Here is a 110,963-nt window from a genome sequence, read left to right as displayed (position 1 = left end):
CTGGAGTCGGCGCTTGTGTTGTTTCCGACGCGTGGTTAACGAGCTCATCGTCGGCTTCCTCGGCTCGCTTCCCCTGGTCACCCGACCGCAGTCGAGACCATTCACCCCCTGTGCAGTTGTGCACCCATCGTAACCGAGCTGGCCAGCCGGTTGTTCCCCGGACGTCCCCGCTCGGTGATCATCGGATGTTCGCCGCTCGACACGCCGCCCGACGGCGTGTCGTCGTGCACGCGTCCGGTGATCGACGAACCGCCGGCGTCTAGATCCAGTCGCGGCGCTTGAAGACGGCGTACAGGGTCAGGCTCACGCCCAGCATCAGCACCAGCGCGAACGGGTAGCCCAGGTGCCACGACAGCTCGGGCATGGCGTCGAAGTTCATCCCGTAGACCGTGCCCACCAGGGTCGGCGCGAACAGGATGGCCGCCCATGCGGAGATCTTCTTGACCTCCTCGCCCTGCGCGATCGAGGCCACGGTCAGCTCGCGGATCTCGTCGTTCTGCCGCTGCGCCACCAGGGTCGCGTTCACCGTGAGGATGTCGCGCAGCTGCAGCCGGAAGGCCTCGATGCGCTCGGTGACCTGCGTGACGTGGTCGGCGACGTCGCGCAGGTAGCTGCGCAGGTCCTCGTCGACGCCGTACTTGTCGAATCCGGCGGTGATCGCGGCGAGGATGCCGGTCAGCGGCTGGGCGGCCCGCTGGAACTCCAGGACCTCCTGCGACAGCTCGTAGATGCGCCGCGAGACGCCGGGGTCACCGCGGAAGACCTCGGTCTCGATCTCGTCGATGTCGTTGGCCAGGCCGGCGACCACCGGTGAGTACCCGTCGACGACGGCGTCGAGGATCGCGTACAGCACCGCCTCGCTGCCCTTGGCGAGCAGCGCCGGCTCGCTCTCCAGCCGCCGCCGCACGCGGGCGAGGTCGGGGGACTCCGAGTGCCGGACGGTGATGGCGAACTGCCGGCCGAGGAACAGGTGCAGCTCGCCGAACTCGACCTCCTCGGCCGCGTCCAGGTACCGCGCGGCCTTGAGGACGACGAACAGCGTGTCGCCGTAGCGCTCGAACTTGGGCCGCTGGTGGGCCTGGATGGCGTCCTCGACGGCCAGCTCGGGCAGGTCGTACTGCTCGGCCATCTCCCCCAGCTCGGCGGGCTCGGGCCGGTAGAGGCCCAGCCACACCAGCCGGTCGTCGAAGCCCTCGGTGAGCCAGTCGTGGCTCTCCTCCGCCGACGACGGGGTCGCGATGCGCCGGCCGCCCGCGTAGACGGCGTTGTCGACGAGGCGCGAGAGGCGCTCGGGCTGCGGCGCGGGCGGCGGCGGGGGTACCACCGGGCGCAGGACCGGCGGACGGGGACGGCGCCCGAGGGTGGACAGGGCGGTGAGGGGCGCGAGGCGACGGTCGGCCATGACGGGCTCCCGGGGGACGCTGGGTGACGGGACTCAGCGGAGGCCCTCCGCGCACCGGCACCCGGCACGCGCGGCGGCCGGGAGCTCAGGCGGGGAGGACCTCGGGACTGGGACTGGGCGGTTCGCTGCGCACGCGCTCGCCCTCCCTCCCGTCGACCGGTGCCCGGCGTCCTGCGGGCCGTCGTCCATCGTGACACGCCGGGCGACACCCGGCCCGGTGCGGCGGGATGACTTCCCTCTCCGTTCACCCGCCCGTCGTCGGCGCCCGCCGGTCACACGTTGAGCACGAGGTCCACCATGATCGGGAGCAGCACGATGATCAGCAGCGCGCCGAGCACGTCGAAGGAGATCCCCGAGCGGATCATCTTCGTGATCGGCACGACGCCGGAGCCGTAGGCGATCGCGTTCTGCGGCGTCGACACGGGCAGCATGAAGCCGAAGGACGCCGCGAAGGTCGCCGCCAGCGCGGGCACGAACGGGTTGATCCCCGCCGCCATCGCCACCGGGATGATGATCGGGACGACGACCGCGGCGGACGCGGTGTTGCTCGTGGTCTCGGAGATGACGATCGCGAGGACCACCGCGAAGACCGTGATCGCCAGGGTGCTCGTCAGCCCGAGGGTCTCGGCCGAGCTGGTCCCGATCGTCTCGGCCAGGCCGGTGTCGGCCAGCAACGACCCGAAGATGATGCCGGTGCCGAACAGCAGGATGGTGCCCCAGTCGATCGTCGCGGCGTCGGACCAGTTGAGGGTGAACTCCCGCCGCTTCCAGTCGGTGGGCAGCAGGAACAGCAGCGAGGCCCCGAGGACGGCGATGATGCCCTCGTCCATCCGGTCGCTGATCGTCGTGTAGAGGTCGGACTCGGTGCCGGCGGTCAGTGCGATGACGCCGGGGAAGATCCAGCACGCGACGGTGATCCCGAAGGCGATCAGCGTGTTCTTCTCCGCCCGGGTGACCGGGCCGAGCTGGGCGCGCTCCTGCTCCACGTACTCGTGCACGCCCTCGATCCGCTTGATCTCCGGCCGGTTGAGCAGCAGCAGGACGGCGGCCAGCGCCACGAACATCAGCGCGCAGATCGGCAGCGCCATGAGCATCCAGTCGAGGAACCCGATCCGCTCCCCCGTGGCCTCCTCGATCAGCCCGCGGCCGATCAGGTTGGGCGGCGTGCCGACCGGGGTGAGCAGCCCGCCGACGCTCGCGCCGTAGGCCAGCATGAGCATCAGCGCGGCCCCGACCCGCAGCCGCAGGGGGTCGAAGTCCGGCGCCACCAGTTCCTTGTCCTGCAGGAGCTTGGCGATGACCGACAGGATGCCCAGCGCCGTGGGCAGCAGCATCGCGACGGTCGCGGTGTTGGAGACGAACGCCGACAGCAGCGCGGTGATCAACCCGAAGGCGATGATCAGCCGGGCGGTGGAGCCGCCGACCCAGCGCATCGACAGGATGGTCATGGCGAACCGCCGGGCCACGCCGTGCTTGAGCATGGCGGCGGCCAGGATGAACGCGCCGATGAAGGTGAACACCGTCGTCGAGCCCAGCGGGCCCACCGCGTCGTCGGCCGGCACCACGCCCAGCACGACGATGGCCCCCACGCCGATGAGCCCGCCGATCGGGATGGGCACCGGCTCGGTGATCCACAGGACGATGACGCCGAGCAGGATCGCGGCGAGCAGGTGCTGGGCGCGGGGCAGGTCGAGCGGCAGCAGGGCGAAGACGATCGTGACGACCGGGGCGAGGAACAGCCCGACGGTCCGGCGTCCCTTCTCGAAGCGTTCCTCGGCCGGGCTGAGCTCCTGCTCCCCCAGGCTCCGGTATGTGGCCGAGCCGCGGAAGGCGGCGTCGACGTCGGTGCGCGGACCGGACTGTCCCGGACGGTCGAGAATGCTCATGGCCACTCCCCGGCAGGTGTGACGCACACCCTAGGGAGGCGGGGGTCAGCCGGGAACCTCTCCGTCCGGCGGGGGCACCTGCATCGCCACGAGGAAGCGGGCGACCATCGCGTAGCCGCCCACCAGCACCGTGAGCTCGACGACCTGGCGGTCGTCGAGGTGCCCGCGCACCGCGGCGAAGACCGGGTCGGGAACGGCGACGGCGCGGGCCGAGGCGTCGGTGAAGGCGAGGACGGCGGCCTGCGCCGGCGACCACACCGGCTCGGCGGTCGGTTCGCCGGACCTCAGCACGCGCAGGTGCAGGTCGGTGAGGCCGGCGCGGCGGCCGATCGGCTCGTGCGCGGCCCACTCGAACTCCGCCCCGGTGAGGACGGCGATCCGCAGGACCACCAGCTCGCGCAGGTCGGCCGGCAGCGTCGTGCTCCCGCGCAGCGCGCCGAGCAGGGCGTTCCAGCCCTCGGCCACCGGCGGGCTGTGCAGCAGCAGCCGGTCCAGGGCGGTGAGGGCGCCGCCCCGGCGGGCGCGCAGCAGGTCGGCGGTGGGCCCCTCGTCGGGGGCCGCGGGCAGACGGGCACTCATCGGCCCGCGAACACCCCGGCCGGGTACGCCCCGTTGGCGACGAGGGTGGCCGACAGCCGCTTGCCGAGCTCGACGACCCGCGCCGTCCGCTCCGGGCCCAGGTGCGCCCAGGGTGCCGTGGCCAGGGCGTCGGTCTCGGTCTCCAGGTCGGCGCGCAGCCGCTGCCCGGCCTCGGTGAGCCGGTCGCCGTCGAGCAGGCCGCGGTCGGCCAGGCGGGCGGCCGCGGCGTCCCAGTCCCCGTCGCTCCAGCCGCGGGTGGCCTTCGCCGAGGCGGGCAGGAAGCCGCGGCCGGTGGCGGTGTGGGTGACCAGCGCCTCCAGCCCGGACAGCCCGGCCCGCACCAGGACGGCGACGTGCCCGTCGCCGCGCCACTCGCGCAGCAGCGAGGCGGCGTGCCACAGGCGGGTGACCCGGTCCTCTGGCCAGGGCAGGTCGGCGTGCCCGGCGTACAGCGGCCGGCCCTCGGCGGTCAGCACGGTGCACGCCTCGACCAGCAGGTCGGTCAGCTCGGCGACCTCGGGTGCGGCCGCGGCCTCCTCCCCGCCGAGCAGGCGGGTCAGCGAGGCGTGGGCGGCGGCGAACCGGGCGGTGACCACCTGCTCCGGCGAGGCCAGCGTCCACGCGCGCGGGACGTGCCGGCCCACGATCGCCGGCGAGAAGTTGGAGAACGTCGCCGTCACCACGCCCGGGCCGACGGCACCCATCGGCGCCGCGCGGCCGGCGAAGTAGACCATCCGCCCGGGCCGCAGGCCGACCGCCGTGAGGATCTGCTCGGTCTCCGGCACGAAGTACACGTGGTTGTGCAGCGGTTCGACGGCGCGGTGCGCGCGGCCGACGAGGGCCGGGTCGAGGGCGGGCGCGGACTGATCGGCGCTGACCATGCGGCCGACCCTAGCGAGCGGGCACCGCCGGTACGGCGAACGCCCAGGCGGTCCGGGTCCGCACGGTGCGGAAGCCGACCCGCTCGTAGAGGGCCAGCGCCCCGGTGCTGTTCGCACTGTCGACGTCGAGGGCGGCCCGACCACAGCCGGCCTCCGCGGCGGCGCGCAGCGAGGCGGCGATGGTCGCCGTCGCCACCCCCCTCCCCCGCGCCGACGGCAGGACGCCGATCTGGCCGAGGTGCACGGTGCTCACGCCGGTGGCCCGGGTGTCGGCCTCGTACACGTACGAGAGGACGTACCCGGCGACGGCGCCGTCGACGAGCGCGAGCACCGACAGGTCGGCCCGGAACGCGCGCTGGCCGGTGAACCAGCTGCGCCAGGCCAGCTCGTCGCGCTCGGTGGAGCCGTGGTGCGCGGTGAAGGAGGCGTTGTGGGCGCGGCGGACCTCGTCGTCGCGGTCCCAGGTGAAGGGCACCAGCTCCACGCCGGGCGCCGGGCGCCCCTCCGGCACGTCGGTCAGGGGGCGCTCCATCGCGTGGTACCAGCGCTCGGCGGTGAACCCCGCGCGCTCGAACAGCCGCGCCGCCGGGTCCATCGCCGGGTACGCCGATGCGACGAGCCGGCCGGGTAGCCCGGGCGGGGCGAACGCGGCGTGCTGCTCGGTGCCGCGGCGCAGCTGCCAGGCCAGCAGCGCCCGGCCGATCCCGCGGCCGCGCTCGGCGGGGTGCACACGGCCCTCGGACCAGATGCGCAGGGCGTCCCGGCCGCCGCGCGGGGCGATCGAGGTCGCCCAGGCCACCAGCCGGCCGTCGCCGGTGACCACCGCGCGGCCGTCACGGGGCAGGTCGACCAGCTCGCGGCCCCACCACTCGGTGAGGTCCTCGGCGTCCTCGTGCTCGCCGGTGTCGTCCACGGCCTCGGCCGCCTCCAGCAGCTCGGCGGCGGCCTCGGCGTCGGCGAGGGTGAGCGGTCGGGCGGTCACGCCCTCGGGGAGGCCGGTCAGGTCGGCGGAGAGGACGTCGGACACGGGGAACGAGGCTAGGTGGGCTCGCCCGGGGACGGCGACCCGTTTGTCAGCGGCACGAACAGGCAGAACGGGTGTCCGTCGGGGTCGGCGTAGACGCGCACGACCTCCTCGGGGTCGTCGTAGCCGCCGATCGGGCGCGCCCCGGCCTCCTCGGCCAGCGCGCAGGCCGCCTCGAGGTCGTCGACCTCGAGGTCGAGGTGGGTCTGCATCTGCTGGGTGCCCGGCTCCGGCGGCCAGACCGGCGGCACGTGGTCGCGCTCGAGCTGGAAGGACAGGCCGGTGCCGCCGTCGGCCGGCCGCAGCGTCGCCCAGCCCTCCTCGTCGTCGCGGAGGCGCCAGCCGAGCAGCCGCTGGTAGGAGCGGGCGAGGGTGCGCGGGTCGGGGCTGCCGAGGACGGCGGCGGTGAGGTGGAACTGCGGCATCAGCCCTCCAGGGCGAACAGGCGGGCGCCGTTGTCGTGCAGCACCGCACGCAGCCAGTCCTCGCCGAGGCCGAGGCGGCACAGGGCGGCCAGCTGCTCGGCGTAGGGGTACGGGATGGACGGGAAGTCGCTGCCGAGGAGCACCTTGTCCCGCAGGTCCCGCAGCCGGTCCAGCTGGGAGTGGTCGAAGGGCATGAGCCGCTCGGTGAAGTCGGTGGCGAACATCGTGGTGTCCAGGTGCACCCCCTCGTGCCGCTCGGCGAGGTCGAGGAACTCCCGGTACTCGGGCATGCCGAGGTGCGCGATCACCAGGCACAGCCCCGGGTGCCGCTCGAGCAGGCCGGTCATGGGCGCGGGCCCGGTGTGCTCGCCGCGCAGCGGTCCCGACCCGCAGTGGATGACCACCGGCGTCCCGGTCTGCTCCAGCCGCGCCCAGACGGCGTCGAGCAGCGGGTCGCGCGGGTCGAAGCCGCCCACCTGCACGTGCACCTTGAACACCCGCACGCCGCGGTCGAGCGCCTCGGCCACGTAGTGCGGCGCCTCGGGTTCGGGGAAGAACGTGGCCGAGGACAGCACCTGCGGGTGGGCGTCGGCGAAGGCGTGCGACCAGTCGTTGAGCCAGGCGGCCATGCCCGCCTTGTGGGGATAGGGCAGCGTCGGGAACGCGCGCACGCCCAGCCGGCCGAGGACGGCGAGACGGTCGTCCTCGGGCAGCGGGTAGTGCACCGGCCAGGCCGCGCCGTAGTGCGTCTGCGCCGCCTCGAAGTAGGACCACACCTTCGCCTGCACCCGGGGCGGGAGGAAGTGCACGTGCACGTCGACCAGTCCCGGCAGGCCCAGCTCGCGCCAGAACCGCGGGACGTCGTCGTCGTCGACCGGCGGCGGGACGCTCATCGGAGGGAAGGTAGCGCCCCCCGGTCCCCCGATCAGCGGGAGCCGGGAGACACGGCGGCGCAGGTGGCCAGCTCGAAGACGTCGTGCAGCCGCTCGAACAGCTCCGGCGCGGCGCTCGGCGTGATCTGCGCGTTCACCGACACCGTGACCGTCCGCCGGCCCGTTGCCGTGGCGGCGGCGAACTGCGTGTACCCGGCGGTGTTGCCCGTGTGCCCGTAGACGGTGCCGCAGCGGGTGTCGTACCGGAACAGCCCCAGGCCGGCGAGGTTCTCGCCCGGGCCGGGTGGCTCCGACGACCCCGGCCGGAAGCGGAACTGCTCGGCCCGCGTCTGCCGGTCGGTGAACGTCCCCCGGACGTCCGCGCCGATGAACCGGGCGAGGTCGGCGGGGGTCGCCACGACTCCGCCGGAGGCCCACGCCCAGCCCGCCGCGACCACCGTGGTGACGTCCTCGGGCGGCTGCTCCGACACGTCGTAGCCGGCGATGTGGGGCTCGGGCAGCTCGGATCCGGTGGGCAGGCTCGTCGCGGTCAGGCCGGCGGGCCGGAGCACCGCGGCGTGCAGCACGTCGGCATAGGAGCGGCCGGTGGCCGACTCGATCAGCAGCGCGACCAGGACGTTGTCGGAGTTGGAGTACCGGTACTCCGTCCCCGGGGGGAAGAGCAGGGGCTCGTCCGCGACGTAGGACAGGAGGTCCCGGGGCTCCGGCGGGTCCTGGAGCGACGCGACCACGTCCGGCAGGAAGCCCTCGCTGCGGCTGAAGTCCGGGATGCCGCTGGTGTGCCCGAGCAGCTGGCGCAGGGTGACCGGCCACCAGTGACTCGGCAGGTCCGGCCGCCACGTCCCGACGGGGTCGTCGAGGGACAGCACGCCTCGGGACACCAGGCGCAGCGCGGTCGCGGCGCTGTACGCCTTCGCCACGCTCGCGACCCGCATGGCGTCCCCGGCCTCCGGAGGGCGTCCGGTCGCGACGTCGGCCACCCCGGCGGTCAGCACGTCGAGCCGGGAGTCGCGGCCCAGGGTCACGATGGCCCCCGGCGGGCCACCCGGCTGCCGCACCAGGTCGTCGAGGGCGCCCTGCAGCTCCGCGACGCCGGACGCCCGTGGCCCGTCCGCGACGGCCGGCGCCGGTGGACCGAACAGCGCGGCCGCGGTGACGAGGGGGACGACGAGGGACAGGGCACGCCGCGTCCTGGGCATGCGGGGCAGCGTGCTCCGCGGGGTGTGCGGCGGGAAGGACGCGTCGGGGCACGGTCCGCCGGCCGCGCGCCGCGCCGGGCGCACGTCACGGTGCTGGGGCGCTGCTCAGCGGAGCGTGACGACCACCTTGCCGCGCACGTGGCCGCCGGCGACCAGGTCGTGCGCCTCGGCGGTGCGCTCCAGCGGGAACGCCTTCGCGATCGCCACCCGCAGCTGGCCGGCGTCGGCCATCCGGCCGAGCTCCTCGAGGTCGTGCCGCTCGGGCCGGACGAACACGTAGCGCCCGCCCAGGTCGTTGACCGCTGGGTCGACGACGCTGACGACGCGCGCGACGTCCCGCACCTGCTCCGGCGCGTCGGCCAGGGCGTCGCCGCCGTTGAGGTCGAGGACGGCGTCGACCGGCTCGGACAGCCGGCCGCTGACCGGCCCGGCGGAGTAGTCGAGGACCTCGGCGGCGCCGGCGTCGCGCAGGAAGCCGTGGTTGCGCGGGCTCGCGGTGCCGATGACGTGCGCGCCGAGCGCGACGGCGATCTGGACGGCGAAGAAGCCGACCCCGCCCGCGGCACGGTGCACCAGCACGCGGTCGCCCTCGCCGACGTCGAGCGCCTCGGTCAGCGCCTGGTAGGCGGTCAGCCCGGCCAGTGGCAGCGCCCCGGCCTCGGCGAACGACAGCGACTCGGGCTTGTGCGCCAGGCAGCGCTGCGGCGCGGGCACGAGCTCGGCCGCGGTCCCCCACTGGACGTCGTCGCGGCGCAGGTAGCCGAACACCTCGTCGCCGGGTGCGAAGTCGACGACCGCCGGGCCGGCCGCCTCGACGGTGCCGGCGAGGTCCCAGCCCGGGACGATCGGGAAGTGGTGGGGGAAGGACCCGGCCAGGTTCCCCTCGCGGATCCCGACGTCGACCGGGTTGACCCCCGCGGCGTGCACGCGGACCAGCACCGTGTCCGGGCCGACCGGCGGCTCGGGGAGGTCGTCGCGCAGCGTCAGGACGTCCGGGCCGCCGAAGCGGTCGTAGGCGATCCCCCTCATGCCTGGTCCCTCACCTGCGTCCCTTCACGTATCGGCCGAACGCCTTCTGGATCTCGCGGCGGGAGTCCCGCTCGGCGAGGTCGTGGCGCTTGTCGTAGGACTTCTTGCCCTTGGCCAGCGCCAGCGTGGCCTTGACCTTGCCGTCCTTGAAGTACAGGTCCAGCGGCACGAGCGTCAGGCCGCCCTCGCGGGTCTTGCCGATGAGCTTGTCGATCTCCTCGCGGTGCATGAGCACCTTGCGCTTGCGGCGCGGGGCGTGGTTGGTCCAGGTCCCCTGCGTGTACTCGGGGATGTGCACGTGCTGGAGCCACACCTCGCCGTCGTCGACGGTGGCGAAGCCGTCGACCAGCGACGCCCGGCCGGCGCGCAGGCTCTTCACCTCGGTGCCGGTGAGCACCAGGCCGACCTCGAAGGTGTCGAGGATCGAGTAGTCGTGCCGCGCCTTCTTGTTCTGGGCGATGAACTTGCGCCCCTGTTCCCGCGGCATGTCCCCAGGCTACTGGGGCTCATCCCCGCCCATCCTGCGCAGCGGCGGTCTCGCGGCGGAGCTGCCCGTACGTGGGGGCCTGCACCGGGAGGAACGCCGCCTCGCGCACGCGCCGGGCGGTGTCGCTGCCGGCCAGGTACCCCGGGCCGCCGGCCACCGCGGTCTCCAGCCGCACCGCCTCCGCCGCGACGTCGAGCGCCGCGAGCCGCAAGCCGGCGAGGTCGCCGGGGTGCACGCCCACCCGGTCGCCGGCGAGGTCCTCCAGCCGCCGGGCGGCGTCGTCGCGGCGCTCGGTCAGCGCGGCGGCGTCGGGGCGCAGGACGGTGGGCAGGTGCTCCCCGGCGGCGGCGAGCGCGGCGTCGGCGACGCCCAGGGAGAGCGCGGTCTGCAGCAGCAGCATCGCCGGGCGGCACACGGCCATGAAGCCGGCCAGGTCGTCGCTGAGCACCTGCCCGGACCCGACGACGACGCCGTCGAGGTGCAGGCCGCCGGTGCCGGTGCCGCGCAGGCCGAGCAGGTCGTGCGGCCCCGTCGGGGTGACGCCGGCGTCGGTCCGGCGGAACAGCGCCACCACCCGGCCCTCGTCGGCGGTGCGCGCGGGGGCGACGACGACGGCGTCGTCGAAGAGGTTGGACGCCCAGCCGACGGTGCCCGACAGCCGCCAGCCCTCGCCGTCGCGGACCGCGTGGACCGGCAGCGTGCCGGTGCCGGCGAGGTCGGCGACCGCCGGGGCGAGCGCGGTGGCACCGGGGACGGTCCCGGCGCGCAGCTCGGCGACCAGGCCGGTCATCGGCTCCGGCGGCGGGCAGCAGCGCAGGTACTCGAGCACCATCCGCTGAGACCAGGCGCCGAAGGCGGTGGCCAGCGACACCGACGCGAGCTGGCGGAGCATCCGCACCGAGGCCAGCAGCGCGACGGTCGGGTCGTCGTCGTCCGCGCCGAACGCGCCGACCTCACCGAGCCGCCGCAGAGCGGGGCGGACGTCGGCCCGGCCGGCGTCGAGGTCGTCTGCCGTGGCACCGGTCACCGTCGTCGTCATGCCCCTGCCCTACCCCGGTGTCCGCCTTTCGCGCGCGAGATCCCGTGATCTCGTACGCCCGGGACGCCCTGGGCGTACGAGATCACGGGATCTCGACGGGAGGCGGCGGGACTACAGGCGCACGTAGAGGCGCAGCGTCACGTAGGCGGCCACCGCGGCCAGCCCGACGCCGGCGGCGGCGATGATCGGGCTGATCGTGGCGATCGCGCCCCAGTCGACCGGCGGGATGATGCCGGCCTTGATCGGCCCGGCCAGCGTCTTGTCGACGAAGAGCACCTTGGTGAGCACCAGGCCGCCGACGGCGAGCAGCGCGCCGATCAGGCCGGCGAGCGCCGCCTCGAGGATGAACGGCAGCTGGGTGTACCAGCGGGAGGCGCCGACCAGCCGCATGATGTTGGTCTCGTTGCGGCGGTTGAACGCGGCCAGCTGGATGGTGTTGGAGATCAGCAGCAGGGCCGCCAGCGCCTGCACCACCGCCACGGCGATGGTCGCGTTGCGCGCGCCGTTGAGCAGGCTGAACAGGCGGTCGAGGAAGTCGCCCTCGTCGCGCACCTGGTCCACGCCGTTCTGGCCGTTCGGGAACTCCGCGGCGATGACCTCGTAGCGCTCGGGGTTGACCAGCTCCACGCGGAAGCTCTCCGGCAGCGCGTCGGCAGGCGTGTTCTCGACCAGCTCGGGCTGCTGGGAGAACTGCTGCTGGAAGCGCGCGTAGGCCTCCTCCTTGGACTCGTAGAGGTAGCTCTGCACCTCCGGCGAGTCGGCCAGCTGCGTCTCGATGGCGCCGCGCTGCTCGTCGGTGACGTCGTCGGCCAGGAAGATGGAGACCTGCACCTTGTCGTAGTAGATCTCCTTCATGTCGGAGATCATCCCGGCGATGAGCAGGCCGGTCCCCATGAGACCGAGCGAGATGGCCGTGGTCAGGATCATCGCGACCGTCATGGTCAGGTTGCGACGCAGCCCGGTGGCCACCTCGGAGAGGACGAAGTTGACGCGCATGGAATCCCTGTCGTGAGGTGCAGGTCGTGGGGGCGGGCGGCTCAGCGGCCGTCGCGACGGCGTCGCATCAGCGGCCCACGCCGTAGACACCGCGCGTCTGGTCGCGGGTGATCTGGCCCCCGTTGAGCTCGATCACGCGGCGGCGCATCGAGTCGACGATGTGGTAGTCGTGCGTCGCCATGATCACGGTGGTGCCGGTGCGGTTGATCCGCTCCAGCAGCAGCATGATCCCCTCGCTGGTCTCCGGGTCGAGGTTGCCGGTGGGCTCGTCGGCGAGCAGGACCAGCGGCCGGTTGACGAACGCGCGGGCGATCGCGACCCGCTGCTGCTCACCACCGGAGAGCTCGTGCGGCAGGCGGGCGGCCTTGCCCTCGAGCCCGACCATCTCCAGCACCTCGGGCACGACCCGCTTGATCGTGCGGTGCGGCTTGTTGATGACCTCGAGCGCGAACGCGACGTTCTCCGCCACCGTCCGGTTGCGCAGCAGCCGGAAGTCCTGGAAGACGCAGCCCATCGTGCGGCGCAGCTTGGGCACCTGCCACTTGCTCATCGTGTTCAGCGTCTTGCCGTTGACGGTGACCGTCCCGCGGGTCGGGTCGTCCTCCTTGAGCAGCAGCCGGAGGAAGGTCGACTTGCCCGAACCCGAGGAGCCGATGAGGAAGACGAACTCGCCCTTGTCGATCTCCGTCGACACGTCATCGAGGGCCGGCCGACCGCTGGCCGGGTAGAGCTTGGTGACGTGTTGCAATTCGATCACGAGGGGCCACGGTACCTGCCCGGAGCCGCAGGATGGTCCGTTTCGCGAGGACGCACCGGCGCGTCTCCCCGACCCGCGCCCCTACCCAGCGGGAACGCCCCGCCAACCCCGGGAGATCGTGACGCGGGTGACGCTCAGCCGGCCGGGACGGTCTCCTGCTGGCGGCGCCAGCGGATGCCGGCCTCGATGAAGGCGTCGATGTCGCCGTCGAGGACCGCCGTCGTGTTGCCGGTCTCATGCTCGGTCCGCAGGTCCTTGACCATCTGGTACGGGTGCAGGACGTAGGAGCGCATCTGGTTGCCCCAGCTGCTGCCCTCCCCCTTGAGCGCGTCCATCTCGGCGCGCTGCTCCTGCTGGCGGACGACGAGCAGCCGGGCCTGCAGCACCCGCAGCGCGGCAGCCCGGTTCTGGATCTGGCTCTTCTCGTTCTGGCAGGAGACGACGATGCCGGTCGGGATGTGGGTCATCCGGACGGCGGAGTCGGTGGTGTTGACGCTCTGCCCACCGGGGCCCGAGGAGCGGAAGACGTCGACCCGGATCTCGTTCTCCGGGATGTCGACGTGGTCGGTCTGCTCGACGACGGGCAGCACCTCGACGCCGGCGAAGGACGTCTGCCGGCGGCCCTGGTTGTCGAACGGCGAGATGCGCACCAGCCGGTGGGTGCCCTGCTCGACCGAGAGCGTGCCGTAGGCGTAGGGGTGCTTGACGGCGAAGGTGGCCGACTTGATGCCCGCCTCCTCGGCGTAGGAGACGTCGTAGACCTCGGTGGGGTACTTGTGCCGCTCGGCCCAGCGCAGGTACATCCGCATGAGCATCTCGGCGAAGTCGGCCGCGTCGACGCCACCGGCCTCCGAGCGGATGGTCACCAGCGCCTCGCGGGGGTCGTAGTCGCCGTTGAGCAGCGTGCGGACCTCGAGCTCGTCGATCTCCTTGCGCAGCGCGTCCAGCTCGCGCTGGGCCTCGTCCGCGGTGGCGGCGTCGGACTCCTCCTCGGCCATCTCGTGCAGCACGCCGACGTCGTCGAGCCGGCGGCGCAGGTCCTCGACCCGGCGCAGGTCGCCCTGCAGGTAGGAGAGCTTGGAGGTCAGCGCCTGGGCGGCCTCGACGTCGCTCCAGAGGTCCGGCGCGGCGGCCTGTTCCTGCAGCTCGGCGACCTCGCGGCGGAGCCGCTCGACGTCGAGGACGGACTCGATGCTGGAGAGGGTCGTGTCCAGTTCGTCCAGGACGACGGAGAAGTCTGCGGCCACGTCGATCGAGGGTAGTGCGCCCCGGGAAGGTGGTGGCGGTCACGGCGGTTCCAGCGACGTCGAGACCACCGACCGGGAGGAGCGCGGGATGCGCGCCGTCGTCTACACGCAGTACGGGGAACCCGACGTCGTGGGCGTCGGGGAGGTCGAGGAGCCGCACGCCGGGCCGGGGCGGGTCCGCATCGCCGTCCGCGCGGCGGGCGTCAACGCCTACGACTGGAAGCAGGTCACCGGGCTCATGGCCCGCGGCGACCGGCCCGACGGGCCGACCGTGCCCGGCGTGGACGCCGCCGGGGTGGTGGACGAGGTCGGCGAGGGCGTGACGGGTGTGCAGGTCGGCGACCCGGTGTTCGGCCTCGGCCGGGCCACGGCCGCCGAGCACGCCGTCCTGCACGCGTGGGCGCCCAAGCCGCCGGAGGTGTCCTTCGAGGTCGCCGCGGGACTGGGCGTGACCGGCGAGACCGCCGTCCGCGTGCTCGACCTGCTGGCCCTGGACGTCGGCCGCACGGTCCTCGTCGACGGCGCGAGCGGCGGGGTCGGCACGGTCACCGTGCAGGTCGCCGTCAGCCGCGGGCTCGGCGTGATCGGCACGTCGTCCCCGGCCAACGCCGACTTCGTCCGCTCGCTCGGCGCACTGCCCGTCCCCTACGGCGAGGGCCTGGCCGACCGGGTGCGGGAGATCGCGCCCGACGGGGTCGACGGCGCGGTCGACACCGCCGGCCGCGGGTCGGTGCGCGACCTGGTGGCGCTCACCGGCGACCCCGGGAAGGTGGTCACCATCGCCGACTTCGGCGCCGGCGGGCTCGGCGTGCACGTGACCACGTCGAGCGAGGGCGCCGTCCCGCGGCTGGCCGAGGTGGCCGCGCTGGTGCGCCAGGGCCGGCTGCAGCTGCCGGTGGCGGGGAGCCATCCGCTCGAGCAGGCGGCCGAGGCCTACCGCCGCAGCCGCGAGGGCCACGTGCGCGGCAAGCTCGTGCTGGTGCCCTGAGCCGTCAGGGGTCGCGGGTCTCGGTCACGACCCAGCGCAGGTACTCGGGGCTGCCGTCGACCAGCGGCAGTGCGATGACGCACGGGACGTCGTAGGGGTGCAGCGCGGCGGTGCGGGCGACGATCGCCGGCACCAGCGCGCGGCGGGTGTGCAGGGCGACGCGGGCCTCCGGGTCGTCGTGCACCTCGCCCTCCCACCGGTACACCGACCGGATGGCGGACAGCTGGTGCCCGCAGGCGGCCAGCCGCTCCTCGACCAGGGTCCGCGTGTAGCCGGCCAGCCAGTCGGCGTCCGGGCCGGTGACGACGACCTCGCAGCACTCGGGGTCCACGTGCCCATCCTGGGGTGCGTGCGCGCGGGCGCGCGGGGTAGGGCCCGCCCATGAGCGACGACCTGACACTCGACATCGACGGCGAGCAGTACGTGGTCCGGCAGGGCGGCGACAGCGGACTGCAGGTGGGCCGCCGCAACGGCGGCGACGTGGCCTGGCTCGACGAGGTCGACCCGGCCCTGCTGACCGAGGACGCCCGCACGGCGCTCACCGAGGGCGACTCGTCGAACGAGGCGCTGCGCGTGGCGATCAGCGGCATCGTCCAGGCCGAGGTCGAGCGCGGCGGCTGACCCCCACGGACGACGTCCCGCCGGGGTCGTGGCCGCCGACGGCGGCGGGGGCGGCGGCCACGACCAGCCGGTGCGATCCGCCCCTAGGGTGCCGTCGTGGCGACCTCCCGCGAGGACGAGACCGTGCGCGGCGCCGACCGCTGGGGCGAGGACCTCTCCGGGGAGTCGTTCGTGCGCTGCACGTTCCTCGACGTGGACCTCTCGGAGACGACGTCGGTGGGCGCGACGTTCGAGGACTGCACGTTCACCGACTGCCGGTTCTCCGCCGGCCGGCACGAGGCCTCGGCGTTCCGCGGCTGCCGGTTCACCGCGTGCTCGTTCACCACGGCGGAGCTCACCGACTGCACGTTCCTCGGCAGCGCCTTCGCGTCGTGCTCCCTGCGGCCGCTGCGGGTGACCGGCGGCGACTGGTCGTTCGTCTCCCTGGTCGACGCCGACCTGCGCGGCGCCGTGTTGGCCGGCGTGCGGCTGCGCGAGGCCGACCTGCGCGGCGCCGACCTCACCGGGGCCACCGTCACCGACGCCGACCTCTCGGCCGCCGCGCTCGAGGACAGCCGCTGGGCGGACGCGGACCTGCGCGGCAGCGACCTGTCGGCGTTCGACCCGCGCGCGCTGCCGCTCGACGGCGCCCGCGTGCGCGCCGAGCAGGCCGTCGTCCTCGCGCAGTCGTTGGGGCTGCGCGTCGGCTGAGGAGAGCGGTCAGCCGCCCACGAGCTCGGCGGCCGCCTCGGGCCACCACTGGCCGGCGGGCGGGCCGCCGCCACAGGTGCCGTCGGAGTCACCGGGCTGCTTGATCCACAGCAGCGCGTCGAGGCGGGGGACGTCGGTGGACGTCGTCGGCGGCTGGCCGAGCGCCCGCCCCGGCGGGTTGCACCAGCGCCCCTCGCCGCCGGGTGCGTCCTCCGGCGGGCCCGCGCCGTTGCGGCTGGTGTCCACGACGAAGTGCGCGACGGGCGCGCCGGGGGGCGCCCCCTCCTCCAGCGTCTCGGACAGCCTCAGGCCGTACTCGGTGTTGGCCTCGGTCGTCTCGTAGTTGGAGACGTTGAGGGCGAACCCGTCGGCGGCGTCGATGCCGCTCTTGCGCAGGGCGTCGGCGAGCGCCGGCAGGTCGTCCACCCAGTCGGCGTTGCCGGCGTCGAGGTAGATCCGCGTCTCCGGCTGCCGGTCGAGGATCGCGACGGCCTGGGAGAGCAGGTCGTAGCGCGCCGCGGGGTCCACGCCCTCGCAGCCGACCACGGCCTGCGGCACGGCGTCCGGTTCCAGGACGACCACCGCCGGCCGGTCGGCGAGGGCCGCCGCGAAGCTGCCGATCCAGGCCAGGTAGGAGCCGGGGTCGGTGGCGCCGCCCGCGGAGTACAGCCCGCAGTCGCGCCCGGGCACGTTGTAGGCCACCAGGACCGGCAACCGGTCCTCCTCGGCCGCGGCCCGGGACGCCGCCTCCACCGCCGGGTACGGGTTGTCGGGGCTGGCGATCCAGACGGCGGTCGGCTGCTCGGCCAGCGGGGCCAGCGCCTCGGCCTCCCCGGTCCGCCCGCTCGCGAGGGCCTCGCGCACCGCGGCCGGGCCGTGCCCCGAGGGGTCGAGCCAGAGCTCCTCCCCCGCGAGCCGGCTGGACTCCTGCGGGGCGGCGGTGCTCGGAGCGGCGGTGCTCGGAGCGGCGGTCCCGCCGCCACCGTCCCCGCCGCCACCGTCCCCGCCGCCACCGTCCCCGCCGCCACCGTCCCCGGTGCCGCCGTTCCCGCCGCCACAGGCGACCACGGTGCCGGCCACGGCGGCCAGCACCGCGGCTCGGACCGACCGTCGCCGGTAGAGACGCGCCCTCACGCGACGTGCACCCAGCGCGCCGGGGAGGGGACGCCGTCGGAGTCGAGCACCACCAACATGTACCAGCCGGCGGGGGTGAGCCCCTCCTCGACGGGCAGGGTGAGCTCGACCGTCCCGCTGCCGCAGCAGCCGCCCGGGCAGTGCGCGCTCCCGTCGGCGGTCGTGTGGCCGGCCGCGCCCTCGGGACACGACGCCGGCCGCACGTCGAGCGCGACGGACCGCTGTTCGGTGTCGGTCTGGTGCGTCACGGCGCTGGGCCGCAGCAGTCGCGCCTCGGCGACCTCGGCCCCCTCGACGTCGACGGTGAAGCTGCTCCCCCGGCTGATCTCCTCCGGAGCCGCGGTGATGGCCGGGCGGTCGCCGGCGAACAGGTACGGCGGGGAGTAGATCTCGATCCGCGTGTCGAAGGTGCCGGTGCGGGTCTCCTCCTTGTCGGCGAACAGCGGGTCCGACCCCATGGTCATGACCCGGCCGTCGGGGAGCAGGAGCGCCGTGGCGTGGTAGTTCCGCCCGACGAAGTTGGGCGCCGCCTCGACCAGTTCGCCGGTCTCCGGGTCGTAGATCGTCGTCAGGTGGAGGTCGCTCTCCTCGTTGCCCCGGTAGTCCTCCGAGCCGCCGGTGAGCAGGGTCGTGTCGTCGGGCAGCGTGACGGCGTTGAGGTACCGCACCGGGCTCGGGTAGTCCGGCGCCGGCTCGTACCGCGGGGCCTCCTCGTCGAGGTCGACCACGTTGAACCGCGCGGTCGACTCCGGGCTGTCGCCGACCAGGCCGCCGCCGACGATGCCGACGCGCTGGTCCTGCACCGGGGCCAGGAAGAACGACGCGCTCGTCTCGTTGTACTCGGGGTCCTCGAGACCGGGGACGTCCTGCCAGGAGTTGTCCCTGACGTCCCAGATGCCCGGCTGGCGGCCCGCCTCGGCCGGGCCGTAGCCGGTGTTGGAGCCGCTGTAGAAGATGCGCTGGCCGTCGGCCAGCCGGAACAGCGCCGGATAGGTCGGGAAGTACCGGAAGAGGCCCGGCTGGTCGGCCCAGGTGCGGGTGGCCGGGTCGTAGATCTCGTTGTCCCCGGGGAGGATCCGGCCGTACTCGTCCAGGCCGGACACGGCCAGCACGCGGCCCCCGTCCAGGCCGATCAGGGTGGGGTACCAGCGGGCCTCGTCGAGCCGGCCGGTGCGCCGGTAGGTCTCGGTGGCGACGTCGAACTCGTAGGAGGCGTCGAGGCCCTGGAAGTTCTGCTTGTCCTTCGTCACGCCGGCGCCGCGGACGAGCACCTCCCCCCGGTGCCGCGCCGGGAGGTCCGGCACGCCGAACGTGCGCTCCTCCTCGACCTCGTACTCGTCGCCGGTGCCGTCGGCCTCGACCCACACGTCGGCGATGCCGTCCATCGCCGAGCCGTCGGGCATCTCGTGCGCGGCGGGCAGCCGGACCTCCTCGGTGGAGGTGTAGGTCAGGCCGCCGTTGGTGAACGTGGTGCCCACGGGCAGCGTGAGCGGCTCGTCGCGCTCGTTGGTGAGCGACAGGACGCCGGCGGCCCGGTCGACCTGCTCGTCGAGCCGCTCGTACCGGCGGGTGCCGCCGGCGATGAGCAGGTTGCCGTTGGGCAGGTAGGCGTGCCCGCCGCAGAAGAGGTCCTCGGGGGTCGGGACCTCCTTGCTCTCACCGGTGACCGGGTCCCAGACGATCGAGCGGAAGGTCCCGGCCTCGAACCGCTCGGCGTTGTTGCCCGAGCCGGCGATGAACAGGACCTTGCCGGTGGACAGCAGCGCGGCGTGGATCGCCGACAGCCGGTACTCCTCCGGCAGCTCGATGGTCTCCCAGAAGCCGTGCTGCGCCTTGTAGTCGTCCTGGTTGCGCTGGAAGTCGTAGACGAGCCGGTCGGCCACGTCGACGACGACCGGCCCGTTCGCCGCGACGACGCCCGTGACCGCGGCGCCGACCAGCGCGGCGTTGCGCAGCCGACGCAGCGGCCCGGCCACCCGGCGGGTCATCGGAGGCTCTCCTGCGGCACGCCGGCGAGCTGCACCGGGGCGACGACGACCGTGGCGGTCACCGCGGGAGCGATGACCGGCAGTTCCTGGAGGATGTTGTCCTCGATCCGGTAGGCGGCCGCCTGGCGACGACGGCCGATGGAGGTGGTGATCAGCCAGCAGGCGACCGGGAACAGGCACATGACCGCGCTGAGCACCGCCCACGCGGAGACCGCGACGTGCACGTTCCCCAGCGGCACGGAGGCGACCAGGACGCCGACGAGCACGGTCCCCCAGGCGAGGTGCCGCCGGAACACGCCGACGTGGTCACCGGAGACCGCGCCCTTGCGGGTGACGACGAAGGCCGGCTCCTGACGCCGCAGCGCCTGCGTCAGCGCCTGGACGTAGACCGGCGCCGACATCGCGGACATGGCCATGCCGGCCACGCCAGAGGAGCCCTCCTGCTCGTGGGGGCTCACGTTGTGCTTGCGGTTCCAGAAGTAGACGCCCAGGTGCAGCACCGCGGAGTTGACGTAGAGCATCAGCCACACCTGCGCGGTGACCACGAGGCCACCCACGCCGGTGAGCATGAAGGCGGTGAGGTTGAGCGCGCCGAGCACCCAGCTGATCGCCGCCGACGGGTAGTAGGCCAGCAGCATCGTGTAGTGCGCCTTGCCGGCCCAGGACAGCTTCCAGAAGGACTGCCGGAAGTGGCGCAGGATCGTCTGGTCCGCGCCGCAGGCCCACCGGTGCTGCTGGGTGAAGAAGTCCCGCCAGGTCGCCGGGCCCTCGCCGACGGCGAGCACGTCGGGGGTGTAGACGGACTTCCAGCGCGCGCCGGTCTCCGGGTTGCGCGCGGAGTGCCAGACGATGCTCGTGGCGGCGTCCTCGGTGATCGAGTCCGCCAGCCCGCCGATGGCGCGCAGCGCCGAGATCCGGACGGCGTTGTTGGTGCCGACGAACATCGCCGAGGCGAGCCGGTTGCCCGCCCGCTGCAGCACGCTGTGGAACATGTACTGCTGCGACTCCGCGCCGCGGGTGACGACGTTGTCGTAGTTGCCGTACACCTGCGGGCCGACGACGAAGGCGACGTCGGGGTCGCGGAAGTAGCCGACGAGCCGCTCGACCATGTTCGGGTGGGGCACGTGGTCGGTGTCGACCGACACCCAGAGGTCGTAGTCGTCGCCGTGCGCGTCGAGCCAGGAGTTGTAGTTGCCGTGCTTGGTGCGCGCCTTGAACCCGCCGCTCGGCTGGTTCCAGCGCTCGACGCCCTTGCGGCTGAAGTGCCGGACGCCGAGCTCGGTGCACATCGCGCGCACGGCCGCGTCGTCGCCCTCGTCGAGCAGCCAGACGTCGAGCCGCCCGTCGTAGCGCATGCGGCACGCGGCCTCGAGCGTCGCCCGGACCATCTCCAGCGGCTCCTTGCCGGGGACGATCGTGGTGAGGAAGGCGACCCGCTGGCCGGCCAGCGGCGTCATGGGGACCGGGTCGCGGGCGTTGAGCGTGGCCAGCGCCAGGGTGATGACGTTGACCATCTGCAGGACGCCGATGACGGCGACGCTGGCCAGCAGCACGACCGCGAGCACCGAGCGCCAGTCGCCGACGAACTCGGGGTGGTGCGAGGGGAGCAGCAGCCAGACGAGGAAGACCAGCTCGAAGACGAAGGCGCCGAGGACCAGCAGCCGGGCGCGGACGCGGGCCCAGCCGCGGGTGACCGGCCGGAAGCGGACGCGGCCGTCGGCCGACGGCTCCTGCAGCGGCCCGGCGAGCTCGCTGAACTCCTGGTAGGGGTAGGAGGCGACCTCAGCCACGCCGGGACGTGACCAGGAGGCTGCCTCCTTCCCGTGCGGACACCGGCGACGACCTCAGGGCCCCGGGGGGCACAGCAGCAGTCAGGAGCAAGGCGGACCCATTCGTGAGACGAGCGGTACGGGCACACGCGCAGGGCGCAGCACCGGCGGGCAGACCGGCGGACGGAGGGACCGAGCCGCGCTCCGGCGACCGACTCCGTCCCCCGCGCGCCTGTGCGCGGGGTCGGCGGAGGCCGACTGGTCCTTCCGTGCGACTTCCGGGAGGAGGTCGCGACGCAGAGTAAGCAGATGCCCCGGGGGGCAGCCATCTCCTGCGCAGTTGTTGACCCGATCGGGCTCATGACGCGGAGGTAGGCACCACCTCACCGTCTGGAGGGCGTGACGCTGCGTGGTCGGCGGCCGTCCGTCCTGCGCTCCGGGACTTCGGACCCTTGCCCGGGGGGTCTCCCGCCCTAGCGTCGGGAGCGGACGCCGGAGCGTCGGCGTCCGGACGCCGGTCTCCGCGGCCGGTCGCTCCGGGGAGTCCCCATGACCGCGCCCGTCGACCACCCCAGGCCCTCCACCGAGGACCCGCAGCCGGCCGTCGACCACGAGGCCGACCACACCGCCGAGGACGACTACGCGACCCGGCCCGGCATCGAGGACCGCACCTGGCTGCTGGCCGGGGCGGTCATCGCCTTCATCGTGCTCGCCTTCGTCGGGATGATCGTCCTCACCGCCCTGGGCGGCGGCACCGACTACGTGCCGTGGGGCGAGTGACCCCTCGGCGGAGGCGTCACTGCTGGGCGGCGAACCGCTCGTCGAGCAGGCGGTTGACGCAGCTCTCCGCCTCGTCGACGGCGGAGGCGTTCTGCGCGCTCGGACACCGGTCGAAGGAGCTGCGGGCCACGCCGAGCGCGATGTAGGCGACGGAGATGTCGTAGTCGAGCTGGTCGAAGCTGCTGACGGTCGGGCTCATGACGACCTCCTGGCGATCGGTGCCTGCGACCTGCACGTTAGGTCGCGGGTATGACGTTTCCGCTGCCCCGATGTCATCGGCGGATGCCGATCCGTCCCATCCGGCACTCCCTCCCCCTACCGTCGGCGCCGACCCACCGGAGGACGACGGGAAGGCGATCCCATGACCGCTACGACCACCCTCACCAGGGAGCGGACCGACCTCATCGAGTCGCTGCGGCGGCACCGGGCGTTCCTGCGGTTCACCGTCCGCGACCTGACCGACGAGCAGGCGCGGCGGCGGCCGACCGCCAGTGCGCTCGACCTGGCCGGCCTGGTCAAGCACGTGGCGGCCACGGAGGCCGGCTGGGTGCGGTTCGCCGAGGGCGGCGCCGAGGCGATGAACCGCAACTGGGGCCCCGACGCCGCGACCCGGCACTGGCACCTCGCGCCCGGGGAGACGCTGGCGGACGTGCTGGCCGAGTACGAGGCGGTGGCCGCGCACACCGACGAGCTCGTCGCCACGCTGCCCGACCTGGACGCCGACCACGCGCTGCCGGAGGCCCCCTGGTTCGAGCCGGGCGCCCGCTGGTCGGCCCGGCGGGTGTTCCTGCACGTCATCGCCGAGACCGCGCAGCACGCCGGCCACGCCGACATCCTGCGCGAGTCGATCGACGGCCAGAAGACGATGGGCTGAGCCGCCCGTCCTCAGCGGTCCACGTATCGGTCGGTCTCCACCGTGAACTGGCCGGTGGCCGTGTTGGCGTCGACGAACTCCGGCAGCAGCGGGATCCGCACGGTCACCGTGGCGCAGACGGAGAACTCCTCCCCCGGCGCCAGCGTCGGCGCGTACCCGCCCCGCGCCGTGTCGCACGCGACGCCGGCCGGGACGAAGGACAGCCGCAGGTCGGTGGCGGCCACCGCCTGGTCCTCGACCGCCAGCTGCGCAGCACGATCGGCCCGCGCCAGCCCGGAGGCGACGTCGGGCGCGGTGGCCAGCGCCCGCCCGGCCTCCCGCGCGGCCGCCGTCGCGGCGAACACCCCCCGCTGAACCGCGGAGAAGCCGGCGACGACGTAGACCAGCGGCACGAACACCACCAGCGCGACGAACACGAACTCCACGATCGCCGACCCGCGCTCCCCCGAGCCCAGCCGCGCCCGCAGCCACCTCACGCCGTCTCCTCTACCGCTCGGCCGGTGACGTCCAGCGGCAGCACGTCGCCCAGCCCGGCCAGCAGCGCCGGCACCGCCCCGGTGCAGCGCACGCTCACCAGCACCAGCCCGGAGCCGTCGACCTCCTCGGCCGCGGTGCACACCAGGCCCTCGGCGGTGCCGGCCGACGTCGCCCGCGCCACCGCGGCCAGCGTGCGGCCGGTCGCGGCGGTGGCGGGCACGTCGGCGTTGGCCGCGTACCGGGCGCCCTCCTGCGCGCTCGCCGTCACCACGTTGCGCACGTGCACGTAGACGGCCACCTGCAGCACCGCCAGCAGCAGCACGACGACCAGCACCGAGACCAGCACGAAGTCGACGACGGCGCTCCCCCGCTCGCGCAGCGGCCCCTCCGCAGGGTCGCGCCGCGCGCCTGCGAGTGGCGGGACCCTGCGGAGGGGTCTTTCAGCCACCGCTCGTGACGGAGGCCAGCGCGTTCTGCACCGCCGACACGATCGCCTCGCGGAACGGCACGAGGATGGCCAGCACGAGCGCCGCCGTCATCACGGTGATCATCACCCAGCCGGGCACGTCGCCCCGCTCGGGATCGTCGTCCTCCAGCCGCGCGGCCACCACCCTCGTCAGGGCCAGCGTCATCGTGAGCAGCCAGGTCCAGGCCCGCATGCGTCGTCCTCCTCCGTTGTGCACCGGCGCTCAGCGCGCCAGCGAGACGATGCTGATCAGCCCCGGGAACAGTGCGAACAGGACGGTGACCGGCAGCACCAGGAAGACGACCGGCACCGCAAGCGTCAGGTCCTACCTGTCCACCCTTAGACCCTGGCTAGATCGGGGGGTTGAGACCAACATCCGACACATGGGGGTTGCCATCCTCGAGCTCGCCAACTTGGCAGTAGCCACGGGTGCGATGCTGCTCCCCGAGCTTCATCGCCATCTTGACCGCATACGTCGCCAGCCGACTGCCCAGGGGGCACTTATTGAGTTGCACCGGGTGCTTCATCAGTGGGCTACGGCGGCCGAGGATGTCAACCGCCTCTACGAGGGATACCTGCGCGATGGCGGAGGACCCTTCGATGACTTCGACAATACTGACCGTCAGGCGACGTATATGCGGATGTACGAGGATCTAGTCGGCGAGTCCGAGGACGCAAGGTCCCACCGATCCCAAGGCCGACAATCGCCTGGCGTCGTCGACGTCCTAGCGACGTATGCCCCACAGCTCGCGGCTGATATGAAACACATAGCAGACGAACGCTACCGCCAACATCAAGGCGTAACGGAGCTACTGCGCGACTACTCACAGAATGTTGCCACTCTCTCGCCGGGAGAACTTGCGGCGACGGCGACTCGACTGCGAGCCCTCGCGAACGAATTGGGGGCGTTTATCCGAGCAAACTTTCCTGCCAGCGCCCTCTAGTTCTTGACGAACCAAAGGCGCAGGAGGATTGATCCGCTCGTACTGGCGACATCAAGGCGGCTCCGGTAGCCCGACAACGGGACATAGATGTGAGCACCGCTTCAAGGGGATTCCGTAGAGCCGAGCTGGCGCCACCGGATGTCACCCGTCCCGCCCCGGGGACTTCACGACCAGGGCGGGGCGGGTTAGCGGGCGTCCTACCGCGACGCCGTCTCGGTCAAACTCTCAAGGCACTCGCCGATCGCCTCGTGCAGCGCGCGCAACCTCTCCACGTCGGTGCGGTGGCGAGCCCAGTCGCGGAACAGCGAGTCGATGCGCCGGGTGCGCTCGTAAGCCTCGTTGGACCGTTCATGCGCTGCGGCGTTGACCAGTTCGGCCCGACCTCGGCCGCCGACCCGGCTGCCGTCCCGCCGGCAAAACTGCTCGACGTAGGCCGCGCCACGAGGGCTGCGGACACGTACTGAGATGAACGGCCCGTCGGCGCGGACGACGGTGCCGGCGGTTTGTCGTGGCCGGCTCATGTCGGCGCCGGTCTCGATGGTGACCGGATCGCCGGGTACCAGGGCGGCAAGCTGCTCAACGGTCAGCCGGTTCTCGACGCTCACGGTGCTCGTCCTTCGATGCTCGTCTGCACCGGGGACGTGTCGGCACTGCGCCGAGCGCGTCGGGAAGAAGCCGCGGCTGCCGTCCAGGATAGGCGCCGCCGAGCACTGGGCGGCCGTTACGTCACAGCGAAATGCACAGCCTGTGGATCATGCCGCTGGGTTGAAGTCAGCCGTGCGGCGCGGTTTCGTCGAGTGGGGCGTCGATGGCTGGGCGCCGCGGTTGGGGCACGAGTGCTTCGAGCACCGGGTCGGTGAGATCGTGGCCGCCAGCAACCTCGACGGTGGCTTTCCGCTCGAACCACACCTGACCGCGGTGGCGCCCCGCAGCGGCGGTAGGACCTGTCACGGTCAAGGTCGACCAGTCCGGTGTCGCACCCGCTGCGACAGCCATGAGACGAAGTTGTCCGCATAGGCTGGCAGCGGCTCGGTCGGGGTTGTCGTACGGCAGTGCGGCTGCCGCCGTGTACTCCACCAGCAAAGGATTACGGGAGCTGCCATCGCGGCGCAGTCCCCCAGCTCGGCTCCTTACCCGTTTGGGGTTACGTCAGCGCCAGCCGAATCCATCGTCCCCCTTCGATGGGAACGGACGGTGTAGTTTCTGCTTCCCAACTCGACGGGGAGCATGATGAGCGAGCCACACGACCCTGCCCAGCCGCCACAGCCGCCGCCCGACCGCAGGTCGCCCTATCAGCAGTGGGGGCCGCCGGAGGGCTCGCCGGCTCCGCCCCCGCCACCACACTGGCGGGCTGGCCCGCTTGGACCTCCCCCACCTTCAGGTCCGCCTCCTGCCCAGCAGTGGCCGCCCGCCTCGCCCAGCGGCCCAAGGGTGAACAAGCCGTTCTATATGTACCGGCGGTTGTGGGCAGCTGTCGCCCTGGCCCTCGTCTTCGTCATCGCCGGAATCGTTGGTGGGCAGGCATCCGACGACGATCCAATGACGGCCGCGAACTCGGAGCAACCGACCGTCTCGGCCTCATCCTCGCCCCGCACCCCTTCAACGTCGGCTTCGACTAGCTCGGCCCGGCCGACGCCTACAACTTCGACTCCCAGGACCTCGACTCCACCACCTCCGCCACCACCTCCGCCGCCGCCGCCGCCGCCGGAGCAGTACTCAGGCGTCGGCACCTCCGTCGTCACCCTGACCGCCACCGACCCGCGGGCCGCCACCATCACGCACAACGGCAACCGCAACTTCGCCGTCTGGGCGGTGGACGCCCAAGGGCAGGACCTAGACCTCCTCGTCAACGAGATCGGCTCCTTCTCGGGAGTCCTGCCGCTGAACTTCTTCGAAGGTCAGGAGGCGGCGGCCCTGCGAATCGAGGCGGACGGCCAGTGGACGGTTAGTTCCGCAGCATTGTCCACGGCGCCTCGATGGGACGGGATTGCGCCGTACGCGGGGCAGGGGCCGAGCGTCGTGCTCGTCGCGGGTGTGGCGGAGGGCCTTACGCCAGTTACCTTCACGCACCAGGGCGAATCAAACTTCGCTGTGCACGCGATCGGCGACTCGCGGTCCCTGCTGGTCAACGAGATCGGCGCCTACTCGGGCGAGACGCTTATCCCGGCCGGCACGGTGGTGATCACGGTCACGGCTGACGGGCCCTGGACCGTGGCCAAGTCCTGATGATGAACCCCCCGGGCTGAGCCACAGCCCGGGGGTTTTGCCGGCGCAGCCAAAGGCACTAACTGATCACTCGAGAAGTCGCACCCCGCTCCAGCTGCACCGACAGCAGGTGCTGACCCAGCCCGTAGTCGTGCCGCTGGGCGCCAGGTGACGGCGGCGCGCCAGCCCAACCCGTCGTCACACAGGCGCCAAGCAGTCTGTCCCCCGGGCCACCATTTGGCCGTCGCTAAGGACCAGGACGTCGGCAAAGGGTCGAAGCGGCGCTCCTCAAGCAGACGGATGGAGATGACCACGACGCCGGTGTAGCCGGTCACCCGTACAGCCACGCCGAGTGACGCATCCGAGTGACATGGCGTGACTAACTCGTTCACGATGGCCCATCGTCCTGTGACCCTGACCACATGTCATACACGGCCACTGCCGCACTGCCCTATCCCGATTTAGACCGGGCGGTCAATGCGCTGCGTGGTCAGTTGCGCGAGATCCTGGCGACGCAGGACAAGGTCGCGGATTGGTCGACGCTTGAGGTCATCGGGCCGACGGAAGTCGTTGGGGCGTCAGGCCGCGTCTGGTACCGCTGGGCGGCTACGGTCGGGGGGAAGTAGCTCGGCCGACCGGAATCAGTGAGTCGCGATCAAGGCTGGTCGTGGCTGACCGGTGCTCCAGGACCTCAGGATCTCAGCGGGGCGCGCTCACGGGACGTGACCGCTTGGAAGCCGATACGCGGCCCTCGTTGCACGCTCAAGCAGCAGCCGCTCTAGTGGATCGCCGAGCACATCGCCGTGCTCCGCAGACAAGGCGCGCCGGGCCTCCCGCCACGCATGGAGCCGGCCGAGGGAATCCCACCGCTCCACCTCCTACACCGACGCATGATCCTTGAGCGGCGGCACCGACCACTCCTCCGGCACGAATTGTTGCAGACGCAGCGGCGCGTTCACCGCCACTGGCTCCGCGCGCCGCCTCACCGCTCACCCACCCGGGTGCCCCGTCCCTCGGGCGCAGGCGGTTGACCCCGGGTGAGGGCACCGGTACCTCTCCGCGGCTGGAACGGTCGCCCTGTGTCCGCAGTGCCCACGCCGGGGGCTGCTTGGCGGCCCGGTCCTCGTCCTCGATCAGCGCGGCACGAAGGGTCAGGGTTTGCAGCGCCACCCGCTCGCGGGCCGGCAGCCCGGGCAGCAACGACGTGTGGCTGTCCCGCCACGCTGCCCGGGCCCGGAGGAAGGCGGCGAACTCGTCGGCGTCCCACTGCACCGCCCACGGCATCGGCCGCCCGTGAGGGCCGATCGGCGGTGCCTGCGAGGGGACGAACCGCAGCAGCTCCTGCGGCGGCTCAGCGTCGGTAGCCGAGGCCGGCACCGACCGTTCCCGGCGGCGCATCAGACCGCGCCCCGAATGCCGTAGGTGCCGCGGACGCCGGTACGGCGCTGAGGACGGGCGCCGGCCTGCTGGTCGCCGTCCTCGCCCGCCGGCAGCCGCAGTGCGGCCAGCAGCCGCGCCAGAGCGATCCGCTGCTGACGGGCCTCAGTAGTCCCTCACCAGCCGACCAGGCAGTCGCGTCCCTAAGCGGCCCACTAAGGGGCACCAGGTCGTCAAAGACTCGTTAGGCGTTGCTTCCGCCGGCGTCGCGCCAGAACCAGGAGCAGTTCAGCAACCATCGACCCTACGAAGACGATGGCCGCCCAGAGCCATGCGCCTTGAGCTAGCAAGGTGACTGCGCCGATAGTGCCCGCCACGCTAAGCAGGAGCGCTGGCCAATCGACGGTCCCCTGGAGCTGGCTCATATCGGCCATGATTCGTTCCCAAGATCACTGGGGCAAGTCGCCGTCGCCGCCTGACACCTGAGCGCGTGGGAGCCAGTCTCCAAGGTCAAGCAGGTGGGCGCCCCTGAGCGGCCCACTTCGGGACACCCGCCAGAAGCAGTGAGCGCACCGGGACTGCGTGTCAGCGGACTTTTACTGAGCGGGCTTGCCGCTGCGTCTCCCTCGTCTTTCACCCACTGTCGAGCCTGGTCCTGCAGCGTCTGTGTCACCCTCCGCGGCATCCTCAGTCATCCAGAGCGGTGCCCCGCGGTAGCGGGCGTCGTAGTCCGCATGGGCACGGTCAACGTTTGCCTTGCTGTCAAGGACGACCTGGTATTCACCGTGGGGCAGGGCTGCCCACAGGTCATTGACGAACCGCACGTAGCCGTCATCGTCGGTCTCGACGTAGACGCGAACCAGTCTGCGAGGCATGTGACGACGGTGAGGCGCGAGCGTTCGGGCGATCGTCCGCCGTGGTCCGTGGAGCGCTGCCGCAGCGGCTGGGGGTGGTTGCACAGGCCGACCGGGGCTGTAACCCTTAGCGGCCCACTTGGGGACACGTCGGCCAGGATGGTCGTGGTCCGCTGGCTGCAAGCTGACTCGTCGGTAGCCGCCTGAGCGGGTTTACTCTGCTCGGGATGACCGAGCTCATAGGCGTGCTGGTCACCGCCGCCGTAACGCTCGTCTCCACGCTTCGGTGGCCGACTCTGCGTCGGCGGGTCCGAGATCACGTCGCCTTGCTCAAAGACATGCCGACAGAAGATCTGGCTGCGCCGCTGAGATCACTGCTCCAACGCGAGGTCCAGAAGCTGGTGGAGCGCGACTCGAGGCATCTAGACCCAAGGCAGGACCGCCTGCTTCAGGGTCGGCGCGTCCTGCTTACGTTTGTCGTTGCGGCCACGGCGGTCGCGTTGGTGGCCTATGGGTCCGAAGCAGACATTCAGCTGCCGGGCTGGCTGTTCTTCAGCGGATGGATAGTGCTGATGTTGGGCTTGGTGGCCCTAGTCTTGCTCGCAATCTTGTTTGTCCGAGAGCGGCTCCGTGAGCGGCGGTGAGCTACGCGATTGCGGTCCAGGGACGTCAAGGAACAAATCCCTCAGGACATCGGCTAGAGCGCTGTCCTCTCGCTGGCATGGACGGGTCGTCGACTTTGCGGCCAGATCGTGCCGATCGCCCCGCCAGATTGCGCTGATCCGTCCCTGAAGCCGCCTTCAGGGACAGCGGAGGCACTCATCGAAGCCCACACGGGCGGGCCCAGTCAGCGCGTCGGGCCACAGGCCCGCCGCCAGTCCGCAGCTAGTCCGCAACACCTCCGTCTGGGTCACGTCAGCGCCACCCACCACCAACGTTGAAACCGCAGGTCAGAGCCGTACTGGCGTCCTTAGGCGCTGGTCCGGGCGGACCCCGAAATCATGTCCGGGATTACGACGTGCAGCCGCGAGCCGTCGGGCAGCATCGCGTCGACGAAGGGCTGGCTGATGTCGATGCGCCGTCCCGAGCTGCGCAGCATCCGCTCGACCAGGTCGGCCAGCTCGCCGGCGCCGAGGATCGTCGTGGTCAGCTCGCTGCGGCCGCGGCGGGCGACTAACACCCGGCCGGGCTCGTTGACCCAGATCTTGCCACGCATCCGCAAGTGCCACGGTCAGCCGATCGAACTTGCGGGCTGAGCTGCGAGAACGTGCTAGCTGTTGCTGACAGTTGACGGCCAGAGATGGCAGTTCTGCGGACTATCTGCGGACCGACAGCCTGTGGAAAGAGAACGGCCCCCGTCCGGTGGGTGAACACCGGGCGGGGCCTTGAGCCCCACCCTGACCAGGAGGCCGAGGACCCACGTACATCAGCACGGATCGCGGCTCAAGAATCGGCGTTGTCGCCGCGCAGATCGCGCAGCCCTGGTCCTTCATCGACGACGCCGGCGTCCTCGCCGTCTCGTCCGCACTTGACGAGGCCGGACACCGGCAGGCCATCGCCGACGCGCGGGAGCGTGGCATCCGCGTGTGAGCGGGTATCAGGTAAACGACTGCGCCCCCCGGTTCGAGAACTAGCCAGGGGGCGCTGTCACGTCGGGGAGGGGGGTCAGCTGAGCTCGTCCTTGGCCGTCAGCTTCCAACCCTCGGGGGTCTCGCGAAAGGCCTCAATCCAGTTCACGCTGCTGCCGCTGAAACCGTCGTCGTAATCGCCCGGGTCGTCGCGGGCGATGAGGACAGGAAAGCCTTCGAGCGAAATGAGGTGGTCGTCCACGGCGACGAAGCTGTCGGTGACTACCTGGAAGTGCCGGTTGTCCCGGACAGTCTCAGCGTCCCATTCCTCCGCCATCGCAGCCTCACACGACGAAGCGCCCCAGTAGTCCCAGACGTGGGCCCAGGTCTCGTCGAGGTAACTGCAGGCCGTCTCGAAGTCGCCCGCGAGGCCGGCGTCCATGTACCCCTGCATGGCAGCCTCGGGGGTCTCGGCACCACTGCTTCCACAGGCGGTCAGGGTCAAGGCCGCTGCCGTCGTCATCAGCGAGGCGGTGTAGCGGATCCGCATGTCGTGTTGCTCCTCGTCTTTTCGGCCCAATCGCCGACGGCTTTGTTGCCCCGCCAAGGATCACAACTAGTAAGCGGAGTCATACGGAGAGTCGGCAGTGGGATGCGGAAGATCCAGTTCCATGGCACGGGATCACTCCGTCGAGGGAGGCGCCTCAGCCTTCGCTGCCGTCATTGGTGTCTTGGTCGACTAGCCGTACCTGCTCCGGCCTCACTGACGTCAAGTGCCGCCCCCAGTCGTGGTCATGGAGCCGTCGCCAGGTGACCGCCGCCCGCCAGCCGAAGCCGTCGTCGCACAGCCGCCATGCCGTCTGATGACCGGCCCACCATTGCCCGTCGGCCTGGACCTCGACGTTGCGGGGCGGGTCGAAGACGCGTTCCTCGAGCAGGCGAACGGTGGAGCTCACCCTCAGGGTGTAGCCGTCGCCTGAGACGCCCCACGCTAGACACCCCGCAGGAGTGACGTCCTGTGAGCGACCCGTATCCGTTTCGGCGCTGCGGTCGCCGCAGTGACGTGGTGACCTACTGGGCGGCGGCAGCGTTGTCGTACAGCGATCGCGAGCGTGAGACTGCAGGGCTGCGAAGCCAGCTTCGTCTCAGGGCGGTCGCCGATGGAGCTGTCCCTGACTAGTCGAACATTGACGATCGAGGGCCCAGTTGAGGTAGTTGGGCGACACGACATCGTGTGGTTCGAGTGGTCAGGCAGCGTCGAGGCGGAGCGACCGCCGCTCGGCGGGCAGTAGGCGGCCCCACACGCATCGCGCTCGCCGGCGGCCACCGGCGTAGGCCAGGCAGGCCTTCAGGGAGGGATGAACTGTGCACGCGTCGAGCGCTATTCGCGCCGGCGCCGCCGACCTGGAGGCCGAGAGCAGGCGGATCGGCACAGCCACAGTTCTATGTCACTCGTGCGGTTGATCGTCAATCACATGCACGCCGTGTCACCGTCCTCCGGTGTCTCGCCGCCTACTTGTCGTCACCACCCTCGCTCTGCCGGTCCTGGCGGGCTGTGCACTCTTCGACAAGCAACTGTCGCCGGTCGCCCAAGAGGACTACCTGGTTGACGTTGGGATGGCCGGCGTTGGCTATCCCGTTTGGGGCGAGGAAGAGGTGCTTGAGGCTGGATACGCCGTCTGCGACGGCTACCGTGACGGGTATCGCATCTTTGAGTCAGCGGATGCTCTCAGCCTTTCTCAGGGCATCGATTTTGGAGACGCTCTCGTACTGGCTACGGCGGCTGCTCAGCATCTCTGCCCAGACGCTCACGCAGAGTTTGAGTGATTAGCCGCGGCGAAGGCGTGCCGCAACTAGTTCACCGAGTAGAGGGTGCAGCCAGGCTGATGGGCGCAGACTGTCATTGGCCCAGTGTGGAAAGCACCTTGGGCAACGAGGTGGCGAAGTCCGGGTGCAGGTCAATGCGGTGAAGGTCAGCCACAGTCACCCACGCGATGCCCGGGACTCGGCACACAACCACAATCGGGACAGGTCGAAGCCGGCACCTGCGTCGGCCGTGACGGTGGTGAACGCCCACCCGCCGTGCCGGTCCACGCAAGGCCGGCCCGAGACGACGTCGCCCGGCCGCAGCGCGGCTCGTGGGCTCAGCCAGGCGCAACTCGGCCAGCAGGTGGCGGAACTCGGCTACCCGATGGAACAACCCACCGTCTACAAGCTGGAGAAGGGCACCCGCCCGATCCGGGTCAACGAGATCGAAGCCGTCGCGACGATCTTCGGCGTCGACATCGCCGAACTTCTGACCCCGTGGGTCAACGAGGACCACCACGTCGCGCGCATGAACCTGGCGAAGGCCAAGGAGCAACTGACGGAGGCCAACCGGCGGCTCGAGGCGCCGACGCTCAGGCGGCGGACGCCCAGCGAGAGCTAGAGCAGGCGCGCGCAGCCCGCGAGGAGGCGTTCCAGCAGTGGGGCCAGGCCCTCGCGCAGGTCAACGAGTGGATCACCGTTCGTGGGTAACATCGCACGCCGGCCGAACGGCAAGTACCGGCCGCGGTACCGCGACGAGAACGGCAAGGAGCACGCCCGGCACTTCGACCGGAAGGTCGACGCCCAGCGGTGGCTCGACGAGATGACCGCAGCCCGGGTCACCGGCCAGTACGTCGACCCGGCCGCCGGGAAGATGACTTTCCGCGCCTACTTCGCCGACTGGTAGCAGCGCCAGGTGTGGGCGCCGGGGACGGTCACCCACATGAACCTCGTGGCCCGCTCGGTGCCGTTCGGCGACCTCCAGTTGAAGAACATCCGCGGGTCGCACCTTGAGGCTTGGGTCAAGCAGATGCATGTCGACGGCCTGGCTCCGCGGACGATCGCCAACCGGTTCACTGCGGTCCGCACGATCTTCCGTGCCGCCGTGCGCGACCGGCGCATCCCCACTGACCCGACCGTGGATGTCAGCCGGCCACCGAAGAAGCCGACCAGCCGCGAGCAGCAGGTCGAGGTGCCCACTCCGGAGGCGGTCGCCGAGCTGTTGTCGGCGACGGAGCCGAGGATGCGCGCGTACATCGGCGTCTGCGCCTTCGCCGGCCTACGCCTGGGTGAGGCGTCCGCACTGAACATCGACGCAATCGACTTCCTGAAGCGCACGCTGCGGGTCGAGCGGCAGGTGCAGTACAAACCGAAGTTCGGCGCCGAGGTGAAGGACCCAAAGCACGCGTCCAAGCGCGAGGTCTACATCGCCGACGAGCTCGCCGAGATGCTCGCCCGGCACATCAAGGAGCACGGCGCGGCACCGTCCGGATGGCTGTTCCACAACGGCGCGGACCGACCGCTCCCCCCGTCGACCGTGGACTCGTGGTGGCAGCGAACCGTGAAGGCGGCCGGGACCGCTGGACTGCACATCCATGGCCTGCGGCACTTCTACGCCAGCGGCCTGATCGCCGCCGGCTGTGACGTCGTCACCGTCCAACGCGCCCTCGGCCACGCGAAGCCGTCACTGACCCTGGACGTCTACAGCCACCTGTGGCCGACCGCTGAGGATCGGACCCGCAAGGCGTCGTCGGCGATGCTGCGCGACGTCCTCGGGCACGGTGCGGACTCCGTGCGGACTGAGGGGGTGAACTGATGTCCTGACCAGGCATAACGGCTGTAAGGGGTAGTTGACCCAGATCTCCTCGACCTCGGGGTCGTCGAGGTGGCGCTGCAGCGGCCCGAACCCGGCCACCCGGTCCAGCACGTCGCGCACCACCGACTCGGCGTCGCCGATCGGCGGCAGCGCCGAGGTCAGCGACCGCTCGGAGTAGTCGGCGATGACGTCGCGCACCAGCACGCGGACCGGCGCAGGGTCGCTGAACGGGTCGAGCCCGCGACGCCGGACGAGCTCGCGGACCTCGCCGTCGACGACGTCGAGAGCGCTCGTCACAGTCGGCATTGCACCCCCGTCTCGCCTGCCCGACCCCGTTCGGGACGACGGGACGATAAGGAGACGCACGGGTTCCGCAGGAGGCTCGTCAGCCGATCTGTGGACAGCGCGTGCGCGGCCGGTGCCCACCGCCACCTGGCCGGGTGACCCGCGGCCACCCGGCGGGCGGGTGCGCTGACGCAGCGTTCTGATGCCGGGATGCGGCGTCAGCGCACCCGCTCAGCGCAGCAGGTCGAGCACCCGGCCCGCGGACTGGTTCGCCTGGGCGAGCATCGCGGTCCCGGCCGAGGCCAGCACCTGGCTCCGGGTCAGCGCGGTGACCTCGCCGGCCACGTCGACGTCGCGGATCCGCGACTCCGCCGCCGTCGCGTTCTCGATCGACACGTTCAGCCGGTCGACCCGCGAGGAGAACCGGTTGTCCATCGCGCCGACGTAGGCCCGCAGGTCCGACACCCACCCGATCGCCCGGTCGATCGCCCGGAGCGTGCCGGCGGTCCCGGCGTCCCCGGCGTAGTACGGCGTCATCGCCCGGGCGTCGGCGGCGGTCGAGGTCGGCCCGGGCGTCGGCGCGGTGAGGACCAGCCCGGTCGCGGTCGCGACGAAGGGGCTGAAGGTCGTGCCGAGGGCGGCGATGGCCGCGGTGTCGAGCCGGTCGATGCGGTCCTGCACCGTGACGGCGCCGGTGTAGTCCACCGAGCTCAGGTCGAAGGTCCGCCCGCCGTAGGTGACCGTGCCGACGAGCGCGTCGTAGCTGCTGGCGTACGCGTCGGCGGAGACGTAGTCGCCGGCCAGCAGGAGCCGGCCGGCCGAGGGCGTGTTGCGGGCGGCGGGGACGGCGGCGTCCACCGTGGCGGCGGCCCCGCCGGTGTACCGCGGCGTCAGGGCGGCGGCGTCGGCGGGGAGCGACGCCGGGCCGGGCGTCGCGCCGGTGAACACCAGGCCCGAGCCGGACGCGGTGAAGGAGCCGGCACCCAGCGCGGCGTCGAGCCGGTCGAGGTGGTCCTGCGCCGTGACCGCGCCCGTCCAGTCGACCACGCCGAGGTCGAGGGTGCGCCCGTCGTACTCCACCGTCCCGGTCAGCGCGCGGAAGGCGGCGCCGGAGGTGTAGGTCCCCGCCAGCGTGAGCCGGGCGGGCGCCGGCGTGCCCGGCTCCACGGCGACGGCCGGGTCGAGCGTGTGCTGCAGGCCGAGCCCGCCGGTCAGGTCGACGTCGGAGAGCCCGAGCCCGGCGACGTCCACCGCCCGGCCGGAGACGGCGAGGACGACGCGCACGGTGTCCCCGGCCCCGGCGCCCGCCTGGAACAGCCGGTCGTAGGTGCCGTCGAGCAGGCGGATGCCGTGGGACGACGTCCGGGCCGCGACGTCGTCGATCTCGGCCTTGAGCTGCTCGAACTCCGCGCGGACGGCGGCCGTCGCCTGCGGGCCGAGGAGCCCGGAGTTGCCGCCCTGCACGGCGAGGTCGCGCATCCGCCGCAGCATCGCGTGCACGCCGTCGAGCGCGGCGTCGGCGGTGCGCAGCAGGCCGACGCCGACCTGGGTGTTGCGCACGGCCTGGGTCATCCCGCGCACCTGGGCGCGCAGGCCCTCGGAGACGCCGAGCCCCGTGGCGTCGTCGGCGGCGGTGGCGATGCGGAGCCCGGAGGCCAGCCGCCGCAGCGACGTCTCCACGGACCGGTCCGTCTGCGCCAGCGCGCGCGAGGCACCGAGCGCCGCCACGTCCGTGGCGATACCCAGACCCATCTGCGCGCCTCCGTGCCGTCCGGGCCCGCTGCGTCCGTGCGGCGGGCACCTCCTGTCACAACGGCACCATGCGGCCCGTCCTGGACTCGAATCCGTCGGATCGTCGACCCGATCGACGGTGTGCGCCGAGGGGGCGTTCCGGGACCCGGAAGGCCCCGTCAGCGCACACCGTCGGCGGCGGACGCCTCAGGCCGGGCGGGTCAGCGCCCGGGGGGCAGAGCGCAGCGCCACGATCGCCGGCATCCCGGCGCGGGCCGCGGCCTCCTCGAGCAGCAGCGCCTCGGCGTCGCAGGCCCGCAGCGGCCGGGCGAACAGGTAGCCCTGCGCGGTGTCGCACCGGCCCTCGGCCAGCAGCTGCGCCTGGTGCTCGTGCTCGACGCCCTCGGCGAGGACCTCCAGGCCCAGCGTGCGGCCCAGGTCGATGGTGCCGCGCACGATCGCCGGCAGCGGCTCCCCCTCGGCCATCGAGCTGACGAACGAGCGGTCGATCTTGAGCACGTCCACGGTGAACTGCCGCAGGTGCGCCAGCGAGGAGTAGCCGGTCCCGAAGTCGTCCAGCGCCAGCCGCACGCCCAGCGCCCGCAGCGCCGCCAGGCACGCGGCCGCCCGCTCGGGGTCGCCCACCAGCGCCGTCTCGGTCACCTCGAGCACCAGCGCACCGGCCGGCAGGCCGCTCTCGGCCAGCGCGCGGGCGATCGAGCCGACCAGGTCCGGCGAGGCCAACTGGGTGGCCGACACGTTCACCGCCATCGTGAACGCCCCCGCACCCGGGTGGCGGTGCCGCCAGACCGCGGCGGTGCTGCACGCCTCGCGCAGCACCCACGCGCCGATCTCGTCCATCAGCCCCGCGGCCTCGGCCACCGGCACGAACCGGTCGGGGGCCACCGGGCCCAGCCGCGGGCTGTCCCAGCGCAGCAGCGCCTCGAAGCCGGTGACCCGGCGGTCGGTCAGGCCGATCACCGGCTGGTACACCAGCCGGAACTCGCCCCGGGTCCCCGCGCCGCGCAGCTCCTGCTCGAGCTCGCGGGCGGCCCGCGCCGCCGCGCGCATGCCCGGCTCGAACCGCTGCACGCGGTTGCGGCCGTCCAGCTTGGCCGCGTACAGCGCCAGGTCGGCGTCGCCGATCAGCGAGGCACCGCCGGTGTCCCCGCGGCCGACGGCCACACCGACGCTCGCCGACACGGTCACCGCGCCGCCGGGCAGCGCCACCGGCCGCGCCACCACCTCGAGCGCGCGGGCAGCGGTCAGCAGGGCCTCGTCGTCGCCCTCGCCGGTCTGCTCGACCAGCACGGCGAACTCGTCGCCCCCCAGGCGGGCCACGGTGTCGTCGGCGCGGACCGCGGCGCGCAGCCGGCTCGCGACCTCGCGCAGGAGCGCGTCACCGGCCGCGTGGCCGAGGGAGTCGTTGACCGCCTTGAAGCCGTCGAGGTCGAGGGACAGCACCGCAACCGAGCCGCCGCCGCGCACCGTCCGGCGCAGCGCCTGGCCGACGCGGTCGGTGAACAGCGCGCGGTTGGCCAGGCCCGTCAGCCCGTCGTGCAGCACCGAGTGCGCGAGCGCCTCCTCGGCCCGGCGGCGGCCGGTCACGTCGGTGACGTGGACGACGACGCCGCCGACGTCGGGGTCGGCGCTGAGGTCGACCAGGCGCACGCCGATCCAGCGGTCCTCGCCGCGGTGCCGGGCGGGCAGCTCGGCGTCGACGACGCTGCCGCCGGCCCGGACGGCGCGGACGAACAGCGCGGTGACCAGCTCGGGGTCCACGCCGGAGAGCCGGACGACGTCCGCGGTGGTGGGGACGTCCGCCGGCGCGACGCCGAGCAGCGCGGCCAGCGGCGCGGGGTCGCTGAGCAGCCGCCCGCCGTGGGACACGACCACGACCGCGTCGGAGGAGTGCGCGGTGAGCTTGGCGGCGAACCGCTCCCGCGAGCGCAGCAGCGCCCGGGCGGCCGCCTCGCCGCGCACGAGCAGCGCCGCGCGGACGAACACGAGGACGGTCAGCGTGACCATGGCGGTGAACACCGCACCGGCGGCGTGCTCGCGGCCGGCCCAGTCGATGACCAGCTCCGTCGTCGGAGGGACCAGCAGCGCGCCCAGGCAGACGGCCAGGCGGGCAAGGCCCGACACCGCCGGCCGGGCGTCGTCCCCGGCCGAACGGGAGGCGGAGCCGGGCCAGGCGGCGGCGGCGAGCAGCACGCTGCCGAGCAGCCAGCCGGCGTCGAGCAGCGAGCCGAGGTCGTCGGCGTCGACGTCGAGCAGGTACACGACGTCGGAGAACAGCCAGCAGGCACAGGCGACGGCCACGGCCAGCGAGGCCCGCTCCCCCTGCCGGCGGGTGGCCAGCAGCCGCACGACCAGGCCGATGAGCGCCGCGTCGAGAGCCGGGTACAGCGAGAGGACGACGCGGTCGGCGCCGCCGAGCGTCGGGTCCTGGACGGTGGCGGCGATCGACAGCTCCCAGACCACCAGCAGCGCGGCGACGAACACGACGAGCGCGTCGATCCAGCCGGACGTCCGCTGGTCGCGGTCGGCGTGGCGGGTGCGGGCCATGAGCGCCAGCGCGGTGGCCAGGGCGACGTAGCTGCCCAGGTACGCGACGTCGGCGGGGCCGACGTCCGCGCCGGACCCGGTCAGCGACGTCTGGACCTGCCACACCACGTCACCGGTGCAGGTCAGCGTGACGCCGAGGGCCACGAGGACGGCGGGGAGCTGCCGTCCGCCGCGGGACGCGCCCGCCCAGGCGGCGACGACCGCCATCCCGAGCACCGTGAAGTACAGCGCCGTGCCGGTGGCCGTCCCGTAGGCCAGGCCCTCGGCGACGAGCAGGACGGCGACGAGGGCGACGACCAGCGCGGGCGCATGCCGCAGGGCCGGCCGACTGCTGCCGGCGGTCCCGCTGGGTCCATCGATGGTCCACGACACGGGACCGGCATCGGCGTGGCACGGATCGACCTGGAACGGATCCGGCCGGTGTTCCCCCGAGGGGGTGAGACGCGGTCAGCCGGCCGGTCGCAGCACCGCCTGCACCAGGTGCGGACCGGGCTCGCGCAGCGCGGTGCCCAGCTGCTCGGCCAGCTCCTCGGCGGTCTCGGCCCTGGTGGCCGGCACACCCATCCCGGTGGCCAGCGCGACGAAGTCCAGCCTCGGCCCGCCCAGGTCGAGCAGCTGCCCGGCCTTCTCTCCCCCGCCGGTGGCCCCGACGCGGGAGAGCTCGCCCTGCAGGATCGCATAGGAGGCGTTGTCGTAGAGGACGACGGTGACGTCGAGCTGCTCGCGCGCCATCGTCCACAGCGCCTGGAGCGTGTACATCGCGCTGCCGTCGGCCTGCAGGACGAGCACCGGCCGGTCGGGACAGGCGACCGCCGCGCCGACCGCCATCGGCAGGCCGTCGCCGATCGCCCCGCCGGTCAGCGCCAGCCAGTCGTGCCGCGGCGCCCCCGAGGTCAGCTCGGCGATCCCGACGCCGGAGGTGATCGCCTCGTCCACCACCACCGCCCGCTCGGGCAGCAGCGCGCCGACCACCGCCGACACCGCGCGCGGCGTCAGGCGCCCGGCCGGCAGCTCCGGGCGGGAGGCCTCCAGCAGCTGCGGGGCGGCGTCCGCGGCCACCTGCGCGGCGAGCGCCTCGAGCGCCGCGACGCCGTCCTCCCCCGGGGCCGACAGCACGTGCACCGTGCAGTCCTCCGGCACCGGCGTGCCCGGCACGCCGGGATAGGCGAAGAAGTGCACCGGCGCCGTCGCCCCGGCCAGCACCAGGTGCCGCGTGCCGGCCAGCGCCTTGATCGCCACCTCGGGCGGATAGGGCAGCTTGCCGACGTCGGGCAGGCCCGCGCCACGCACCATCCGCGCCGGGAACGTCTCGGCGAGCAGCCGGGCGCCGGTGCCGGCGGCCACCCGCGCCGCGGCCAGCAGCCCCGCCTCGGTCGCGACGACGTCCCCGCCGAGCAGCAGCACGGTGGGCTCTCCGCCCTGCACCACCGCGGCGACGTCGTCGAGCACCGACGGCGCCACCTGCGGCCGCGGCCGCGGCGGCACCGGGTCGGCCACGACGCCGCCGTCGGACCACGAGACGTCGGCCGGCAGCACCAGCGTGGCGATCTGGCCGCGCGCGGCCGCGGCGACGGCGTCCGCGGCGTCGGCGGCGACGTCCTCCGGCGCGAGCGAGCGACGCACCCAGCCCGACACGGTGCCGGCGACGGCGTCGATGTCGGACTCCAGCGGCGCGTCGAGCCGCTTGTGCGACCGGCCGTGGTCGCCGACGACGTTGACCATCGGCGTCTTGCCGCGCCGGGCGTTGTGCAGGTTGGCCAGGCCGTTGCCCATGCCGGGCCCGAGGTGCAGCAGCGTGGCGGCGGGCCGGCCGGTCATGCGGGCCCAGCCGTCGGCGGCGCCGGTGGCCACCCCCTCGAACAGGGTGAGGACGCCGCGCATCTCGGGGACGTCGTCCAGCGCGGCGACGAAGTGCATCTCCGACGTCCCGGGGTTGGCGAAGCAGACGTCGACGCCGGCGTCGACGAGCGTGCGGATGAGGGCCTGGGCGCCGTTCACCGGGAGACGTGCACCTCGTTCACCTCGTAGTGGGTCATGACCGCGCCGCCGCTGGCGAACCTCGGCACGTCCTTCGCCGTCACCTTGCCCTCCTCGGAGGCGAAGGCCGCGCCCATCGCCTGCTCGGAGTCGAAGTCGAGCTGGGCGACGAGGTAGGGGGCGGGGTGCGCGGGGTCCATGGACTGCGGCTTCCCGGTGGTGAGCCGGACCAGCCCGGGCATCTGCACGGCGAGCGGGGTGTGCGTGTCGCGGTAGTACGCGTCGAACGCCGCCGGGTCGTCGGGCTGTCCGTAGCTGACCACCAGCCTGTGCACCATCTACCGCACCTCCGCGCTCGCGCCCGGGCACCGCTGCCCGGGGTCTCCCCCACCCTGGCAGGGACCCGACGGTCCCCGCGACCTCAGAAGGTGAGGACCAGGCGGCCGCGCACCCCGCCGGCGGCCAGCACGCGGTGCGCCTCGGGCGCCTCCTCCGGCGCGAAGGTGCGGGCCACCCGCAGTGTCAGCGCCCCGGCCTCGACCTGCTCGCGCAGCCGGTCGAAGGCGGCGCCGTTCTCGGCGTAGCGACGCACCAGCGTCGGCAGCACCTCGACCCGGTCCGAGCCGTCGCCGCGGTAGCCGCGGACGGTGGCCACCTTCCCGCCGTCGCGGACCGCGGGCAGCACCAGCGCGTCCTGCACCGACCCGTCGGCCAGCCCGTCGACGCCGTCCGGGAACTCCGCGCGGATCCGCTCGGCCACGTCGTCGCCGCGCCGCACCACGACGTCGGCGCCGAGGTCGCGGACCAGCTGCTCGTCGGCCTCGGAGGCATCGGCGACGACGGTGTGCCCGTCGGCCTTCGCCAGCTGGACGACGTAGCCACCGAAGGCACCCGCCGCGCCGGTCACCGCCACGACCGACCCGGCGGGCAGGGCCATCTGGTCGAGGGCGAGGCGGGCGGTGAGCGCGTTCATCGGCAGCGTGCAGGCGGCGACGGCGTCGGCCCCGGCGGGCACGCGGGCCACCGAGCCGGCCGGCAGCACGAGGTCCTCGCGGTAGCCGCCGTGCGCGCCGGTGGGGACGACGATCGCCATCACCGCGTCGCCCACGGCCACGCGGTCGACGCCGTCGCCGACCTCCACGACCTCGCCGGCGGCGTCCATGCCGGGCACCCACGGCGGCGTCTTCACCGGGTCGCGGCCGGCGTAGGCGCCGCTGCGCAGGTGGGTGTCGGTCGGGCTCACCGCCGCGGCCCGCACCCGCAGCCGCACCTGGCCGGGCCCGAGGGGCTCGTCGGGCACGTCGACGACGGTCAGGGCCTCGGGCCCGCCGAACTCGGTCACTCCCACCGCGCGCATGTGGCCGACCCTAGGACGCACGACTCATGACACCACCGGGGCTTGCACATGACGTCATCGTGGTGTCAGCATGACGTCATGGACCTCGCGCCGTTCGTCGAGCAGCTCCGCCGGGACCTCCTCCTCGCCGCCGCGCCCGGCGGCGAGGGGGCCCGCGAGCTGGCCGAGCGCCTCACGGCGCCGCTGGAGGCCTCGGTCCGGCTGGCCCTGCTCAGCGCGCTGTCGGCCGCGGCCGAGGAGCTGACCAGCCAACTGGCCCCGGGTGCCGTCGACGTGCGGCTGCGCGGCAGCGACATCGGCTTCGTCGTCACCCCGCCCCCCGCGGCCGCCGAGGCGCACGGGTCCCCGGCCCCCGAGCCGGGGATCCCCGACGCCGACGACGGCACCACCATCCGCATCACCCTCCGGCTGCCCGAGCAGCTCAAGGTCCGCGTCGAGGAGGCCGCCGCCCGCCTGGGCTCGTCGGTCAACACGTGGCTGGTCCGGGCCGTCACCGACGCGGTCACCCGCGCCGACCGGCCGCCGGCCGCCGACGGACGCCGCTCCCGGTGGTCGGGCGGCTCCCAGTACACGGGCTGGGCGCGCTAGCGGCGTCCCGCCACCGGACCACGCACCGCGACCCCGGCCGACCGGTCCGGGGGCGATCCCCCCTGCCCCGAGGAGGGCGCAGCCATGCCCACGTTCGACACCCCCGGTCCCGTCTCCGCACGCATCGAGGTCGCCGCGGGCAGCGTCCGCGTCCGCGCCTCCGACCGGCGCGACACGGTGGTCACCGTCCGGCCGCACGACGAGCGCAGTTCCGCCGACGTCACCGCCGCGCAGCGCTGCGTGGTCGAGCACACCCCCGGCCGGCTCCTGGTCCGCTCGGCCGGCCACCCCCGGCTGCTGTTCCTCGGCTCCGGCGGGCAGGTCGACGTCGAGGTCGCCCTCCCCGAGGGGTCCGCGGTCGAGGTGCACACGTCGGCCGGGGACGTCTCCTGCTCCGGCCGGCTGGGCACCGCCGTGCTCGACAGCCGCTACGGCGACATCCGGCTGGACTCGGCCGAGCGGCTCCGGGCCAGCACCAGCAGCGGCGGCATCACCGCCGGCGCCGTCGACGGGGACACCGTCATGCGGACCTCCTACGGGGACGTGCGGCTGGGCCGCAGCGACGGTGACGCGCGCCTGGAGACCGCCTGCGGGGACGTCACCGTCGACCGCACCTCCGGCTCGCTGCGCGGCAGCACGAGCTACGGGAAGGTGCGGGTCGGCGAGGCGGTGCGCGGGTCGCTGGTGCTCGAGACCGCCTACGGCGAGGTCGAGGCCGGGATCGCGGCCGGCACCGCGGCGTGGCTGGACCTGCAGTCCGGTTCGGGCAGCGTCCGCAGCGAGCTCACCGCCACCGAGGGGCCCGAGGACGCCACCGACACCGTCGAGGTCCAGGCCCGCACCGCGTACGGCGACGTCCTCGTGCGGAGGGCCTGAGCATGGGCACCGCCGTCTCCGTCACCGGCCTGCGCAAGGCCTTCGGGTCGACCGTCGTCCTCGACGGCCTGGACCTCGCCGTCGCCGAGGGCTCGGTCTACGCCCTCCTCGGCCCCAACGGCGCCGGGAAGACCACCACCGTCGACGTCCTGTCCACGCTCACCCCGGCCGACGCCGGGCAGGTGACCGTGGCCGGGCACGACCTCGGCCGCGACCCCGGCGGGGTCCGCTCCGCCATCGCGGTGACCGGGCAGTTCTCCGCCGTCGACGGCCTGCTCACCGGGCGGGAGAACCTCCGGCTGATGGCCGACCTCAACCACCTCGGCCGGGGGGAGGGCCGCCGGCGCGCCACCGACCTGCTCGAGCGCTTCGACCTCGTCGACGCCGCCGACCGGCTGCCGGCCACCTACTCCGGCGGCATGCGCCGCCGGCTGGACCTGGCGATGGGGCTGCTGGGCGACCCGCGGGTGGTCTTCCTCGACGAGCCGACCACCGGCCTGGACCCGCGCAGCCGCCGGGCGATGTGGGACGTCGTCCGCGGACTGGTCGCCGAGGGCGTGACCATCCTGCTCACCACGCAGTACCTGGAGGAGGCCGACCGACTCGCCGACCGCATCGGCCTGCTCGACGGCGGCCGACTGGTCGCCGAGGGGACCTCCGACGAGCTCAAGCGGCTGGTCCCCGGCGGTGCGGTGCGGCTGTCCTTCGCCGACGCTCCCGCTCTCGAGGTGGCCGCGCGGGTGCTCGGCGTGGAGCCCGGCGACCCCGCCGCGCTCGTGCTCGAGGTGCCCTCCGACGGCAGCGTCCCGGCGCTGCGCTCCCTGCTCGCCCGCCTCGACGACGCCCGCGTCGACGTCGCCGGGCTCACCGTCACCACACCCGGCCTCGACGACGTCTTCCTGGCGCTGACCGGCCGCCCGACCGCCGAGGAGGTGCCCGCGTGAGCGTCGCCGCCACCCTGGCCGACAGCCGCACGATGCTGCGGCGGAACCTGCAGCACGCCGTCCGCTACCCGTCGCTGACCCTGATCGTGGCGGCGGTGCCGATCGTCTTCCTGCTGCTGTTCGTCTACGTCCTCGGCGGCACGCTCGGCGCGGGGCTGGGCGGACCGGCCGGCGGGCGCACCGAGTACGTCACCTACGTGGTGCCCGGTGTGCTGCTCCTCGCCGTGGCCGGCGCTCCGCAGGGCACCGCGATCTCGGTCGCCATGGACATGACCGAGGGCATCATCTCCCGCTTCCGGACCATGTCGATCGCCCGGGCGTCGGTGCTGACCGGGCACGTCGTCGGCTCCGTGATCCAGACGCTGGTGGGCCTGGCCGTCGTCCTCGCCGTCGCGCTGCTGGTGGGCTTCCGGCCGGACGCGAGCCCGCTGGAGTGGCTGGCCGCGACCGGGCTGCTGTCCCTGGCGTCCTTCGCGTTGGCCTGGCTGGCGGTCGCGATGGGCCTGGCCTCCCCCACCGTGGAGGCGGCCAGCAACCTGCCGATGCCGCTGTCGCTGCTGCCGTTCCTCGGCAGCGGGTTCGTGCCGGTCGACTCGATGCCGGCCGGGCTGCGCTGGTTCGCCGAGCACCAGCCGTTCACGCCGCTGATCGAGACGCTGCGCGGGCTGCTCACCGGCACGGCGATCGGGTCCAGCGGCTGGGTGGCGATGGCCTGGTGCGCCGCGATCGCGCTGGTCGGGTACCTGTGGGCGCGACGGGGCTACGAGCGGCGTCCGGCCCGCTGACCACGAGCGGCCCGGGACCTGGTGGTCCCGGGCCGCTCGCGGACGACGATCAGCGCTTGAGGCCGTACTCCTTGAGCAGGCCACGGCTGATGATCGTCTTCTGGATCTCGCTGGTGCCCTCGCCGATGAGCAGGAACGGCGCCTCGCGCATGAGCCGCTCGATCTCGTACTCCTTGGAGTAGCCGTAGCCGCCGTGGATGCGGAAGGACTGCGTGGTCACCTCGGCGCAGTACTCGCTGGCGATCAGCTTGGCCATGCCGGCCTCGACGTCGTTGCGCTGGCCGGCGTCCTTGAGGCGGGCGGCGTTGACCATCATCAGGTGGGCGGCCTCGACCTTGGTGGCCATCTCGGCGAGCTGGAAGGCGATCGCCTGGTGCTGGACGATCGGCTTGCCGAAGGTCTCCCGCTGCTGGGCGTACTCCACGGCCAGCTCGAAGGCGCGGATCGAGATGCCGCAAGCGCGCGCGGCGACGTTCACGCGGCCGACCTCGACGCCGTCCATCATCTGCGCGAAGCCGCGGCCGGGGGTCCCGCCGAGGACCGTGTCCGCGCCGATGCGGTAGCCGTCGAACACCATCTCGGTGGTGTCGACGCCCTTGTAGCCCATCTTGTCGATCTTCCCGGGGATGGTCAGGCCCGGGGCCACGGTGCCGAAGCCGGCCGGCTTCTCCACCAGGAACGTCGTCAGGTTCTGGTGGGCCTTGTCCGCGCCCAGGTCGGTGCGCACCAGCGTGGCCACCAGCGTCGAGGAGCCGCCGTTGGTCAGCCACATCTTCTGGCCGTCGATGACGTAGTCGTCCCCGTCCTTCACGGCCTTGGTGCGGATGCCGGCGACGTCGGAGCCCAGGCCCGGCTCGGACATCGAGAACGCGCCGCGGACCTCGCCGGTGGCCATGCGCGGGAGGAAGTGCTCCTTCTGCTCCGGCGTGCCGTGCTGGCGGAGCATGTAGGCGACGATGAAGTGGGTGTTGATGACCCCCGAGACGCTCATCCAGCCGCGGGCGATCTCCTCGACCACCAGCGCGTAGGTCAGCAGCGACTCACCGAGGCCGCCGTACTCCTCGGGGATCATCAGCCCGAAGATGCCGAGCTCCTTGAGCCCGTCGACGATCTCCTGCGGGTACTCGTCGGCGTGCTCGAGCTGCTGCGCGTGCGGGATGATCTCCTTGTCCACGAAGCTGCGGACCGTCGACAGGATCTCCTGCTGGATGTCGGTCAGGTCGGCGGTCTGCGCCAGTCGGGCCACGTCTGCTCCTCCGGGACTCCGGTGTCCGTTGCTACCGGCGAGTATGAGCGAGGCACCCCCAGCCGTCGCCGTGTCCCCGGTCACCCGCCCGCTCCATCCAGGCATAGGAAGCTCTCCCCACGTATCGGCGCCTGCGAGGTGGGGATCGCTTCCTGTGCCTCGTGGGGTTCAGCCCTCAGGCGGGGTGAAGCTCGACGTGCGGGAGAGGCCGGCGGCGCGGCCCTTGCCGGCGATGACCAGCGCCATCTTGCGGCTGGCCTCGTCGATCATCTCGTCGCCGAGCATCGCCGAGCCCTTCTTGCCACCGGCCTCCGACGTCGCCCAGTCGTAGGCGTCGAGGATGAGCTCGGCGTGGTCGTAGTCCTCCTGCGACGGCGCGTAGATCTCGTTGGCCGCGTCGATCTGGCCGGGGTGCAGCACCCACTTGCCGTCGAAGCCGAGCATCGCCGAGCGCTTGGCGACCTCCTCGAACGCGGGCACGTCGCGCACCTGCAGGAAGGGGCCGTCGATGGCCTGCACGCCGCGGGCGCGGGCGGCCATGAGGATCTGCATGAGGATGTAGTGGAACGGGTCGCCCGGGTAGTCGGGGTGCAGGGCGCCGACCACCAGCGACTTCATGTTGATGCTGGCCATGAAGTCGGCCGGGCCGAAGATGATCGTCTCGATCCGGTCGCTGGCGAACGCGATGTCGTTGACGTTGATCAGGCCCTGCGCGGTCTCGATCTGCGCCTCGATGCCGATCCGGCCGACCTCCAGGCCGTTGGCCTTCTCGATCTGGCTGAGCAGCAGGTCCAGCGCCGTGACCTGGGCGGCGTCCTGGACCTTCGGCAGCATGATGCAGTCCAGTTCGGCCCCGGCACCGCCGACGACCTCGAGCACGTCCTGGAACGTCCACTCCGTCGTCCAGTCGTTCACCCGGACCGTGCGGATCTTGTCGCCCCAGCCCCCCTCGTTGAGCGCCGCGACGATGTTCTTCCGGGCGCCCGGCTTGGCCAGCGGCGCGCAGGCGTCCTCGAGGTCGAGGAACACCTGGTCGGCCGGGAGGCCCTTGGCCTTCTCCAGGAAGCGCGGGTTGCTGCCCGGCACGGCGAGGTTGGAACGGCGGGATCGGAGCTCGGCCACGGTGCCTCCGCTGGTGGGTCGATGATCGGCCACCGGAGAGTAGCCAGGCGGCATTCATGGCCATTTCTGCCGGGTCAGGTGACCGGCTCGACCGGCGTCGGCGGCCGGCTCGCCCGCACCACCAGCGCCACCCCGGCGACGACGGCGACCATCCCCGGCAGCGCGAGCAGCGGCGGTGTCTGCCCGAGCAGCACGAGCGCCACGAGCAGCGCGCCGGGCACCTCCAGCAGCACCGCGAGCCCGACCACGGTCGGCCCCACCGTGGACAGCACCAGGTTGAGCAGCGTGTGCCCGAGGATCTGCGCGCACACGGTGATCGCCGCGATCAGCCACCAGTCGCGGGCGCTGAACCCGGCGAGCGGCGTGGTGGTCACCAGCGCCGCGACGGCGAGCACGACCGCGCAGGTGGCGTAGCAGACGACGGAGTACGCCGACGTCGCCAGCCGGGTGCGGGCGCGGGCGCCGGCGAGCATGTAGCCACCGGCGCAGATCGCCCCCAGCAGCGCCAGCCCGTCACCGGCCAGGGCGCGCAGGCTCACCGCGACGTCGACCCCGGCGATCAGCGCGGCGCCGACGACGGCCAGCCCGAGCCCCGCCCACACCTGCCCGGGCAGCCGCACCCCGGAGACGCGAGCGGCCAGCGCCGTCCAGATCGGGGTGGTGGTGACCAGCGCGGTCGAGGCGGCGACCGTGGTCATCGACAGGCTGGGCAGCCAGGCGGCGAAGTGCGCGGCGAGGAACAGCCCGGCGACCACGGAGCTGCCCAGGTCCCGCGGCCGCAGCCCGGTCAGCGTCGCGCGCTCCCGGCCGAGCAGCACCGGGACCAGCAGCGCCGCGCCGGCCGCGTTGCGCCAGAAGGCGATGGCGAGGAAGGAGGTGGTCACCAGCGCGGTCAGCGGACCGGAGAACGACACCCCGATCACGGCGACCGCCATGAGCCCGACCTCGCGGGCGCCGGGCCGGTGCACCGCCCACGGGGAGGGCGCCGTCGTCGCCTGGCTCACGGGACGCGGATGCGGCCGGCGGCCACCGGCACCACCGCGCCGGCCACCGTGGCCGCCGTCGCCCGGCCGCCCTCGGCGGTGACCGTGCAGGACAGCACCGACGGCCGCCCCATCGCCTCGCCCTGCCGCACGGTGTAGGCCGACGTCCCCTCCGGCGCCACGAGCCCGGAGGCGACCAGCCAGACGCCGGTGCCCAGTGCCGCGGAGCCGGTGGCCGGGTCCTCGCCCCAGCGCAGGTCGTTCGCGAACACGCGGGCGTGGGCGACCGAGCCGTCCCAGGACAGCACCGAGACGCCCTCCCCCACCCCGAACGCGGCCAGCGCGGCGGGGTCCGGGACGGCGCGGTCGACGGCGCCCGAGTGCACGGCGAGGACGGCGAACGGCAGGCCGCAGCCGGCGACGGACGCGGGCAGCCCTCCGACGTCGGCCGCCGAGAGCCCCAGCGCCTGCGCCAGCGCCGCCGGGTCGGGACCGTCCTCGAGCGTCGGCCGCCCGCCGGACAGGGTGGCGCCGGCGTCGTCGACGACGACGTCGAGCACCCCGGCACCGCACTCCTGGCGCAGCGTGCCCGCGGGCAGCCGGCCGGTGCGCACCAGCGTGTGCGCGGCGCCGACGCTCGGGTGCCCGGCGAAGGGCAGCTCGGCGTAGGGCGTGAAGATGCGGACCCGGTAGTCGGCGCCGGGCCCGGTGGGCGCGCAGAGGAACGACGTCTCCGACAGCGCGAACTCGTTCGCCAGCGCCTGGCACTGCGCGGTGGTCAGGCCGTCGGCGTCGAACACGACCGCCAGCGGGTTGCCCGCGAACGCCCGCGGTGCGAAGACGTCGACGACCTCGTACTCGACGAACCCGGGGGCTGCCACGCGCCGACGGTAACCTCACGAACCGTGAGCACGGTGACCAGGGCATACGTCTCCCGGCTCGCCGGACTCCCCGTCTTCGACCCCAACGGGGACCGGGTCGGGCGCCTGCGCGACGTCGTCGTGGCGCTGCGCGTGGGCAGCGCCTCCCCGCGGGCGCTGGGGCTGGTCGTGGAGGTCGTGGCGCGCCGGCGCATCTTCGTGCCGATGGGCCGGGTGACCAGCATCGACCCCGGCGCGGTGGTGCTCGCCTCGGGCACGTTGAACCTCAAGCGCTTCGAGCAGCGGGCCGGAGAGACGCTGGTGCTGGGCGAGTTGCTCGACCGCACGGTCACCATCCGCGAGTCCGGCCGGCCGGCGACCGTGGTCGACGCCGGGATGGAGCAGACCCGCACCGGCGACTGGCTGATCACCCGCCTGGCCGTCCAGGAGCCCGGCCGCATCGGCCGCCGCGGGCAGCTGCACCAGCTGGCCTGGGACGAGGTGGACGGGCTCGCGCTGCCGGAGACCGGCCAGGGCGCGGAGACGCTGATCGCCACGTACCGCGAGCTCAACGCCGCCGACCTCGCGCACGCGCTGCAGGACCTGCCGATCAAGCGGCGGCACGAGGTCGCCGAGGCCCTCGACGACGAGCGGTTGGCCGACGTGCTCGGGGAGCTGCCGGAGGCCGAGCAGGCCCTCATCCTCGGCACGCTGGAGGAGCGCCGGGCCGCCGACGTCCTCGAGGAGATGGACCCCGACGACGCCGCCGACCTGCTGGCCGAGCTGTCCCACGTCGACCGTGACCGGCTGCTGGAGCTCATGGAGCCCGACGAGGCCGAGCCGGTGCGCCAGCTGCTCAAGTACTCCGAGGACACCGCCGGCGGGATGATGACCAGCGAGCCGGTGATCCTCTCCCCCGACGCGACGATCGCCGAGGCGCTGGCCCGGGTCCGCGAGCCCGAGCTCACGCCGTCGCTGGCCAGCCAGGTCTACGTCTGCCGCCCGCCGTCGGCCACCCCGACCGGGCGCTACCTGGGCCTGGCACACATCCAGCGGCTGCTGCGCGAGCCCCCCTCCACGCTGGTCAGCGGCGCCCTCGACGACCTCGAGCCGCTGCGCCCCGAGGCGCCGCTGGCCGAGGTCACCCGCTACTTCGCCACCTACAACCTGGTCGCCGCGCCGGTCGTCGACGAGCAGGGCCGGCTGGTCGGCGCGGTGAGCGTCGACGACGTCCTCGACCACCTGCTGCCCGAGGACTGGCGCGAGCGGGCGCGTCGTGGCTGAGTCCGGGCGCCGCCTCGACGTCCCCCGCGGCTCGCCGCGCAGCCTCTCCGGCTTCCTGCGGCTGGACCCCGACGCCGTCGGCCGCTTCGCCGAGGGCATCGCTCGCTTCCTCGGCACCGGCCGGTTCCTCGCCGTCCAGACGCTGATCGTGATCGTCTGGATCACGCTGAACGTGGTCGCCGTGGGCCTGCGGTGGGACCCCTATCCCTTCATCCTGCTGAACCTGGCCTTCTCCACCCAGGCCGCCTACGCCGCGCCGCTGATCCTGCTGGCGCAGAACCGGCAGGCCGACCGTGACCGCGTGCAGGCCGAGGAGGACCGCGCCCGGGCCGCCTCCACCCGCGCCGACACCGAGTACCTCGCCCGCGAGCTGGCCGCGCTGCGCGTGGCCGTCGGGGAGCTGGCCACCCGCGACTTCATCCGCGGCGAGCTCAACCGCATGACCGGCGACGAGGGCGACGACGCGGAGAAGCGGGAGAAGAAGCGCCGCAAGCACGCCGAGCGGGCCGACCGCGAGAAGCGAGCCGAGCGGGAGCGCCGCGAGTCGGTCGGCTGAGGCTCGGCCCGGCAGCGCCTGCAGGACGTCGAGGCCGCGGGCGGCGAGCCGGGTGGCCGGCGCGAGCCGGCTCAGCCGGGGAGGTCCTTGGCGAGGTGGACGAGCTCGAGGCCGGCGCTGACCCGTTCACGGCGTTCCTCCCGGTAGCCCGCCCGCTCGTACAGGCGGAGGTTGCCGGCGCTGCGGCCGCCGGTGAACAGGACGGCCCGGCGGGCACCCGGCGTCCGTTCGGCGGCGGCGAGCAGGGCGCTGCCGACGCCCCGGCCCCGCAGGTCCGGCGCCACCACGAGGCGGCCGACCGACAGCACCCCGCCGGCGAGCTCGCCGCGCACCGCGCCCACCACCCGCGGGCCCACCGTGGCGGTCAGGACGGTGCCGGCGGCGACGGCCGCGGCGACCTCCTCGAGCGTCTCGGTGAGCGGCGGGATGCCCGGGTCGCCGTACAGCTGCGCCTCGGACACGTACGCGGCGCGCTGGAGGGTGAGCACCTCCCCCGCGCTGCCCGGCGCGGCCGGCCCGACGACGACGCCGTCGGGGACCGCCGCCGTCGCCAGCTCCAGGTCGACGAAGGCGGCGACCATGGCGCGGTAGACGCGCTCGACGACCTCCGGGCTCGCGCCGTGCGCCGTCGCGCGCTCCCGCACCCGGGCGACCACCTGCTCGACCCGGCCGGGCGCGCGCACGGCGGCGCCGTCGGCCTTCAGCCGGCCGGCCGCCCGCACCAGCTGCTCGCGGCGGGCGAGCAGCGCGACGACGTCGTCGTCGAGGCGGTCGATCGCGGCGCGCACGGCGGCGAGGTCCGCGGGATCGGCCACGTCAGCCCACCAGGACGTGCACGAGCGCCCCGGTGGCACCGGCCAGCACGAGGACGACGATGAACGGCGCCCGGAGCGCCAGCGCTGCCGCCGCGACGGCGAGCCCGGCCAGCCGGCCGTCGACGACGAGGTCCTGCCCGGAGCTGAGCGCCTGGACCGCCACCAGCGCGGCCAGCAGCGCGGCCGGCACGAAGGTGACCAGCCGGGTCACCCACGGCCGCTCGACCCACGCCGCGGGCACCGACAGCCCGGCCAGCTTGAGCAGGTAGCAGCCCGCCGACCCGACCAGCACCACCGTCCACAGCGCGCCGCTGCTCACGTCGCCTCCCGCGGCCGGCCGGCGAGCACCACCGCCACGACGGCGGCCACCACCTGCACGCCCGGCGGCACGAACGGCGTCAGCGCCAGCGCGACGACCGCGCCGCCGAGCGCGACCCGCCGCGCGACGGCCGGCTCGTCGGCGCCGGCGCGCAGCCGCGGCCACAGCAGGGCGAGGAACGCGGCCGGGACGACGGCGTCCAGCGCCGCCTGCGCCGTCTCGCCCAGCGCTCCCGCGCCGAGCGCACCGACCAGTGTGGTGGCGTTCCAGACGGCGAAGATCGTGGCGCCGCCCGCGAGGAAGCCCAGCCGGGCCAGGCCGCGGTCGGGAGCGGCCACGGCCAGCGCCGTCGTCTCGTCGATCACCCAGTGCGCCATGCCGAGCCGGCGCAGCAGCCCGCGCGGCGCGAGCAGCGGGGCCAGGCGGACGCCGTAGACGGTGTTGCGGGTGCCCAGCAGCAGCGCGCTGCCGATCGCCGCCGCCCCGCCGCCCCCGGCGCCGAGGACGCCGACCAGTGCGAACTGCGAGGCCCCGGTGAACATCAGCAGCGACATGGCCAGCGCCTGCCACGGGTCCAGGCCCGCGGCGTCGGCGGCCGCGCCGAAGGCGACGCCGTACAGGCCGACGGCGACGCCCAGCCCGATCGCGTCGCGCAGGACGGCGGTACGGGCGGGACCGGGCACGGGACCCGAGGTTAGTGACCCGCCGCGGCCGGGGAAGGGGCGCACCCGGCACGGCGTCGACCTGCACGTGGCCGCGTGCCGCCCCGGCGGCGGACTGCGCAGCACATCACCACCGCGCCGGGCGGCACCCGGTGCCGACCGCCGTACAGTGGACGGTGGCCCGGAGAGCAGTTCCCCGCCGTGCGCGGCGGGACGCGGACCGGGTCCCCCCGTCGAAGGAGACACATCCCCCCATGTCCGACACGCTGACCGGCTCCCCGGCGCTCGACGCCGTCAACGCCGCTCTGGCCACCGTCCAGGACCCGGAGATCAACCGTCCGCTGACCGACCTCGGGATGGTCAAGGACGTGCAGATCGGCGTCGGCGGCGACCCGGGCGCCGTGCGCGTCGAGGTCTACCTCACCGTGGCCGGCTGCCCGATGCGCGAGACGATCACCAACCGGGTGACCACGGCGGTCTCGGCCGTCCCCGGTGTGACGTCGGTGCAGGTCGGCCTGGACGTCATGAGCGACGAGCAGCGCTCGGAGCTGCGCAAGACCGTCCGCGGCAGCGACACCGCCGAGCCGGTCATCCCCTTCGCCCAGCCCGGCTCGCTGACCCGCGTCTACGCCGTCGCCTCCGGCAAGGGCGGCGTCGGCAAGTCCAGCGTCACGGTCAACCTGGCCGCCGCGCTGGCGAAGAAGGGCCTGTCGGTCGGCGTCGTGGACGCCGACATCTACGGCCACTCGGTGCCGCGCATGCTCGGCGTCGAGGACAAGCCGACCCAGGTCGACAACATGATCATGCCGCCGCAGTCGATGGGCGTGAAGGTCATCTCGATCGGCATGTTCACCCCGGGCAACACCCCGGTCGTCTGGCGCGGCCCGATGCTGCACCGCGCGCTGCAGCAGTTCCTCGCCGACGTGTGGTGGGGCGACCTCGACGTCCTGCTGCTGGACCTGCCGCCCGGCACCGGCGACGTCGCGATCTCCATCGCCCAGCTGCTGCCCAACGCCGAGATCCTCGTGGTGACCACGCCGCAGCAGGCCGCCGCCGAGGTGGCCGAGCGGGCCGGCGCGATCGCCACGCAGACCCACCAGCAGGTGGTCGGCGTCATCGAGAACATGTCGTGGCTCGAGCTGCCCGACGGCACCCGCATGGAGGTCTTCGGCTCCGGCGGTGGCCAGGCGGTGTCCGACGCGCTGACCCGCACCCTGGGTGCCCGGGTCCCGCTGCTCGGCCAGATCCCGCTCGACACCCGGCTGCGGGAGTCCGGCGACGCCGGCGCGCCGATCGTGCTGGCCGATCCGCAGACGCCCGCCGCCCAGGCGCTCGCGACGATCGCCGACTCGCTCGCCGTCCGCCAGCGCGGGCTGTCCGGGATGTCGCTGGGGCTCACCCCCGTCCGCCGCTGACGGAGGGCCGCCTGCGAGAGCCCACGGTCGGGTCACCAGAGGCCCGGTCCCCGCGAGGGGGCCGGGCCTCGGTCATGCGGCGGGGCGGTCAGCCCCGGGGTGCCTCCGGCGGGCGTCCCTTGAGCTCGTGGAAGCCGGCGGCCCCGGCGACGAGCGTGACGCCGTCCCACAGCCGGCCCGCCTCCTCCCCCGCGGGGACGCGGGAGAGGACCGGGCCGAACCAGGCGGTGCGCGTCCCGGTCCCGGAGACCACCGCCACGACCGGGGTGCCGACGTGCGTGCCCAGCAGCTCGATCCCCGCCTGGTGCGAGGCCCGCACCAGCTCGTCGTGGGCGGACGTGTGCGCGGCGTCGGCCAGCTGCTCGGGCAGGCCGACCGCGCGCAGCAGGTCACGCGTGTCGGGCCACTCGCCGCGGCCGTGCACCGCCTCGCCGTAGGCGCGGTACAGCGCGAGCAGGGCCGCCTGCCCGTGCTCCTCCTGCACCAGCGTGAAGACCCGCACGGGTTGCCACAGCCAGCCCTCGGGATCGCCCTCCGGGTCGTCCTCGCGCCCCTCGTTGAGCACCGCCAGGCTCATCACGTGCCAGCGGACCTGCACGTCCCGGACCCGCTCGACCTCCTGCAGCCAGCGGGCGGTCACCCAGGTGTAGGGGCAGCTCGGGTCGAACCAGCAGTCGACGGCGGCCATCCGCGGACTACGTCGCGTCGACGTCGAACGGCGGCGGGCTGCTCCGGTCGCGGTCGACGACGGCCGGTCGCGTCGCCGGCTTGACCAGGCTCGCCGCGGTCGCGCCCGACGCACCGGCCGCCGGTGCCGCCGTCCCGGCGTCGCCGCGGCGCACCGGCGGGGCGTCGTCGTCGAACAGCTGCGAGCGGATGAACGTCTTCGGGTGGTACTGGCGCAGGTCCAGGTCGCGCAGGCCGGCGAGGTCGTCACCGAGGGACTCGTCCACCTGGGCGCGCACCCCGGTGATCGCCTCGCGCACCTTCTTCAGCCCGGCCGCGGCGTCCCGGGCCAGGTGGGGCAGCCGCTCGGGCCCGAAGATGAACAGCGCGGCCAGCGCCAGGACGACGATCTCGCCCCAGCCGATCGAGTCGAACACGCGTCGCCTCCCTGCCTATGCCTGCGCGAGGGTCGCCTGGACCGTCGTGGACGAGCCGCCGCGCACCAGCTCGATGGTCACCACGTCGCCGGGGGCGTGCGCGTCGACGGCGACGGCGAGCTCCTCGGAGCTGCCCACGGGCTGGTCGTCGACGCCGATGACGACGTCCTGCTCCTGGATGCCGGCGTCGGCCGCGGGGCTGTTCGGCTCGACGTTGAGGACCAGCGCGCCGTCGCGGGTGCCGTCGGTGACCGACCGCGTGTTCACCCCGAGGGTGGCGTGCACCGCGCTGCCGGTGGCGATCAGCTGCTCGGCGACGGTGCGGGCGGTGTCGATCGGGATGGCGAAGCCCAGGCCCACGCTGCCGCCGCCGAGCGAGGCGATGGCGGTGTTGATGCCGATGACCGCGCCGGTGGCGTCGACCAGCGCGCCGCCGGAGTTGCCCGGGTTGATCGGGGCGTCGGTCTGCACCGCGCTGATGACCGCGTTGGTGTCGCTGCCCTCCCCCGCCAGCCGCACCGGCCGGTCGAGGGCGCTGACGATGCCGCTGGTCACCGTGCCGGCCAGGCCCAGCGGGGAGCCGATGGCCACCACCGGGTCCCCGACGACGACGTCGTCGGAGTCGCCGAGGGAGGCGGTGACCAGGCCGGGCCGCTCGACCTTGACGACGGCGATGTCGCTGGCCGGGTCTCGGCCGACGATGCGCGCCGACGAGCCGCTGCCGTCGCTGAACACCGCGCGGATCTCCGCGCCCTCGACGCCGTCGGCGCCGGAGATGACGTGGTTGTTGGTGACGATGTAGCCGTTGGCGCCGTCGACGACGACCCCCGAGCCGGTGGCGCCGGCGTCACCGATGCGCACCTCGATGGACACGACGGCCGGCGTCACGGTCTCGGCGATGTCGGACACCGAGCCCGGCTCGCGGGTGATCCCCTCGTCGGTCTCGGTGAGCGTGGTGCCCGGCGCGAGCAGCGGCGTCTCGCTGGCCTCGCGGGTCAGCAGGTAGCCCACCCCGCCGCCGAGCGCGCCGGCGAGCAGCACGGCCAGCGCGACGAGCACGGCCACCCGCACCGACAGGTCGCGCAGCCGCAGCTTCCTGCGGCCCTTGCGGTCGACGACGACCGGCCCCTCCTGCTCGGACTCCTCCTCGAAGACCGCGGGACCGGTGAGGCCGGCCGGGGCGTGCGGGTCGCGCCAGGGGTCGCTCCTGGCATCCGGCTTCCACCACGGGCCGGCCGACGTACGCCGGCGCCCGGGACGGCCGCCGGGCGGCTCCTGCAGCCCGGCCTGGCCGGCCGGCGCGCGGAAGGCGCGCAGTACGGCCTCCGGCGGCGGCGGGGGCACCGGCCGGGGCGGCAGCGGAGGGCGGTCGCCGGCGAAGCTGCCGGGGACCGCGACCGGCCGGCCGAAGGCGGCGGCCTGCGCCGGGCTGGGCAGGGGCTGCGACCGGGGCGCCGAGGACGGCCGCGCCTGCTCCGGCGGGTCGAAGGAGCCGGTGGCCCCGGCGGGCCGGGCGAAGACCGCGTCGCCGTCGCGGCCGTCGACCGGTGGGCGGACGACGGCCTCGACGGTGCGCTCGCCGACGCGGGTCGCGGGCTCGGAGGTGCCGGTCTCGCGGGCGTCGTCGGGTGGGGTCACGGGTACAGGGTCCTCCCCGGACCTGTCAGCGGACGGGAGCTGGCGGTGCAGCGCGACGGTACCCGCCGGCGGACCCGGGACCCCGGGACCGGGACCCGGGGTCGGGGTCCGTGCTCAGGGGGTGGCACCGCCGGGCGGCTGCCCGGCCAGGGTGCGCACCACCGGCGGCACGACCTCGGTGCGCTCGTCGGGCGCCGAGGGCCCGGCCACCGACGGCGGCGGCCCGCTCGGGGTCTCACCGGGATCGGGGAGGTTGACCGCCAGGACCGCGACGCCGAGGCCCAGCCCGGCCAGCGTGCCGGCGACGCTGCGGCGCAGCCAGCGGGCCTGGTGCGGCGAGGAGGAGCGCGCCGGCGGGTCGTCGAGGGCCACGGTCCAGCGCCCGGAGGAGCCGGAGACGGTGAGCTGGCCGGGACCGGCGGTCACCGTGCCGAGCCCGCCGCCGCCGGGCACGTCGGCGGTGAAGGGGATGGCGCACAGCCGGGACAGCAGGTCGCCGGGGACGGCGACGTCGGAGGCGGCGTGCAGCGCGTCCTTGGCCTCGCGCTGCGCCTGGACGAGCATCCGGCACTCGAGGCAGCCGGCCAGGTGGCGGGCGGCGCGGCCGGCCGGGCCGCTGGCCAGCTCGCCGTCGACCAGTGCGGCGATGGCCTCCTGGGCCAGGTGGCTCTCCGGCAGGCTCATGCACGGGCCCCCGGTGCCGCCACCCCGCGCGGGGCGAGGTGGGCGAGGGCCTGGCGCAGCTGCACGCGGCCGCGGTGGATGCGGCTGCGGACGGTGCCGAGCTTGATGCCGAGGGTCGCCGCGATCTCCTCGTAGGTCAGGCCCTCGATGTCGCACAGGACCACGGCCACGCGGAACTCCGGCGACAGGGCGTCCAGCGCCGCCTGGATCTGCGGGTCGAGGTGGGTGTCGGCGTAGACCTGCTCGGGGCTGGGCGAGGTGCCCGGCAGCCGCTCGGTGTCCTCGGGCAGCGCGTCGAACCGGATCCGCTGGCGGCGGCGGACCATGTCGAGGAACAGGTTCGTGGTGATGCGGTGCAGCCAGCCCTCGAACGTGCCGGGCGAGAAGTCGGCGAGGGAGCGGAACACCCGGACGAACGTCTCCTGCGTGAGGTCCTCGGCGTCCTGGGCGTTGCCCGAGAGGCGGTAGGCCAGCCGGTACACCCGCGCGGAGTGGTCGCGCACGACCTGCTCCCAGGTCGGGGCCACCCACACCTCGCCGGCGCCGGACACGGCCGGCTGCTCGGCGGGCTGGGGGACGGCGGCATCGGACACGTCGTCAGGATCGCAGACGCGCACGTCGCCGGCCTCCCCCGGATGATGGACGGGGACGGCGGCACGCTCGGGTGTCACGTCGGGACCAACGGGCGGCGGCGTGCGCGGTGTTCCCGTCGGCCGGTGTTGCCAGGTTCCTCACAGGTCCGCCTCCCGGACCACGCCCCGGGGCCGCACTACCCTCGCCCGGTGATGAGCGCCCAGGGACCGTCGCGCGCCGGCGGGACCGGAGGCGCCGCCTGGGCCGACCGCTACGCCGCGGAGGACCCCGTCCTCGCCGCGGCCCGCGCCCGGGCCCTGGCGCTCGGCGGCACACCCCCGCCCGGGCCGGCCGCGGGGGCCACCCTCGCCGTCCTCGCCGCGGGCGCCGGCGCCCGGGCGGTCGTGTCCGTGGGCAGCGGTGGCGGCGTCGTCGGCCTGTGCCTGCTGCGCGGCATGCGTCCCGACGGCGTCCTCACCGCCCTCGACGGCGACCCCGAGCAGCTGCGCGGGGCGCGGCGGGCGTTCACCGAGGCCGGCGTCCCCGCGGGCCGGACCCGGCTGATCTTCGGCACCCCCGCCGAGGTGCTCCCCCGGCTGTCCCCCGGCGCCTACGACCTGGTGGTCTGCGCCGGGCCGCCGACCGAGTACGCCGCGCACCTCGCGGCGCTGCTCGCGCTGCTGCGCACCGGCGGGACGCTCGCCTGCCACGGCCTGCTCGCCGGGGACCGCATCGGCGACCGCGCGGCCCGCGACCCGGAGACCGTCACCTGGCGCGACGTGGCCCGCGACGTCCGCGAGGACGAGCAGCTGACCTCCGCCGTCCTGCCGATCGGGGCCGGCCTGCTGGTGGCCACCCGCCGCGGCTGACTAGCCGGCGAACGGCACCTCGGCCAGCGGCTCCCACGGCCCGCCGAGGTAGCGCCACAGGCCCAGCCCGCGGGCGGGGACGTCGGAGGGGACGAACTCCGCGGCCAGCCGGTCGTGCAGCGCCCGCGCCACCGCCGGGTCCACCTTGTTCTGCACGGTGACGTGCGCCGACAGCCGCTGGCGGTCCTGCGGGGTCAGCCACGGGTCGAACTCCGCCGACAGCCGCGCGTGCAGGGCGGAGAGCTCGGGCGCGGCCAGCCGGTAGGCCACCCCGCGGCCGAGCCGCTGCACGCCGGTCACCGCGACGGCGAACGGCGGCCGGGCGGCGACCTGCGCCAGCGCGGCCTCGACGGCGTCGCGCTGCTCGCCCGGCAGCGCGTGGAACAGCGTGACGTGCGCGGCGAGGTGGTTGCGGTCGACCGGGAAGTGCTCGGCCCGCAGCCGGTCGAACCGCGCCTGCGCGTCGGCCTCGAGCAGCAGCGTGACGATGAGCGGACGCGCGTCCCCGCTCACACGATCGCGCGGGCGCCCTTGCCGAGCACGGTCACGCCTCCCGCGCTCACGTGGTAGTGCGCACGGTCGGCCTGGGCGTCGACACCGATGCGCGCCCACGGCGGGACGACCACGTTCTTGTCCAGGATCGCCCGCCGGACGTAGGCGCCCTCGCCGATCCGGACGCCGTCCATGAGGACGCTGTCCTCGACCCGGGCGCCGCGGTCGACGCGCACGCCCGGCGAGACCACCGAGTTGTGCACCGACCCGCCGCCGATGATCGCGCCGGCGCTGACCATCGACTCCTCGGCCCGCCCGCCGAGCACGAACTTCGCCGGCGGCTGCTGCGGCGGCAGGGTGAGGATCGGCCAGCGGTCGTTGTAGAGGTTGAACACCGGCGTGACCGACACCAGGTCCATGTGCGCGTCGAAGTAGGAGTCGATCGTCCCGACGTCGCGCCAGTAGCCGTGGTCGCGCTCGCTGGCGCCGGGGACGATGTTGGTCGAGAAGTCGTAGACGTAGGCCGTCCCGGCGTCGGCCAGCATCGGCATGATCGAGCCGCCCATGTCGTGCGCCGAGTCGGGGTCCTCGGCGTCGGTGCGCAGGGCGTCGAGGAGCGCGTCGGTGCTGAACACGTAGTTGCCCATCGAGGCGAAGGACTCCTCCGGGCTGTCGGGCAGGCCCGGCGGGTCGGCCGGCTTCTCGAGGAAGCCACGCACCTTCCCGTCGGCGGCGGCGTCGATGACGCCGAACTCGGTGGCCTCGGCCCGCGGCACCCGCAGCCCGGCGATGGTCACCCCCGCCCCGGTCTGCACGTGCTGGTCGACCATCTGGCCCGGGTCCATCCGGTAGACGTGGTCGGCGCCGAAGACGACGACGATGTCGGGTCGCGCGTCGTAGATGAGGTTGAGGCTCTGCAGGATGGCGTCGGCGCTGCCGGTGTACCAGCGCGGGCCGAGCCGCTGCTGGGCCGGTACCGGGGTGATGAAGTTGCCCAGCAGGTTCGACATCCGCCACGTGGTGGTGATGTGCCGGTCGAGGCTGTGGCTCTTGTACTGGGTGAGGACGGCGATCTGCCGGATCTCCGCGTTGACCAGGTTGGACAGCACGAAGTCGATGAGCCGGTAGTTGCCGCCGAAGGGGACCGCGGGCTTGGCGCGGTCCTGGGTGAGGGGCGCCAGGCGCTTGCCCTCACCACCGGCGAGGACGATGCCGAGCACCTGAGGGCCGCCACGCATGCAGGGAACGTAGCCGCTGGCCGGGGTCGGCGTCGCCCCACCTCCGGCCGCCGCGCCCCCTAGGGTGACCGCCGTGCGCATCGGCATCGTCACCCGCGAGTGGCCACCGGACGTCTACGGCGGTGCCGGCGTGCACGTCGAGCACCTCGTGGCGGCCCTCCGCTCGCTTCCCGCGGGGCCGGACCTGGAGGTGCACGCCTTCGGCGGCCCCCGCACCGACGCCCGGGGCTGGGCGGTCCCGCCGGGTCTCGCCGGCGCCAACGGCGCGCTGCAGGCGCTGGGCACCGACGTCGAGATCGCCGCGGCGCTCGGCGGGGTCGACCTCGTGCACAGCCACACCTGGTACGCCAACGGCGCCGGCCTGCTCGCCGCCCTCGTGCACGGGGTGCCGCACGTGGTCACCGCGCACTCGCTCGAGCCCCGCAGGCCGTGGAAGGCCGACCAGCTCGGCGGGGGCTACCGGCTCTCGTCCTGGGTGGAGCGCACCGCCTACCTCGCCGCCGACGCGGTGGTCGCGGTCAGCCACGGCATGCGCACCGACGTGCTCGACGCCTATCCCGACCTCGACCCGGCCCGCGTGCACGTCGTCGGCAACGGGGTGGACGCCGAGGCCTACCGGCCCACGCCGGCGCCCGACGTCGTCCGCTCGCTCGGGGTGGACCCCGACCGGCCGTACGCCCTGTTCGTCGGCCGGATCACCCGGCAGAAGGGCGTCGTCCACCTGCTCCGGGCGGCCGAGCAGCTGCCACCCGACGCCGGGCTGGTCCTGTGCGCCGGCGCCGCGGACACCCCGGCCGAGCGCCAGCAGGTGGCCGACGCGGTGGCCGAGCTGCAGGCCCGCCGGCCGGGCGTCGTCTGGATCGAGGCGATGCTGCCCCGCGAGCAGCTGGTGCCGCTGATCACCGGCGCGACGGTGTTCGTCGTCCCCTCGGTCTACGAGCCGCTGGGCATCGTCAACCTCGAGGCCGCCGCCTGTGGCACCGCCGTGGTCGCCAGCGCCGTCGGCGGGATCCCCGAGGTGGTCGCCGACGGCCAGACGGGCCTGCTGGTCCCCTACGACCCCGACGACGCCGCCGCCTTCGAGGCCGGCCTCGCCGCACGGGTCACCGAGCTCCTCCACGACCCCGCGCGGGCCGCGCGCATGGGCGCCGCCGGCCGCGAGCGGGTGCTGTCGGAGTTCGGCTGGCCGGCGATCGCCCAGCAGACCGTGCAGGTGTACTCGGCGGTGGTCGCGGCACGGGGCTGACGCCCGCGGGGTCCCGCACGCACGCCGGATGGGAGGCTGTCCCGTCGTGACCACCGACCGGCAGCCCTCGGCGGAGGACCCGATCCGGGCGCTCACCCGCGCGTCGCACCAGCTCCCCGCCGACCGCGTCGGCGCGGCCGTCACGCGCGAGGCGCGCCGGCTCGGGGCACGCGAGGCGGTCGTCTACCTGTCCGACTACGCCCAGCACGAGCTGGTCCCCGTGCCGGGCGACGGGGTGCCGGCCCGCCAGGTGCTGACCATCGACGGCTCGCTGGCCGGCCGGGCGTTCCGCCGGGTGCTCCCGGTGCAGGGCCACGGCGCCGACGGTCAGGTGACCCTGTGGGTGCCCCTGCTCGACGGCGCCGAGCGGATCGGGGTGCTCGAGCTCGCGCTCCCCGCGGGACCGACGCCGGAGCTCGAGGACGAGTGCCGGTCCTTCGCCTCGCTGGTGGCCGAGCTGGTGGTCACCCGCGACGCCTACAGCGACGTGTTCTCCCGTCTGCGCCGCCGCCGGAGCCTGTCGCTGGCCGCGGAGATCCAGTGGGAGCTGCTGCCCCCGCTCACGTACGCCAGCGACCGCGTCGTCATCACCGGCGCCCTGGAGCCGGCCTACGACATCGGCGGGGACACCTTCGACTACGCGGTCAACGGCGCGCTCGTGGACCTCGTGGTGCTCGACGCCGTGGGCCACGGGCTGCCGGCGGTGCTGCTGGCCTCCGCGGCCGTCGGCGCGTACCGGCACGCGCGGCGGGACGGGCTGGACCTCCCCGACGTCGCGGCCGCCGTCGACGCCGTGATCGCCGGCCAGTTCCCCGACAGCCGGTTCGCCACCGCGGTCCTCGCCCGCCTCGACCTCGACAGCGGGGTGCTGCACTGGGTGAACTGCGGGCACCCGGAGCCGCTGCTGGTCCGCGAGGGCGTCCTGATCCGCCCACCGGCCTGCCGGCCGGCGCGGCCCCTGGGCCTGCAGGCGGCCGGGCCCGACCTCTGCCGGGTGCAGCTGCGGCCGGGCGACCGGGTGCTGCTGTACACCGACGGCATCGCCGAGGCCCGCTCGCCCGAGGGCGAGTTCTTCGGCGAGGAGCGGCTGGCCGACCTCGTCGTCCGCGCCGAGCTGGCCGGGGACCCGCCGCCGGAGACGATGCGCCGGCTCATGGGCAGCGTCATGGAGCACCAGGCCGGCCAGCTCCAGGACGACGCCAGCATCGTCATGGTCGAGTGGCGGACCGGCGCCGAGGAGCGGCTGCGGCTGTGAGCACGGCAGCGACGCAGGACCCCCGCCCCGAGGGGGACGCGACCCCCGCCGACGTCGTCGTCGGGCTCGTCGCCGCGCCCGGTGCCCCGGCCGAACTGGCCGGCGAGCTGGCCGCCGACCTGACCGGCGCGCTGCGCGAGCGCCATCCCGACGTGACCTGGGACCTGCGGGTGGTGGAGGACGGCCTGGTCCGGCCGCCGGCCGACGACGCCGAGATCGTGGCCGCCGCCCGCGACCGGCTGCTGGCCGAGGAGTGGGACCTCGCCGTCGTCGTCACCGACCTGCCGCTGTCGGTGGACCGGCGGACGGTGGTGGCCCACGCCAGCCCGGTGCACGGCGTCGCGGTGCTCTCGCTGCCGGCCCTGGGTGCGGTGGGCCGGCGCCGGCGCGCGCTGCAGACGACGATCGGGCTGGTCTGCACCCTGCTCGGGGACGACGCCGACGGGGAGGACGACCCGGCCGCACTGCGCCGCCGGGTGCGTGAGCTGGCCACCGACCCGGCCGACACCACCGAGGGCGTGCGCTTCACCGCCCGGGTGCTCACCGGCAACCTGCGGCTGCTGGTCGGGATGGTGCGCGCGAACCGGCCGTGGCGGCTGACCATCCAGCTGTCCCGCGCCCTGACGGCGGCGGTCGCCGCCGGTGTCTTCGCGCTGGTGACCGCCGACGTCTGGCGGCTGGCCGACCGCTTCGGGCTGCTGCGGCTGGCGGTGGTCGGGCTCGGCTCGGTGGTGGCCATCTGCGCGACGCTCGTCGTCGGGGCGCAGCTGTGGGAGCGGGCCCGCTCGCGCCGGGTGCGCAAGCAGGTGGCGCTGTTCAACCTGGCCACCACCGCCACCGTGGTGATCGGCGTGCTGACCCTCTACGCCGCGCTGTTCGCCCTGGCCCTGGCCGGGTCGCTGCTGCTGGTGCCCCCGGGGCTGTTCGCCGAGGGCCTCGGGCACGCCGCCCGGCTCGGCGACTACCTGGAGCTGGCCTGGCTGACCAGCTCGCTGGCGACCGTGGGCGGCGCGCTGGGGGCGGGACTGGAGTCCGACGAGGCGGTCCGCGAGGCGGCCTACACCCACCGGCCCGACGTGCACCGGCTCGACGTGCACCGGCCCGACGCGACGGGATGACCGGCGTGGCCCGGGCGGCCGGCGGGGGCGAGGATGACGTGTGACCATCGCCACACGGTTCGCCGCCGCGCTCGGCGCGGAGACGTCCGGGAGCCCCGGGCCCGCCGAGCTGCTGCCCGTCCGTCTCGCCCGGGCCTGCGCCGCCACGCTGGGCGTCGACGGCGCGGGGCTGTCGGTGGTCGACGCCGCCGGCACCCGCATCCCGCTCGGGTCGAGCTCCGCCTCCGCCGCGTGCGCCGAACGGCTGCAGTTCACCGTCGGCGCGGGGCCGTGCTGGGAGGCGCAGGAGACGCGGCAGCCGGTCTTCGCCCTGCTCGAGGACCTGCGGCGCCGCTGGCCGCCCTTCGCCGAGCTGCTCACCGCGCAGACGCCGTTCCGCGCCGTGGTCGCCCTGCCGCTGCGCGAGGACCTCGCCGGGGCCGGGGCGCTGGACCTCTTCGCCACCGACGACGCGCGGGTTCCCGACCTCGACGTCTTCGCGGCCATGGCGGTCGGCGAGCTGGTCACCGCCGCGCTCAGCGAGGCCGCCGTCTGGTCGGACTGGCCGGCCGACCGCGGCCCCGACTGGCTGCACGGCCCCGCCGCCCGCCGCCGGGCCGCCGTGCTGCGCGCGGCGGGGCGGGCGGCGATGGCGCTGGAGACCGATCCGGCGACCGCGCTGGACCTCCTGCGCGCCGCCGCCTACGCCGACGGACGCAGCCTGGAGGACGTCGCGGAGGACCTCGAGCACGGCCGGCTCGACGTGGGCCGGCTCGCGCCCGGCCACGGTCCCTGAGCACCGCCGTGTGACCGTTCCCGCAGGTCAGCGGCGGAATCCGGGTCCGCCCCCGGGTGCTGTACCTCCCGTGACCGCCGCGCCCCCGCCGTCCGCCGTCTCCGCTCCCCCGGCGCCCGCCCCGGCCCCCGTCCCCTCCCCCACCCGCCTGCTCGACGTCCGCACGGTCTACGCCGAGCCCGCCGCCCTCGAGTCCGCCCGCGGCCGCGAGGTGCTCGCCCGCTTCCCCGGCGCCGAGGTCGTCGAGGTGCCCTCGCACTGGCAGATCCCCGAGCTCAACGGCAACGAGGGCAACGTCGAGCGCTGGGTGCGGGTCAAGACCGAGACGCTGGTGCTCGGCGTCAAGAAGTCGCTGTCGGCCCGGCCCAACAGCCGCTCGTCGAACTGGATCGCGCCCTCGACGGCCAACGGCTGCGCGATGGCCTGCGCGTACTGCTACGTCCCGCGGCGCAAGGGCTTCGCCAACCCGATCACCGTCTTCACCAACATCGAGCAGATCACCGGCTACCTGCGCCGGCACGTCGCCCGGCAGGGCCCCAAGACCGAGCCCGACCAGTGCGACCCGGTCAGCTGGGTCTACGACATCGGCGAGAACAGCGACTGCTCGGTCGACGCGCTGGTCAGCGACAACGTCGCCGACCTGGTGGCCACCTTCCGCGGGCTGCCCACCGCCAAGGCGTCCTTCGCCACCAAGTACGTCAACCGCGACCTGCTCGACCTCGACCCGCAGGGCCGCACCCGCATCCGGTTCTCGCTCATGCCCGACACCGACTCGAGGGTGATCGACGTCCGGACCAGCCGCATCGCCGAGCGCGTCGCCGCCGTCGACGACTTCGTCGAGGCCGGCTACGAGGTGCACCTCAACCTCTCGCCGGTGGTGCTGCGCGACGGGTGGGAGGCCGACTGGGCGCAGCTGCTGCGGCAGCTCGACGACACCCTCTCCCCCGCGGCCAAGGCCCAGGCGGCGGCCGAGGTGATCATGCTGACCCACAACCGCGACCTGCACGAGGTGAACCTCGGCTGGCACCCCAAGGCCGAGGACCTGCTCTGGCGGCCGGACCTGCAGCAGCCCAAGCGCAGCCAGAACGGCCAGTGGAACGTCCGCTACCGCAACGACGTCAAGCGGGCCGGTGTCGAGCGGCTGCAGGAGCTCGTCGCCCACCACGCCCCGTGGCTGCGCATCCGCTACGCCTTCTGAGCACCGTGCGACCCGAGCCCCGCCCGACCGGCGTCCCGGGCCGGACGCGGCCGCCGTCTGTGGGACCCTTGCCGAGGACGACCGCCGGCACGCCCGGTGGCCACCGCAGCACCACAGGTCGGGGGGAGACCATGGCGCCCACGTCGAGGGCGGATCTGCCGACCCTCGCCGCACCGGCGCTCCTCGAGGCCCTGCCCGACACCGTGGTGGTCGCCGACGGGGCCGGGCGGATCGCCTACGTCAACCCCTCGGTCCACTCGCTGCTCGGGCACGACCCCGTGGACCTCGTGGGCCGGTCGCTCACTGTCCTCATGCCCGAACGCCTCCGCAGCAGCCACGGGGCGGGGTTCGACCGCTTCCGGCGGACGGGCGTCGGCGAGCTGGTCGGCTCCACGACACAGGTGCCGGCGCTGCACGCACGCGGGCACGAGGTCCCCATCGACCTGACCCTCTCCCGGCTGGACCCGGTGCCCGGGGCGGACCCGGAGGGCGCCGTGGTGGTGGCCGTGCTGCGCGACGCCAGCACGACGGTCCTGCTCGAGCGTCAGCTGCAGGTCAGCCGTTACCTGGCGGCCACGCTGCGGGTCACCGCGGCGCTCACCGAGGCGCCCGACGCCGACGCCGCCTTCGCCCGGCTGCTGGCGACGCTGTGCGCCGAGCTGGACTGGGACGCCGCCAGCCTGTGGGAGGCCGACGAGAGCACCGGCCTGCTGCGGTACACCAGCACCTGGACCGCACCGGGACGGGACGTCGGTGCCCTGCACGCCGGGACGGTCGGGCGGTCCCTCGCACGGGGTGAGGGGCTGCCGGGGCTGGCCTGGTCCTCCCGGGCGCCGGTCGTCATGGAGGACCTGTGGACCGACCTCCGGTTCCTCCGGGTCGCCGAGGCGCGGGCCGACGGCATCCGCACGGGCGTGGCCTTCCCCGTGCTGCGCGGGGGCGCCGTGGTGGCGGTCTGCGAGCTGTTCTCGCGGCCGTCGCGACCGGTGCCCGTCGAACTGCTCGACGTCCTCGCCCACGCCGGCCGGCAGATCGGCCAGTTCCTGGGCCGGCTGCGCGCCGAGTCCGACGTCCGGCACCTGGCCGACACCCTGCAGCGCAGCCTGCTGCCCTCGCACCTGCCGACGATCCCCGGGCTCGACGTCGCCGCCCGCTACCGGCCCGGGGGCGGGTCGGCCCTGGTCGGCGGCGACACCTACGACGTCACGCCCCTGCCCGACGGGCGGTGGATGGTGCTCATCGCCGACGTGTGCGGCACCGGCGCCGAAGCGGCCGCGGTGACCGCCCTCGCCCGCCACACGGCTCGTGCGGCCGCAGCGGCCGGGGACCCCGACGAGGTGCTCCGGGCGGTCAACGCGGCGCTGCTGCGGGAGCAGGCCTCCGGTCCGCTCCGGTTCGTGACCGCCTGCTGCCTGGTGCTCGAACCGCGGGACGACGGCGGCGCCCGTGCCGAGCTGAGCGTCGCGGGCCATCCGCTGCCGCTGCTGCGCGCCCCCGCGGGCTGGTCGGAGGTCGGCGAGCGGGACCTCCCGCTCGGTGTCGACGCCGACGCCCGGTTCCGGGTGCAGACCGTCCCCCTCGCGCCCGGCGCGGCCCTGGTCCTCTACACCGACGGCGTCACCGAGGCCCGCGACGACTCCGGCGTCCAGCTGGGCGAGGACGGGCTGATCGCCCTGCTCGACCGCCCCGGGGCGGTCGGCGCCGAGCACCTCGTCGAGCTGATCTCGAGCGGCGTGGCGGAACGGCTGCGGCAGTCCCGCTTCGAGGCCGACGACCTCGCCGTCCTGGCCCTGACGATCCCGTCCTGACCTCCGGCGCGACCTGCGGCGTTACGGTGGCGGGGTGGCACGGGTGCTGGTCGTCGGCGCGGGGCTCGGCGGCCTCGCCGCCGCGGCGCGGCTGGGTGCCCTCGGGCACCGGGTGACCGTGCTGGAGCAGTCCGGCGGCGTCGGCGGCAAGCTCGGCTGGTACGCCCGCGACGGTCACGCCTTCGACACCGGCCCGAGCCTGGTGACGCTGCCCCAGGTGCTGCGCGACCTGTTCGACGCCACCGGCGGGCCCTTGGAGGAGGCCGTCGACCTCGTCCGGCTCGACCCGGCCGTCGACTACCGGTTCGCCGACGGCACCCGGCTGGCGATGCCCGGGCACCGGGAGGCGGTCCCCGGCGCGCTCGACGCCGCCCTCGGCGAGGGCAGCGGCGCCCAGTGGCAGGCGCTGCTCGAGCGGGCCGAGGCGATGTGGGCGATCACCGAGCAGCCGTTCCTGCGGTCCCCGCTGCGGGGGGCGGCCACGCTCGCCCGGCTGGCCCGCGACCCGGCCGACGTCGCCGCCGTGGCGCCCTGGCAGACGTTGCGCGGTCTCGGGGCCCGCTACCTGCGCGACCCGCGGCTGCGGGTGCTGCTCGACCGCTACGCCACCTACTCCGGCTCCGACCCGCGGCGCGCGCCCGCGGTGCTGGCCACCGTCCCCCACGTCGAGCAGGCGTTCGGCTCCTGGTACGTCCGCGGCGGGCTGCACCGGCTGGCCGAGGCGGTCGCCGACCGGGCCCGCGAGCACGGCGCCGACGTCCGCACCGGCACCCCGGTCCGGCGGGTCCTGCGCGACGGCGGGCGGGTGTCCGGGGTGGAGCTGGCCGAGGGCGGCGAGATGACCGCCGACGTCGTCGTCTCCGGTGCCGACGCCACCGCCCTCTACGCCGGGCTGCTGCCGCCGGACCGGCGCACCCGCGCGGTGCGCCGCGGGCTGACCCGGGCCACGCCGTCGCTGTCGGGGTTCGTGCTGCTGCTCGCGCTGCGCGGCCGCACGCCCGGCCTGGCCCACCACACCGTGGCCTTCCCCGGCGACTACGACGCCGAGTTCGACGCCGTCTTCGGTACCGGCCGGCACCGCGGCCTGCCCTGCCCGGTGCCCGACCCGACCGTCTACGTCAGCGCCCCCGACGACCCCGCCACCCGTCCCGACGACGACAGCGAGTCGTGGTTCGTGCTGGTCAACGCGCCGCGGCACGACCCCGACGGCGGCGTCGACTGGGACACCCCCGGCCTGGCCGACCGCTACGCCATCCGGGTGCTCGACGTGATGGCCGCGCGCGGGCTCGACGTGCGCTCCCGCGTGCGCTGGTGCGTGGCGCGCACGCCGGCCGACCTCGCGCGGGAGACCGGCAGCGTGGGCGGCTCGATCTACGGCACGTCGAGCAACGGCGCCCGCGCGGCCTTCCTCCGGCCGGGCAACGCCGCCCCGGTGCGCGGGCTCTACCTGGTCGGCGGCTCGTCGCACCCCGGCGGTGGGCTGCCGCTGGTGACGCTGTCGGCGGAGATCGTCGCCGGGCTGGTCGGCCCGGCCTGAGGTCAGACGCCCGTGCCGTGCCGGCCCTCGCCGGCGGCGAAGCGGGCGGCGCCCGGCAGCGCGTCGACGGCGAGCGAGGTCAGCCCGTGGCGGAACTCGTCGCCAGGGCCGCGGGCTCGTCGAGTCCCTCCTGCTCGAGCAGCGAGGCGCGGTCCTCCCGCCGGCACGTCCGGGGCGAGGCGGCCGACCGGCGGCCAGCCCCGGTGCTGACGAGCGTGCTGCGCGCCGGTCCGGAGCTCGAGCGCCGGGTCGTGCGGCGGTGGGTCGAGCGGGTGGTGCTCCAGCGCGAGACGGTGCTGCTGGAGACCGACGGGCTGACCCGCCAGCAGCCGGCGCGGCGGTGACCGGTTCAGCCTGCCCTGGATGCTGCTGCACCTGGTCGAGGAGACCGCGCGGCACGCCGGGCACGCCGACCTGCTGCGCGAGCCGTGGACGGCGCCACCGGCGAGTGAGCGCCCGGCGTCAGCCCCGCGCCGCGCCGAGCCCCAGCACCGCGGCCAGCCCGAGGGCGCTGCGCGGCGCGTAGGCCGTCCGCCACAGCCCGCCGTGGACGGCGGCGTACGCCTCGTCCTGCCACGGCTGCCCGTGCCGCGGGCCGCCGCCGGTGTGCAGGTCGTGCACCAGCAGCGCGGCCATGAGCACGTTCGACGTCGCCGGCTCGAACACCTCGACGCCGAAGCGGTGCGCCCCGGCGTAGGCCGCGGCGAGCGCGCGGTTCTTCACCACCGAGCGGGTGCGCGTGGGCGGCGCGACGTTCATCGACACCGTCGCCCCGGCGGCCCGCGCGACGGTGGCCCGCCACCGCTGCAGCCGCTTGGCCAGCGCGTAGTTCGGGCCCTGCTGGGCGACCAGGCTGTCGCTGATCCCCGGGTCGGTGCCCGGCACGTAGGCGCGCTGCAGCAGCCGGCCGGCCGAGAGCGTCCGCAGCGGGCGGCCGAGCAGCTTCCCGGCCCGGGAGCGGCCGGCGTAGGCACGCACCGAGTGCTCGACGGCGTCGCCGGGGACGGCGAAGACGTCGGTGGGCGTGGCGAGGAAGGCCAGCGCGAGGTCGGGGCGGTCCCGCTGCAGCCGCAGGGTCAGCGCGTCGACGGCCGCCGAGACCCGCACGTTCGTGGCGCCGTCGGCGTAGACGTAGTCGCCGAGCACGGGGTCGCCGGGGAGCCCTGCCACCCAGTCACCCACGGCCGGGACCTCCCGCACCAGGTCGGCGCCCGCGGTGGCGGCGAGGTCGCCGTCGCCGGGACCGGCGGGGACCAGGAGGCGGCCGGCGCCGCGGCGGGCGGTGTCGAGCACCCGCCGCCACAGGTCCGGTCGCGGCAGGTCGACGCCGGCGACGGTGGCGCCCCAGCGCAGCAGCGCGGTCAGCGGTCCCATCTCCGCGCCGGCGCCGAGCACGACGACGGTGCGCCCGGGCAGCGCCAGCCACTCGGGGTGCGCGGCCACGGTGCGCACCGCGTCGGCCAGCGTCGGCTCGGCGATCCCGCGCTCGACCCAGGAGTCCACCTGGCGCAGCAGGTCGTCCCCGCGCAGCCGCCGGCCGTGGAAGGGCAGGGTGAACTCGCGCTCGGGCTCGGCGGTGCCGGCCACCTCGCGGGTCGCCGGCGTCCGCCCCGCGGCTGCGGCCGGCAGCGCGCGGAGGGGCTGCTCGCCGCCGTCGGCCACCTGCAGCCGGGCGTGGACGGCCTCCAGGCCCGCGCCGGCGACGGCCAGCGCCGCCTCCGGGGAGGCCAGCCCGGCCTCGACGAGGCGGCGGAAGTGCACAAGGTAGCCGGCCCGCCAGTTGGTCTCCGACTCGGCGGCGCGGGCGCCGGTGGGGTCGACCGGGCGCAGCGCGTCGGCCACCACCGCCCGGCCGACCGCCGCGGTGCTGCGCCGCCCGTCGGGTCCTGCCGGGAAGACGACGCCGGTGTCGTCGGTGCTCACGCGGGGCTCCTCGGTCCGTGGTGGTGGTCAGTCCGTGGTGGTGGGCGGCGGGTCGACCGGCGCCCCGGCCTCCAGCCAGCGCAGCAGGGTGCGTGCGCCGTACCCGGTGCCGCCCTTGACCACCTCGGCGTCGTCGGAGCCGGCCCGCGCGGGACCGGCGACGTCGAGGTGGGCCCAGGGCAGGTCGCCGGCGAACGGGCGCAGGAACAGCGCGGCGGTGGTCCCGCCCGGGTTGCCGGGCGCGTTGCCGGCGTCGGCGACGTCGCTGTGCAGCAGGTCGGCGTACGCCCCGTCCAGCGGCATGCGCCAGATCCGCTCGCCGGCGTGCAGCGCGGCGGTGGACAGCGCGGTGGCCAGCCCGTCGGTGGTGGCGTACAGCCCCGCCGTCCGGGCACCGAGGGCGACCCTCATCGCCCCGGTCAGCGTGGCGACGTCGACGAGCACCGTGGCGCCGAGCCGCAGGCGGGCGTGGGCCAGGCCGTCGGCGAGGACGATCCGGCCCTCCGCGTCGGTGTTCTGCACCTCGGTGGTGCGCCCGCCGACGTGCCGGACGACGTCGGCCGGCCGGTAGGACGACCCGGACACCGCGTTCTCCGCGGCCGGGACGACGGCGGTCACCGCGACCGGGAGCTCCAGGCGGGCGGCGGCGTCGAGCGCGGCGAGCACCGCCGCGCCCCCGGCCATGTCGGTCTTCATCTCGCGCATGCCGGCGGTGGGCTTGATCGACAGGCCGCCGGTGTCGAACGTGATGCCCTTGCCCACCAGCACGGGCCGGGCGGGTCCGGCGCCGGGCGGCTCGTAGGCGGCGACGACGACCCGCGGCGGGGACGCCGAGCCGCCGCCGACGGCGAGCACGCCGCCGAACCCGCCCGCGGTGAGTTCCTCGGGGCCCAGCACGGTGACGGTGACGTGCGGCAGGCCGGAGAGCCGCTCGAGCGCCTGCCGGGCCAGCCAGGCGGGGTCCTTGGTGTCGCTCGGGGTGTTGACCAGGTCGCGTGCCCAGGCGACCGCGGAGGCGGTGACCTCCCCGGCCCGGGTCGCGGTGACGACGGCGGGGTCGTCGGCGTCGGCGGCGACCAGCGTGACGGTGGCCAGCCGCAGCGGGTGCGGCCTGGAGGTCTCGCGGAAGCGGTAGCCGGCCAGCAGCGCGGCCTCGACCGCGGCGCGGACCTCGTCGGCCCCGGCGGGTGCGGCGGCGCCGTCGAGGGGCAGGACGAGCCGGGTGGCGCCGTGCTCGGCGAGGGTCTGCGCGCGGCGCACCGCGGTGGCGACGTAGCCGCGCAGGTGCGGCAGCGTGCCGTCGCCCTGGCCGACGGCGACGACGCTGCGCGGGCGGCGCCCGGGCACCGGCAGGTTGGTGATCGCGCCGGCCTTGCCGGTGTTGCCGGTGTCGCGCAGGGCGCCGGTCAGCAGCCGGGCGGGCACGGGCGCGAGGGTGCCGAAGGGCGGCGAGGTCAGCCAGGCCGGCAGCGTGCCGCCGGACCCGACCGGGACCGCGAGCACGTCGTCCTCGCCGAGCCGCGGCAGGCCGGGGAGCAGCTCGACCCGCGGCAAGGGGGCGGCCCCGGTCGCCGGCGTGCTGCCGGCGGCCGGGGCCGCGTCGTCCTGCGCGGGGCTGCCCGGGGGCAGGCTCGCGGCGACGTTCAGCTGGTCGCGCCCTTCAGTGCCTCGGAGAGCGCCGCGGCCTCGTCGGGCGACAGCTCGACGACGAGGCGACCGCCGCCCTCGAGCGGCACCCGCATGACCAGGCCGCGCCCCTCCTTGGTGACCTCCAGGGGACCTTCACCCGTGCGCGGCTTCATGGCCGCCATGCGTGCCTCCTTCGCCGACCACCCGCAACCCTGTGCGGCTGCGGTGTGGCTGTGTCTCGGTGCAGTGAGCTCCGCTATGCATGATCCCGTATCCCCGCTGCGGAACCAACCTGAGCCCCCGGGTGGGTGGCCCGGAAGCACGTGGCGACGTGGTCGTCGACCATGCCCGTGGCCTGCATGAGCGCGTAGGCGGTGGTGGGTCCGACGAACACGAACCCCCGCCGCTTGAGCTCCTTGGCCATCGCCGCCGACTCCGGGGTCGTGGCCGGGACGTCGGCCAGCGTGGCCGGGCGGGGCCGCGGCGCGGTGGGCGCGAAGGACCACAGCAGGGCCGACAGCCCCTCCGGGACCTGCTGCGCGGCCCGGGCGTTGCGGACGGCGGCGGCGATCTTCGCGCGGTTGCGGACGATGCCCGCGTCGGCCATCAGGCGGCCCTCGTCGTCGGCGGTGAACGCGGCGACGGCGTCGATGGCGAAGCCCGCGAAGGCGGCGCGGAAGGCGGGCCGCTTGCGCAGGATGGTGATCCAGGACAGGCCCGACTGGAACGCCTCGAGGCAGAGCCGCTCGAACAGCGCGTCGTCGCCGTGCAGCGGGGTGCCCCACTCCTCGTCGTGGTAGGTGACGTACTCGGGAGCGCTGTCCCCCCAGGCGCAGCGCACGCGGTCGTCGGTCGGCACGGACTCCACGGCGCGCACGCTAGCCCTCGGCGCCGACGGACCAGCCCTCACCCGTGGCCGTCGAGTGAGTCGCGACCCTGGTGGACGGGCCGCTGACCTGGGGATTCAGGTCGAGGCAGCGTGCTCCGAGCGGTAGGATTCGTACATGCGTTCGGGTGACCCGGTCGGCGGTGACGTCCTGGACGCCGTCGCCGCGCTGGTCGCCGAGCGCAACCGGATCGACGCCCGGCTGGCGCGTTCCGTGCGCGCTGCGGAGTTGTCCCAGGCGCCCGAGCGCGACGGACAGAGGTCGATGGCCGCCTGGCTGCGCGGGCACTGCCGGCTCTCGCCGGCCGAGGCCTCCCGGCTGGTGGGCAACGGCCGGGCGCCGGAGCACCTGCCCGCGTTGGGCGATGCCCATGACGCCGGGCTGGTGTCGGCCGAGCAGGTCGCGGTCGAGCAGCCGCACGGCGACCTGGTGCAGGTGGTGCAGCGCCATCTGGACGACCTCGACCCCGACGGCCCGGAACCCGACCCCACCGAGGGCCGCTCGCTGACCCTGGCGCGGCACACCGACGGCAGCCTGTCGATCCGCGGCGAGCTCGACACGGTCGGTGGGGAGACGTTCGCCGTCGCCCTGGAGTCCCTCACCCAGGCCGACCGCCCCGCCGGCGACGAGCGCAGCCGCGCCCAGCGCCTCGGTGACGCCCTGGTGCAGTCGTGCGACGACGCGCTGGCCGCGGGCGGCCTGCCGACGCTGCGGACGGTCGAGCCGCACGTCGGCCCGCATCGACCTCGACGACCTCGACGACCTCACCGACCCCGCGGTCGGCAAGAACGCCGCGACCCTCGGCTCCGGCGCGGTCCTCTCCGCCGCCCGCGCCCGCTGGCCGGCCTGCGACGGCACCGTCTCCCGCGTCGTGGTCGGCCCCGACGGCGTGCCGCTGGACCTCGGCCGCGAACACCGCCTCGCCGACCGCCACCTGCGCCGCGCGGTCGAACTGCGCGACGGCGGCTGCGTGTTCACCGGCTGCGCCGCCCCGACCTGGTGGGCCGACGTCCACCACCTCGTGCACCGGATCGACGGCGGCGAGACCAGCCTCGAGAACTCAGCGTTGCTCTGCGAACGCCACCACACCCAGGTCCACCACGGCTTCCGCGTCGAACGACGACCCGACGGTCGATGGCACACCTGGCGACCCGGCGGGTCACAGATCACCACTCCCGCGGCACTGTCGCCCGCCGCCTGACCGCGCCCTGCGGCGCGGACATCAGGGCACGGCAGCGCCCTCCGCCGCCTGGGCCGGGGTGTTGCGGCGGGTGGCGAGGACGCAGCCGGCGAGCACCAGCGGCAGGCCGACGGCGAGGCCGAGGGTGAACGGCTCGTCGAGCAGCAGGACGCCGGCGAGCACCGCGACCGCGGGGTTCACGAAGGTGATCACCAGCGCGCGCTGCGGCCCGACCTCGCGGATGAGCGCGAAGAACAGCACCAGGGCCAGCGCCGTGCACACGACCCCCAGGGCGGCGAGCGAGGCCAGCACGGTGGCCGGCGCGGCGGTCACCTGCCCGATCCGCGGGATGGCGAACGGTGCGTAGACGACGGCGGTGACCACCAGCGCGATGGAGCTGACCGCCACCCCGGGCACGTCGGCCAGCGCCCGGCTGGCCACCAGCGGCGCGGTCCCGTAGCCGATGACGACGAGGACGACGGCCAGCACCGGCAGCAGCGCGACGCCCTCGACGTCGAGACCGAGCAGCGCCGCGATGCCCACGACGCCCAGCCCCATCCCCGCGATCCGCACGGCGGTCAGCCGCTCCTCGTCGCCCAGCAGCCGCGCCGCCAGCGCCGCCACGAACGGCACCGAGGCCACCAGCAGCCCGGTGAGCGAGCTCGACAGCGACACCTCGGCGTAGGACAGCAGCAGCCACGGCGCGGTCATCTCCAGCACGGTGAACAGCAGCAGCGCCCGCCAGTGCCGCAGCGCCGGCCGCAGCTGGCCGCGGGCCACCGTCCACGGCACCAGCAGGGCCGCCCCGATCACGCACCGGGCGAAGACGACGACCACCGGCGACGCCTCCTCGACCGCCACCTTGATGAGCAGGTAGGGCACGCCCCAGATGACCGACATGGCCAGGAACAGCACCCACCCGCGACGACTCACCCCGCCATCCTCACCGACCCCGGACCCAGCCCCCGACGCGCCCTGCCGTTGCGCATCCCGGGCCACCGGGGTTGGACTGCCTGCCGTGGATCCCGCGCAGCGCTTCGCCCTCCTGGCGGAGGCCCTGTCCACCCGGCCCGGCGTCGGCCCGCCCGGCGCCGGCGAACGACGGGGCTTCGGCTCGACCGCCCTCACCGTGGACGGGTCGATCTTCGCGATGCTCGTCGGCGGGGCGCTGGTGCTCAAGCTGCCGCAGCACCGCGTCGAGGGGCTGGTCGCCGCCGGCACCGGACTCCCCTTCGCCGCGGCCAACGGCACCCCGATGCGCGAGTGGGTGGCCCTCGACCACGGCACGCCGGAGTCCGACCTCGCGCTGGCCGAGGAGGCCATGGCGTTCGTGGCCTCGCGCCGGCGCACGTAGCAGGTCCGTGGCCGCGCCTCGCTACCGTCGCGGCATGGGGTGGTCGGGATACGGGACCTTCGTCGTCCTCGCGGTCGTGCTGGTGCTCGTGCCGGGGCCCGACGTCGCGGTCGTCCTGCGCAACACGCTGGCCGGGGGCCGGGGACGCGGGTCGTGGAGCGCGGTCGGGATCACCGTCTCCAACGTCCTGCAGGGGACGGCGGCCGCGACCGGCCTGGCCGCGCTCGTCGTCCGGGTGGAGCCGCTGTTCCAGGCGATCCGCTGGGCCGGTGTCGCCTACCTCGCCTACCTGGCGCTGCAGGCGTTCACCTCGGCCGTGCGCGGCCGCTATCCCGACCTCGACGCCGGCGCGCCGGCGACCGGGCGGGCCGCGGTGACCGGCCTGCGGCAGGGGTTCCTCAGCAACGTCACCAACCCGAAGGTGCTCGCCTTCTACCTCGCGGTGCTGCCACAGTTCCTCGCGCCGGGCACGCCCGTCCCGGTCCTGCTGGCCTACGCGCTCACCCACGCCGCGCTGGGCCTGGTGTGGCTGCTCCTGCTGGCCGCCGGCCTGTCCCGGGCGCGGCGCGTGCTGGCCCGCCGCCCGGTCCGCCGGGCGCTCGACGCGTTCACCGGCTGCGCGCTGCTGGCCTTCGGCGCGCGGCTGGCGGTCTCGCGCAGCTGAGTCAGGCCACCGGCCAGGCCACCTCGACGTGCGGGGTGTCCGGGTCGACGTCGCGGTCGCTGAGGTAGACCTCCGCCGGACTGCCGGCCCGCTCCAGCCCCCGGGCGTCCACCCACGCGCCGACGGCGTCGTAGGCGCCGAGGATGCCGGGGAACTCCGCCTGCCCGCGGGACAGGCAGGTCACCGCCTCCCGGCCGGCCCGCTGCAGCCGGATGCGCAGCTCGCCGGCGGGGTCGACGCGGCCGGTGAACGGCTGCACCACCTCCACCGGTCCGTCGCCGTCCTCGGTGACCATGCCGTGGTAGACGACCCGCAGCCGGCCGGCCGGGGCCGCGCCTGACCGGGCCAGGTGGGCGGCGATCTCCTCCGACGCCCCGGTGACGAAGTCGTCCAGCTCGTCCACGGTCAGCCGCCGTTCGGCGGTCAGGACGGTCGCCTCGGGCACCTCGCGCAGTGACACCTCGTACACGTGCTCCTCCTCGGTGGGTTCGGCGGTCAGGGCGTCGACCAGGACGCGGCGGCGGCGGACGTCGTCCTCGACGGCGGCCCACCAGCGCGCCACGGCGGCGCGCCGCTGCGGCGGGTCCAGGTCGACGACGTCGCGCACCCGGGCCAGCGGCATGCCCGCGCGGCGCAGCGCGGCGATGAGCCGGGCCCGCCCGACCTGCCCGGCCGCGTAGCCGCGGTAGCCGCTGGACGGGTCGACCGCGTCGGGCAGCAGCAGCCCCTGCTCGGCGTAGAGCCGCAGCGCCTTGGCCGACAGCCGGGTCCGCCGCAGGAACTCGCCGGGCCGCAGCAGGGGATCGCTCATGCCACGAGCGTGCGGCACGCCCCTGGGGCGGGGTCCAGCGGAAGCACCGTTCCCCGCGAGGCGGTCCGGTTTCCGTGGCGGGCCGTCCGGGCAGCGCCCGGGGACCTGCGACGACGGGAGGCCCGTGTGGCCGACGCACTCCCCCGCCCCGCGCCCCGGCGCCGGCTGCTGGTCTCCGGCCTGCTGCTCGGCGCGGGCACCGCCGGGGCGGTCGACGAGATCGTGTTCCACCAGCTGCTGCACTGGCACCACTTCTACGACCGGGCCAGCGGCGCCGCCGGGCTGGTCTCCGACGGCCTGCTGCACGCCGCCACGTTCTCCGCGGCGGTCGCGGGCCTCGCGCTGCTGGCCGACGCCCGCCGGCGGGGACCGTTCCCCGCCGTGCTGTGGTGGGGCGCGGTGCTCACCGGGGCCGGCGCGTTCCAGCTCTGGGACGGCCTGGGCAACCACAAGCTCCTGCGGCTGCACCAGGTCCGCTACGGCGTTGACCTGACCGGCTACGACGTCGCGTGGGTGCTGCCCGGGGCCGCGCTCCTGGTGGCGGGCCTCGTGCTGCTCGCGCGGTCGCGGAGCCGGCCGGTGCCGCGCGCGTGACCGTCCTCCTCGCGCTCCTGCTCGCCGCCGCAGCCGGCTACGTCGCCGCCACCTGGCGCTGCCGCAGCCCCTGGCCGCTGGCGCGCACCGCCGCGTGGCTGGCCGGGCTGGCCGCCGCCGCGGTCGCCGTGGCCGGGCCGGGCGCGGCGCACGCCGACCTCCACGCGCACATGGCCGCGCACCTGCTGCTGGGCATGGTCGCCCCGGTGCTGCTCGTGCTGGCCGCCCCGGTGACCCTCGCCCTGCGGGCGCTGCCGCCACCGGCCGCGCGCCGCCTGTCCCGGCTGCTGCGCACCGCCCCGGCGCGCTGGGCCACCGACCCGCTGGTCGCCGTCCCGGTCAACGCCGCCGGCCTGTGGCTGCTGTACGGCACCGGGCTGCACACCGCCGTCGCGCACCGGCCGGCGCTGGCCGCCTTCGTCTGGCTGCACCTGCTGGTCGGCGGGTACCTCGCCACGGCCGCGGTGCTCGCCGTCGACCCGGCGCCGCACCGGCGGCCGGTGGCCGTCCGGGCGCTCGCCCTGGCCGGCGGGGCGGCCGCGCACGACGTCCTCGCCAAGGTCCTGTACGCGTACCCGCCCGCGGGCACGGTGGCTGCCGAGGAGGGCGCGCGGCTCATGTACGACGGCGGCACCGTGGTCACCCTGGCGACGGCGGCGCTGCTGTGGCGGCGCTGGTACGTCAGCCGCGAGGCGGTACGCGCGGCCGCTCAGCCGGCGTGACCGCGGGCGTACCGGGCGAACCGGCGCAGCGAGATCCGGAAGCCCAGCACCACGAACGGCTTCACCAGCGGCCACCCGAGCGAGCCGACGATCCCGAAGGGCAGCCACAGCCGCTCGGTCCAGACCAGGTCGGTGCCGTGAGGGGCCGGCGTCAGCTCGAAGATGCCCGGACCGCGGACGATCCGGCCGGTGTGCTGCACCACCACGCGGCGCGGCGGGTCCCACTCGGTGACGACCATCGTGTCCAGCACGCCGAGGTGCCGGCCGCGCCGCCACGGCAGCGGGACGCCGGTGCGGGCGGCCAGCCGGACACCCACGCCCTCGTCGTGCGCGGTGACCACCTCGACGTCGGTGGCCGGCATCCAGCGGCCCTGTGACCGCCAGTCGGTGAGGGCCGCCCACACCCGCTCCGGCGGCGCCTCGACCGCCACCGGCAGCACCAGCTCAGGCACCGTTCCGCGCTCCCTCGTCCACGTCCCGTCCTTCGCCCGTGGCCGCCGCGCCGGATGCAGGGGCCCCGGACGCGATGGCTCCCGCTGCTCCTCCGGCCGGCACGGTCAGCCCGGGGTCGGTGTCGGCGTCGGCGGCCCCGGCCGTCCGCTCGGAGCGCAGCGCCGCGATGACCTCGTCGCGCTCGTCGAGGGCCAGCGCCAGCTGCTCGAGCAGCCAGTCCACCTCGGTCATCCGGTAGCCGCGGACGGCCACCGACACCTGCAGCCCGCGCACGTCCTCCCCGGTCACCGGCCGCTCGTCGGGCAACTCGACCGGGGAGCGCTGCGGATCGGCCGGCGGCTGCGTCTCGCCGCGGCCGAGCAGGAACGAGCCGCCGAGGAACAGCAGCGCCCCGACGACGGCCACCGCGGCGATCCCGACGAGGAGGGACAGCACCGGCCCGCCTCAGCCCTCGACCGGCTCGACCGGCACGTTGAGCGGTGCCCGCATCCCCCCGCCGTTGTCGCCGGGGGCGCCGGCCGCCTCCGCCGCGCGGATGTGCGCGAGCACCTCGTCGACGTCGTCGGTGACGGTGAACAGGTCCAGGTCGCCGGCGCTGATCGTCCCCGACTCGAGCAGGCTGCCGCGGATCCAGTCGACCAGCCCCGACCAGTACTCGGTGCCGACGAGGACGACCGGGAAGCGGGTGACCTTGCGGGTCTGCACCAGCGTCAGCGCCTCGAACAGCTCGTCGAGCGTGCCGAACCCGCCGGGGAGGATGACGAAGGCCTGCGCGTACTTCACGAACATCGTCTTGCGCACGAAGAAGTAGCGGAAGCTGATGCCGACGTCGACCCACTCGTTGAGCTCCTGCTCGAACGGCAGCTCGATGCCCAGGCCCACCGACAGCCCGCCGGCCTCAGAGGCGCCGCGGTTGGCCGCCTCCATCGCGCCCGGCCCGCCGCCGGTGATGACGGCGTACCCGGCCCGCGCCAGCGCCGCACCGATGCGGACGCCGGCCTCGTAGTGGGGGTGGCCGGGCTTGGTGCGCGCGCTGCCGAACACGCTGACGGCGCGCGGCAGCTCGGCGAGCAGGCCGAAGCCCTCGACGAACTCCGACTGGATCCGCAGCACACGCCACGGGTCGGTGTGCACCCAGTCGGTCGGCCCGCGGCGGTCGAGGAGCCGCTGGTCGGTCGTCGTCCCGACCGTCAGCGCGTCCGGCTCCCCGCCACGCAGCATCACCGGGCCCCGGTGTCGCGTCGGGCGCGGGTTCCGGGCGCCGTCAGGCGGGGGGATGGTCGTCATGCGTTCGCTCCTCGGGCGGTCGGCTGCGACAGGTAGGCGGTCAGGGCGTCCTCGGCCGGCTGCAGGCGCTCGGCCAGCACGTGCTCCTCGCGGGTGTGCGCGAGCTTCGGGTCACCCGGGCCGTAGTTGACCGCCGGGATGCCGAGGGCGGCGAAGCGGGCGACGTCGGTCCAGCCCAGCTTGGCCCGGGCCGGCCGGCCGACGGCGGCGACGAAGGCCGTGGCGGCGGGCTCGCCCAGCCCCGGCAGCGCGCCGCCGGCGTTGTCGACGACGGTCAGCGTGGCCCCGGCGTCCACCGCGCCGGCGAACACCTCGCGCACGTGCGCCTCGGCGGCGTCCTCGTCCCGGTCGGGCGCGTAGCGGAAGTTGACCGTCACCCGGCACAGGTCCGGGACGACGTTGCCGGCCACCCCGCCCTCGATGCGGACGGCGTTGAGCCCCTCGCGGTAGGTGCAGCCGTCGATGTCGACCTCGCGGGCGCGGTAGCCGGCGAGCGTGGCGAGGATGCCCGCCGCGCCGTGGATCGCGTTGACGCCGAGCCAGCTGCGCGCCGAGTGCGCCCGGTGGCCGGGGACCTCGAGCACCGCCCGCAGCGTGCCCTGGCAGCCGGCCTCGATCTCGCCGTCGGTCGGTTCGAGCAGGACGGCGAGGTCGCCGTAGAGCCAGCCGCGGCGCTCGCGGACCACCCGGCCGAGGCCGCTCTTCACGGCCTCGACCTCCTCGTTGTCGTAGAAGACGAAGGTGAGGTCGTGCGCGGGCGCGGCGCCCGGGACGCCGAAGCGGCCGGCCAGCCGCAGCATCACCGCGTCCCCGGACTTCATGTCGCTGCTGCCGCAGCCGTACAGCCGCCCGTCCTCGAGCCGGCCGGGCACGTTGTCCGCGATCGGCACGGTGTCCAGGTGCCCGGCCAGGACGACGCGGGTGTCGCGGCCCAGGTTCGTGCGGGCCAGCACCGTGTCGCCGACCCGCTCGACCTCCAGCCCGCCGAGTGCCCGCAGCGCGGTCTCGACGGCGTCGGCCAGGGCGCGCTCGTCGCCGGAGACCGACGGGGTGTCCACCAGGACGCGGGTGAGGGTGAGGACGTCGGCGGAGAGGTCCAGGTCGGGCGCGCCGGTCACGGTGCCCGAGCCTACGGGCGGGCCGACCGCCGTCGCTGGGTAGCGTCGGGAGCGTGACCGCCTCTGCCGCCCGCTCCGCCGTCGCCGCCGGCCTCGCGACCATCACCTCCACCGGCACCGTCCTGGACACCTGGTACCCCTCCCCCGCCCTCGGCGGCGGCGACCGCGGCCCGGCCGGGACCCACCAGCTCGGCACGCTGGAGCTGGGCAGCGAGCTCGGCCACGAGTTCTCCGGCCTAGTGCACACCGACGACGCCCGCGGCGTGGAGGTGGTCTGCGTCCGGACGGTGATCGCCGACCTCGACGCCCCGCCGGTCGACACCCACGACGTCTACCTGCGGCTGCACCTGCTCTCCCACCGGCTCGTCCGCCCCCGCGAGCTCGACCTGGCCGGCGTCTTCGGCCTGCTCCCCAACGTCGCCTGGACCAGCGCCGGCCCCGTGCTGGCCACCGACCTGACGCCCGCGCGGCGGGCGACGCTGCGCGCCGCGCACGGGCACCTCACGGTGCTGTCGGTGGACAAGTTCCCGCGGATGGTCGACTACGTGCTGCCGCCCGGCGTGCGCGTGGCCGACGCCGACCGGGTGCGGCTGGGCGCGCACCTGGCCGAGGGGACGACGGTCATGCACGAGGGCTTCGTCAACTACAACGCCGGCACGCTGGGCCCCTCGATGGTCGAGGGGCGGATCAGCGCGGGCGTCGTCGTCGGCGCCGACAGCGACATCGGCGGCAGCGCGTCGATCATGGGCACGCTCTCCGGCGGCGGCCGGGAGGTCGTGTCGATCGGCAGCGGCTGCCTGCTCGGGGCCAACGCCGGCATCGGCATCTCCCTCGGCGACGGCTGCGTCGTCGAGGCGGGCTGCTACGTCACCGCCGGCTCGCGGATCACCCTGCCCGACGGCTCGGTGGTCAAGGCCCGCGAGCTCTCCGGCCGCGACGGCCTGCTGTTCCGCCGCAACAGCGTCTCCGGGGCGCTCGAGGCGCTGCCCCGCTCGGGCGAGTGGGGCGCCCTCAACGCCGCCCTGCACGCCAACTGAGACGTCGAGGAGCCCGTGTAGCGCTGTTGGCTCCTCAGGTGAGGTTCGCCGGCTCCGTGGCAGGGACGTCGAGGTGCTCGAGCAGCGCGACGACGAACTCCTGCGGCCGCTCCACGTGCGGGGAGTGCCCGACGCCGGGCAGCACCACCTCGCGGTAGGCGCCGCCGGAGGCCGCGTAGCGGTCCAGCACCGCGCGGGTCTGCGTGACCATCGGCTGCGGCGGGCAGACCTCCGCCCCCGGCCAGCCGGGCACCGCGCCGAGCTGCCCGAGGAAGGCCAGGTCGAACACCGAGGTGTCGGAGACGATCGCGTCGGCGTCGCCGCGGATCCACAGCACCGGCGGCTTGGCGGGCAGGTCGACGATCCCGGAGACGTCGAACACCGTCGGCGCCATCGTGTTGAGCACCCCGCGCGACCCCGGCGCCGTGCCCGGCCAGGTGTCGCTCGGGACGGCGTCGCCCGGGTAGTTGTCCTCGCCGGTGCGGGTGGAGAGCATCGAGGCGACGAAGACGTCCTCCAGCGCCGGGTCGAGCGGCAGCGAGCCGGGCGCCACGTAGTAGGCCCGCAGGATCGAGCGCGGGCTAGTCGCGGCGGCGTCGGTGGTGTCGCCGGCCGCGAGGGCGGCCACGAACTCCGGGTTGGCCGCACCCCCACCCGAGCCCGCGCCGTCGTCGGCCAGGCGCCGGCCCTCGGTGCCGACGGTGCCGCCGAAGCCGTAGGGCGACACGGGCGCCACCAGGGTCACCGAGGCCACCCGGTCCGGCGCGTCGAGCAGGTGCCGCAGGACGACGCCGGCGCCCATGCTCCAGCCGACCAGGTGCACCCGGTCCGGGCCGAGGGCGTCGAGCAGCGCGCCGAGGTCGTCGGCCCAGTCGCCGACCCCGCGGCGGGCGTCGACCGGCTGCGGGTCGGTGTCGCCGTAGCCGCGCAGGTCGACGGCGAGCACCCGGTGCCGGCCGGTCCCGTGCACCGCCAGCACCGTCTGCTGCCAGAACAGCGCGGAGCTGACGTTGCCGTGGACGAACACGATCGCCTCGCCGGGGCCCGCGGGGTCGGTGCCCTCCGGGTGCAGGACGTTCTGGGCGAGCCGCGCGGTGGGCACGCGGGTCGCTGCGATCCCGGGCAGCAGGACGTCGGGCATGCGGGTCTCCTGGGAGGTCGGCGGGGAGGCGGCCGTCACGCTAGCGACCGCACCCGTCCCACGACACCCGTGCGGCCCCGCCGTCCCCCCGGGATCCGGGGTCCTCGCGAGGGCCGCACCTAGAGTCGGGGCGATGACCAGCGCACGGACGGCCCCGCCCCGCCGCCCGGCCCCGGCTCCCGGGCGCCCGGCCGCCAAGCGGCCGGCGGCGCGGCGACCCCCGGCGAAGCGGCCGGCGGCCCGGGGTCCCGCAGGGAAGCGGCCCTCCGGCCGCCCCCGGAGTGGCGCCGCTGCGCTGCGGACCTGGTGGCCGGCGTACCTGCTGGCCGTCGTCGTGGTGTTCGCGCTGGCCTGGCGGGCCGACGGGTCCGGGGCCGCCGAGCCCGCGGCGACGACGGGGATCTGCACCGTCCCGGCCACGTCGGTGACCCTCGGAGCCGACCAGTGGGCCAACGCCCGGACCATCGCCGACGTCGCCCGGCAGCGGGGACTGTCCGAGCGGGCCGTCGTCATCGCGCTGGCGACGGCGATGCAGGAGTCGACGCTGCGCAACCTCGACCACGGCGACCGGGACTCCCTCGGCCTGTTCCAGCAGCGGCCGTCGCAGGGCTGGGGGACGCCGGCACAGGTGCAGGACCCGGTCTACGCGGCCGCCCAGTTCTACGACCGCCTGGTGCGGGTCCCCGGCTGGGACACGATGCGCCTCACCGAGGCCGCCCAGGTCGTGCAGCGCTCCGGCTTCCCGGAGGCTTACCAGCGCTGGGACGGCTTCGCGCAGTCGCTGACGGTGGCGCTGCGCTCCGACGACCGCGAGCGCAACTGCGGCTGAGTCAGTGCACCCGGGTGCGGCCCCTGCCGTACAGCTCGGGGCGGTCGAGGGTCGCCGACGTCCACGCGTCGCCGGCGAGGCCGCGGCCGCGGTGCAGGTGCGCCTCCACCGCGAGCAGCGCGGCGAGGACGGCGACGGGGAACAGCAGGACGAGCACGAGGAACACGGCAGGGCCTCCGCGACGGACCGGGCGGACTGCCCGGCGGGATGCGACGACCGTGTCGCGCGGCCCTTGCGGGACCCTGGTGCAGGACTGACGGCCGCTTGCGGCCCACTGGCGGCTCGGGCGGTGCGCCTCAGGCAGTACGACTCAGGCGCCGCGGTTCAGGCGGTGAGGCGCTGCACCGCGGCGTCGATGCGCTCGTCGGTGGCGGTGAGCGCCATCCGCACGTGTCGCGCGCCGGCCGGGCCGTAGAAGGACCCCGGCGCGGGGACGACCCCCAGGCCGGCCAGCCAGTCGACGGTGACCCAGCAGTCCTCGTCCCGGGTGGCCCACAGGTACAGGCCCGCCTCGGAGTGGTCGATCCGCAACCCCGCGGCGCGCACCGCGGCGGCCAGCCGCTCCCTGCGGGCGCGGTAGCGCTCCCGCTGGGCCTCGACGTGCGCGTCGTCGGCGAGCGCGGCGGTCATCGCCGCCTGGACCGGGCCGGGCACCAGCAGCCCGAGGTGCCGGCGCACCTCCCACACCTGCCGGACCAGCGCCGGGTCACCCGACAGCAGCCCGGCGCGGTAGCCGGCCGCCGTGGACTGCTTGGACAGCGAGTGGACCGCGAGCAGCCCGGTGTGGTCCTCCCCCGCGACGGCGGGGTGCAGCAGCGAGCGCGGCTGCACGTCCCAGCCCAGGGTGGCGTAGCACTCGTCGGCCACGATCGGCACGCCGTGCGCCCGGCCCCACGCCGCCCAGGTGCGCAGCTCGTCGTCGGACAGCACCCGGCCGTGCGGGTTGCCCGGGGAGTTCAGCCACACCAGGACGATGCCGGCGGCGTCGTCGGGCGGGGTGTCGGTGCGGCGCACGGCCAGCCCGGACAGCACCGCGCCGACCTCGTAGGTCGGATAGGCGACCTCCGGGATGACCACCGTCCCCTCGCGCAGGCCGAGCAGCGTGGGCATGAGCGCCACGAGCTCCTTGGAACCGATCGTCGGGATCACCGACGGGTCGGCGGCCAGCGGGTCGGCCACGGTCACGCCGAGACGGCGCCGCAGCCACTCCGCGGCCGCCTGGCGCAGCTCCCGGGTCCCCAGGGCCGGCGGGTAGCCCGGGGAGTCCCCGGCGGCGGCCAGCGCCGTCCGCAGCACCTCGGGGGTCTCGTCGACCGGCGTCCCGATGGACAGGTCGACGATCCCGCCCGGGTGCTGCGCGGCACGGGCCCGGGCGGCCTCCAGGCTGTCCCAGGGGAAGTCGGGCAGCCGGTGACCGGCCGCCGTCCCCGGGGTGGCCGTCAGTGCCCCTCGCCCTGCGGCGGGAGGGCCGCCACCAGCGGGTGGTCCTTCGCGATCTTGCCGGTCTTGGCCGCGCCGCCGGGGCTGCCGAGGTCGGAGAAGAACTCCACGTTGGCGTCGTAGAAGTCCTTCCACTTGTCCGGGACGTCGTCCTCGTAGTAGATGGCCTCCACCGGGCACACCGGCTCGCACGCACCGCAGTCGACGCACTCGTCGGGGTGGATGTAGAGCATCCGCTCGCCCTCGTAGATGCAGTCCACCGGACACTCGTCGATGCAGGCCTTGTCGAGGACGTCGACGCAGGCCTGGGTGATCACGTAGGTCACGGTGGGTCCTCCCGGGGGACGTGCGGGCAGCGGTCCGGCGGCCGGCCGGACTCGCGCGGGTCTGACGTCAGTATGGCCCCGCGGGGCCCGGTGAAACGCGACGGGTGGACGGCGCCCGCCCCGGTCGGGGGAGCGCGGAGCGGACACCGCAGGATCGGGGCATGGGACAGAGCCGCTCACCCCTCGGCGTCGCCGACCTGGAGCGGCTGGCCGCCCGCGGGTGGCGCGGCACCGACGAGGAACCGCTCGGCGGCTGGCTGCTGCGTGCCGGCGGCGGGTTCACCGGCCGCGCCAACACCGCGCTGGTCACCGGCGACCCGGGCCGGCCCCTGCCCGAGGCGGTCGAGGCGGTGACCGCCTGGTACCGCGCCCGCGGACTGCGGCCCGGCGCCGCGCTGCCCGGCGTCCAGGCCCGGCCCGCCGACGCCGCGCTCGCCGCCGCCGGGTGGACCCGCGACGACGACGTCCTGGTGCTCACCGCCCCGCTGGTCCCCGGTCCCGGCCCCGCCGTGCCCGTGCAGCTCTCCCCCACCCCGGACGACGGCTGGCTGACCGCCTACCGGCACCTGGGCGACGCGCTGCCCGACACCGCGCGCGCCGTGCTCGTCAACGCCCCCGACGTCGTCTTCGCGGCCGTGCGGCCCGGTCCGGACGCGGCGCCGGTCGCCGTCGCGCGGGGCGTGGTCACCGACGACTGGCTGGGCGTCAGCGCGGTCACCGTCGCCGAGGAGGCCCGCCGCCGCGGCCTGGCGACCGCGGTGACGGCGGCGGTGACCCGGTGGGGCGCGCAGCACGGTGCGCGCTGGGGCTACCTCCAGGTGACCGCGTCGAACGCACCGGCGCGGGCGCTGTACCGGCGGGCCGGATACGTCGAGCACCACCGCTACCACTACCGGTGGGCGCCGGACTGATCTCGGCCCACCCGCCGCGGGTCAGGCGCGCGGGACGACCGGCCCGCGGGGGGATGCGAGCACCCGTCCGACGGCGAACGCGGCGGCCAGCACGCCCAGGCCGAGGAAGGCGAGGGTGACCGCGCCGAGGCCACCGCTGCCGACGGCGACCAGGTCCCCCTCGGGCCGGCGCGTCGTCGCTCCCACGGCCACCACCAGCCAGGTGAGGGCCGGCAGCACCGCCACGAGGCGGGAGCCGGTGAGCCGCAGCGCGCCCACCACGAGCAGGTAGTTGCCGACGACGGCGACGAGCACCGACAGGGGCACGAGGACGCCGGCCACCCGCAGCGGCAGCCAGAACACCTCGACCAGCGTCAGCCAGCCGGCGACCAGCACCGCCGCGAGCGCCGCCAGGACCAGCGCGACCGCCCGGCTCACGCGTCGCTGCTCACGCGTCCAGGCCGGCGAACAGGTCGTCCTCCCAGCCGTTCGGGGCGTCGCCGGCAGGCCCGCGCTGGCCGCGGACCAGACGGTAGTGCTCCACGCCGAGCACCTCCTGGCCGAAGTTGTTCGACAGCGCGAAGAACGGCCCGTCGACGGTGATCTGCGTGGCGTGCGCGCGCATCGCGGCGTCCTTGCGGCCGGCGTACGGACGGCCGTCGACGGCGGCGGTCACCGCCTCGTCGGGGACGGCGAAGGGGATGTCGTCGATCTCGCCGAGCTGCTCGAACGGCGAGGCCTGCCCCAGCGACGCCATCGCCTCGGCGCCCTCCCGCAGCACCGAGACCGGCGTGCAGCACCAGTAGACCTTGGCGACGTCCCAGGCCTCCCCGAGGTCCGGACGCCAGGCGGGGTCGGCGGCCCGCTCGACGGCGGCCATCGCGACCCGGTGGGCCTGGATGTGGTCGGGGTGGCCGTAGCCGCCGTTCTCGTCGTAGGTGACCACGACCTGCGGGCGGACCTCGCGCACGACGGCGACCGCGTGCCCGACCGCCTCGTCGAGGTCGGCGTTCCAGAAGGCGCGCGGCTTGCCGTTGGCCGGCGTGCCCATCATCCCGGAGTCCCGGTAGCGACCCGGGCCACCGAGGAACCGCCAGTCCGCGACGCCCAGCGCCTCCATGGCCGCCCGCAGCTCGGCGATGCGGTAGCCGCCGAGCTGGTCGGCCTGGTCGGGCGCCAGCTGCGCCAGGTCGGGGACGAGGACCTCGCCCTCCTCGCCCAGCGTGCAGGTGAGCAGCGTGACCCGCGCCCCCTCGGCGGCGTAGCGGGCCATCGTGGCGCCGTTGTTGATCGTCTCGTCGTCGGGGTGGGCGTGCACGAGCAGCAGGCGGCGGTCAGCGGTCACGGGAGAGGAGTCTCCCACCGACCTCTGGACGCGATCATGGCCCGGTGACCACGTCCCGGGGTCCCCGGGCGGTCACCGCGCCGTGATCGCGGGGTGCTACTCGGCGTCGACGGGGACGACCGTCCGGGCCTCGGCGAAGTGGCAGGCCGAGGGGTGGCCCTGCCCGCGGTCGACCAGCTGCGGCGGATCGGTGGCGCAGACGTCCTGCGCCTTCCAGCAGCGGGTGCGGAACCGGCAGCCCGAGGGCGGGTCGGCCGGGCTCGGCACGTCGCCCTGCAGCAGGATGCGGTCCTTCTGCCCGCGCAGGTGCGGCTCGTGCAGGGGGACCGACGACAGCAGCGCCTGCGTGTAGGGGTGCGACGGCGAGGAGTAGACCTCGTCCGCGGTGCCCTCCTCCACGATGCTGCCGAGGTACATGACCGCGACCCGGTCGGAGATGTGCCGCACCACCGACAGGTCGTGGGCGATGAACAGGTAGGACAGGCCGAGCTCGTCCTGCAGGTCCTCGAGCAGGTTGACCACCTGGGCCTGCACCGAGACGTCGAGGGCCGACACCGGCTCGTCGCAGACGATCACCTCGGGCTGCAGCGCCAGCGCGCGGGCGATGCCGATGCGCTGGCGCTGGCCGCCGGAGAACTGGTGCGGGTAGCGGTTGACGTAGTCGGGGTTGAGGCCGACGCGGTCGAGCAGCTCCTGGGTGCGCTTGAGCCGGCCCTTCTTCGGGGCGACGTCGGCGTGCACCGACCAGCCCTCGGCGACGATGTCGCCGACGGTCATGCGCGGGTTCAGCGACGCGTAGGGGTCCTGGAAGATGATCTGGACCTCGCGCCGGTAGTCCTTGAGCGCGCGGCCGCCCATGTGGGCGACGTCGCGGCCCTTGAAGAGGATCGACCCCGCGGTCGGCTTCTCCAGCGCCACGATCAGCTTGGACACCGTCGACTTGCCGCAACCGGACTCCCCGACCAGGCCGACGGTCTCGCCGCGGCGCAGGGTGAGGTCGACGCCGTCGACCGCGCGGACGTGGCCCACGGTGCGCTTGAAGACGATGCCCTGGGTCAGCGGGAAGTGCTTCTGCAGCCCGCGGACCTCCAGCAGCGCCTCGCCCATCTCGCCCCGGGCGCCGGTCGCCGCGATCCCGGAGGTCAGCTTGGTCAGGGACGAGTGCACGTGCTGGCCCGGGACGGCCGCCGGCACGGACGACGCCGCGGTGGCGCCGTGCTCACTGGGCTGGGACACCCAGCACCTCCTCGCTGTAGTGGCACGCGGCCTCCCGGCCCGGGACGACCAGCCGCAGCGGCGGGACGTCGGTCGAGCACTCCCGCCCGGGCGCGGCGTCGGCGCCCAGCCGGCGCCGCGAGCAGCGCGGGTGGAACGGGCAGCCGCTCGGGATGCGCGCCAGGTTCGGCGGCTGGCCGACGATCGGCTGCAGCCGCCCGCCCTTGGCCTCGACCTGCGGCACCGAGCTCATGAGGCCGTCGGTGTAGGGGTGCGCCGGGCGGGTGAAGACGTCGTCGACGGTGCCCCGCTCGACGATCTCACCGGCGTACATGACCGCGACGTTGTCGGCGACCTCGTTGACCACGCCGAGGTCGTGGGTGATGAGGATCAGCCCCATCCCCGTCTCCTCCTGCAGGTCCTTGAGCAGGTCCATGACCTGCGCCTGCACGGTGACGTCGAGGGCGGTGGTCGGCTCGTCGGCGATGAGGATCCGCGGGTCCAGCGCGATGGCCATGGCGATCATGACGCGCTGGCGCATGCCGCCGGAGAACTGGTGCGGATAGTCGTCGACGCGGCGCGCGGCGGCGGGGATGCGCACCCGGTCCATGAGCTCGACGGCCCGCTTGCGGGCGTCCTTCTTGCTCATCCCCCGGTGCGCCCGGAACATCTCGCCGATCTGGTAGCCCACGCTGTAGACGGGGTTCAGCGACGACAGCGCGTCCTGGAAGATCATCGAGATCCCCGGGCCGCGGATCTTCCGCTGGTCCTCGGCCGGCATCTCGAGCATGTTCCGGCCCTGGAACCAGATGCCGCCGCCGGTGATGACGGCCGGCGGGGTCTCGAGGATCCCCATGATCGCCTGGGCCGACACCGACTTGCCGGAGCCGGACTCGCCGAGGATGGCGAGGGTCTCCCGCGCCGCCAGGCTGTAGCTCACCCCGTTGACGGCGTGCACCGTGCCCGAGCGGGTGCGGAACTCCACGTGCAGGTCGTCGACCTCGAGCAGGGGCGTGCCCTGCTCGGCGAGTTCCGCGGTCGGCTTGGTCAGGTCGAGGTTGGTCATGCGCGCTGCCTCGGGTCGAGGGCGTCGCGCAGGGCGTCACCCATCATCACGAACGCCATCACGGTCAGGGTCAGGATCAGGCTGGGGAAGAAGACGAGGTGTGGCGCCGTCCGGAGGAGCGACTGACCGTTCTCGATCTGCAGGCCCCAGGAGATGGCCGGCCGCTGCAGGCCCACGCCGAGGAAGGTCAGCGTCGCCTCGGCTGCGATGAGCACGCCGATGGTGATGGTGGTGTACACGAGCACCGGAGCCACGGCGTTGGGCAGGATGTGGCGGACCAGGATGCGGCTGTTCGAGGCGCCCATCGCCCGCGCCGCGGCCACGTAGTCGGAGCTCTTCACCGCGATGACCTGCGACCGGACCAGCCGCATGGCCGTCATCCAGCCGAAGGCCGCCAGGGCGATGGCCACTGCCACGACCCCTCGGCCCAGGATGCCGCTGCGCAGCACCACGAGCGCCCCGAGGATCAGCGGCAACGCGTAGAAGATGTCGGTCAGGCGGCTGAGGAGGCTGTCGACCCACCGGCCGTAGAACCCCGAGACCGCGCCGACGACGACGCCCATGACGAGGACGACGGCGACGGCGAGCAACCCGATGATCAGCGAGTTGCGGGCGCCGTACACGACGTTGGCGAGGTAGTCGCAGCCCTGCTGGTCGAATCCGAACCAGTGCTGCGCCGAGGGCTTCTGGTTGCTGCTGCCCAGGCTGCAGGCACGGGGGTCGGCCCCACGGGCGAAGATCTGGGGGAACAGCGCCATCAGGAGGAAGACCAGCCCGAGGACCGCGCCGATCCAGAACAGCGGGTTGCGCCGCAACTCGCTCCAGGCGTCGCTCCAGAGGCTGTTCTGACGCTCGTTCGTGACGTCGACCGAGGGACTGGCCAGACCGGTGGTCGTGCCGGCCTCGACCTCGTCCTTGCGCAGGTTCATCTGCTGCTGCTCAGTCATAGCGGATCCTCGGGTCGAGGACGGCGTACAGCACGTCGACGACCAGGTTGAAGAAGACGAAGAAGAACACCATCAGCGTGACGATGCCGACGACGACGGCACCTTCCTGTGCCTGCACGCTGTCGAAGACCGCGCGCCCGATACCGGGCAGGTTGAAGACGGTCTCCGTCACGATGGCGCCACCCATGAGGGTGCCGATGTCCGCACCGATGAACGTGACGACCGGGATCAGGCTGTTGCGCAGCGTGTGTCGCACGATGACCGTGCGGTTGGGCAGTCCCTTGGCCCTGGCCGTGCGCACGTAGTCGGCGCGCAGGTTCTCCGCCATGCTCGTACGGGTCAGCCGGGCGACGTAGGCCAGCGAGCCCGAGGCGAGCACCAGACCGGGCAGCAGGTAGCTGTACCAGCCCTCGGTGATCCCCGCGATGGGGAACCAGCCGGCCTTGACCCCGAGGACGTACTGCGCGACGAAGGCGAGCACCAGGAGCGGGATCGCCACCACGAGCGTGCTCGAGACGAGCACCAGGTTGTCCAGGAAGCCGTTGCGCCGGATTCCGGCGAGGACGCCGGCGACGATGCCGATGACCGCTTCGATGAGGATGGCGACGATCGTCAGCCGCACGGTGACCGGGAGGCGCTGTTCGATGGTGTCGAGCACCTCACGGCCGCGGAAGTCCGTGCCGAAGTCCCCCTGGGCCAGATCACCGAGGTACTTGACGTACTGGACCGGCAGCGGGTCGTCGAGGTTGAACTCGTCCCGGAGCTCGGCCACCACGGCGGGGGCGAGCGGGCGGTCGCCGCCGAGCGCGCGGATGGGGTCACCCGGCAGGGCGTAGACCATCGCGAAGATCAGGAACGAGGCGCCGAGCAGGACGGGGATCGTCAGCAGGAGTCGGCGCGCGATGTAGCGGCCCATGTCCCCCCTTGGTCGTGCGCGACGGCGGACGTGGCCGGCGCGGGTTCATCGTGCTCCTGTGCGGGCACGCGCGCCGCCGGGGGTGGCTGCCCCTTTCTGGGACGGCCACCCCCGGCGGGTCGTACGGACGGGCTCAGTTGTTGACGGTCACCGAGGCGACGTCGATGTCACCGAACACGTCGATGACGACGTCGCTGACGTTCTCCGAGTGGAGCGCCTGCTCCTTGTCGAAGAACATCGGCATGATCGGCATGTCCTCCAGGAGGACGTCGTCGGCCTGCTGGTACAGCTGGATCGCCTGCTCGTTGTCCGACGCCTGGTTGCCCTGCTGGACGAGGGCGTCGAACTCGGGGTTCGAGTAGAACGAGGCATTCGAGCCCGCCGGCGGGAGTGCCGCCGTCGAGTAGAGCGGCTCGAGGTAGTTCTGCGGGCTCGGGTAGTCCATGCTCCAGCCGAGGCGGAACGGGCCGGTCATGCCCTGCTCGTCCTGCAGCGGCAGGTACTCGGAGAAGTCGAGGTCGCCACGCAGGGCGAACTCGATGCCGAGGTTCTCCCGCAGCTGGTTGCCCACGGCCTCCACCCAGGCGTCGTGACCGGCGCCGGAGTTGAACCACAGCTCGATCGGCTGACTGCGGTCGAAGCCGGCCTCGTCGAGCAGCTGGTTGGCCCGGTCGACGTCGAGGGCGCAGTACTCACAGGCACCCTCGCGGTAACCGTCGACGACCGGAGCGATCGCGTCGTCGGCCGCGGTGCGGCTGCCGCTGAAGATGGCGTCGGAGATGGCCTGCCGGTCGACGGCCATGGAGATGGCCTGGCGGACGCGGGGGTCGGCGTACCGCGGGTCGTACGTGGGGAAGGCCATGTACGTGAAGCCCGACGACGGCGCCTCGATGAAACGGTCGCCGAAGGTGTCCTGGGCACCGGCGAGGGCGTCCGGCGGCATGTCCGGGAGCACGTCCAGGTTGCCCGCCTCGACGTCGTTGAGGCCCGTGTTCAGGTCGGCGTAGACGCGGAACTCGACGGTCTCGGCCTTGGCGGTCTGCTCGCCGGCGTAGTCGTCGTAGCGGCTGGCGGAGAAGCCCTGCCCCGGGACGAAGTCCTCGGTGGCCTGGAAGGGGCCGTTGCCGACCGGGCGGGTGCCGGACGCCTCGGGGTCCTCGAAGAACGACTCCGGCTGCGGGTAGAAGGCGCTGTAGCCGACGGTGACCGGGAACTGGGCGAAGGGCCCGGTGAGCGTGACGGTGAAGGTCTGGTCGTCGACGACCTGGAGCCCGCTCATCTCGGTCGCGGCCGGGTCACCCGTGGGGTTGCCGTCCGCGTCGGTCGGGGCCTGCAGCTGGTCGTAGCCCTGGATGTTGGAGAAGAAGTACGACGCGCCCTGGGCGTTGGGGCTGTAGGCGCCCCAGTTCCACGCGTCCACGAAGGACGAGGCGGTGACCGGGCTGCCGTCGTGGAACGTCCAGCCGTCCTTGAGGGTGACGGTCCAGGTGGTGTTGTCCTCGGACTCGATGGACTCGGCGACGCCGGTGTACTCGACCTCGCCGTCCGTCGCGTACTCGACCAGGCCCGTCCACAGGGACGAGATGACCTGGTGCCCCTCGGACTCGGTGGTGTTGCTGGGGACCAGCGGGTTCTCGGGCTCGCCGATGTAGATGCTGAAGGTGCCACCCTCGCCGCCGCCACCACCGCCACCGGAGCCGCTGTCGTCGCTGCCGCCACAGGCGGACAGCAGCAGCGCACCGGACAGGCCGGCCGCCAGGAGCGCCGACCGGCGCTTGCTCAACTTCACGTGCGATGCCTCCCTCGTCCCGCGTCTGCGGGGGGAACGGACTGGTCTCTGCGTGCCGGGACACTGCGCACCCGGGCGCACTGGCCGAGCGCCGGCGTCCTCCGGGTGAACACCACGGAACGGATCCGGAACGCCGTGGCGACCCTAGGCACGCGTGACGGAGACCGTCCACGACCGCAACCGATTTGTGACCGTGGCTCACGACCGCCGTCCTCACACCTCCAACAGCGGCGGTCGACCGAGCCGCGGACCGCACGAGTTGCGGTCCGCAGTCGTTCACCCCGGAGGACTTCCGCTACGCGGGCGAGCCGGGTGTAGTGACCGTACGCCCGGGTAACCGGGGGTGAGCCACAGGGAGAGGAGCTCACCATGAGCGGCATCGACAAGGCGAAGAACAAGGCCCAGGAACTGGCCGGCGAGGGCAAGGAGCGCGTCGGCGAGGCCACGGGTGACCGCGACCTGCAGGCCGAGGGCGCCAACGACAAGGCCGCCGGCAACCTCAAGCAGGCCGGCGAGAAGGTCAAGGACGTCTTCAAGTAGGCCGTTCCGACACGTCGCCAGGGCGCCGTCCCCCCGTCGGGGACGGCGCCCTCGCGCGTTCAGGAGCGGGCGAGCAGCCCCCTGACGGCGGGCAGCAGGGGGCGGTCGGCGGCGATCCAGTCCAGGCCGTCGAGGTCCGCGGCGCGCACCCACCGCAGCTCGCGGTGCTCCGAGGCCGCCGGCTCGCCGTCGACCAACCGTGCGGCCCAGACGCGCAGCGTCGAGGCCCCCGGGGTGCCGCCCCCCACGGAGCCGTCCAGCGGCACCTCGCCGAGGAACTCCCCCGGCGCGACGACGACCCCGAGCTCCTCGGCGCACTCGCGCACCAGCGCGGCGAGGTGGTCCTCCCCCGGCTCGACCTTGCCGCCGGGGAACTCCCACAGTCCGGCCAGCGGCCCGGAGCCGCGCTGCGCGACCAGCACCCGGTCGTCCCGGACGACGGCGGCCCCGACCACCTGGACGACGTCGAGGGCGCGCACCGCCGCCGCGGCCGCGTAGCCGTCCAGGTGCCGGCGCATGGCACGCCGGACCCGCCGGCGCAGGACCGTCCGCTCGAGCAGGCCGCCCAGCACGCCCGGCAGGCCGGTGTCCCAGTCGACCTGCTCGTCGACGACGGTGCCGGTGGCGGTCGCGGTGAACCGCCGCTCGTGGGTGAGCCGGCGCCGGCCGCGGCCGGGTCCGGCGGCGTACAGGTCGCGCACCGGGCGGACCGACTCGACCTCCTCCAGCGGGAACGGCCACGGGCGGCCGAGGGCCCGGGCGACGTCGAACGCCACGGTCAGCGGCGCCGCCACGACGGTCGTGAAGCACAGCCGGTGCACGCCGTCACCCTCGCAGACCGGGCAGGATGGCTCCCGTGCGCATCACCGCCCGGGTCGACTACGCCGTCCGCGCGGCCGTGGAGCTGGCCGCCGCGGCACCGGGCGCCCTGACCTGCGACCGCATCGCCACCAACCAGGGACTCCCCTCGCGCTTCCTGCAGGGGATCCTCGGTGACCTCCAGCACGCCCGGCTGGTCACCAGCCAGCGCGGCCGGGAGGGCGGCTACCGGCTCGCGCTGCCGCCGTCGGAGATCTCGATCGCCCGGGTCATGCGGGTGGAGCAGGGCTTCCTCGCCGAGGTGCACGGCCAGCGCCCCGAGGACGTGAGCTACCCCGGCGCGGCGGAGGAGCTGGCCGGCGTGTGGGTCGCCGCCCGCGCCGCGTACCGGCGCGTGCTCGAGGAGGTCACCCTCGCCGACGTCGTCGCGGGGAAGCTGCCGGCGTACGTCGCCGAGCTCGCCGCCGTCGAGGGCGCCTGGCGGTCCTTCGGCGATGGCCCCTCCTGAGCGCACACCGGCCGGCGCCCCACGTGTGAGACCATCGGGGACGTGACGGATCGCGGCAGCCTGCTCGTCGCGCGTCTGCACATCGACCTCGGCCTCGTCAGCAGCGCCGCCTGTCGCGCCGCGCGCTGACTCCCAGTCCTCCTCCGCGGCGCGAGCCGCGACCCGACCTGGCAGCGCCCCCGCGCCCGGGTGAACCGGCGTGGACGGCGCAGGAAGTAGTGCACCGTGTCCGCTCCTCCCCGTTCCAGCCGGCCCGTCCGCGGCCAGGGCCAGTGGGCGCTCGGCTACCGGGAGCCGCTCAACCCGAACGAGCGGATGAAGAAGGACTCCGACGGGCTCGACGTCCGTCAGCGCATCCTCGACATCTACTCGAAGACCGGCTTCGAGGGCATCGACGCCGGTGACCTGCGCGGCCGCATGCGCTGGATGGGCCTCTACACCCAGCGCGCCCAGGGCATCCCCGGCGGCAAGACCGCCGTGCTGGAGCCCGAGGAGCTCGAGGACTCCTACTTCATGATGCGGGCCCGCATCGACGGCGGGCAGCTCACCAGCGAGGCGCTCCGGGTCCTCGGCGGCATCAGCACCGAGTTCGGCCGCGACGTCGCCGACGTCACCGACCGGCAGAACGTCCAGTACCACTGGATCCGCATCGAGGACGTGCCCGAGATCTGGCGGCGGCTGGAGTCGGTCGGCCTGAGCACGATGGAGGCCTGCGGTGACGTGCCGCGGGTGATGCTCGGCTGCCCGCTCGCCGGGGTCCTCGAGGACGAGGTCCTCGACGCCACCGACGTCATCGCCGAGACGGTCGCGAAGTACGTCGGCAACCCCGAGTTCAGCAACCTGCCGCGCAAGTGGAAGACGTCGATGTCCGGGTGCGTCGACCACTGCACCGAGCCCGAGATCGACGACGTCTCCTTCGTCGGCGTGGTGAACGGGGACGGCGAGGCCGGGTACGACCTGTGGGTCGGCGGCGGCCTGTCCACCAACCCGATGTTCGCCCAGCGGATCGGCGTGTTCGTCCGGCCCGAGCAGGTCACCGACGTCTGGGCCGCCTGCACCTCGATCTTCCGTGACTACGGCTACCGCCGGCAGCGCAACCGTGCCCGGATCAAGTTCCTGATGGCCGACTGGGGCCCGGAGAAGTTCCGCCAGGTGCTCCAGGACGAGTACCTGCAGCACGCGCTGCCCGACGGCCCGGCGCCGGCCCCGGCGAAGCACGACCAGCGCGACCACGTCGGCGTCGCCCGGCAGAAGGACGGCCGCAACGCCGTCGGCTTCGCGCTCCGCACCGGCCGGATCAGCGGCTCGCTGCTCACCACGATCGCGGACCTCGCCGACGAGTACGGGCAGGGGCGCATCCGGACGACGACGCAGCAGAAGCTGGTCATCCTCGACGTGCCCGACGAGGAGGTGGAGGCGCTGGTCGAGGCCCTCGCCGAGCACGACCTCCAGGTCCGCCCGAGCGCGTTCCGCCGCGGGACGATGGCCTGCACGGGTCTGGAGTTCTGCAAGCTGGCGATCGTGGAGACCAAGCAGCACGCCCAGGACCTCTACGCGGAGCTGGAGAAGCGGCTGCCGGACTTCGACACCCCCATCGGGATCAACGTCAACGGCTGCCCGAACAGCTGCGCCCGGTTCCAGACCGCCGACATCGGCTTCAAGGGCTCGATGGTCCGCGACGACAGCGGCGAGATGGTCGAGGGCTTCCAGGTGCACCTCGGCGGGCACCTCGGCGTGGAGGCCACCTTCGGCCGCAAGTTCCGCGGCCACAAGGTGACCAAGGCCGAGACCGCCGACTACTGCGAGCGGCTGCTGCGCGGCTTCCTCGAGCGGCGCACCCCGGGTGAGTCCTTCGCCCACTACGTCTCCCGCGCCGAGGAGGACTGGCTGCTGTGAGCGAGGAGGAACCGTCGCCGTCGGGAAGGCAGCGCCAGCTGCCGGTGTTCCACTGCCCGTACTGCGGGGACGAGGACCTCACTCCGCACGAGGAGGGCTGGCGCTGCGGCGCCTGCCTGCGGGCCTTCTCGGTCCGCCTGATCGCGACGGGGGTGCAGGAGTGACCACGGCCATCTCGCCGACGCCGGAGCTCGCGGCCGACGCCGACGCCCGGTTCGAGGGCATCGCCGACCCCGTCGAGCAGGCCCTCGCCGTGCTGCGCTGGGCCGGGGAGACCTTCGGCGACGACTTCGCCGTCACCTCCTCGATGGCCGACGGGCTGCTCGCCCACCTGGCCTCCCGCGCGGTCCCCGGCGTCCACGTGGTCTTCCTCGACACCGGCTACCACTTCGCCGAGACGATCGGCACGCGGGACTGGATCAGCAGCGTCCTGCCCATCACCCTGGTGAACGTGACGCCGCCGCGGACGGTCGCCGAGCAGGACGCCGAGCACGGCCCGGCGCTGCACGACCGCGACCCGGACCTGTGCTGCTCGCTGCGCAAGGTGCAGCCGCTGGCCGCGGCGCTGGCCGGCTACGTCGCGTGGGGCTCCGGCGTGCGCCGCGACGAGGCGGCCACGCGCGCGGGCACGCGGGTCGTCGACTGGGACGCCAAGCGCGGGATGGTCAAGGTCAACCCGCTGGCGGCCTGGACGCAGGACGACGTCGACGCCTACATCGCCGAGCACCAGGTGCCGGTCAACCCGCTGCAGGAGATCGGCTACGCCTCGATCGGCTGCGCCCCGTGCACCCGCCCCGTCGCACCGGGCGAGGACCCGCGCGCGGGCCGCTGGGCCGGCCGGGGCAAGACCGAGTGCGGCCTGCACGTCTAGGAGCGGCTGACGTGCCCCGGCCTCCGCGCCTGTCCCCCGACGAGGTCGCGGCGGGCCTGCGCGCCCTGCCGCTGTGGTCCGGGGACGTCGCCGGCCTGCACCGGACGGTCCAGCTCGCCTCGTTCCGGGCGGCGGTGGCGCGCATCGTGGCGATCGCCGACGTCGCCGAGGAGCTGGACCACCACCCCGACGTCGACCTGCGCTGGCGGACTCTGCACCTGACGCTGGTCAGCCACTCCGAGGGCGGCGTGAGCGCCCTCGACCTCGAGCTCGCCCGCCGGATCGACGAGCTCCTGCCCTCCTAGTCCGTGACGGGCAGGACCAGGAGCCGGAGCAGGCGGTCGGCCTCGGCGTCGGGGTCCTCGGTGAGGCCGGTGTGCACCGGCCCGGGCTGCACCACCGTGCTGCGCGGCGCGGTCAGCCACCGGAACCGCGACCCCAGCGCCTCCCGCCCGGCCGCGCCGGCCGCGGGGGCGGCGGCGCACACGTCGGCGGCGGCCTGCAGCGCCCGGACGATCGCGTCGGGGTCGGCGGTCGGGTCCAGCGCGCGCAGCCGGTCGACGTCGAGGTGCACCCGGCTGCCCAGGTAGTCGCGCTGCCGGCAGTAGACGAGGACGCCGGCGTTGAACGCCTCGCCCCGCTCGACCCGCGGCACCACCCGCAGGACGGCGTACTCGAAGGTGTCCCGGCGACTCACCGCTGACGCACCCCGGGAGGCGGCGGCGGGCCGAGCCAGGAGGGACGGTTCTCCCCGCGCGGCGCCCGGCGGCGGCTGCCCCCGGCGGCGGCCGCGGCGACCACGCCGGGCAGCCAGGCGTCGCGGGCGGCGAGGCGCGCGGACAGCTGGGCGACGTAACGCTCGCGCCACTCGCCGGCGGTGGGTGACCGACGGTCGGCCCCGGCCAGGGCACCGCCCCGAGCGTGCGAGGGGTGGGGAGGGCGGGGTCCTTCGTCCTCCAGCCACGCGTCGGGCACCTGGGCCAGCACCCGCTCCAGCAACGGGCGGGTGACCCGCGGCGCGAGGTCGGCGTCGGCGGCCCCGAGGTCGGGCTCGCACTCGAGGAGGGCGTGCTGCGAGGCGTCGTAGGGACGGCGGACGGCGGCCTGCGCGCCCGGCCAGGAGTGGTGGAAGGTCAGCGCGGCGCCATGGTCGATCAGCTGCAGCCGGCCGTGCCAGAAGAGCATGTTCGGGTTGCGCCAGGACCGGTCGACGTTGCCCACCAGCGCGTCGAACCACAGCACCCGGCCGGCCAGCTCCGGCTCGACCTCACCGACGCCGGCCTCGAAGTCGAGCGCGCCGGGCAGGTAGTCCAGCCCGAGGTTGCGCCCGGCCGAGCGCTGCAGCAGCTCCTGCACCTCCTGGTCGGGTTCGCCCACGGCCAGCTCCGGGACGACGTCGACGGTGACCAGCGCGGGCACCGGCAGGGCCAGCGCCCGGGCCAGCTCGCCGCAGACGACCTCGGCCACCAGCACCCGCACGCCCTGCCCGGCCGCCCGCCACTTGACCACGTAGGTCCCGAGGTCGTCGGCCTCCATGAGTCCGGGCAGCGAGCCACCCTCGCGCAGCGGGGTGACGTAGCGGGTGGCGGTGACGGCGGGCAGCACAGTGCCGTCAACCTAACGCGGGACCTCACGCCGGGACGTCGCGGCGGGCCGCGTCGCCCGCCGACCTGCGGAACGCGCCGCTCACCTATGCCGAGGTCGGCGCCACGCGCGCGCCGCAGCTGCCGGCCGGCTATCTGCACGGCGAGTGGACCGAGGGGGGGCGGCACCGGGCGGGAGACATTCGAACGGGTCGCCGGACGAGGTCGGCACTTGCGTCGAGCCAACGACGGGCTGCCGCGGCTGGGCTACGGACCTTCCCTGGAACGCACGGAGGCCGGCCGTCGGGACTCCCTCCGGCCGACCCGCCTCCGTGCGTGGCCTCAGATGGTGCACGACGCCGCACCTCCGGAGTCGGTGAAGCCACCGGCGGAGATCCGGTGGTTGGCGAACTCCCCGTACGTGGCCCACCCGGCAGCCGTGAGGACGGCGTACTCCACGTAGATCGAGAAGTGGCCGGGGCCGTTGAGGACGTGGTGCGGCCCGTCGTAGTAGGCGTTGCGATCGGAGGCCGTGATCCAGCCCGTGGGACCGACCCAGGAAGCGTTGTCGGCCGACACCCAGGACCGGTGAGCGGTGTCGGCCGGCGCGCCGTCCGCGCTGAGTCCCGCGCGCCCTGACGGAGACGGTGAGCAAGGTCCGGTCGCAGAAGACGTCGGTGGCGAAGGTCCACCCGTCGGCCGAGACGGCGGCCTGCGCCCTGGTGGCCGTCGACGGCAGCGATGTCGCCAGACAGGCCGTGGTGGCCAGGATCGTGCGGAAGCCCCAGCGCCGCACGTGGCGCGCCCGGGTGCTGGACCGGTGAGAGGTAACGGCGGACATCGGGGCTCCTCGGTCGTGGTGGACGGCGAGGGTCCCCGCTGGTGTCACCGTCCTGCCGCTCCGCCCGGCCGGCTGTCGCCTGTACGACGCCGGTCCCGTCGGGTCGGTGACATGGCGCGTTCCGGCGCGGACCCGCTGCGGACATCGGCCCCGGACCCGCGCGCTGATCGCTCCCTCAGCGGTCCGAACACGTCCTCCGTAGGGCTGGCCCGGGAGGACGTGTTCGGGTCGCCAGGTGGTTCGAGGCCGGCCGACGGGCGTCGGACGACACCACTGACTGCTGCGTCGCCACTGCCGCGTCCACCGCGTCGGCTGCGCCCTCGAAGGCACAGGACAAGCCGTCCTCGGTGAGGTCCACCTCGTGTCCGCCGGCCACCGGAGTGGCCTGCCGCAACGTGTCGGACAACGCCCGGCGAACCGACTGGGCCACCGCCTTCCCCAGCCGGGTCAACTGCTCGGTCGCCCGACCTGGTCGACGAACGGGAACGTCCTCGTCCCCACCGCTCGCCCCATCGACGACTGAGCGCACCATGGCCGACGCCCGTGCGGCGCAACAGCCGCCGCCGCACCGGCGGCGCGACCGGGCGGTCCACCCGAGGCGCACGGGCGTGCCCCGGCGAATCTGACATCCCGTACCGGAGCCTTCCCCGAGCGGTTCTGCGTGTCGGCGAGCCGACAGCGGCTCCGTCAGGGAGCGGACAGTGGCTGGTGACCAGGCTCGTCACGCTGGTGCCACACCGCAGGAGCACCCCGAGGAGGGCACCATGACCACTACCGCCGACGACGTCCGGGGCCACGGCCGCCGCAACCCGTCCGACGCATCGGGCCCCTTGGCGGAGGACACGCCGTCCCCACCGGACGACGTGGTCGGCCACGGCAGCAAACGCCCGACCGACGGGCAGGCCGACACCGACGACGTCCGGGGCCACGGCTTCAGGCTCCCCTCCGACGGGCCCAGCGTCCTCTGCGACGACGCGTCGTCCCGGCCGTGCGCTGTGGTGGGCGACGGCGCCGGGCAGTCCGCCAAGGCGCAGTCCGTCCTCGACGAGCTGGACCGCTGAGAGAAGCGACTCCTGCGGGCGGTCCTCCGACGGGATCCCGAGTCCGCGGTCTCCGCCGACCGTAGGTCCCGGCCGGGGCCGCCGGCCTCCTCGAGGCGGTGACGGCGCTGCCGTCACCGCCTCGGCGCCGGGCCCGGCACGGCGTTGTCGGCCAGTGCCTGCAGGACGGTCTTGACCTGGAACGGCGTCAGGCCCGGATGGGCGCCGAGGACTCGGGCCGCGTGCCCGGCGACCACCGGCGCCGCGAAGCTGTTGCCGGTGGCGGTGATCGACCCGCCGTCGAGCCAGGCGACGTCGACGTCCACGCCGGCGGCGCCGAACTCCACCGGGGGCTTCGGGTTGACCGAGAAGCCGGGACCCGGCGACGGCCGGGCCGCCACCGAGCAGACCGACGCATAGAGCGAGGGGTAACTCTCGGTCGGGGTGTTGTTCACCGCCGACACCAGCAGCACCCGCCGGAAGTAGGCGAGGTCGGCCAGGTCGTGGAACAGCCCGTGGTGCTCGCGCCGCGAGCTGCTCAGGCTGAGGTTGACCACGTGCATGCCGTTCTCGACGGCCCACCGCAGGCCGGCGGCGAACACCAGCCCCTTGCCGGTGAGCCGCCGGCCGAGCACGCGGACGCTGTAGATCTCGCACTCGGGCGCCAGCGCCCGGATGACGCCCGCGCATGCGGTGCCGTGGCCGAACAGGTCCTCGTGCGGTCCCTCCGCGACGCGGACGGCGTCCGGCGCGTCGGGGTCGTACTCCAGCGCCACTCCACCGGCGACCCCGCCGACCCGGGGATGCGATCCGTCGACGCCGCTGTCGATGACCGCCACCTTCACCCCGCGGCCGCTGCCGTCGCCCTCGGCCCACTCCCGCGTGATCGGGACGCCGAGCGACCGGACCGGGCCGAGCCGCCCCGGGTCGAATGCCTCAGACCAGGCCGGCAGGTCCACTGGACCGTCCCAGGGACGCGAGGAAGGCCGCCAGCAGGTCGGCGGCCGCCCGCTGCTCGGCCGGGCCCAGGCGGAGCAGCTCGTGCAGGACGACGCGCGGGTCGGGCGGGGCCTCGGCCGCCGCTCGGTCGGCCGCCGCCACGACCAGAGCGGCGTGCGCGGCGAGGACGGCCAGCAGGTCGAGCGGGTCCGGCACGTCGGGTCGCGGATCGAGCACCTCGACGACGCCGAGCGGCTCACCGCCCGCGGTCACCGGGGCCGCGAGGATGACCCGCGGGACGTAGCCGGTGGACTCGGCGACGTCGACGGCGAAGCGCGGGTCGGCCCGGACGTCGGAGACGGCGATCGGTTGGCCGGAGGAGACGACCCACCCGGCGATGCCCCGGTCCACCGGCAGCCGCAGCCCGACGACTTCGCCCGCCCCCGCGCCCGTGGCAGCGTGGAAGAGCAGGTGCTCGTCGTCGGCCTCGAGCAACGCCAGCGAACAGGCGGCGGCTCCGAAGACACGTCGCGCGAGGTCGGTGACCGAGGCCAGCAGGGCCTCGACGTCTTGCGCGCTCACGCCACCTCCCTGCACTGTCCGGCACCCGACAGCCCCGGCGTCGGGCGAACGACGGTCCAGTCGCCCTCCGGCCGGGACGGTGGCTTCATACCGCACCTACGACCGCCGGAGGAGCCCGTGACAGAGATCGACCGCCCAGTACCGATGACGGGAGCGACGACGTGACCGGCCACGTGCCCTCTCGCCGGTCCGCGGACGCGGTGACAGACGAGAAGGACGAGGTCACCGACCACACGCCCCGGAACCGCGGCGGCCGGCGCGGGCCCGACGGGGAGCGGCCGGCCGAGCGGCGCGCGCCCCGGTGACCGCCGCCGTCCCGATCGACCTCGACGACGTGGCCGCCGCCCTTGCCGCCGCGCTGCGCCGGGGCGGCGCCTGGAGCGAGGTGTTCGCCGAGCACCGGACCAGCGCCACGTCGCGGCTGCAGGACGGCCGGCTCGAGCTGCGCGGGGACCGAGACGTGGGCGCGGCGGTCCGGGTGGGCGGCGCGGGCCCGCGAGGGTCCGCCTCGACCACCGTCCTCGACCGGGACTCGCTGCTGGCCGCTGCCGGTGCGGCCGCCGCCGTGCGGGACGGTCGCCGACCGGGCGCGGTCCTGCGACCGGGTGCCGGTTCGCCACCGGTCCCGGCGGAGGGCGGCGTCGACGTCGCCCTCCACCCCGAGTGGCTCGGCCGGTGCGCCGACGCCGCGCGATCGGCCGGTCCGGGGATCCGCTCGGTGATCGTGACGATCGTGCAGGTCGCGCAGTCCGTGCTGGTCGCGACCAGCGAGGGACGGCTGACCGGTGACACGCGAGTCCGCACGCGGATCACCTGCCGCGTCACGGCACGCCGCTCCGGCCGGACGTCCACCGGCTTCGAGGGGCCGGGTTGGGGCGACCTGACGCTGCCCGGCCATGCCACGCCGGAGGCGGTCGGAGCGGCAGCCGGGCACCGAGCGCTGCGGGTGCCCGACGCGGCGCCACCTCCGGCGGGAGTCCTCCCGGTCGTGCTCGGCCCGGGCGGCGGGGGGCTGCTGGTGCACGAGGCGTGCGGCCACGGGCTGGAGGCGGACGGGGTGGCACGGGGCGCCTCCGTCTACTCCCGCACCGAGGGGCGCCGCCTCGCGTCGCCGCGGGTGACCGTGGTCGACGACCCCACCCTCCTCCAGGGCTTCGGTTCCTACCGGGTCGACGACGAGGGCACCCCCGCCCAGCCCACCGTGCTGATCGACGACGGTGTCCAGGTGGCGGCGCTGACCGACCGGAGCGCCGCCGAGCAGCTGAGCCGTGCAGGCACCCCGAACGGCCGCCGCGAGTCCGCCGCCACTCCCCCGCTGTGCCGGATGAGCAACACGGCGCTGCGAGCGGGCACCGATGATCCGGCCGCCGTCCTCGCCGACCTGCGGCGCGGTGTGTACCTGACCCGGCTGTCCGGCGGTGAGGTCGACGTCGCCTCCGGGGAGTTCGCCTTCACGGCGAGCGAGGCCTTCCTGGTGGAGCACGGGGAACTGACCCGGCCGCTGACCGGCGTGACGCTGCTGGGCACCGGCCCGGCGGCCCTGGCCGGGATCACCGCTGTCGGGGACGACCTGGCCTGGACGGCGGCGCTGTGCGGCAACGACGGGCAGTGGGTCCCGGTCTCCTACGGCAGCCCGACCCTGAGGATCGAGGGTCTGACGATCACCGGGAGTAGGTCGTGAGGGACCTGGCCGCGACCGCGGAGGCGCTGCTCGCCGGCTGCCGCGGCGACGAGGAGGCCGAGGTCTACGGCCTGCACCGCGTCGTGACGCGGGTCGAGACGAGCACCGGCGGAGAGCTGCGCCAGGTGAGCCGGGCCGAGACGCTCGGTGTCGGCCTGCGGCTGGTGATCGACGGCGCGGCCGGCGCCCGCACCGGCTACGCGTCCACCACCGACCTCGGCGACGACGGGCTCGGCACCGCACTCACCGCCGCCCGCGCCGCCGCGGTCACGGCCTCGCCCGACCCGGCTGACCGGCTGCCCGAGCCCCGGCGACTGCCCTCCCCTGGCGTCCCGGGTCTGCCGACGGGGACGGACGTGGACGCCGGCGTGCGGACGGCCGTCGAGCTCGCGCGTGCCGGCGGGTCGCTCGACCCGCGGGTGCGCACCGTCGACCTCGCCTCGTGGCGCGAGGAGTGCAGCGAGGTCTCGATCGTGTCCACGCGAGGCGTCCGCGTACGGCACGGCCGGCGGACGGTCGAGATCGAGCTCGCCGTGGTCGGGGAGGGCGCCGACGGGAGCGCGACCGGCTACGCCGGACGGTGCGACGACGCCGACGACGTGGCTGCCCTCGCCGCCGAGGCCGTCGCCGGTGCGGTCGCGCTGCTCGGCCCGCGCCGGGAGCTTCCTCCCGGGTTGCCGGTGCTCCTCTCCCCTGACGTGACCGCGACCCTCCTGACCGCACTCGGCCGGACCCTGACCGGACCGGCTCTGGACGGCGCCGGGCCGTTCCGCGGGCCCCTCGGCACCTCACTGGCGTCGGAGGCGGTGACGCTGGACGACGACGGCCCGTCCCCGCTCGCCGCCCCGGCGGGTCCGTTCGACGACGAGGGCCAGCCCCGGCAGGTGACCCGCCTGCTCGACCGCGGTCGGCTGGTCGGGGCCCTGCACACGTCGGCCACGGCGCCCCCCGGCACCCCGTCCACCGGCAGTGCACGGCGGGGCAGTCACCGGTCGCTGCCCGGGGTGGGACCGACGCTCCTCCGGCTGACTCCCACGGTCGAGCTACCGGCCGCCGCCGCGGTGCTCGTCCACCAGCTGTCCGGCGAGGGCGCCGGCATCCGGCCGGTCACGGGCCGGGTCGACGTCGGGCTGGTCGCCTGCCTCCTCGACGACGGCGTACCCGCCGGCCGGCTACCGATCCTGCCGCTGTCGACCACGTTCGGTGAGCTGTGGTCGAGGGTCGTCGCCGTCTCGGAGAACGGGCGCGCCGTCCCCGGGTTCCCCGTCGTCGCTCCGACCGTCATGATCCGACCCGGGCTGCTGTGACCGTCGTCACGGCCGCTCCACCACATGCGGGCACGGGGGCGGACATGGACGAGAGCGCACGCGCACGCGTGCTGCGGGGCTGCGGTCTGTTCGCGGACCTGCCGGCACCGGACCTGCAGCGACTCGCCGCGGCATCGTCGGCCCGGCGTTACCGCCGCGGACAGTTCGTCGTCCACGAGGGCGACCCGGGCGACTCTCTGCTCGTCGTCGCCGAGGGGACCCTCAAGGCGGTGACCACCTCCCCCCACGGGGAGGAGCTGCTGCTCGCCGTCGTGGAGCCCGGCGAGTCGGTCGGCGAGCTGACCGTGGCCGACGGCGGGGAGCGCTCGGCCACCGTCGCGGCGTTGACCGACGCGGCGGTGCTGCGCATCCCGCGGGAGTCGGTGCTGACCGTCGCGGAGCACTCCCCCGCGCTCACCCGGGCGCTGCTGGGCTCGCTGGCCCGCACGGTCCGGCGGCTGACCGGGGACGCCGCCGACCTGGTCTTCCTGGACACCCCGCGGCGAGTGGCCAAGCTGTTGCTGTCGATGGCCCCGCGCTCGGGCCCGCCGCGGGTGCACCTCGAGCTGACCCAGTCCGAGCTCGCAGAGCGGGTGGGGGCGACCCGGCAGACGGTCAACGCGGCACTGCAGGGCTTCCAGCGGCGCGGCTGGATCGTGATCGAGCAGCGCGACGTCATGCTGCACGACGTCCCGGCTCTGCGCCGGTTCGTGGGCTGACCCACCGTGATCATCGGCCAGGGCAGGCATCGGGCGACGAGCCCCACCCGGTCGGTGCTGCGCCGGCGTGACTTCCGGCTGTACCTGCTGTCGTTCACCACCTCCCAACTCGGCGACTTCCTGTACCTCGTCGCCCTGGTCGCCTACGTCTTCGACCGAACCGGCTCCGCCACCTGGGTCGCCGCGGCGACGCTGAGCCGCTTCGTCCCCTACACGCTGCTGTCACCGCTGGCCGGCATCGTCGCCGACCGGTTCGAGCGGCACCGGGTGATGGCCGTCAGTGACGCCGTCCAGCTGTCGGCGATGGTCGCGCTCACGATCGCCGCCGCGGTGTCCGGTCCGGCGCTGCTCGTCGTGGTCCTGTCCGGCGCGTCCGCTTCGGCGGCCACGCTCTACCAGGCCTCGGCGAGCGCGCTGGTCACCGCGCTGGTGCCGGAGGACGAGCTCGCCTCGGCCAACTCGCTGGTGAGCACGGTCAGCGAGGTCGCCTTCGTCACCGGCCCCGCGGCGGGTGGCCTGCTGCTCCTGCTCGGCGACCCCGCGGTGGCCTTCGGCATCAACGCGGCCACGTTCGCCGTCTCCGCGGTCCTCCTGCTGGCGATCCGCAGCCGGTCGGCACGGCGCGGCGGCGGGGACGACGGTGACCGCGCCGGTGTCCTGGTCCAGCTGCGGGAGGGCGCGGCCGCGCTGTTCGGCGACCGGCTGGTACTGGTCCTCGTCACCTGCCTCGTGGCCGGGTCCGTCGTCTACGGCGTCGAGCTGGTCGTCCTGGTGCTGGTGAGCGACGAGCTGCTCGGCACCGGAACCGGCGGGCTGGGCTGGCTGCTCGCGGCCTCCGGCGTGGGCGGCGTCCTCGGCGCGACGCTGAGCGCTCGGCTGGCGCGGTCGGGCCGGCCGCGGGCGGTGATCGGCGTACTGGTGCTGCTCACCGGCATCCCGCTGGCGACGCTGGCGGTCCTCCGCGCTCCTCCGCTCGCCTACGCGGTGCTGGTGGTCGAGGGGATCGCGATCGTGGCGCTCGACGTGCTCGTGGAGACGGCGATGCAGCGCAGCGTGCCCGGGGACGTGCTGGGTCGGGTGTCGGGGCTGGTGCTGTCGCTGACCGCCGTCGGCACGGCGGCCGGCACGTTCCTCGCGCCGGTCCTGGTGAGCCTGCTCGGGCTGCCGGGCACGCTGGCGATCGGCGGGCTCGTACCGGTCGTGCTCGCCGCGGCTTCGCTGCTGTTCGTCGGCGACCTGGACGCGGCGGCCGCGCGCGGGCGGCGGGCGCTGGCGCCCCGGGTGGCCGTGCTGGAGGGACTGCGGTTGCTCGACGGCGCAGGCCAGGCCGCGCTCGAGCGGCTGGCCGCGACGGTCGAGGAGGAGCGGGCGCCGGCGGGGACGGCGGTCCTCCGGCAGGGCGACCCTGCGGACGACCTCCTCGTGCTCGTCGAGGGTGCGCTGGTCGTCCACCACGACGACGGGACCGGCCCACGCCGGGTCAACGAGATGGTCGCGCCGGACTATCTCGGCGAGATCGGCCTGGTCGAGCGGGTGCCGCGGACGGCCACCGTCACCGCGCAGACCGACGCGCTGCTGTGGCGGATCCCCGGCGCCCTCTTCCTCGACGCAGTGGGCCGCGGGCCGGCGCTGAGCCCGTCCCTGGCGACCGGCATCAGCACGCGACTGGCCCGCACCCCGCTGCGGACCGGCTGACCTGTCGTGCATACGACACCGCCCCCGTCGCCGGTCCGACAGGCCTCCCCCCGCTCTGGACCGACGCTGAGCACATACCGCACCACCGACCCGAGGAGACCGAGATGACCGAGCAGCAGCCCACCCCCGCCATCGACGACGTCGAGGGCCACAGGTGGCGGTTGAAGGCCGACGCCGAGCGTGACGAGACCGACGACACCGAGGGCCACAAGTTCCGGTGGGGCGCCGACGCCGAGCGCGACGAGACCGACGACGTCGAAGGCCACGGCCG

Annotated in this window: 120 protein-coding genes, 1 other RNA gene and 1 pseudogene (1 of these 122 running past the window's edge); 49 read left to right on the top strand and 73 right to left on the bottom strand. The window is 74.5% G+C overall.

The features are described 5' to 3' along the window. The 15 genes from ssrA to prfB all read right to left on the bottom strand — a co-directional run. Positions 1 to 109, bottom strand: a transfer-messenger RNA (tmRNA) gene (gene ssrA / locus HLV61_RS00610); it reaches 265 nt to the left of the window's first position. Positions 110 to 259: 150 nt separating this feature from the next. Beyond that, complete coding sequence (locus HLV61_RS00605; RefSeq protein ID WP_369251912.1) at positions 260 to 1,402, bottom strand: magnesium and cobalt transport protein CorA; 1,143 nt, start codon at positions 1,400 to 1,402, stop codon at positions 260 to 262. Positions 1,403 to 1,674: 272 nt separating this feature from the next. Further along, positions 1,675 to 3,288: an SLC13 family permease gene (locus HLV61_RS00600; RefSeq protein ID WP_369251910.1), complete on the bottom strand. Its 1,614-nt coding sequence runs from the start codon at positions 3,286 to 3,288 to the stop codon at positions 1,675 to 1,677. Positions 3,289 to 3,333: 45 nt separating this feature from the next. After that, on the bottom strand, positions 3,334 to 3,867 hold the full coding sequence (locus HLV61_RS00595; RefSeq protein ID WP_369251908.1) for a carboxymuconolactone decarboxylase family protein: 534 nt from the start codon (positions 3,865 to 3,867) through the stop codon (positions 3,334 to 3,336). Further along, positions 3,864 to 4,748, bottom strand: a complete 885-nt coding sequence (locus HLV61_RS00590; RefSeq protein WP_369251906.1) for an SCO6745 family protein — start codon at positions 4,746 to 4,748, stop codon at positions 3,864 to 3,866. The genes HLV61_RS00595 and HLV61_RS00590 overlap by 4 nt, the downstream gene beginning before the upstream one ends. A gap of 10 nt (positions 4,749 to 4,758) precedes the next feature. Beyond that, positions 4,759 to 5,775 (bottom strand): GNAT family N-acetyltransferase, encoded by a 1,017-nt coding sequence (locus HLV61_RS00585; protein ID WP_369251904.1) that lies wholly within the window; start codon positions 5,773 to 5,775, stop codon positions 4,759 to 4,761. A gap of 11 nt (positions 5,776 to 5,786) precedes the next feature. Beyond that, complete coding sequence (locus HLV61_RS00580; protein ID WP_369251902.1) at positions 5,787 to 6,197, bottom strand: VOC family protein; 411 nt, start codon at positions 6,195 to 6,197, stop codon at positions 5,787 to 5,789. Then, complete coding sequence (locus tag HLV61_RS00575; protein WP_369251900.1) at positions 6,197 to 7,090, bottom strand: amidohydrolase family protein; 894 nt, start codon at positions 7,088 to 7,090, stop codon at positions 6,197 to 6,199. The genes HLV61_RS00580 and HLV61_RS00575 overlap by 1 nt, the downstream gene beginning before the upstream one ends. 32 nt (positions 7,091 to 7,122) lie before the next feature. Then, positions 7,123 to 8,289 carry a serine hydrolase domain-containing protein gene (locus HLV61_RS00570; RefSeq protein ID WP_369251898.1) on the bottom strand — a complete coding sequence of 389 codons (1,167 nt, stop codon included), beginning with the start codon at positions 8,287 to 8,289 and terminating at the stop codon, positions 7,123 to 7,125. 105 nt (positions 8,290 to 8,394) lie between these two features. Continuing rightward, entirely contained in the window at positions 8,395 to 9,318 is a 924-nt protein-coding gene (locus HLV61_RS00565) for an NADP-dependent oxidoreductase (RefSeq protein ID WP_369251896.1), read from the bottom strand. A gap of 10 nt (positions 9,319 to 9,328) precedes the next feature. After that, the gene (smpB, locus tag HLV61_RS00560; RefSeq protein WP_073418869.1) at positions 9,329 to 9,805 is read right to left on the bottom strand and encodes an SsrA-binding protein SmpB; all 477 of its coding nucleotides are present in this window, start codon (positions 9,803 to 9,805) and stop codon (positions 9,329 to 9,331) included. 19 nt (positions 9,806 to 9,824) lie between these two features. Further along, on the bottom strand, positions 9,825 to 10,844 hold the full coding sequence (locus HLV61_RS00555) for a hypothetical protein (protein ID WP_369251894.1): 1,020 nt from the start codon (positions 10,842 to 10,844) through the stop codon (positions 9,825 to 9,827). A 111-nt stretch (positions 10,845 to 10,955) separates the two neighbouring features. Further along, positions 10,956 to 11,840 (bottom strand): permease-like cell division protein FtsX, encoded by an 885-nt coding sequence (gene ftsX, locus HLV61_RS00550; protein WP_369251892.1) that lies wholly within the window; start codon positions 11,838 to 11,840, stop codon positions 10,956 to 10,958. A gap of 67 nt (positions 11,841 to 11,907) precedes the next feature. Continuing rightward, a complete protein-coding gene (ftsE, locus tag HLV61_RS00545) occupies positions 11,908 to 12,597 on the bottom strand; it encodes a cell division ATP-binding protein FtsE (RefSeq protein ID WP_093582769.1) in 690 nt (229 codons plus the stop codon). Positions 12,598 to 12,731: 134 nt separating this feature from the next. Beyond that, the gene (gene prfB, locus HLV61_RS00540) at positions 12,732 to 13,844 is read right to left on the bottom strand and encodes a peptide chain release factor 2 (protein ID WP_369251890.1); all 1,113 of its coding nucleotides are present in this window, start codon (positions 13,842 to 13,844) and stop codon (positions 12,732 to 12,734) included. 88 nt (positions 13,845 to 13,932) lie between these two features. Between prfB and HLV61_RS00535 the strand changes: the two genes are divergently transcribed. Continuing rightward, positions 13,933 to 14,832 carry an NADP-dependent oxidoreductase gene (locus HLV61_RS00535; protein ID WP_369251888.1) on the top strand — a complete coding sequence of 300 codons (900 nt, stop codon included), beginning with the start codon at positions 13,933 to 13,935 and terminating at the stop codon, positions 14,830 to 14,832. Between the two features lie 4 nt (positions 14,833 to 14,836). On the opposite strand, the gene cutA is transcribed toward HLV61_RS00535, so the two are convergent. After that, a complete protein-coding gene (cutA, locus tag HLV61_RS00530) occupies positions 14,837 to 15,163 on the bottom strand; it encodes a divalent-cation tolerance protein CutA (protein WP_369251886.1) in 327 nt (108 codons plus the stop codon). Between the two features lie 50 nt (positions 15,164 to 15,213). On the opposite strand from cutA, the gene HLV61_RS00525 reads away from it, so the two are divergent. Further along, positions 15,214 to 15,453, top strand: coding sequence for a hypothetical protein (locus HLV61_RS00525; RefSeq protein WP_369251884.1), 240 nt, complete (start codon positions 15,214 to 15,216; stop codon positions 15,451 to 15,453). Positions 15,454 to 15,549: 96 nt separating this feature from the next. Further along, a complete protein-coding gene (locus HLV61_RS00520) occupies positions 15,550 to 16,143 on the top strand; it encodes a pentapeptide repeat-containing protein (RefSeq protein WP_369251882.1) in 594 nt (197 codons plus the stop codon). Between the two features lie 9 nt (positions 16,144 to 16,152). Here the strand turns inward: HLV61_RS00520 and HLV61_RS00515 are convergent, their stop codons facing one another. The 3 genes from HLV61_RS00515 to HLV61_RS00505 are packed head-to-tail and all read right to left on the bottom strand — an operon-like array spanning position 16,153 to position 21,055. After that, complete coding sequence (locus HLV61_RS00515; protein ID WP_369251880.1) at positions 16,153 to 17,277, bottom strand: glycoside hydrolase family 6 protein; 1,125 nt, start codon at positions 17,275 to 17,277, stop codon at positions 16,153 to 16,155. Then, on the bottom strand, positions 17,274 to 19,265 hold the full coding sequence (locus HLV61_RS00510) for a galactose oxidase-like domain-containing protein (protein WP_369251878.1): 1,992 nt from the start codon (positions 19,263 to 19,265) through the stop codon (positions 17,274 to 17,276). The genes HLV61_RS00515 and HLV61_RS00510 overlap by 4 nt, the downstream gene beginning before the upstream one ends. Continuing rightward, the gene (locus tag HLV61_RS00505; protein WP_369251876.1) at positions 19,262 to 21,055 is read right to left on the bottom strand and encodes a glycosyltransferase family 2 protein; all 1,794 of its coding nucleotides are present in this window, start codon (positions 21,053 to 21,055) and stop codon (positions 19,262 to 19,264) included. The genes HLV61_RS00510 and HLV61_RS00505 overlap by 4 nt, the downstream gene beginning before the upstream one ends. Before the next feature lie 528 nt (positions 21,056 to 21,583). Here HLV61_RS00505 and HLV61_RS00500 point away from each other — a divergent pair. After that, positions 21,584 to 21,814: a hypothetical protein gene (locus HLV61_RS00500; RefSeq protein WP_369251874.1), complete on the top strand. Its 231-nt coding sequence runs from the start codon at positions 21,584 to 21,586 to the stop codon at positions 21,812 to 21,814. Positions 21,815 to 21,830: 16 nt separating this feature from the next. On the opposite strand, the gene HLV61_RS00495 is transcribed toward HLV61_RS00500, so the two are convergent. Continuing rightward, entirely contained in the window at positions 21,831 to 22,013 is a 183-nt protein-coding gene (locus HLV61_RS00495; protein ID WP_369251872.1) for a hypothetical protein, read from the bottom strand. Between the two features lie 162 nt (positions 22,014 to 22,175). Here HLV61_RS00495 and HLV61_RS00490 point away from each other — a divergent pair, with 162 nt between their 5' ends. Further along, on the top strand, positions 22,176 to 22,688 hold the full coding sequence (locus tag HLV61_RS00490) for a DinB family protein (protein WP_369251870.1): 513 nt from the start codon (positions 22,176 to 22,178) through the stop codon (positions 22,686 to 22,688). 11 nt (positions 22,689 to 22,699) lie between these two features. Here the strand turns inward: HLV61_RS00490 and HLV61_RS00485 are convergent, their stop codons facing one another. From HLV61_RS00485 to HLV61_RS00470, 4 genes are all read right to left on the bottom strand, one after another. Next, the gene (locus tag HLV61_RS00485; RefSeq protein ID WP_369251868.1) at positions 22,700 to 23,164 is read right to left on the bottom strand and encodes a hypothetical protein; all 465 of its coding nucleotides are present in this window, start codon (positions 23,162 to 23,164) and stop codon (positions 22,700 to 22,702) included. After that, positions 23,161 to 23,613, bottom strand: coding sequence for a TadE/TadG family type IV pilus assembly protein (locus HLV61_RS00480; RefSeq protein WP_369251866.1), 453 nt, complete (start codon positions 23,611 to 23,613; stop codon positions 23,161 to 23,163). Before HLV61_RS00480 ends, HLV61_RS00485 begins: the two co-directional genes overlap by 4 nt. Beyond that, positions 23,606 to 23,824, bottom strand: a complete 219-nt coding sequence (locus tag HLV61_RS00475; protein ID WP_369251864.1) for a hypothetical protein — start codon at positions 23,822 to 23,824, stop codon at positions 23,606 to 23,608. The genes HLV61_RS00480 and HLV61_RS00475 overlap by 8 nt, the downstream gene beginning before the upstream one ends. A gap of 948 nt (positions 23,825 to 24,772) precedes the next feature. After that, a complete protein-coding gene (locus HLV61_RS00470; RefSeq protein WP_369251862.1) occupies positions 24,773 to 25,180 on the bottom strand; it encodes a hypothetical protein in 408 nt (135 codons plus the stop codon). Between the two features lie 826 nt (positions 25,181 to 26,006). Between HLV61_RS00470 and HLV61_RS00465 the strand changes: the two genes are divergently transcribed. The 3 genes from HLV61_RS00465 to HLV61_RS00455 all read left to right on the top strand — a co-directional run bounded on the left by HLV61_RS00465 (position 26,007) and on the right by HLV61_RS00455 (position 29,655). Continuing rightward, positions 26,007 to 26,801, top strand: coding sequence for a hypothetical protein (locus tag HLV61_RS00465; RefSeq protein WP_369251860.1), 795 nt, complete (start codon positions 26,007 to 26,009; stop codon positions 26,799 to 26,801). 401 nt (positions 26,802 to 27,202) lie between these two features. Beyond that, positions 27,203 to 27,406 (top strand): hypothetical protein, encoded by a 204-nt coding sequence (locus HLV61_RS00460; RefSeq protein WP_369251858.1) that lies wholly within the window; start codon positions 27,203 to 27,205, stop codon positions 27,404 to 27,406. A 1,832-nt stretch (positions 27,407 to 29,238) separates the two neighbouring features. After that, positions 29,239 to 29,655, top strand: coding sequence for a hypothetical protein (locus HLV61_RS00455; protein ID WP_369251856.1), 417 nt, complete (start codon positions 29,239 to 29,241; stop codon positions 29,653 to 29,655). Positions 29,656 to 29,981: 326 nt separating this feature from the next. Here the strand turns inward: HLV61_RS00455 and HLV61_RS00450 are convergent, their stop codons facing one another. The 3 genes from HLV61_RS00450 to HLV61_RS00440 all read right to left on the bottom strand — a co-directional run bounded on the left by HLV61_RS00450 (position 29,982) and on the right by HLV61_RS00440 (position 31,535). After that, positions 29,982 to 30,227 (bottom strand): hypothetical protein, encoded by a 246-nt coding sequence (locus HLV61_RS00450; RefSeq protein WP_369251854.1) that lies wholly within the window; start codon positions 30,225 to 30,227, stop codon positions 29,982 to 29,984. A gap of 449 nt (positions 30,228 to 30,676) precedes the next feature. Next, positions 30,677 to 31,129 carry a hypothetical protein gene (locus HLV61_RS00445; protein ID WP_369251852.1) on the bottom strand — a complete coding sequence of 151 codons (453 nt, stop codon included), beginning with the start codon at positions 31,127 to 31,129 and terminating at the stop codon, positions 30,677 to 30,679. Between the two features lie 154 nt (positions 31,130 to 31,283). Continuing rightward, a complete protein-coding gene (locus tag HLV61_RS00440; RefSeq protein ID WP_369251850.1) occupies positions 31,284 to 31,535 on the bottom strand; it encodes a hypothetical protein in 252 nt (83 codons plus the stop codon). A 544-nt stretch (positions 31,536 to 32,079) separates the two neighbouring features. On the opposite strand from HLV61_RS00440, the gene HLV61_RS00435 reads away from it, so the two are divergent. From HLV61_RS00435 to HLV61_RS00420, 4 genes are all read left to right on the top strand, one after another. After that, positions 32,080 to 32,406, top strand: a complete 327-nt coding sequence (locus HLV61_RS00435; protein WP_369251848.1) for a DUF732 domain-containing protein — start codon at positions 32,080 to 32,082, stop codon at positions 32,404 to 32,406. A gap of 124 nt (positions 32,407 to 32,530) precedes the next feature. Then, the gene (locus HLV61_RS00430; RefSeq protein WP_369251846.1) at positions 32,531 to 33,007 is read left to right on the top strand and encodes a helix-turn-helix domain-containing protein; all 477 of its coding nucleotides are present in this window, start codon (positions 32,531 to 32,533) and stop codon (positions 33,005 to 33,007) included. Between the two features lie 81 nt (positions 33,008 to 33,088). Beyond that, the gene (locus tag HLV61_RS00425; protein ID WP_369251844.1) at positions 33,089 to 33,292 is read left to right on the top strand and encodes a hypothetical protein; all 204 of its coding nucleotides are present in this window, start codon (positions 33,089 to 33,091) and stop codon (positions 33,290 to 33,292) included. A gap of 36 nt (positions 33,293 to 33,328) precedes the next feature. Beyond that, complete coding sequence (locus HLV61_RS00420) at positions 33,329 to 34,201, top strand: tyrosine-type recombinase/integrase (RefSeq protein ID WP_369251842.1); 873 nt, start codon at positions 33,329 to 33,331, stop codon at positions 34,199 to 34,201. A 516-nt stretch (positions 34,202 to 34,717) separates the two neighbouring features. On the opposite strand, the gene HLV61_RS00415 is transcribed toward HLV61_RS00420, so the two are convergent. The 5 genes from HLV61_RS00415 to HLV61_RS00395 form a co-directional block, all read right to left on the bottom strand. Continuing rightward, complete coding sequence (locus tag HLV61_RS00415) at positions 34,718 to 36,238, bottom strand: flagellin N-terminal helical domain-containing protein (RefSeq protein WP_369251840.1); 1,521 nt, start codon at positions 36,236 to 36,238, stop codon at positions 34,718 to 34,720. Positions 36,239 to 36,424: 186 nt separating this feature from the next. Next, complete coding sequence (locus tag HLV61_RS00410) at positions 36,425 to 39,157, bottom strand: putative bifunctional diguanylate cyclase/phosphodiesterase (protein WP_369251838.1); 2,733 nt, start codon at positions 39,155 to 39,157, stop codon at positions 36,425 to 36,427. Between the two features lie 75 nt (positions 39,158 to 39,232). Next, positions 39,233 to 40,783 (bottom strand): acetolactate synthase large subunit, encoded by a 1,551-nt coding sequence (locus HLV61_RS00405; RefSeq protein ID WP_369251836.1) that lies wholly within the window; start codon positions 40,781 to 40,783, stop codon positions 39,233 to 39,235. Next, entirely contained in the window at positions 40,780 to 41,100 is a 321-nt protein-coding gene (locus tag HLV61_RS00400) for an EthD family reductase (RefSeq protein ID WP_369251834.1), read from the bottom strand. Before HLV61_RS00400 ends, HLV61_RS00405 begins: the two co-directional genes overlap by 4 nt. 83 nt (positions 41,101 to 41,183) lie before the next feature. Then, on the bottom strand, positions 41,184 to 42,119 hold the full coding sequence (locus HLV61_RS00395) for an NADP-dependent oxidoreductase (protein ID WP_369251832.1): 936 nt from the start codon (positions 42,117 to 42,119) through the stop codon (positions 41,184 to 41,186). 78 nt (positions 42,120 to 42,197) lie between these two features. Between HLV61_RS00395 and HLV61_RS00390 the strand changes: the two genes are divergently transcribed. From HLV61_RS00390 to HLV61_RS00375, 4 genes are all read left to right on the top strand, one after another. After that, positions 42,198 to 42,707: a toxin-antitoxin system HicB family antitoxin gene (locus HLV61_RS00390; RefSeq protein ID WP_369251830.1), complete on the top strand. Its 510-nt coding sequence runs from the start codon at positions 42,198 to 42,200 to the stop codon at positions 42,705 to 42,707. A gap of 84 nt (positions 42,708 to 42,791) precedes the next feature. Next, the gene (locus tag HLV61_RS00385; protein WP_369251828.1) at positions 42,792 to 43,583 is read left to right on the top strand and encodes a DUF4097 family beta strand repeat-containing protein; all 792 of its coding nucleotides are present in this window, start codon (positions 42,792 to 42,794) and stop codon (positions 43,581 to 43,583) included. Between the two features lie 2 nt (positions 43,584 to 43,585). Next, positions 43,586 to 44,527, top strand: coding sequence for an ATP-binding cassette domain-containing protein (locus tag HLV61_RS00380; protein WP_369251826.1), 942 nt, complete (start codon positions 43,586 to 43,588; stop codon positions 44,525 to 44,527). Beyond that, positions 44,524 to 45,312: an ABC transporter permease gene (locus tag HLV61_RS00375; RefSeq protein WP_369251824.1), complete on the top strand. Its 789-nt coding sequence runs from the start codon at positions 44,524 to 44,526 to the stop codon at positions 45,310 to 45,312. The genes HLV61_RS00380 and HLV61_RS00375 overlap by 4 nt, the downstream gene beginning before the upstream one ends. 49 nt (positions 45,313 to 45,361) lie before the next feature. Here the strand turns inward: HLV61_RS00375 and HLV61_RS00370 are convergent, their stop codons facing one another. From HLV61_RS00370 to HLV61_RS00355, 4 genes are all read right to left on the bottom strand, one after another. Further along, on the bottom strand, positions 45,362 to 46,558 hold the full coding sequence (locus HLV61_RS00370) for an acyl-CoA dehydrogenase family protein (protein WP_369251822.1): 1,197 nt from the start codon (positions 46,556 to 46,558) through the stop codon (positions 45,362 to 45,364). 168 nt (positions 46,559 to 46,726) lie between these two features. Then, a complete protein-coding gene (locus HLV61_RS00365) occupies positions 46,727 to 47,680 on the bottom strand; it encodes an HpcH/HpaI aldolase/citrate lyase family protein (RefSeq protein WP_369251821.1) in 954 nt (317 codons plus the stop codon). Positions 47,681 to 47,754: 74 nt separating this feature from the next. Further along, positions 47,755 to 48,684, bottom strand: coding sequence for a DMT family transporter (locus HLV61_RS00360; protein WP_369251819.1), 930 nt, complete (start codon positions 48,682 to 48,684; stop codon positions 47,755 to 47,757). Continuing rightward, complete coding sequence (locus HLV61_RS00355; RefSeq protein WP_369251817.1) at positions 48,681 to 49,544, bottom strand: PhzF family phenazine biosynthesis protein; 864 nt, start codon at positions 49,542 to 49,544, stop codon at positions 48,681 to 48,683. Before HLV61_RS00355 ends, HLV61_RS00360 begins: the two co-directional genes overlap by 4 nt. 24 nt (positions 49,545 to 49,568) lie before the next feature. On the opposite strand from HLV61_RS00355, the gene HLV61_RS00350 reads away from it, so the two are divergent. Together HLV61_RS00350 and HLV61_RS00345 are read left to right on the top strand one after the other, a co-directional pair. Continuing rightward, positions 49,569 to 50,807 (top strand): magnesium transporter MgtE N-terminal domain-containing protein, encoded by a 1,239-nt coding sequence (locus tag HLV61_RS00350; protein ID WP_369251815.1) that lies wholly within the window; start codon positions 49,569 to 49,571, stop codon positions 50,805 to 50,807. Further along, positions 50,800 to 51,363 (top strand): DUF1003 domain-containing protein, encoded by a 564-nt coding sequence (locus tag HLV61_RS00345; protein WP_369251813.1) that lies wholly within the window; start codon positions 50,800 to 50,802, stop codon positions 51,361 to 51,363. The genes HLV61_RS00350 and HLV61_RS00345 overlap by 8 nt, the downstream gene beginning before the upstream one ends. 71 nt (positions 51,364 to 51,434) lie before the next feature. On the opposite strand, the gene HLV61_RS00340 is transcribed toward HLV61_RS00345, so the two are convergent. From HLV61_RS00340 to HLV61_RS00330, 3 genes are read right to left on the bottom strand one after another with little or no spacing between them, the layout of a single operon-like run. Then, entirely contained in the window at positions 51,435 to 52,178 is a 744-nt protein-coding gene (locus tag HLV61_RS00340; protein WP_369251811.1) for a GNAT family N-acetyltransferase, read from the bottom strand. Between the two features lies 1 nt (position 52,179). After that, positions 52,180 to 52,497: an AzlD domain-containing protein gene (locus HLV61_RS00335; protein ID WP_369251809.1), complete on the bottom strand. Its 318-nt coding sequence runs from the start codon at positions 52,495 to 52,497 to the stop codon at positions 52,180 to 52,182. Further along, positions 52,494 to 53,180 (bottom strand): AzlC family ABC transporter permease, encoded by a 687-nt coding sequence (locus HLV61_RS00330; RefSeq protein ID WP_369251807.1) that lies wholly within the window; start codon positions 53,178 to 53,180, stop codon positions 52,494 to 52,496. The genes HLV61_RS00335 and HLV61_RS00330 overlap by 4 nt, the downstream gene beginning before the upstream one ends. 233 nt (positions 53,181 to 53,413) lie before the next feature. Between HLV61_RS00330 and HLV61_RS00325 the strand changes: the two genes are divergently transcribed. Then, complete coding sequence (locus HLV61_RS00325; protein WP_110906289.1) at positions 53,414 to 54,574, top strand: Mrp/NBP35 family ATP-binding protein; 1,161 nt, start codon at positions 53,414 to 53,416, stop codon at positions 54,572 to 54,574. A gap of 88 nt (positions 54,575 to 54,662) precedes the next feature. Here HLV61_RS00325 and HLV61_RS00320 read toward each other — a convergent pair whose 3' ends face one another. The 5 genes from HLV61_RS00320 to sigE form a co-directional block, all read right to left on the bottom strand. After that, positions 54,663 to 55,262 (bottom strand): mycothiol-dependent nitroreductase Rv2466c family protein, encoded by a 600-nt coding sequence (locus HLV61_RS00320; RefSeq protein ID WP_369251804.1) that lies wholly within the window; start codon positions 55,260 to 55,262, stop codon positions 54,663 to 54,665. Between the two features lie 7 nt (positions 55,263 to 55,269). After that, a complete protein-coding gene (locus HLV61_RS00315) occupies positions 55,270 to 55,677 on the bottom strand; it encodes a twin-arginine translocase TatA/TatE family subunit (protein ID WP_369251802.1) in 408 nt (135 codons plus the stop codon). A 15-nt stretch (positions 55,678 to 55,692) separates the two neighbouring features. After that, positions 55,693 to 57,315, bottom strand: coding sequence for a S1C family serine protease (locus HLV61_RS00310; RefSeq protein WP_369251800.1), 1,623 nt, complete (start codon positions 57,313 to 57,315; stop codon positions 55,693 to 55,695). A 114-nt stretch (positions 57,316 to 57,429) separates the two neighbouring features. After that, positions 57,430 to 57,999 carry an anti-sigma factor family protein gene (locus tag HLV61_RS00305; protein WP_369251798.1) on the bottom strand — a complete coding sequence of 190 codons (570 nt, stop codon included), beginning with the start codon at positions 57,997 to 57,999 and terminating at the stop codon, positions 57,430 to 57,432. Continuing rightward, on the bottom strand, positions 57,996 to 58,592 hold the full coding sequence (sigE, locus tag HLV61_RS00300; protein ID WP_440284431.1) for an RNA polymerase sigma factor SigE: 597 nt from the start codon (positions 58,590 to 58,592) through the stop codon (positions 57,996 to 57,998). Before sigE ends, HLV61_RS00305 begins: the two co-directional genes overlap by 4 nt. 192 nt (positions 58,593 to 58,784) lie before the next feature. Between sigE and HLV61_RS00295 the strand changes: the two genes are divergently transcribed. Then, entirely contained in the window at positions 58,785 to 59,441 is a 657-nt protein-coding gene (locus tag HLV61_RS00295) for an O-methyltransferase (protein ID WP_369251796.1), read from the top strand. Here the strand turns inward: HLV61_RS00295 and HLV61_RS00290 are convergent, their stop codons facing one another. Both HLV61_RS00290 and glgC read right to left on the bottom strand, forming a co-directional pair. After that, positions 59,442 to 59,954 carry a 2'-5' RNA ligase family protein gene (locus HLV61_RS00290; RefSeq protein WP_369251794.1) on the bottom strand — a complete coding sequence of 171 codons (513 nt, stop codon included), beginning with the start codon at positions 59,952 to 59,954 and terminating at the stop codon, positions 59,442 to 59,444. Next, positions 59,951 to 61,171 carry a glucose-1-phosphate adenylyltransferase gene (gene glgC / locus HLV61_RS00285; protein ID WP_369251792.1) on the bottom strand — a complete coding sequence of 407 codons (1,221 nt, stop codon included), beginning with the start codon at positions 61,169 to 61,171 and terminating at the stop codon, positions 59,951 to 59,953. Before glgC ends, HLV61_RS00290 begins: the two co-directional genes overlap by 4 nt. Before the next feature lie 73 nt (positions 61,172 to 61,244). On the opposite strand from glgC, the gene glgA reads away from it, so the two are divergent. The 8 genes from glgA to HLV61_RS00245 all read left to right on the top strand — a co-directional run bounded on the left by glgA (position 61,245) and on the right by HLV61_RS00245 (position 70,452). Then, complete coding sequence (glgA, locus tag HLV61_RS00280; RefSeq protein ID WP_369251790.1) at positions 61,245 to 62,417, top strand: glycogen synthase; 1,173 nt, start codon at positions 61,245 to 61,247, stop codon at positions 62,415 to 62,417. 46 nt (positions 62,418 to 62,463) lie between these two features. After that, a complete protein-coding gene (locus tag HLV61_RS00275; RefSeq protein WP_369251788.1) occupies positions 62,464 to 63,672 on the top strand; it encodes a PP2C family protein-serine/threonine phosphatase in 1,209 nt (402 codons plus the stop codon). Continuing rightward, the gene (locus HLV61_RS00270; protein ID WP_369251786.1) at positions 63,669 to 64,790 is read left to right on the top strand and encodes a hypothetical protein; all 1,122 of its coding nucleotides are present in this window, start codon (positions 63,669 to 63,671) and stop codon (positions 64,788 to 64,790) included. The genes HLV61_RS00275 and HLV61_RS00270 overlap by 4 nt, the downstream gene beginning before the upstream one ends. Before the next feature lie 40 nt (positions 64,791 to 64,830). Continuing rightward, on the top strand, positions 64,831 to 65,565 hold the full coding sequence (locus HLV61_RS00265; protein WP_369251784.1) for a GAF domain-containing protein: 735 nt from the start codon (positions 64,831 to 64,833) through the stop codon (positions 65,563 to 65,565). A 70-nt stretch (positions 65,566 to 65,635) separates the two neighbouring features. Then, positions 65,636 to 66,763 (top strand): spore photoproduct lyase family protein, encoded by a 1,128-nt coding sequence (locus HLV61_RS00260; RefSeq protein WP_369251782.1) that lies wholly within the window; start codon positions 65,636 to 65,638, stop codon positions 66,761 to 66,763. Between the two features lie 131 nt (positions 66,764 to 66,894). After that, positions 66,895 to 68,571, top strand: a complete 1,677-nt coding sequence (locus HLV61_RS00255; protein WP_369251780.1) for a SpoIIE family protein phosphatase — start codon at positions 66,895 to 66,897, stop codon at positions 68,569 to 68,571. 34 nt (positions 68,572 to 68,605) lie between these two features. Continuing rightward, complete coding sequence (locus tag HLV61_RS00250) at positions 68,606 to 70,108, top strand: phytoene desaturase family protein (RefSeq protein ID WP_369251778.1); 1,503 nt, start codon at positions 68,606 to 68,608, stop codon at positions 70,106 to 70,108. An 86-nt stretch (positions 70,109 to 70,194) separates the two neighbouring features. Continuing rightward, positions 70,195 to 70,452: a hypothetical protein gene (locus tag HLV61_RS00245; RefSeq protein ID WP_369251776.1), complete on the top strand. Its 258-nt coding sequence runs from the start codon at positions 70,195 to 70,197 to the stop codon at positions 70,450 to 70,452. 118 nt (positions 70,453 to 70,570) lie between these two features. On the opposite strand, the gene HLV61_RS00240 is transcribed toward HLV61_RS00245, so the two are convergent. The 4 genes from HLV61_RS00240 to HLV61_RS00225 form a co-directional block, all read right to left on the bottom strand. Further along, positions 70,571 to 72,031 carry a hypothetical protein gene (locus tag HLV61_RS00240; protein WP_369251774.1) on the bottom strand — a complete coding sequence of 487 codons (1,461 nt, stop codon included), beginning with the start codon at positions 72,029 to 72,031 and terminating at the stop codon, positions 70,571 to 70,573. A 27-nt stretch (positions 72,032 to 72,058) separates the two neighbouring features. Continuing rightward, positions 72,059 to 73,585, bottom strand: a complete 1,527-nt coding sequence (locus HLV61_RS00235) for a leucyl aminopeptidase family protein (protein ID WP_369251772.1) — start codon at positions 73,583 to 73,585, stop codon at positions 72,059 to 72,061. Positions 73,586 to 73,674: 89 nt separating this feature from the next. Next, complete coding sequence (locus HLV61_RS00230) at positions 73,675 to 73,842, bottom strand: DUF3117 domain-containing protein (protein ID WP_012947303.1); 168 nt, start codon at positions 73,840 to 73,842, stop codon at positions 73,675 to 73,677. A gap of 74 nt (positions 73,843 to 73,916) precedes the next feature. Further along, entirely contained in the window at positions 73,917 to 74,528 is a 612-nt protein-coding gene (locus tag HLV61_RS00225) for a DNA-3-methyladenine glycosylase I (RefSeq protein WP_369251770.1), read from the bottom strand. 136 nt (positions 74,529 to 74,664) lie between these two features. Between HLV61_RS00225 and HLV61_RS00220 the strand changes: the two are divergent. Together HLV61_RS00220 and HLV61_RS00215 are read left to right on the top strand one after the other, a co-directional pair. After that, positions 74,665 to 75,216: pseudogene (locus HLV61_RS00220) on the top strand (DUF222 domain-containing protein); the annotation flags it as partial. After that, positions 75,113 to 75,748 (top strand): HNH endonuclease signature motif containing protein, encoded by a 636-nt coding sequence (locus HLV61_RS00215; RefSeq protein ID WP_369251768.1) that lies wholly within the window; start codon positions 75,113 to 75,115, stop codon positions 75,746 to 75,748. The pseudogene HLV61_RS00220 and the gene HLV61_RS00215, both read left to right, overlap by 104 nt. 21 nt (positions 75,749 to 75,769) lie before the next feature. On the opposite strand, the gene HLV61_RS00210 is transcribed toward HLV61_RS00215, so the two are convergent. Beyond that, positions 75,770 to 76,660: a DMT family transporter gene (locus HLV61_RS00210; RefSeq protein WP_369251766.1), complete on the bottom strand. Its 891-nt coding sequence runs from the start codon at positions 76,658 to 76,660 to the stop codon at positions 75,770 to 75,772. A gap of 85 nt (positions 76,661 to 76,745) precedes the next feature. Between HLV61_RS00210 and HLV61_RS00205 the strand changes: the two genes are divergently transcribed. Next, the gene (locus tag HLV61_RS00205; protein WP_369251764.1) at positions 76,746 to 77,081 is read left to right on the top strand and encodes a TfoX/Sxy family protein; all 336 of its coding nucleotides are present in this window, start codon (positions 76,746 to 76,748) and stop codon (positions 77,079 to 77,081) included. A gap of 34 nt (positions 77,082 to 77,115) precedes the next feature. Further along, complete coding sequence (locus HLV61_RS00200; RefSeq protein WP_369251762.1) at positions 77,116 to 77,745, top strand: LysE family translocator; 630 nt, start codon at positions 77,116 to 77,118, stop codon at positions 77,743 to 77,745. Between the two features lies 1 nt (position 77,746). Here the strand turns inward: HLV61_RS00200 and HLV61_RS00195 are convergent, their stop codons facing one another. Beyond that, positions 77,747 to 78,556: a MerR family transcriptional regulator gene (locus HLV61_RS00195; RefSeq protein ID WP_369251760.1), complete on the bottom strand. Its 810-nt coding sequence runs from the start codon at positions 78,554 to 78,556 to the stop codon at positions 77,747 to 77,749. A 126-nt stretch (positions 78,557 to 78,682) separates the two neighbouring features. Here HLV61_RS00195 and HLV61_RS00190 point away from each other — a divergent pair, with 126 nt between their 5' ends. Beyond that, positions 78,683 to 79,150, top strand: a complete 468-nt coding sequence (locus tag HLV61_RS00190; protein ID WP_369251758.1) for a DUF2243 domain-containing protein — start codon at positions 78,683 to 78,685, stop codon at positions 79,148 to 79,150. Continuing rightward, the gene (locus HLV61_RS00185; RefSeq protein ID WP_369251756.1) at positions 79,147 to 79,872 is read left to right on the top strand and encodes a cytochrome c oxidase assembly protein; all 726 of its coding nucleotides are present in this window, start codon (positions 79,147 to 79,149) and stop codon (positions 79,870 to 79,872) included. Before HLV61_RS00190 ends, HLV61_RS00185 begins: the two co-directional genes overlap by 4 nt. Here the strand turns inward: HLV61_RS00185 and HLV61_RS00180 are convergent. From HLV61_RS00180 to dapE, 4 genes are read right to left on the bottom strand one after another with little or no spacing between them, the layout of a single operon-like run. After that, positions 79,860 to 80,324 (bottom strand): SRPBCC family protein, encoded by a 465-nt coding sequence (locus tag HLV61_RS00180; protein WP_369251754.1) that lies wholly within the window; start codon positions 80,322 to 80,324, stop codon positions 79,860 to 79,862. The two genes, HLV61_RS00185 and HLV61_RS00180, sit on opposite strands and share 13 nt — an antisense overlap. After that, positions 80,317 to 80,760 carry a DivIVA domain-containing protein gene (locus HLV61_RS00175; RefSeq protein ID WP_369251752.1) on the bottom strand — a complete coding sequence of 148 codons (444 nt, stop codon included), beginning with the start codon at positions 80,758 to 80,760 and terminating at the stop codon, positions 80,317 to 80,319. The genes HLV61_RS00180 and HLV61_RS00175 overlap by 8 nt, the downstream gene beginning before the upstream one ends. Positions 80,761 to 80,769: 9 nt before the next feature. Beyond that, on the bottom strand, positions 80,770 to 81,612 hold the full coding sequence (locus tag HLV61_RS00170; RefSeq protein WP_369251750.1) for a TIGR00730 family Rossman fold protein: 843 nt from the start codon (positions 81,610 to 81,612) through the stop codon (positions 80,770 to 80,772). After that, complete coding sequence (gene dapE / locus HLV61_RS00165; RefSeq protein ID WP_369251748.1) at positions 81,609 to 82,730, bottom strand: succinyl-diaminopimelate desuccinylase; 1,122 nt, start codon at positions 82,728 to 82,730, stop codon at positions 81,609 to 81,611. The genes HLV61_RS00170 and dapE overlap by 4 nt, the downstream gene beginning before the upstream one ends. A gap of 53 nt (positions 82,731 to 82,783) precedes the next feature. Between dapE and dapD the strand changes: the two genes are divergently transcribed. Beyond that, the gene (gene dapD / locus HLV61_RS00160) at positions 82,784 to 83,767 is read left to right on the top strand and encodes a 2,3,4,5-tetrahydropyridine-2,6-dicarboxylate N-succinyltransferase (RefSeq protein WP_369251746.1); all 984 of its coding nucleotides are present in this window, start codon (positions 82,784 to 82,786) and stop codon (positions 83,765 to 83,767) included. Between the two features lie 34 nt (positions 83,768 to 83,801). Here the strand turns inward: dapD and HLV61_RS00155 are convergent, their stop codons facing one another. Then, positions 83,802 to 84,908 carry an alpha/beta fold hydrolase gene (locus HLV61_RS00155; protein WP_369251744.1) on the bottom strand — a complete coding sequence of 369 codons (1,107 nt, stop codon included), beginning with the start codon at positions 84,906 to 84,908 and terminating at the stop codon, positions 83,802 to 83,804. A gap of 133 nt (positions 84,909 to 85,041) precedes the next feature. On the opposite strand from HLV61_RS00155, the gene HLV61_RS00150 reads away from it, so the two are divergent. Then, on the top strand, positions 85,042 to 85,737 hold the full coding sequence (locus HLV61_RS00150) for a hypothetical protein (RefSeq protein WP_369251742.1): 696 nt from the start codon (positions 85,042 to 85,044) through the stop codon (positions 85,735 to 85,737). A gap of 1 nt (position 85,738) precedes the next feature. On the opposite strand, the gene HLV61_RS00145 is transcribed toward HLV61_RS00150, so the two are convergent. The 3 genes from HLV61_RS00145 to fdxA all read right to left on the bottom strand — a co-directional run bounded on the left by HLV61_RS00145 (position 85,739) and on the right by fdxA (position 87,503). Continuing rightward, positions 85,739 to 85,903, bottom strand: coding sequence for a hypothetical protein (locus tag HLV61_RS00145; protein WP_369251740.1), 165 nt, complete (start codon positions 85,901 to 85,903; stop codon positions 85,739 to 85,741). Between the two features lie 158 nt (positions 85,904 to 86,061). Then, complete coding sequence (gene dapC / locus HLV61_RS00140; protein ID WP_369252017.1) at positions 86,062 to 87,144, bottom strand: succinyldiaminopimelate transaminase; 1,083 nt, start codon at positions 87,142 to 87,144, stop codon at positions 86,062 to 86,064. Between the two features lie 32 nt (positions 87,145 to 87,176). Then, a complete protein-coding gene (gene fdxA / locus HLV61_RS00135; RefSeq protein WP_369204446.1) occupies positions 87,177 to 87,503 on the bottom strand; it encodes a ferredoxin in 327 nt (108 codons plus the stop codon). A gap of 161 nt (positions 87,504 to 87,664) precedes the next feature. Here fdxA and HLV61_RS00130 point away from each other — a divergent pair, with 161 nt between their 5' ends. After that, a complete protein-coding gene (locus HLV61_RS00130; RefSeq protein ID WP_369251738.1) occupies positions 87,665 to 88,414 on the top strand; it encodes a GNAT family N-acetyltransferase in 750 nt (249 codons plus the stop codon). Positions 88,415 to 88,435: 21 nt separating this feature from the next. On the opposite strand, the gene HLV61_RS00125 is transcribed toward HLV61_RS00130, so the two are convergent. The 7 genes from HLV61_RS00125 to HLV61_RS00095 form a co-directional block, all read right to left on the bottom strand. Next, positions 88,436 to 88,831 (bottom strand): hypothetical protein, encoded by a 396-nt coding sequence (locus tag HLV61_RS00125; protein ID WP_369251736.1) that lies wholly within the window; start codon positions 88,829 to 88,831, stop codon positions 88,436 to 88,438. A gap of 10 nt (positions 88,832 to 88,841) precedes the next feature. Then, on the bottom strand, positions 88,842 to 89,738 hold the full coding sequence (mshB, locus tag HLV61_RS00120) for an N-acetyl-1-D-myo-inositol-2-amino-2-deoxy-alpha-D-glucopyranoside deacetylase (protein WP_369251734.1): 897 nt from the start codon (positions 89,736 to 89,738) through the stop codon (positions 88,842 to 88,844). 96 nt (positions 89,739 to 89,834) lie between these two features. After that, positions 89,835 to 90,974, bottom strand: a complete 1,140-nt coding sequence (locus HLV61_RS00115; protein ID WP_440284429.1) for an ABC transporter ATP-binding protein — start codon at positions 90,972 to 90,974, stop codon at positions 89,835 to 89,837. Then, positions 90,958 to 92,019 (bottom strand): ABC transporter ATP-binding protein, encoded by a 1,062-nt coding sequence (locus tag HLV61_RS00110; RefSeq protein ID WP_369251732.1) that lies wholly within the window; start codon positions 92,017 to 92,019, stop codon positions 90,958 to 90,960. The genes HLV61_RS00115 and HLV61_RS00110 overlap by 17 nt, the downstream gene beginning before the upstream one ends. Continuing rightward, positions 92,016 to 92,966 carry an ABC transporter permease gene (locus HLV61_RS00105; protein WP_369251730.1) on the bottom strand — a complete coding sequence of 317 codons (951 nt, stop codon included), beginning with the start codon at positions 92,964 to 92,966 and terminating at the stop codon, positions 92,016 to 92,018. Before HLV61_RS00105 ends, HLV61_RS00110 begins: the two co-directional genes overlap by 4 nt. After that, complete coding sequence (locus HLV61_RS00100) at positions 92,959 to 93,882, bottom strand: ABC transporter permease (RefSeq protein WP_369251728.1); 924 nt, start codon at positions 93,880 to 93,882, stop codon at positions 92,959 to 92,961. The genes HLV61_RS00105 and HLV61_RS00100 overlap by 8 nt, the downstream gene beginning before the upstream one ends. Positions 93,883 to 94,015: 133 nt before the next feature. After that, positions 94,016 to 95,671: a peptide ABC transporter substrate-binding protein gene (locus tag HLV61_RS00095; RefSeq protein ID WP_369251726.1), complete on the bottom strand. Its 1,656-nt coding sequence runs from the start codon at positions 95,669 to 95,671 to the stop codon at positions 94,016 to 94,018. A 369-nt stretch (positions 95,672 to 96,040) separates the two neighbouring features. Between HLV61_RS00095 and HLV61_RS00090 the strand changes: the two genes are divergently transcribed. Further along, positions 96,041 to 96,211 carry a CsbD family protein gene (locus HLV61_RS00090; RefSeq protein ID WP_093583258.1) on the top strand — a complete coding sequence of 57 codons (171 nt, stop codon included), beginning with the start codon at positions 96,041 to 96,043 and terminating at the stop codon, positions 96,209 to 96,211. A gap of 59 nt (positions 96,212 to 96,270) precedes the next feature. Here the strand turns inward: HLV61_RS00090 and HLV61_RS00085 are convergent, their stop codons facing one another. After that, entirely contained in the window at positions 96,271 to 97,032 is a 762-nt protein-coding gene (locus HLV61_RS00085; RefSeq protein WP_369251724.1) for a (deoxy)nucleoside triphosphate pyrophosphohydrolase, read from the bottom strand. 26 nt (positions 97,033 to 97,058) lie between these two features. Here HLV61_RS00085 and HLV61_RS00080 point away from each other — a divergent pair, with 26 nt between their 5' ends. The 5 genes from HLV61_RS00080 (at position 97,059) to HLV61_RS00060 (ending at position 100,610) form a co-directional block, all read left to right on the top strand. Beyond that, positions 97,059 to 97,538, top strand: coding sequence for an RrF2 family transcriptional regulator (locus HLV61_RS00080; RefSeq protein WP_440284428.1), 480 nt, complete (start codon positions 97,059 to 97,061; stop codon positions 97,536 to 97,538). 225 nt (positions 97,539 to 97,763) lie between these two features. Then, positions 97,764 to 99,434 carry a nitrite/sulfite reductase gene (locus HLV61_RS00075; protein WP_369251720.1) on the top strand — a complete coding sequence of 557 codons (1,671 nt, stop codon included), beginning with the start codon at positions 97,764 to 97,766 and terminating at the stop codon, positions 99,432 to 99,434. Continuing rightward, complete coding sequence (locus HLV61_RS00070; protein ID WP_369251718.1) at positions 99,431 to 99,598, top strand: hypothetical protein; 168 nt, start codon at positions 99,431 to 99,433, stop codon at positions 99,596 to 99,598. The genes HLV61_RS00075 and HLV61_RS00070 overlap by 4 nt, the downstream gene beginning before the upstream one ends. After that, entirely contained in the window at positions 99,595 to 100,305 is a 711-nt protein-coding gene (locus HLV61_RS00065) for a phosphoadenylyl-sulfate reductase (RefSeq protein ID WP_369251716.1), read from the top strand. The genes HLV61_RS00070 and HLV61_RS00065 overlap by 4 nt, the downstream gene beginning before the upstream one ends. Positions 100,306 to 100,316: 11 nt before the next feature. Further along, a complete protein-coding gene (locus tag HLV61_RS00060) occupies positions 100,317 to 100,610 on the top strand; it encodes a 4a-hydroxytetrahydrobiopterin dehydratase (protein WP_369251714.1) in 294 nt (97 codons plus the stop codon). Here the strand turns inward: HLV61_RS00060 and HLV61_RS00055 are convergent. The 3 genes from HLV61_RS00055 to HLV61_RS00045 all read right to left on the bottom strand — a co-directional run bounded on the left by HLV61_RS00055 (position 100,607) and on the right by HLV61_RS00045 (position 102,467). Next, positions 100,607 to 101,002, bottom strand: a complete 396-nt coding sequence (locus tag HLV61_RS00055; protein ID WP_369251712.1) for a DUF3037 domain-containing protein — start codon at positions 101,000 to 101,002, stop codon at positions 100,607 to 100,609. The two genes, HLV61_RS00060 and HLV61_RS00055, sit on opposite strands and share 4 nt — an antisense overlap. After that, on the bottom strand, positions 100,999 to 101,910 hold the full coding sequence (locus HLV61_RS00050) for a HipA family kinase (RefSeq protein WP_369251710.1): 912 nt from the start codon (positions 101,908 to 101,910) through the stop codon (positions 100,999 to 101,001). The genes HLV61_RS00055 and HLV61_RS00050 overlap by 4 nt, the downstream gene beginning before the upstream one ends. 320 nt (positions 101,911 to 102,230) lie before the next feature. Beyond that, positions 102,231 to 102,467, bottom strand: coding sequence for a hypothetical protein (locus HLV61_RS00045; RefSeq protein WP_369251708.1), 237 nt, complete (start codon positions 102,465 to 102,467; stop codon positions 102,231 to 102,233). Positions 102,468 to 102,535: 68 nt separating this feature from the next. On the opposite strand from HLV61_RS00045, the gene HLV61_RS00040 reads away from it, so the two are divergent. Further along, a complete protein-coding gene (locus HLV61_RS00040; RefSeq protein WP_369251706.1) occupies positions 102,536 to 102,712 on the top strand; it encodes a hypothetical protein in 177 nt (58 codons plus the stop codon). Positions 102,713 to 103,493: 781 nt separating this feature from the next. After that, positions 103,494 to 103,790 carry a hypothetical protein gene (locus tag HLV61_RS00035; RefSeq protein ID WP_369251704.1) on the top strand — a complete coding sequence of 99 codons (297 nt, stop codon included), beginning with the start codon at positions 103,494 to 103,496 and terminating at the stop codon, positions 103,788 to 103,790. Between the two features lie 113 nt (positions 103,791 to 103,903). Here the strand turns inward: HLV61_RS00035 and HLV61_RS00030 are convergent, their stop codons facing one another. After that, the gene (locus HLV61_RS00030; protein WP_369251702.1) at positions 103,904 to 104,728 is read right to left on the bottom strand and encodes a S8 family serine peptidase; all 825 of its coding nucleotides are present in this window, start codon (positions 104,726 to 104,728) and stop codon (positions 103,904 to 103,906) included. Beyond that, entirely contained in the window at positions 104,706 to 105,290 is a 585-nt protein-coding gene (locus HLV61_RS00025; RefSeq protein WP_369251700.1) for a GAF domain-containing protein, read from the bottom strand. The genes HLV61_RS00030 and HLV61_RS00025 overlap by 23 nt, the downstream gene beginning before the upstream one ends. A 301-nt stretch (positions 105,291 to 105,591) precedes the next feature. On the opposite strand from HLV61_RS00025, the gene HLV61_RS00020 reads away from it, so the two are divergent. From HLV61_RS00020 to HLV61_RS00005, 4 genes are read left to right on the top strand one after another with little or no spacing between them, the layout of a single operon-like run. Next, positions 105,592 to 106,971, top strand: coding sequence for a TldD/PmbA family protein (locus HLV61_RS00020; RefSeq protein ID WP_369251698.1), 1,380 nt, complete (start codon positions 105,592 to 105,594; stop codon positions 106,969 to 106,971). After that, the gene (locus HLV61_RS00015; RefSeq protein ID WP_369251696.1) at positions 106,968 to 108,278 is read left to right on the top strand and encodes a metallopeptidase TldD-related protein; all 1,311 of its coding nucleotides are present in this window, start codon (positions 106,968 to 106,970) and stop codon (positions 108,276 to 108,278) included. The genes HLV61_RS00020 and HLV61_RS00015 overlap by 4 nt, the downstream gene beginning before the upstream one ends. Positions 108,279 to 108,322: 44 nt before the next feature. Continuing rightward, a complete protein-coding gene (locus tag HLV61_RS00010; RefSeq protein WP_369251694.1) occupies positions 108,323 to 108,997 on the top strand; it encodes a Crp/Fnr family transcriptional regulator in 675 nt (224 codons plus the stop codon). A 6-nt stretch (positions 108,998 to 109,003) separates the two neighbouring features. Next, positions 109,004 to 110,692 carry an MFS transporter gene (locus HLV61_RS00005; RefSeq protein WP_369251692.1) on the top strand — a complete coding sequence of 563 codons (1,689 nt, stop codon included), beginning with the start codon at positions 109,004 to 109,006 and terminating at the stop codon, positions 110,690 to 110,692. Positions 110,693 to 110,963: the final 271 nt, after the last annotated feature.

Origin of the sequence: Geodermatophilus amargosae, from assembly GCF_041028265.1 — a bacterium.
GTDB lineage: Bacteria > Actinomycetota > Actinomycetes > Mycobacteriales > Geodermatophilaceae > Geodermatophilus > Geodermatophilus amargosae_A.
Note: the sequence above shows the minus strand (reverse complement) of the source record. Positions and strands in the feature narration are given on the sequence as shown.

Excerpts from the sequence above, each read along its gene's own strand:
- HLV61_RS00605 (WP_369251912.1), bottom strand. The coding sequence starts at position 1,402 with ATGGCCGACCGTCGCCTCGCGCCCCTCACCGCCCTGTCCACCCTCGGG.
- HLV61_RS00600 (WP_369251910.1), bottom strand. The coding sequence starts at position 3,288 with ATGAGCATTCTCGACCGTCCGGGACAGTCCGGTCCGCGCACCGACGTC.
- HLV61_RS00595 (WP_369251908.1), bottom strand. The coding sequence starts at position 3,867 with ATGAGTGCCCGTCTGCCCGCGGCCCCCGACGAGGGGCCCACCGCCGAC.
- HLV61_RS00590 (WP_369251906.1), bottom strand. The coding sequence starts at position 4,748 with ATGGTCAGCGCCGATCAGTCCGCGCCCGCCCTCGACCCGGCCCTCGTC.
- HLV61_RS00580 (WP_369251902.1), bottom strand. The coding sequence starts at position 6,197 with ATGCCGCAGTTCCACCTCACCGCCGCCGTCCTCGGCAGCCCCGACCCG.
- HLV61_RS00575 (WP_369251900.1), bottom strand. The coding sequence starts at position 7,090 with ATGAGCGTCCCGCCGCCGGTCGACGACGACGACGTCCCGCGGTTCTGG.
- HLV61_RS00570 (WP_369251898.1), bottom strand. The coding sequence starts at position 8,289 with ATGCCCAGGACGCGGCGTGCCCTGTCCCTCGTCGTCCCCCTCGTCACC.
- HLV61_RS00565 (WP_369251896.1), bottom strand. The coding sequence starts at position 9,318 with ATGAGGGGGATCGCCTACGACCGCTTCGGCGGCCCGGACGTCCTGACG.
- smpB (WP_073418869.1), bottom strand. The coding sequence starts at position 9,805 with ATGCCGCGGGAACAGGGGCGCAAGTTCATCGCCCAGAACAAGAAGGCG.
- HLV61_RS00555 (WP_369251894.1), bottom strand. The coding sequence starts at position 10,844 with ATGACGACGACGGTGACCGGTGCCACGGCAGACGACCTCGACGCCGGC.
- ftsX (WP_369251892.1), bottom strand. The coding sequence starts at position 11,840 with ATGCGCGTCAACTTCGTCCTCTCCGAGGTGGCCACCGGGCTGCGTCGC.
- HLV61_RS00535 (WP_369251888.1), top strand. The coding sequence starts at position 13,933 with ATGCGCGCCGTCGTCTACACGCAGTACGGGGAACCCGACGTCGTGGGC.
- HLV61_RS00525 (WP_369251884.1), top strand. The coding sequence starts at position 15,214 with ATGAGCGACGACCTGACACTCGACATCGACGGCGAGCAGTACGTGGTC.
- HLV61_RS00510 (WP_369251878.1), bottom strand. The coding sequence starts at position 19,265 with ATGACCCGCCGGGTGGCCGGGCCGCTGCGTCGGCTGCGCAACGCCGCG.
- HLV61_RS00500 (WP_369251874.1), top strand. The coding sequence starts at position 21,584 with ATGACCGCGCCCGTCGACCACCCCAGGCCCTCCACCGAGGACCCGCAG.
- HLV61_RS00495 (WP_369251872.1), bottom strand. The coding sequence starts at position 22,013 with ATGAGCCCGACCGTCAGCAGCTTCGACCAGCTCGACTACGACATCTCC.
- HLV61_RS00490 (WP_369251870.1), top strand. The coding sequence starts at position 22,176 with ATGACCGCTACGACCACCCTCACCAGGGAGCGGACCGACCTCATCGAG.
- HLV61_RS00475 (WP_369251864.1), bottom strand. The coding sequence starts at position 23,824 with ATGCGGGCCTGGACCTGGCTGCTCACGATGACGCTGGCCCTGACGAGG.
- HLV61_RS00460 (WP_369251858.1), top strand. The coding sequence starts at position 27,203 with ATGTCATACACGGCCACTGCCGCACTGCCCTATCCCGATTTAGACCGG.
- HLV61_RS00455 (WP_369251856.1), top strand. The coding sequence starts at position 29,239 with ATGACCGAGCTCATAGGCGTGCTGGTCACCGCCGCCGTAACGCTCGTC.
- HLV61_RS00450 (WP_369251854.1), bottom strand. The coding sequence starts at position 30,227 with ATGCGTGGCAAGATCTGGGTCAACGAGCCCGGCCGGGTGTTAGTCGCC.
- HLV61_RS00445 (WP_369251852.1), bottom strand. The coding sequence starts at position 31,129 with ATGCGGATCCGCTACACCGCCTCGCTGATGACGACGGCAGCGGCCTTG.
- HLV61_RS00420 (WP_369251842.1), top strand. The coding sequence starts at position 33,329 with ATGAACCTCGTGGCCCGCTCGGTGCCGTTCGGCGACCTCCAGTTGAAG.
- HLV61_RS00415 (WP_369251840.1), bottom strand. The coding sequence starts at position 36,238 with ATGGGTCTGGGTATCGCCACGGACGTGGCGGCGCTCGGTGCCTCGCGC.
- HLV61_RS00400 (WP_369251834.1), bottom strand. The coding sequence starts at position 41,100 with ATGGTGCACAGGCTGGTGGTCAGCTACGGACAGCCCGACGACCCGGCG.
- HLV61_RS00395 (WP_369251832.1), bottom strand. The coding sequence starts at position 42,119 with ATGCGCGCGGTGGGAGTGACCGAGTTCGGCGGGCCCGAGGCCCTGACC.
- HLV61_RS00390 (WP_369251830.1), top strand. The coding sequence starts at position 42,198 with ATGGACCTCGCGCCGTTCGTCGAGCAGCTCCGCCGGGACCTCCTCCTC.
- HLV61_RS00385 (WP_369251828.1), top strand. The coding sequence starts at position 42,792 with ATGCCCACGTTCGACACCCCCGGTCCCGTCTCCGCACGCATCGAGGTC.
- HLV61_RS00380 (WP_369251826.1), top strand. The coding sequence starts at position 43,586 with ATGGGCACCGCCGTCTCCGTCACCGGCCTGCGCAAGGCCTTCGGGTCG.
- HLV61_RS00325 (WP_110906289.1), top strand. The coding sequence starts at position 53,414 with ATGTCCGACACGCTGACCGGCTCCCCGGCGCTCGACGCCGTCAACGCC.
- HLV61_RS00320 (WP_369251804.1), bottom strand. The coding sequence starts at position 55,262 with ATGGCCGCCGTCGACTGCTGGTTCGACCCGAGCTGCCCCTACACCTGG.
- HLV61_RS00305 (WP_369251798.1), bottom strand. The coding sequence starts at position 57,999 with ATGAGCCTGCCGGAGAGCCACCTGGCCCAGGAGGCCATCGCCGCACTG.
- HLV61_RS00295 (WP_369251796.1), top strand. The coding sequence starts at position 58,785 with ATGAGCGCCCAGGGACCGTCGCGCGCCGGCGGGACCGGAGGCGCCGCC.
- glgC (WP_369251792.1), bottom strand. The coding sequence starts at position 61,171 with ATGCGTGGCGGCCCTCAGGTGCTCGGCATCGTCCTCGCCGGTGGTGAG.
- HLV61_RS00255 (WP_369251780.1), top strand. The coding sequence starts at position 66,895 with ATGGCGCCCACGTCGAGGGCGGATCTGCCGACCCTCGCCGCACCGGCG.
- HLV61_RS00230 (WP_012947303.1), bottom strand. The coding sequence starts at position 73,842 with ATGGCGGCCATGAAGCCGCGCACGGGTGAAGGTCCCCTGGAGGTCACC.
- HLV61_RS00200 (WP_369251762.1), top strand. The coding sequence starts at position 77,116 with ATGGGGTGGTCGGGATACGGGACCTTCGTCGTCCTCGCGGTCGTGCTG.
- HLV61_RS00195 (WP_369251760.1), bottom strand. The coding sequence starts at position 78,556 with ATGAGCGATCCCCTGCTGCGGCCCGGCGAGTTCCTGCGGCGGACCCGG.
- HLV61_RS00170 (WP_369251750.1), bottom strand. The coding sequence starts at position 81,612 with ATGACGACCATCCCCCCGCCTGACGGCGCCCGGAACCCGCGCCCGACG.
- HLV61_RS00155 (WP_369251744.1), bottom strand. The coding sequence starts at position 84,908 with ATGCCCGACGTCCTGCTGCCCGGGATCGCAGCGACCCGCGTGCCCACC.
- HLV61_RS00150 (WP_369251742.1), top strand. The coding sequence starts at position 85,042 with ATGACCAGCGCACGGACGGCCCCGCCCCGCCGCCCGGCCCCGGCTCCC.
- HLV61_RS00130 (WP_369251738.1), top strand. The coding sequence starts at position 87,665 with ATGGGACAGAGCCGCTCACCCCTCGGCGTCGCCGACCTGGAGCGGCTG.
- HLV61_RS00110 (WP_369251732.1), bottom strand. The coding sequence starts at position 92,019 with ATGACCAACCTCGACCTGACCAAGCCGACCGCGGAACTCGCCGAGCAG.
- HLV61_RS00105 (WP_369251730.1), bottom strand. The coding sequence starts at position 92,966 with ATGACTGAGCAGCAGCAGATGAACCTGCGCAAGGACGAGGTCGAGGCC.
- HLV61_RS00100 (WP_369251728.1), bottom strand. The coding sequence starts at position 93,882 with ATGGGCCGCTACATCGCGCGCCGACTCCTGCTGACGATCCCCGTCCTG.
- HLV61_RS00090 (WP_093583258.1), top strand. The coding sequence starts at position 96,041 with ATGAGCGGCATCGACAAGGCGAAGAACAAGGCCCAGGAACTGGCCGGC.
- HLV61_RS00080 (WP_440284428.1), top strand. The coding sequence starts at position 97,059 with ATGGCTCCCGTGCGCATCACCGCCCGGGTCGACTACGCCGTCCGCGCG.
- HLV61_RS00035 (WP_369251704.1), top strand. The coding sequence starts at position 103,494 with ATGACCACTACCGCCGACGACGTCCGGGGCCACGGCCGCCGCAACCCG.
- HLV61_RS00010 (WP_369251694.1), top strand. The coding sequence starts at position 108,323 with ATGGACGAGAGCGCACGCGCACGCGTGCTGCGGGGCTGCGGTCTGTTC.